This window comes from Ruegeria sp. BF12 (assembly GCF_056538705.1).
In genome coordinates, this window is the sequence record NZ_JBQFTP010000007.1 from 115,344 (window position 1) to 230,686 (window position 115,343).

The 115,343-nt window shown below is 57.4% G+C and carries 100 protein-coding genes and 2 riboswitches (2 of these 102 cut by a window edge); of the genes, 56 read left to right on the forward strand and 44 right to left on the reverse strand.

Going from position 1 to position 115,343, the window contains the following annotated elements; all coding sequences use genetic code 11:
- Nucleotides 1–480, reverse strand: partial view of a bifunctional enoyl-CoA hydratase/phosphate acetyltransferase gene (locus ACR0J0_RS12925; protein ID WP_480664545.1) — the 5' end (the start) only. 915 nt of this gene lie to the left of the window's left edge; 480 of the gene's 1,395 nt are visible here — the first part of the coding sequence; its start codon is at nt 478–480; its stop codon lies beyond the left edge, outside the window.
- 291 nt (nt 481–771) lie between these two features.
- Nucleotides 772–979: riboswitch (cobalamin riboswitch) on the forward strand.
- A gap of 322 nt (nt 980–1,301) precedes the next feature.
- On the opposite strand from ACR0J0_RS12925, the gene ACR0J0_RS12930 reads away from it, so the two are divergent.
- The 11 genes from ACR0J0_RS12930 to ACR0J0_RS12980 all read left to right on the forward strand — a co-directional run bounded on the left by ACR0J0_RS12930 (nt 1,302) and on the right by ACR0J0_RS12980 (nt 10,732).
- Nucleotides 1,302–2,087: an ABC transporter ATP-binding protein gene (locus ACR0J0_RS12930; protein ID WP_480664546.1), complete on the forward strand. Its 786-nt coding sequence runs from the start codon at nt 1,302–1,304 to the stop codon at nt 2,085–2,087.
- 11 nt (nt 2,088–2,098) lie between these two features.
- Nucleotides 2,099–3,049, forward strand: coding sequence for an ABC transporter substrate-binding protein (locus ACR0J0_RS12935; protein WP_480664547.1), 951 nt, complete (start codon nt 2,099–2,101; stop codon nt 3,047–3,049).
- Nucleotide 3,050: 1 nt separating this feature from the next.
- Nucleotides 3,051–4,064, forward strand: coding sequence for a FecCD family ABC transporter permease (locus ACR0J0_RS12940; RefSeq protein ID WP_480664548.1), 1,014 nt, complete (start codon nt 3,051–3,053; stop codon nt 4,062–4,064).
- Nucleotides 4,065–4,224: 160 nt separating this feature from the next.
- Nucleotides 4,225–4,740, forward strand: a complete 516-nt coding sequence (locus tag ACR0J0_RS12945) for a ferredoxin-type protein NapF (protein WP_480664549.1) — start codon at nt 4,225–4,227, stop codon at nt 4,738–4,740.
- Complete coding sequence (locus tag ACR0J0_RS12950; protein WP_480664550.1) at nt 4,737–5,030, forward strand: chaperone NapD; 294 nt, start codon at nt 4,737–4,739, stop codon at nt 5,028–5,030. Before ACR0J0_RS12945 ends, ACR0J0_RS12950 begins: the two co-directional genes overlap by 4 nt.
- A complete protein-coding gene (gene napA, locus ACR0J0_RS12955; RefSeq protein WP_480664551.1) occupies nt 5,027–7,519 on the forward strand; it encodes a nitrate reductase catalytic subunit NapA in 2,493 nt (830 codons plus the stop codon). The genes ACR0J0_RS12950 and napA overlap by 4 nt, the downstream gene beginning before the upstream one ends.
- A 27-nt stretch (nt 7,520–7,546) precedes the next feature.
- Complete coding sequence (gene napG, locus ACR0J0_RS12960) at nt 7,547–8,365, forward strand: ferredoxin-type protein NapG (RefSeq protein ID WP_480664552.1); 819 nt, start codon at nt 7,547–7,549, stop codon at nt 8,363–8,365.
- On the forward strand, nt 8,362–9,279 hold the full coding sequence (gene napH, locus ACR0J0_RS12965; RefSeq protein ID WP_480664553.1) for a quinol dehydrogenase ferredoxin subunit NapH: 918 nt from the start codon (nt 8,362–8,364) through the stop codon (nt 9,277–9,279). The genes napG and napH overlap by 4 nt, the downstream gene beginning before the upstream one ends.
- A 12-nt stretch (nt 9,280–9,291) precedes the next feature.
- A complete protein-coding gene (locus ACR0J0_RS12970) occupies nt 9,292–9,729 on the forward strand; it encodes a nitrate reductase cytochrome c-type subunit (RefSeq protein ID WP_480664554.1) in 438 nt (145 codons plus the stop codon).
- A 29-nt stretch (nt 9,730–9,758) separates the two neighbouring features.
- Nucleotides 9,759–10,460, forward strand: coding sequence for a NapC/NirT family cytochrome c (locus ACR0J0_RS12975; RefSeq protein WP_480664555.1), 702 nt, complete (start codon nt 9,759–9,761; stop codon nt 10,458–10,460).
- Between the two features lie 14 nt (nt 10,461–10,474).
- Nucleotides 10,475–10,732 (forward strand): hypothetical protein, encoded by a 258-nt coding sequence (locus tag ACR0J0_RS12980; RefSeq protein WP_480664556.1) that lies wholly within the window; start codon nt 10,475–10,477, stop codon nt 10,730–10,732.
- 582 nt (nt 10,733–11,314) lie between these two features.
- Here the strand turns inward: ACR0J0_RS12980 and ACR0J0_RS12985 are convergent.
- Together ACR0J0_RS12985 and ACR0J0_RS12990 are read right to left on the reverse strand one after the other, a co-directional pair.
- Complete coding sequence (locus ACR0J0_RS12985; protein ID WP_480664557.1) at nt 11,315–12,733, reverse strand: RtcB family protein; 1,419 nt, start codon at nt 12,731–12,733, stop codon at nt 11,315–11,317.
- Nucleotides 12,734–13,515: 782 nt separating this feature from the next.
- On the reverse strand, nt 13,516–15,072 hold the full coding sequence (locus ACR0J0_RS12990; protein ID WP_480664558.1) for an RNA-binding protein: 1,557 nt from the start codon (nt 15,070–15,072) through the stop codon (nt 13,516–13,518).
- Nucleotides 15,073–15,244: 172 nt separating this feature from the next.
- On the opposite strand from ACR0J0_RS12990, the gene rtcR reads away from it, so the two are divergent.
- Nucleotides 15,245–16,825 (forward strand): RNA repair transcriptional activator RtcR, encoded by a 1,581-nt coding sequence (gene rtcR, locus ACR0J0_RS12995; RefSeq protein ID WP_480664559.1) that lies wholly within the window; start codon nt 15,245–15,247, stop codon nt 16,823–16,825.
- A gap of 3 nt (nt 16,826–16,828) precedes the next feature.
- On the opposite strand, the gene ACR0J0_RS13000 is transcribed toward rtcR, so the two are convergent.
- The 7 genes from ACR0J0_RS13000 to ACR0J0_RS13030 form a co-directional block, all read right to left on the reverse strand.
- Nucleotides 16,829–18,589 carry a SulP family inorganic anion transporter gene (locus ACR0J0_RS13000; protein WP_480664560.1) on the reverse strand — a complete coding sequence of 587 codons (1,761 nt, stop codon included), beginning with the start codon at nt 18,587–18,589 and terminating at the stop codon, nt 16,829–16,831.
- The gene (locus tag ACR0J0_RS13005) at nt 18,586–20,271 is read right to left on the reverse strand and encodes a bifunctional protein tyrosine phosphatase family protein/NAD(P)/FAD-dependent oxidoreductase (protein ID WP_480664561.1); all 1,686 of its coding nucleotides are present in this window, start codon (nt 20,269–20,271) and stop codon (nt 18,586–18,588) included. Before ACR0J0_RS13005 ends, ACR0J0_RS13000 begins: the two co-directional genes overlap by 4 nt.
- A gap of 17 nt (nt 20,272–20,288) precedes the next feature.
- Complete coding sequence (locus ACR0J0_RS13010; RefSeq protein ID WP_480664562.1) at nt 20,289–21,173, reverse strand: MBL fold metallo-hydrolase; 885 nt, start codon at nt 21,171–21,173, stop codon at nt 20,289–20,291.
- Nucleotides 21,174–21,198: 25 nt separating this feature from the next.
- Nucleotides 21,199–21,636, reverse strand: a complete 438-nt coding sequence (locus tag ACR0J0_RS13015) for a DUF6691 family protein (protein ID WP_480664563.1) — start codon at nt 21,634–21,636, stop codon at nt 21,199–21,201.
- A gap of 3 nt (nt 21,637–21,639) precedes the next feature.
- Nucleotides 21,640–22,074 (reverse strand): YeeE/YedE family protein, encoded by a 435-nt coding sequence (locus ACR0J0_RS13020; protein ID WP_480664564.1) that lies wholly within the window; start codon nt 22,072–22,074, stop codon nt 21,640–21,642.
- The gene (locus tag ACR0J0_RS13025) at nt 22,071–22,283 is read right to left on the reverse strand and encodes a YgaP family membrane protein (RefSeq protein WP_480664565.1); all 213 of its coding nucleotides are present in this window, start codon (nt 22,281–22,283) and stop codon (nt 22,071–22,073) included. The genes ACR0J0_RS13020 and ACR0J0_RS13025 overlap by 4 nt, the downstream gene beginning before the upstream one ends.
- A 94-nt stretch (nt 22,284–22,377) precedes the next feature.
- Nucleotides 22,378–23,052, reverse strand: coding sequence for a Crp/Fnr family transcriptional regulator (locus ACR0J0_RS13030; protein ID WP_480664566.1), 675 nt, complete (start codon nt 23,050–23,052; stop codon nt 22,378–22,380).
- Nucleotides 23,053–23,329: 277 nt separating this feature from the next.
- Between ACR0J0_RS13030 and ACR0J0_RS13035 the strand changes: the two genes are divergently transcribed.
- Nucleotides 23,330–25,669: a fatty acid cis/trans isomerase gene (locus ACR0J0_RS13035; RefSeq protein ID WP_480664567.1), complete on the forward strand. Its 2,340-nt coding sequence runs from the start codon at nt 23,330–23,332 to the stop codon at nt 25,667–25,669.
- A gap of 94 nt (nt 25,670–25,763) precedes the next feature.
- Nucleotides 25,764–26,777 (forward strand): NADP-dependent oxidoreductase, encoded by a 1,014-nt coding sequence (locus ACR0J0_RS13040; RefSeq protein ID WP_480664568.1) that lies wholly within the window; start codon nt 25,764–25,766, stop codon nt 26,775–26,777.
- Between the two features lie 92 nt (nt 26,778–26,869).
- On the opposite strand, the gene ACR0J0_RS13045 is transcribed toward ACR0J0_RS13040, so the two are convergent.
- Both ACR0J0_RS13045 and ACR0J0_RS13050 read right to left on the reverse strand, forming a co-directional pair.
- Nucleotides 26,870–27,376 carry a hypothetical protein gene (locus ACR0J0_RS13045; protein ID WP_480664569.1) on the reverse strand — a complete coding sequence of 169 codons (507 nt, stop codon included), beginning with the start codon at nt 27,374–27,376 and terminating at the stop codon, nt 26,870–26,872.
- 131 nt (nt 27,377–27,507) lie between these two features.
- Nucleotides 27,508–28,155 carry a TetR/AcrR family transcriptional regulator gene (locus ACR0J0_RS13050; protein WP_480664570.1) on the reverse strand — a complete coding sequence of 216 codons (648 nt, stop codon included), beginning with the start codon at nt 28,153–28,155 and terminating at the stop codon, nt 27,508–27,510.
- A gap of 780 nt (nt 28,156–28,935) precedes the next feature.
- Here ACR0J0_RS13050 and ACR0J0_RS13055 point away from each other — a divergent pair.
- From ACR0J0_RS13055 to ACR0J0_RS13085, 7 genes are all read left to right on the forward strand, one after another.
- Nucleotides 28,936–30,000: a hypothetical protein gene (locus ACR0J0_RS13055; protein ID WP_480664571.1), complete on the forward strand. Its 1,065-nt coding sequence runs from the start codon at nt 28,936–28,938 to the stop codon at nt 29,998–30,000.
- A 210-nt stretch (nt 30,001–30,210) separates the two neighbouring features.
- Nucleotides 30,211–31,629, forward strand: coding sequence for an MFS transporter (locus ACR0J0_RS13060; RefSeq protein ID WP_480664572.1), 1,419 nt, complete (start codon nt 30,211–30,213; stop codon nt 31,627–31,629).
- A gap of 182 nt (nt 31,630–31,811) precedes the next feature.
- Nucleotides 31,812–32,084 carry a hypothetical protein gene (locus ACR0J0_RS13065; RefSeq protein WP_480664573.1) on the forward strand — a complete coding sequence of 91 codons (273 nt, stop codon included), beginning with the start codon at nt 31,812–31,814 and terminating at the stop codon, nt 32,082–32,084.
- Nucleotides 32,085–32,102: 18 nt separating this feature from the next.
- Nucleotides 32,103–32,534 carry a DUF2141 domain-containing protein gene (locus tag ACR0J0_RS13070; protein WP_480664574.1) on the forward strand — a complete coding sequence of 144 codons (432 nt, stop codon included), beginning with the start codon at nt 32,103–32,105 and terminating at the stop codon, nt 32,532–32,534.
- Nucleotides 32,535–32,696: 162 nt separating this feature from the next.
- Nucleotides 32,697–34,469 (forward strand): DUF1800 family protein, encoded by a 1,773-nt coding sequence (locus tag ACR0J0_RS13075; RefSeq protein WP_480664575.1) that lies wholly within the window; start codon nt 32,697–32,699, stop codon nt 34,467–34,469.
- Between the two features lie 4 nt (nt 34,470–34,473).
- Nucleotides 34,474–35,856: a DUF1501 domain-containing protein gene (locus ACR0J0_RS13080; protein ID WP_480664576.1), complete on the forward strand. Its 1,383-nt coding sequence runs from the start codon at nt 34,474–34,476 to the stop codon at nt 35,854–35,856.
- A gap of 228 nt (nt 35,857–36,084) precedes the next feature.
- Entirely contained in the window at nt 36,085–36,675 is a 591-nt protein-coding gene (locus ACR0J0_RS13085; protein ID WP_480664577.1) for a TetR/AcrR family transcriptional regulator, read from the forward strand.
- 25 nt (nt 36,676–36,700) lie between these two features.
- On the opposite strand, the gene ACR0J0_RS13090 is transcribed toward ACR0J0_RS13085, so the two are convergent.
- The 3 genes from ACR0J0_RS13090 to ACR0J0_RS13100 all read right to left on the reverse strand — a co-directional run bounded on the left by ACR0J0_RS13090 (nt 36,701) and on the right by ACR0J0_RS13100 (nt 39,870).
- Nucleotides 36,701–37,762, reverse strand: a complete 1,062-nt coding sequence (locus ACR0J0_RS13090) for a 2Fe-2S iron-sulfur cluster-binding protein (RefSeq protein ID WP_480664578.1) — start codon at nt 37,760–37,762, stop codon at nt 36,701–36,703.
- An 84-nt stretch (nt 37,763–37,846) separates the two neighbouring features.
- A complete protein-coding gene (locus ACR0J0_RS13095) occupies nt 37,847–38,722 on the reverse strand; it encodes an ABC transporter six-transmembrane domain-containing protein (protein WP_480664579.1) in 876 nt (291 codons plus the stop codon).
- Nucleotides 38,719–39,870 carry an aromatic ring-hydroxylating oxygenase subunit alpha gene (locus ACR0J0_RS13100; protein ID WP_480664580.1) on the reverse strand — a complete coding sequence of 384 codons (1,152 nt, stop codon included), beginning with the start codon at nt 39,868–39,870 and terminating at the stop codon, nt 38,719–38,721. The genes ACR0J0_RS13095 and ACR0J0_RS13100 overlap by 4 nt, the downstream gene beginning before the upstream one ends.
- Before the next feature lie 331 nt (nt 39,871–40,201).
- Between ACR0J0_RS13100 and ACR0J0_RS13105 the strand changes: the two genes are divergently transcribed.
- Together ACR0J0_RS13105 and ACR0J0_RS13110 are read left to right on the forward strand one after the other, a co-directional pair.
- Entirely contained in the window at nt 40,202–41,380 is a 1,179-nt protein-coding gene (locus tag ACR0J0_RS13105; protein WP_480664581.1) for a patatin-like phospholipase family protein, read from the forward strand.
- A 136-nt stretch (nt 41,381–41,516) separates the two neighbouring features.
- Nucleotides 41,517–42,428, forward strand: coding sequence for a LysR family transcriptional regulator (locus ACR0J0_RS13110; protein WP_480664582.1), 912 nt, complete (start codon nt 41,517–41,519; stop codon nt 42,426–42,428).
- A gap of 34 nt (nt 42,429–42,462) precedes the next feature.
- On the opposite strand, the gene ACR0J0_RS13115 is transcribed toward ACR0J0_RS13110, so the two are convergent.
- Nucleotides 42,463–43,053, reverse strand: coding sequence for a TetR/AcrR family transcriptional regulator (locus ACR0J0_RS13115; RefSeq protein ID WP_480664583.1), 591 nt, complete (start codon nt 43,051–43,053; stop codon nt 42,463–42,465).
- Between the two features lie 191 nt (nt 43,054–43,244).
- Here ACR0J0_RS13115 and ACR0J0_RS13120 point away from each other — a divergent pair, with 191 nt between their 5' ends.
- On the forward strand, nt 43,245–44,432 hold the full coding sequence (locus ACR0J0_RS13120) for an aromatic ring-hydroxylating oxygenase subunit alpha (RefSeq protein ID WP_480664584.1): 1,188 nt from the start codon (nt 43,245–43,247) through the stop codon (nt 44,430–44,432).
- A gap of 44 nt (nt 44,433–44,476) precedes the next feature.
- On the opposite strand, the gene ACR0J0_RS13125 is transcribed toward ACR0J0_RS13120, so the two are convergent.
- Entirely contained in the window at nt 44,477–45,391 is a 915-nt protein-coding gene (locus tag ACR0J0_RS13125; RefSeq protein WP_480664585.1) for a LysR family transcriptional regulator, read from the reverse strand.
- Between the two features lie 100 nt (nt 45,392–45,491).
- On the opposite strand from ACR0J0_RS13125, the gene ACR0J0_RS13130 reads away from it, so the two are divergent.
- From ACR0J0_RS13130 to ACR0J0_RS13145, 4 genes are all read left to right on the forward strand, one after another.
- On the forward strand, nt 45,492–46,451 hold the full coding sequence (locus ACR0J0_RS13130) for a tripartite tricarboxylate transporter substrate binding protein (protein ID WP_480664586.1): 960 nt from the start codon (nt 45,492–45,494) through the stop codon (nt 46,449–46,451).
- 69 nt (nt 46,452–46,520) lie between these two features.
- Nucleotides 46,521–46,988, forward strand: coding sequence for a tripartite tricarboxylate transporter TctB family protein (locus ACR0J0_RS13135; protein WP_480664587.1), 468 nt, complete (start codon nt 46,521–46,523; stop codon nt 46,986–46,988).
- A 6-nt stretch (nt 46,989–46,994) separates the two neighbouring features.
- A complete protein-coding gene (locus tag ACR0J0_RS13140; protein WP_480664588.1) occupies nt 46,995–48,509 on the forward strand; it encodes a tripartite tricarboxylate transporter permease in 1,515 nt (504 codons plus the stop codon).
- Nucleotides 48,502–49,608: a lyase family protein gene (locus ACR0J0_RS13145; protein WP_480664589.1), complete on the forward strand. Its 1,107-nt coding sequence runs from the start codon at nt 48,502–48,504 to the stop codon at nt 49,606–49,608. Before ACR0J0_RS13140 ends, ACR0J0_RS13145 begins: the two co-directional genes overlap by 8 nt.
- Nucleotides 49,609–49,666: 58 nt before the next feature.
- Here the strand turns inward: ACR0J0_RS13145 and ACR0J0_RS13150 are convergent, their stop codons facing one another.
- Both ACR0J0_RS13150 and ACR0J0_RS13155 read right to left on the reverse strand, forming a co-directional pair.
- A complete protein-coding gene (locus ACR0J0_RS13150) occupies nt 49,667–51,217 on the reverse strand; it encodes a class I adenylate-forming enzyme family protein (RefSeq protein WP_480664590.1) in 1,551 nt (516 codons plus the stop codon).
- Between the two features lie 110 nt (nt 51,218–51,327).
- Entirely contained in the window at nt 51,328–51,825 is a 498-nt protein-coding gene (locus tag ACR0J0_RS13155; RefSeq protein ID WP_480664591.1) for a flavin reductase family protein, read from the reverse strand.
- A gap of 186 nt (nt 51,826–52,011) precedes the next feature.
- On the opposite strand from ACR0J0_RS13155, the gene ACR0J0_RS13160 reads away from it, so the two are divergent.
- A complete protein-coding gene (locus tag ACR0J0_RS13160; RefSeq protein ID WP_480664592.1) occupies nt 52,012–53,451 on the forward strand; it encodes a coniferyl aldehyde dehydrogenase in 1,440 nt (479 codons plus the stop codon).
- 100 nt (nt 53,452–53,551) lie between these two features.
- Here the strand turns inward: ACR0J0_RS13160 and ACR0J0_RS13165 are convergent, their stop codons facing one another.
- The 5 genes from ACR0J0_RS13165 to ACR0J0_RS13185 all read right to left on the reverse strand — a co-directional run bounded on the left by ACR0J0_RS13165 (nt 53,552) and on the right by ACR0J0_RS13185 (nt 58,578).
- Entirely contained in the window at nt 53,552–54,253 is a 702-nt protein-coding gene (locus ACR0J0_RS13165; protein WP_480664593.1) for an ABC transporter ATP-binding protein, read from the reverse strand.
- Nucleotides 54,253–55,017 (reverse strand): ABC transporter ATP-binding protein, encoded by a 765-nt coding sequence (locus ACR0J0_RS13170; RefSeq protein ID WP_480664594.1) that lies wholly within the window; start codon nt 55,015–55,017, stop codon nt 54,253–54,255. The genes ACR0J0_RS13165 and ACR0J0_RS13170 overlap by 1 nt, the downstream gene beginning before the upstream one ends.
- Nucleotides 55,014–56,300: a branched-chain amino acid ABC transporter permease gene (locus ACR0J0_RS13175; RefSeq protein ID WP_480664595.1), complete on the reverse strand. Its 1,287-nt coding sequence runs from the start codon at nt 56,298–56,300 to the stop codon at nt 55,014–55,016. The genes ACR0J0_RS13170 and ACR0J0_RS13175 overlap by 4 nt, the downstream gene beginning before the upstream one ends.
- On the reverse strand, nt 56,297–57,253 hold the full coding sequence (locus ACR0J0_RS13180) for a branched-chain amino acid ABC transporter permease (RefSeq protein WP_480664596.1): 957 nt from the start codon (nt 57,251–57,253) through the stop codon (nt 56,297–56,299). Before ACR0J0_RS13180 ends, ACR0J0_RS13175 begins: the two co-directional genes overlap by 4 nt.
- A gap of 80 nt (nt 57,254–57,333) precedes the next feature.
- Nucleotides 57,334–58,578, reverse strand: coding sequence for a branched-chain amino acid ABC transporter substrate-binding protein (locus tag ACR0J0_RS13185; RefSeq protein WP_480664597.1), 1,245 nt, complete (start codon nt 58,576–58,578; stop codon nt 57,334–57,336).
- A 377-nt stretch (nt 58,579–58,955) separates the two neighbouring features.
- On the opposite strand from ACR0J0_RS13185, the gene ACR0J0_RS13190 reads away from it, so the two are divergent.
- The 11 genes from ACR0J0_RS13190 to ACR0J0_RS13240 all read left to right on the forward strand — a co-directional run bounded on the left by ACR0J0_RS13190 (nt 58,956) and on the right by ACR0J0_RS13240 (nt 71,212).
- Nucleotides 58,956–59,789, forward strand: coding sequence for an FAD binding domain-containing protein (locus ACR0J0_RS13190; protein WP_480664598.1), 834 nt, complete (start codon nt 58,956–58,958; stop codon nt 59,787–59,789).
- The gene (locus ACR0J0_RS13195; RefSeq protein ID WP_480664599.1) at nt 59,782–62,532 is read left to right on the forward strand and encodes a molybdopterin-dependent oxidoreductase; all 2,751 of its coding nucleotides are present in this window, start codon (nt 59,782–59,784) and stop codon (nt 62,530–62,532) included. Before ACR0J0_RS13190 ends, ACR0J0_RS13195 begins: the two co-directional genes overlap by 8 nt.
- Complete coding sequence (locus tag ACR0J0_RS13200; protein WP_480664600.1) at nt 62,522–64,015, forward strand: 6-hydroxynicotinate reductase; 1,494 nt, start codon at nt 62,522–62,524, stop codon at nt 64,013–64,015. The genes ACR0J0_RS13195 and ACR0J0_RS13200 overlap by 11 nt, the downstream gene beginning before the upstream one ends.
- Nucleotides 64,016–64,021: 6 nt before the next feature.
- On the forward strand, nt 64,022–64,885 hold the full coding sequence (locus ACR0J0_RS13205) for a UPF0280 family protein (RefSeq protein ID WP_480664601.1): 864 nt from the start codon (nt 64,022–64,024) through the stop codon (nt 64,883–64,885).
- Nucleotides 64,878–65,459, forward strand: a complete 582-nt coding sequence (locus ACR0J0_RS13210) for an amino acid synthesis family protein (protein ID WP_480664602.1) — start codon at nt 64,878–64,880, stop codon at nt 65,457–65,459. Before ACR0J0_RS13205 ends, ACR0J0_RS13210 begins: the two co-directional genes overlap by 8 nt.
- The gene (locus ACR0J0_RS13215; RefSeq protein WP_480664603.1) at nt 65,456–66,037 is read left to right on the forward strand and encodes an amino acid synthesis family protein; all 582 of its coding nucleotides are present in this window, start codon (nt 65,456–65,458) and stop codon (nt 66,035–66,037) included. The genes ACR0J0_RS13210 and ACR0J0_RS13215 overlap by 4 nt, the downstream gene beginning before the upstream one ends.
- An 88-nt stretch (nt 66,038–66,125) precedes the next feature.
- On the forward strand, nt 66,126–67,340 hold the full coding sequence (locus ACR0J0_RS13220) for an ABC transporter substrate-binding protein (protein WP_480664604.1): 1,215 nt from the start codon (nt 66,126–66,128) through the stop codon (nt 67,338–67,340).
- 67 nt (nt 67,341–67,407) lie between these two features.
- Nucleotides 67,408–69,252: an ABC transporter permease gene (locus ACR0J0_RS13225; protein ID WP_480664605.1), complete on the forward strand. Its 1,845-nt coding sequence runs from the start codon at nt 67,408–67,410 to the stop codon at nt 69,250–69,252.
- Complete coding sequence (locus tag ACR0J0_RS13230; protein WP_480664606.1) at nt 69,249–70,022, forward strand: ABC transporter ATP-binding protein; 774 nt, start codon at nt 69,249–69,251, stop codon at nt 70,020–70,022. Before ACR0J0_RS13225 ends, ACR0J0_RS13230 begins: the two co-directional genes overlap by 4 nt.
- On the forward strand, nt 70,015–70,716 hold the full coding sequence (locus tag ACR0J0_RS13235) for an ABC transporter ATP-binding protein (RefSeq protein WP_480664607.1): 702 nt from the start codon (nt 70,015–70,017) through the stop codon (nt 70,714–70,716). Before ACR0J0_RS13230 ends, ACR0J0_RS13235 begins: the two co-directional genes overlap by 8 nt.
- A 70-nt stretch (nt 70,717–70,786) precedes the next feature.
- Nucleotides 70,787–71,212 carry a MarR family winged helix-turn-helix transcriptional regulator gene (locus ACR0J0_RS13240; RefSeq protein ID WP_480664608.1) on the forward strand — a complete coding sequence of 142 codons (426 nt, stop codon included), beginning with the start codon at nt 70,787–70,789 and terminating at the stop codon, nt 71,210–71,212.
- Here the strand turns inward: ACR0J0_RS13240 and ACR0J0_RS13245 are convergent.
- Both ACR0J0_RS13245 and ACR0J0_RS13250 read right to left on the reverse strand, forming a co-directional pair.
- A complete protein-coding gene (locus ACR0J0_RS13245) occupies nt 71,207–72,319 on the reverse strand; it encodes a CaiB/BaiF CoA transferase family protein (RefSeq protein WP_480664609.1) in 1,113 nt (370 codons plus the stop codon). The two genes, ACR0J0_RS13240 and ACR0J0_RS13245, sit on opposite strands and share 6 nt — an antisense overlap.
- Before the next feature lie 69 nt (nt 72,320–72,388).
- A complete protein-coding gene (locus ACR0J0_RS13250) occupies nt 72,389–73,555 on the reverse strand; it encodes an amidohydrolase family protein (RefSeq protein WP_480664610.1) in 1,167 nt (388 codons plus the stop codon).
- 158 nt (nt 73,556–73,713) lie between these two features.
- On the opposite strand from ACR0J0_RS13250, the gene fdxA reads away from it, so the two are divergent.
- The gene (gene fdxA, locus ACR0J0_RS13255; protein ID WP_480664611.1) at nt 73,714–74,043 is read left to right on the forward strand and encodes a ferredoxin FdxA; all 330 of its coding nucleotides are present in this window, start codon (nt 73,714–73,716) and stop codon (nt 74,041–74,043) included.
- 9 nt (nt 74,044–74,052) lie between these two features.
- Nucleotides 74,053–74,859 carry a ferredoxin--NADP reductase gene (locus ACR0J0_RS13260; protein ID WP_480664612.1) on the forward strand — a complete coding sequence of 269 codons (807 nt, stop codon included), beginning with the start codon at nt 74,053–74,055 and terminating at the stop codon, nt 74,857–74,859.
- Nucleotides 74,860–74,935: 76 nt separating this feature from the next.
- Here ACR0J0_RS13260 and ACR0J0_RS13265 read toward each other — a convergent pair whose 3' ends face one another.
- Together ACR0J0_RS13265 and ACR0J0_RS13270 are read right to left on the reverse strand one after the other, a co-directional pair.
- The gene (locus ACR0J0_RS13265) at nt 74,936–75,706 is read right to left on the reverse strand and encodes a crotonase/enoyl-CoA hydratase family protein (protein WP_480664613.1); all 771 of its coding nucleotides are present in this window, start codon (nt 75,704–75,706) and stop codon (nt 74,936–74,938) included.
- 9 nt (nt 75,707–75,715) lie between these two features.
- A complete protein-coding gene (locus tag ACR0J0_RS13270) occupies nt 75,716–76,477 on the reverse strand; it encodes an SDR family NAD(P)-dependent oxidoreductase (protein WP_480664614.1) in 762 nt (253 codons plus the stop codon).
- Nucleotides 76,478–76,674: 197 nt separating this feature from the next.
- Here ACR0J0_RS13270 and ACR0J0_RS13275 point away from each other — a divergent pair, with 197 nt between their 5' ends.
- The 5 genes from ACR0J0_RS13275 to ACR0J0_RS13295 all read left to right on the forward strand — a co-directional run bounded on the left by ACR0J0_RS13275 (nt 76,675) and on the right by ACR0J0_RS13295 (nt 82,573).
- On the forward strand, nt 76,675–78,519 hold the full coding sequence (locus tag ACR0J0_RS13275; RefSeq protein WP_480664615.1) for a feruloyl-CoA synthase: 1,845 nt from the start codon (nt 76,675–76,677) through the stop codon (nt 78,517–78,519).
- Nucleotides 78,516–80,144, forward strand: coding sequence for an acyl-CoA dehydrogenase family protein (locus ACR0J0_RS13280; RefSeq protein WP_480664616.1), 1,629 nt, complete (start codon nt 78,516–78,518; stop codon nt 80,142–80,144). Before ACR0J0_RS13275 ends, ACR0J0_RS13280 begins: the two co-directional genes overlap by 4 nt.
- 16 nt (nt 80,145–80,160) lie before the next feature.
- Complete coding sequence (locus ACR0J0_RS13285) at nt 80,161–80,574, forward strand: Zn-ribbon domain-containing OB-fold protein (RefSeq protein ID WP_480664617.1); 414 nt, start codon at nt 80,161–80,163, stop codon at nt 80,572–80,574.
- Between the two features lie 10 nt (nt 80,575–80,584).
- Complete coding sequence (locus ACR0J0_RS13290; RefSeq protein ID WP_480664618.1) at nt 80,585–81,733, forward strand: acetyl-CoA acetyltransferase; 1,149 nt, start codon at nt 80,585–80,587, stop codon at nt 81,731–81,733.
- A gap of 354 nt (nt 81,734–82,087) precedes the next feature.
- Nucleotides 82,088–82,573, forward strand: coding sequence for an N-acetyltransferase family protein (locus ACR0J0_RS13295; RefSeq protein ID WP_480664619.1), 486 nt, complete (start codon nt 82,088–82,090; stop codon nt 82,571–82,573).
- A 164-nt stretch (nt 82,574–82,737) separates the two neighbouring features.
- Here ACR0J0_RS13295 and ACR0J0_RS13300 read toward each other — a convergent pair whose 3' ends face one another.
- From ACR0J0_RS13300 to ACR0J0_RS13340, 9 genes are all read right to left on the reverse strand, one after another.
- Nucleotides 82,738–83,820, reverse strand: coding sequence for an LLM class flavin-dependent oxidoreductase (locus ACR0J0_RS13300; protein WP_480664620.1), 1,083 nt, complete (start codon nt 83,818–83,820; stop codon nt 82,738–82,740).
- A gap of 194 nt (nt 83,821–84,014) precedes the next feature.
- Complete coding sequence (locus tag ACR0J0_RS13305; protein ID WP_480664621.1) at nt 84,015–85,784, reverse strand: acyl-CoA dehydrogenase family protein; 1,770 nt, start codon at nt 85,782–85,784, stop codon at nt 84,015–84,017.
- A 12-nt stretch (nt 85,785–85,796) separates the two neighbouring features.
- Nucleotides 85,797–88,094, reverse strand: a complete 2,298-nt coding sequence (locus ACR0J0_RS13310; RefSeq protein WP_480664622.1) for a 3-hydroxyacyl-CoA dehydrogenase/enoyl-CoA hydratase family protein — start codon at nt 88,092–88,094, stop codon at nt 85,797–85,799.
- Nucleotides 88,095–89,276 (reverse strand): acetyl-CoA C-acyltransferase, encoded by a 1,182-nt coding sequence (locus tag ACR0J0_RS13315; protein WP_480664623.1) that lies wholly within the window; start codon nt 89,274–89,276, stop codon nt 88,095–88,097. It lies immediately after the preceding gene.
- Nucleotides 89,277–89,300: 24 nt separating this feature from the next.
- Nucleotides 89,301–90,950 carry a long-chain-fatty-acid--CoA ligase gene (locus tag ACR0J0_RS13320; protein ID WP_480664624.1) on the reverse strand — a complete coding sequence of 550 codons (1,650 nt, stop codon included), beginning with the start codon at nt 90,948–90,950 and terminating at the stop codon, nt 89,301–89,303.
- Nucleotides 90,951–90,986: 36 nt separating this feature from the next.
- Entirely contained in the window at nt 90,987–92,375 is a 1,389-nt protein-coding gene (locus tag ACR0J0_RS13325; RefSeq protein ID WP_480664625.1) for an amidase family protein, read from the reverse strand.
- A 32-nt stretch (nt 92,376–92,407) separates the two neighbouring features.
- Complete coding sequence (locus ACR0J0_RS13330) at nt 92,408–92,785, reverse strand: nuclear transport factor 2 family protein (RefSeq protein WP_480664626.1); 378 nt, start codon at nt 92,783–92,785, stop codon at nt 92,408–92,410.
- 39 nt (nt 92,786–92,824) lie between these two features.
- Nucleotides 92,825–93,472, reverse strand: a complete 648-nt coding sequence (ribB, locus tag ACR0J0_RS13335; protein ID WP_480664627.1) for a 3,4-dihydroxy-2-butanone-4-phosphate synthase — start codon at nt 93,470–93,472, stop codon at nt 92,825–92,827.
- Nucleotides 93,473–93,482: 10 nt separating this feature from the next.
- Nucleotides 93,483–94,616 carry an LLM class flavin-dependent oxidoreductase gene (locus ACR0J0_RS13340; RefSeq protein ID WP_480664628.1) on the reverse strand — a complete coding sequence of 378 codons (1,134 nt, stop codon included), beginning with the start codon at nt 94,614–94,616 and terminating at the stop codon, nt 93,483–93,485.
- A 179-nt stretch (nt 94,617–94,795) separates the two neighbouring features.
- On the opposite strand from ACR0J0_RS13340, the gene ACR0J0_RS13345 reads away from it, so the two are divergent.
- The 5 genes from ACR0J0_RS13345 to ACR0J0_RS13365 all read left to right on the forward strand — a co-directional run bounded on the left by ACR0J0_RS13345 (nt 94,796) and on the right by ACR0J0_RS13365 (nt 101,523).
- Nucleotides 94,796–95,773, forward strand: coding sequence for a TetR/AcrR family transcriptional regulator (locus ACR0J0_RS13345; protein ID WP_480664629.1), 978 nt, complete (start codon nt 94,796–94,798; stop codon nt 95,771–95,773).
- A 203-nt stretch (nt 95,774–95,976) separates the two neighbouring features.
- Nucleotides 95,977–98,073 carry a hydantoinase/oxoprolinase family protein gene (locus tag ACR0J0_RS13350; protein WP_480664630.1) on the forward strand — a complete coding sequence of 699 codons (2,097 nt, stop codon included), beginning with the start codon at nt 95,977–95,979 and terminating at the stop codon, nt 98,071–98,073.
- Nucleotides 98,073–99,725 carry a hydantoinase B/oxoprolinase family protein gene (locus tag ACR0J0_RS13355; protein ID WP_480664631.1) on the forward strand — a complete coding sequence of 551 codons (1,653 nt, stop codon included), beginning with the start codon at nt 98,073–98,075 and terminating at the stop codon, nt 99,723–99,725. Before ACR0J0_RS13350 ends, ACR0J0_RS13355 begins: the two co-directional genes overlap by 1 nt.
- Entirely contained in the window at nt 99,722–100,789 is a 1,068-nt protein-coding gene (locus ACR0J0_RS13360; protein ID WP_480664632.1) for a pyridoxal phosphate-dependent aminotransferase, read from the forward strand. Before ACR0J0_RS13355 ends, ACR0J0_RS13360 begins: the two co-directional genes overlap by 4 nt.
- Complete coding sequence (locus ACR0J0_RS13365) at nt 100,786–101,523, forward strand: maleate cis-trans isomerase family protein (RefSeq protein WP_480664633.1); 738 nt, start codon at nt 100,786–100,788, stop codon at nt 101,521–101,523. Before ACR0J0_RS13360 ends, ACR0J0_RS13365 begins: the two co-directional genes overlap by 4 nt.
- 41 nt (nt 101,524–101,564) lie before the next feature.
- On the opposite strand, the gene ACR0J0_RS13370 is transcribed toward ACR0J0_RS13365, so the two are convergent.
- Nucleotides 101,565–103,103 (reverse strand): trimethylamine methyltransferase family protein, encoded by a 1,539-nt coding sequence (locus ACR0J0_RS13370; protein ID WP_480664634.1) that lies wholly within the window; start codon nt 103,101–103,103, stop codon nt 101,565–101,567.
- A 309-nt stretch (nt 103,104–103,412) separates the two neighbouring features.
- On the opposite strand from ACR0J0_RS13370, the gene ACR0J0_RS13375 reads away from it, so the two are divergent.
- The 3 genes from ACR0J0_RS13375 to ACR0J0_RS13385 all read left to right on the forward strand — a co-directional run bounded on the left by ACR0J0_RS13375 (nt 103,413) and on the right by ACR0J0_RS13385 (nt 107,023).
- Nucleotides 103,413–104,324, forward strand: coding sequence for a LysR substrate-binding domain-containing protein (locus ACR0J0_RS13375; RefSeq protein WP_480664635.1), 912 nt, complete (start codon nt 103,413–103,415; stop codon nt 104,322–104,324).
- A gap of 71 nt (nt 104,325–104,395) precedes the next feature.
- Nucleotides 104,396–104,599, forward strand: a riboswitch (cobalamin riboswitch).
- 112 nt (nt 104,600–104,711) lie between these two features.
- Entirely contained in the window at nt 104,712–105,935 is a 1,224-nt protein-coding gene (locus ACR0J0_RS13380) for an aromatic ring-hydroxylating oxygenase subunit alpha (protein WP_480664636.1), read from the forward strand.
- A gap of 5 nt (nt 105,936–105,940) precedes the next feature.
- Complete coding sequence (locus ACR0J0_RS13385) at nt 105,941–107,023, forward strand: FAD-binding oxidoreductase (RefSeq protein ID WP_480664637.1); 1,083 nt, start codon at nt 105,941–105,943, stop codon at nt 107,021–107,023.
- Nucleotides 107,024–107,078: 55 nt separating this feature from the next.
- Here ACR0J0_RS13385 and ACR0J0_RS13390 read toward each other — a convergent pair whose 3' ends face one another.
- The 3 genes from ACR0J0_RS13390 to ACR0J0_RS13400 are packed head-to-tail and all read right to left on the reverse strand — an operon-like array spanning nt 107,079 to nt 109,131.
- On the reverse strand, nt 107,079–107,876 hold the full coding sequence (locus ACR0J0_RS13390) for a metal ABC transporter permease (protein WP_480664638.1): 798 nt from the start codon (nt 107,874–107,876) through the stop codon (nt 107,079–107,081).
- Nucleotides 107,876–108,616, reverse strand: a complete 741-nt coding sequence (locus tag ACR0J0_RS13395) for an ATP-binding cassette domain-containing protein (RefSeq protein ID WP_480664639.1) — start codon at nt 108,614–108,616, stop codon at nt 107,876–107,878. Before ACR0J0_RS13395 ends, ACR0J0_RS13390 begins: the two co-directional genes overlap by 1 nt.
- A 2-nt stretch (nt 108,617–108,618) precedes the next feature.
- Nucleotides 108,619–109,131 carry a transcriptional repressor gene (locus ACR0J0_RS13400; RefSeq protein ID WP_480664640.1) on the reverse strand — a complete coding sequence of 171 codons (513 nt, stop codon included), beginning with the start codon at nt 109,129–109,131 and terminating at the stop codon, nt 108,619–108,621.
- A 56-nt stretch (nt 109,132–109,187) separates the two neighbouring features.
- Between ACR0J0_RS13400 and ACR0J0_RS13405 the strand changes: the two genes are divergently transcribed.
- Nucleotides 109,188–110,321, forward strand: coding sequence for a zinc ABC transporter substrate-binding protein (locus ACR0J0_RS13405; RefSeq protein WP_480664641.1), 1,134 nt, complete (start codon nt 109,188–109,190; stop codon nt 110,319–110,321).
- 213 nt (nt 110,322–110,534) lie between these two features.
- Here ACR0J0_RS13405 and ACR0J0_RS13410 read toward each other — a convergent pair whose 3' ends face one another.
- The 3 genes from ACR0J0_RS13410 to ACR0J0_RS13420 form a co-directional block, all read right to left on the reverse strand.
- The gene (locus tag ACR0J0_RS13410; protein ID WP_480664642.1) at nt 110,535–111,785 is read right to left on the reverse strand and encodes an aminotransferase class V-fold PLP-dependent enzyme; all 1,251 of its coding nucleotides are present in this window, start codon (nt 111,783–111,785) and stop codon (nt 110,535–110,537) included.
- 149 nt (nt 111,786–111,934) lie between these two features.
- On the reverse strand, nt 111,935–115,108 hold the full coding sequence (locus tag ACR0J0_RS13415; RefSeq protein ID WP_480664643.1) for an efflux RND transporter permease subunit: 3,174 nt from the start codon (nt 115,106–115,108) through the stop codon (nt 111,935–111,937).
- Nucleotides 115,101–115,343 carry the 3' portion of an efflux RND transporter periplasmic adaptor subunit gene (locus ACR0J0_RS13420; RefSeq protein WP_480664644.1) on the reverse strand. Its footprint extends 1,050 nt past the window's final position, so only the last 243 of its 1,293 coding nucleotides appear in the window; its start codon lies off the right edge, out of view; the stop codon is at nt 115,101–115,103. Before ACR0J0_RS13420 ends, ACR0J0_RS13415 begins: the two co-directional genes overlap by 8 nt.

Below are 115,343 nucleotides of genomic sequence, written 5' to 3' on the forward strand. Positions count from 1 at the left end.
CCGGTGCCTTTGAACGATCAGCCCAGGAACTTCGACCGAGTCAAACTTCAAATGCCGGGCGGGTGGCGTGACTTGCACCGTACCGCTTAGAATCAACGCGTTGTCCCCGACCCGGCGCACTTCGGCGGCGCAGGTCAAATCGCCATCTTCGCGCTTTTCCGTGACCGAAACAAAGGCGGTCAGTTCTTCGCCCGCCAGAACCGGGGCATGGAATCTGAGGTTTGCCCGGCGTGTCTGCGTGCCCGCCCCTGGCAGGACGTTTCCCAGTACCGCCGCAACAAGGCCAGCGGGCCACAACGCGGGTGCAACAGCTTCGGGGCGCCCATCACCATCCCCATCATAAGCGGCCAGATGCAACGGATTATGGTCTCCGGACGCCGATGCAAACGCGTAAAGATCGTCAACGGTGCAAAGCCTTGTAACCTGGGCCTTATCGCCGACTTTCAATTGTGAAAACGTCCGGTTTTCTTTAATTTTCATCTCGTCAGGCTTTGATTTTTGCAAATGATCGTATTTGAAACCGACGCTCGGCACTTCAGTCCCACCCGACTGGAGCTTGCCGCCGATTCCCCTGTATTTCTGCGCTGCAGCGTAGCCAAAAGAACTTCTGACCACAATTGATTAAGCTTCTTAGCGGCAATCTGGCGGGTAGCGCCCTTTGTCGCCTGCCAGACCTCAGCCCCGCTGAGCCGTCTGACGCGCTAAAGCTGTCTTCCAATCGCCACAACAAGGGGTCTTCGGTTTTGAGCTTGACCAATAATGCGAACTCGGGCACTTCTCGTCGTCGATGGTTCCCGATGGTGCGCCCAAGGGATGAAAAGGGAATACGGTGAGGTTGCCGAACGGCGCCAATTCCGTGACTGCCCCCGCAACTGTAAGCGGTGAGCGACGCCAACAGACCACTGGCCCAAATGGGCTGGGAAGGACGGCCAAGCCACGACCCGCAAGTCAGGAGACCTGCCATCTGATGTTCAACCAACCCGGGGCGGGGCGTCCTGGAAGGAGGCTATATGGCACGTCTGACGCGTGTTTACATGATCGGCACCTTCTGTCCACGCTTGACAACAAGCGGAGCGGGCAATGCTGAGAAAACCTGATCACTTCATTCCGATTTGCGAGACGTGCATGGGCACGGGTGTCGTCGGCGCGATCCAAAGCGGGTTGCCGGACAGGCTTCCTCGCGCGTTGTCTGCCCGTACGTCCTTGCACACAACGCGTTGGGTCAACGCTGACGGTCGCTTGCGCGCATTGTTCAGAAAGAGTCATTCGCACCCGCCTCAGATCAAGCAGGAGGAACGCGTATGACCCGCAGACCATTTCTTGAAACTCGCGAGTTGGAATACCACGCCCTGAATGGCGAAGTCCTGCTGAAAGACGTCAAGTTTGATTTGGACGAAGGGGCGGTACTGGCGATTGCCGGGCCGAATGGCGCGGGCAAGACAACGCTCCTCAACCTCTTGTGCGGGGCAGAAGAGATCGTTCAGGGGGACGTTTTGATCAAGGGGCGCAGCCTTCGGCAACTTTCGGCAATGGATCGCGCCCGTATGATCGCAGTTGTCAGTCAACAAGAGGCCCCCGATGGACGGTTGTTCCTGCGTGACTATGTGGCCCTGGGACAAATTCCGATCCGCGCGGACCGATCCGCAAGCGAGCACGCCGACGAACTGGACCGTATCCTGAACCTGACCAGTTTGTACGCTTTGGCCGACAAGCGTATGGCCGTCCTGTCCGGCGGCGAGCGCCAACGGGCCCATATCGCGCGGGCTTTGGCCCAGAAACCGTCACTGTTGTTTTTGGACGAACCAACCAACCACCTGGACCCGGACGCCAAGGGCCGCATGCTGTCCCTGGTGGCGGAACTGGGCATCACGGTAGTGATGATCGTCCACGACCTGGTCATGATCCCCGAGTTCGCCACCCATGTCGCACTGATGAAGTCCGCCCGGCTGACCGGCTTTGGGTTGGTGCACGAGGTGCTGACCCCCGAACGCGTCCGCGAAACCTTTGGCGTCGATTACCTGTGTTTTCAACACGAAGGCCGCGTGATCCCGGCGCTGGATATCCGAAGAACCACAATCTCAAAATGAGGAACAAAACCATGAAACAGGCACTCTGGCCCGCGGCGCTGATCACCGGCCTGGCAACAAGCGCGGCCGCACTTGAGACCACAGTCGATAATTGCGGCGAACCTTTGATTTTCGAAACCCAACCCGAGCGGCTGGTCGTCCACGACATGAACATGACCGACATGGCCTTTGCGCTGGGTCTGCAGGATAAGATCGTTGGGCTGACGGGCATCACCGGCTGGTACAAAACAAGCCCGGAATTCGACACTTTGCGCGGCGACATCCCCGAGCTGGCGCCGAAATACCCGACTGTGGAAAACCTTGTCGCGGTAGAACCCGACTTGTTTTTTGCGGGCTGGTACTATGGCATGAAGCCCGGCGGCGATGTGACCCCGGACACTCTGGAGCCCTTCGGGATCAAAACGATGATCCTGACCGAAAGCTGCGTACATCTGGACAAGGAACGCCCCGAAGCAAGCATGGACCTGCTGTTTGATGACGTCCTGCGTCTGGGCAAAGTCATGCAGGTCGAAGACAAAGCTGAAGAACTGGTCGATGGCTGGAAGTCTGAACTGTCTGCTATCGAAGCCCAGACCGCCGACCTGCCCAAACCCCGCGTCTTCCTGCTGGACGGCCCCGCCGACGCGCCATTCACCGCTGGCAAATTCGCCATTCCCGACGCCATGATTTCGGCGGCGGGCGGTGAAAATGTCACACATGACATGGAAACCAGCTGGGGTCGCTCCTCGTGGGAGGCTGTAGCCGCTTCCAACCCGGAGTTCCTGGTTCTGTTGGACTATCAAACCGGCAATGGTGCGGCGGATACGTTCAAGTTCCTGCAGGAACACCCGGTGATGTCCCAGACGGACGCTGTCAAAAACGAACGCTGGATTGGCCTGCGGTACGAAGAACTGACCCCCGGACCGGCAAATATCGAAGCGATCTCGAAAATGGCTCAGGCCATGCATCCGGGCTTGAACTGATATGGGCCGATTGTGCCTGACACTATTGCTGGGGGCGGCCGTTCTGGCCGCCCTCTTGCTGATTTCGACCGTATACGGGACCACGTCCATACCGGCATCTGATGCTTTTACCGGCGTCATGCTGGGCACCGGATTGATGGACGGGCAGATGTCACCGCTGCACCGCATCGTGTTCGACCTGCGCCTACCACGCGCCCTGTTCGCCGCGGTGATCGGAGCGGGTTTGGGCATCGTTGGAGTTGTCTTGCAGACGACCACCCGAAACGATCTGGCCGACCCGTTCCTGTTTGGCCTGTCTTCGGGCGCAGCCGCAGGGGCGGTTTTTGTCATCACGGTAACCGGAGACGTTCTGGGCTTTTGGACCCTGCCGCTGGCGGCGTTTTGTGGTGGTCTTGTTGCTTCAGGCATCGTGCTGGCCCTGGTTCACGGGCTGCGTACCAGCGCGCCTGAAAAGCTGATCCTTGCAGGTCTGGCTGTGTCGTTTCTGTTCTCGGCCGTCACCAACTACCTTATTTTCGCAGGCGACAGCCGCGCGGCTCACTCGGTTATTTTCTGGATGCTGGGTGGCCTGGGACTTGCCCGATGGGAAACGTTTCCGCTGGTCTGCGCCGGATTGCTTTTGATCCTTGCTTACGCATCGTATCGCAGCCGATGGCTTGACGCGCTGCTGACCGGCGATCTGACGGCCGCCACATTGGGCGTGCCAGTTCAGGGCCTGAGGTTCAGAATGTTTTTCGTGGCCGCCCTTGCCACAGCAGTGTTCGTTTCGGTCGCGGGGGTGATTGGATTTGTCGGTTTGATGGTGCCGCATATCGCCCGCGGGATTGCCGGACCGCTCCACAAACATTTGGTCCCTACTGCTGCCGTTGTTGGCGCTGCGTTGTTGACAGGTTCCGATATTCTCAGCCGGTTGCTGCTTGCGCCTCAAGAACTGCCAGTCGGCATCGTGACAACATCTTTGGGGTCGATATTCGTCTTTCTACTTCTGATCCGAACCGCCCGCCCACGCCGCTGATCGCCCCCCGGCGACAAACAACGCGGCAGAACGCGGTGGGAGATTTCCTAACTTTCAATAATTAATCGCAACTAAATGACCTAGATCAAAAAAAGTCCGCACAGCGCACGGTATGCGATACACTCGATCAGGGGAATCGAGTGCAGCCAGGTCGCATAGAATGCAACAACTGACCAGCCGACGCGCGTTTCTAAGCGCCAACATCCGACGCGAGGACGGCAAGACAGCCAGACCTCCGGGTTCTGTCGTGCAGGGTTTTACCGATTTGTGCACCAAATGTGGTGCGTGTTCCGACGCCTGCCCCGAGGATGTGGTGGCCGTCGGTCCGGACGGATATCCGGTGTTTCGACCCGGCGACAATGCCTGCACGTTCTGCGGTGACTGCGCGCAGAGCTGCCCTACCCCAGCGCTCGAAATCGGACGACTTGCAGACTGGCCGTGGCGCGCCACAATAAAAACGGCAAGCTGCCTTTCCATGAATGGGATCAGCTGTCGCGTTTGCCAGGATAATTGCGAACAAAACGCCATCCGTTTCAAGCTAAAGACCGGCGGCCGCGCTGAACCTGCGCTGGACGTCGAATCCTGCAATGGCTGCGGCCTCTGTCCAACCCTCTGTCCCGCCGATGCCATCGCGCTTGAACGCCAATCACAACCCCGAACGGAAGCCATTCAATGAACATCTGCGGCTGCCTTGCCCATGTCGTACCTGAACACGCCAGCGCTGCGGCGCAGGTGATGAAGGACACCCCGGGTGTCGAAGTGCACGCCGAAACGGAAGACGGCCGTTTTGTCGTTGTTGTCGAGGACACCGCTTCACGCCTTGCATCCGAGATCATCATGGATCTGCACCAAATCCAGGGCGTGATCTCACTAACCCTGACTTATCACCATTTCGAGGATCTCGCGGACGCCCATCCGCAGCCCGATGCCCCAAGCCAATCCACCAGCCGGAGGCCCACGCTATGACACACTCTGAATCTCGCCGGACTTTTCTCAAGGCCTCAGCGGCCGCAGCCACGGCATCCGCCGCAGGCATTCCCATGGCCGCTGGACAAGCCAACGCACAGACCGGAGCACCCGATATCCGCTGGGACAAGGCAGCATGCCGGTTCTGCGGCACAGGTTGCTCTGTTCTGGTCGGCACCAAAGACGGTCGCGTTGTCGCGACCCAGGGCGACCCTGACGCGCCTGTAAACCGGGGCCTGAACTGCATCAAAGGCTATTTCCTGTCCAAGATCATGTACGGCAGGGACCGCCTAACCACGCCGCTGCTGCGCAAAACCAATGGCGAATATGACAAGAACGGCGAGTTCGAGCCGGTCAGCTGGGACGAAGCTTTCGACGTCATGGCCGCCAAATGGAAAGAAGCTTTGGCCAAGAAAGGCCCAACCAGTGTCGGTATGTTCGGCTCGGGCCAATGGACAGTGTGGGAAGGGTATGCAGCTTCCAAACTGATGAAAGCTGGCTTCCGCTCCAACAACATCGACCCCAACGCGCGGCACTGCATGGCCTCGGCGGTTGTGGGCTTTATGCGCACCTTCGGCATTGATGAGCCTATGGGTTGCTATGACGACCTCGAGCACGCAGATACTTTCGTGCTGTGGGGCTCGAACATGGCCGAGATGCACCCGATCCTGTGGTCGCGCCTGACCGATACGCGCCTGACCAAGCCGGGATGTGAGGTTCACGTATTGTCGACCTTCGAACATCGTTCGTTTGAACTAGCAGACAATGACATTATTTTTGCACCGCAAACCGATCTGGCGATCCTGAACTACATCGCCAACTACATCATTCAGAATGGCGCGGTGAACGAAGAGTTCGTCAAAAACCACGTCAATATCACCAAGACCGACACTGATATTGGCTATGGCCTGCGTGACAACAATCCGCTGCAGCAAGAAGCGGCGAACCCGAACTCGGGCAAGCTGGAGACCATCAGCTTCGAAGAATACGCCGAAGCCGTTGCCCCCTATACGCTCGAATACACCTCTGAACTGTCGGGCGTTCCTGCTGACAAGCTGGAAAAGCTGGCGCAGCAATATGCCGACCCGAACCGCAAGGTCATGAGCCTGTGGACCATGGGCTTTAACCAGCACACCCGCGGGTCCTGGGTGAACTCGCTGATGTACAACGTGCACCTGCTGGTCGGTAAAATTTCGGAACCTGGAAACTCGCCCTTCTCGCTGACCGGTCAGCCTTCAGCCTGCGGCACCGCGCGTGAGGTCGGCACCTTTGCCCACCGTCTGCCCGCAGACATGGTTGTGGCAAATGACGAGCACCGGAAAATCTGCGAAACGGCCTGGAACATCCCCGAAGGCACCATTCCGCCCAAGCCCGGCTTCCACGCGGTGCTTCAGCACCGCAAGCTGAAGGACGGTGATCTGAACGCCTATTGGGTGCAGTGCAACAACAACATGCAGGCCGCGCCGAACATTAACGAAGAAGGCTATCCCGGCTATCGTAACCCGGACAACTTCATCACCGTCTCGGACCCCTATCCAACGGTCACCGCAGTCTCGGCCGACCTGATCTTGCCCACCGCCATGTGGGTTGAAAAGGAAGGTGCCTACGGTAACGCTGAGCGCCGCACCCAGTTCTGGCGTCAGCAGGTGAAAGCGCCGGGTGAAGCCAAGTCTGACCTGTGGCAGTTGATGGAGTTCTCGAAACGCTTTACCGTCGAAGAAGTCTGGGGTGAAGAACTGCTGGCCAAAATGCCCGAGCATCGCGGTAAGACCATGTACGATGTGCTGTATGCCAACGGTACGGTGGACAAGTTCCCGCTGTCCGAGACGGCAGAAGGCTTCGACAACGACGACGCCGAGCACTTTGGCTACTATGTCCAGAAAGGCCTGTTCGAAGAATATGCCGAGTTCGGGCGCGGCCACGCGCATGACCTTGCTCCGTTCGAGATGTATCACGAGGCTCGTGGCATGCGCTGGCCGGTCGTAGACGGCAAGGAAACGCTCTATCGCTTCCGCGAAGGTTACGACCCGTATGTACCCGAAGGTGCTGATGTAAAGTTCTACGGGCACAAGGACGGCAAGGCCAAAATCATCTTTGCGCCTTACGAACCCGCCGCGGAAGAGCCTGATGCGGAATACGATCTGTGGCTGTGCACCGGTCGGGTGCTGGAACACTGGCATTCCGGTTCGATGACACGCCGCGTGCCGGAACTGCACCGCGCCTATCCAGCAGCCGTCGTCTACATGCATCCTCTGGACGCAAAGGATCGCGGTGTGCGCCGTGGCCAGGAAATCGTTCTGTCTACACGTCGCGGCGAAGTTGTCAGCCGGGTGGAAACACGGGGACGCAACAAAGTGCCACGTGGGTTGGTCTTCATGCCGTGGTTTGACGAGGGTCAGCTGACAAACAAGCTGACACTGGATGCCACTTGCCCGTTGTCCAAAGAGACGGACTTCAAAAAGTGCGCCTGCAAGGTTGAGCGCGCGTAACGGACAAGCGAGGCAAAGGTCGTCCCCATGCCCCATGGAGGTAAACCCCTTTCGCCGCAGCGGCGCCGCTTCCTGCAGGATGCGGCCCGCGCGTCGGGCGGCTGCGTAGTCGCCGGGTCTTTGCTGGCCTGGCTGGCCCGCGACGCCCGGGCCCTGCCGGCCGAGGCTTTGCGGCCCCCCGGCGCGCTGCCTGAAAAGGAGTTCCTTTCTGCCTGCATCCGCTGTGGGCTCTGCGTGCGGGATTGCCCCTATGACACGTTGAAACTGGCCGAGCTGGGTGTGGATGCCGTGGCAACCGGAACGCCGTATTTTACGGCGCGGGATATTCCCTGCGAAATGTGCGATGATATCCCATGCGTTGCCGCCTGCCCGACTGGTGCGCTGGATCCGAATCTGGACAATATCGACGACGCTAAAATGGGCGTCGCCGTATTGGTCGATCAGGAAAATTGCCTAAATTTCCTCGGCTTGCGCTGTGATGTCTGTTACCGCGTCTGCCCTGTCATTGACGAAGCCATCACGCTGGAAGCCGCTCACAACACGCGGTCAGGCCATCATGCGTTGTTCATTCCGACTGTTCACGCAGATCACTGCACCGGTTGCGGAATGTGCGAGAAAAGCTGCGTTCTACCCGAGGCGGCGATCAAAGTTCTGCCGGCCCGCCTGGCGCGTGGCACCAGCGCAGATCACTATCGAAAGGGCTGGGAAGAAAAAGAGGCCAAGGGCGGTCCTCTGGTCGAGGGGATCATTGATCTGCCCGACCGCCTACCCGGCCCTGGCACCGACAATTTGGCAACCCCCGGCGGGTTCGCCCCCGGATACAATCTTCCGGGAGCCGGACAATGAGCGCCCGTACCCAAATGGCGGTAGGCCAAGAGGCCACCCAGGTCAAAGGTTGGCTCCGCGCCCACAAATACCTCCTGCTGCGGCGCACAAGTCAGCTGTTTTTTCTGGCGCTGTTTCTATTGGGTCCGTGGTTCGGGATATGGATCGTGCAGGGTACGTTGGCGGGATCGCTGACGCTCGGCGTGCTGCCCCTGACAGATCCGTTTATCCTGCTGCAAAGCGTAATCGCCGGGCACTGGCCTGAATTGACGGCCCTTGTCGGTGGCCTGATTGTCCTGGCCACCTACGCACTGATTGGCGGTCGCGTCTATTGTTCCTGGGTATGCCCCATAAACCCGGTCACCGATGCTGCCAACTGGCTGCACAGGCGTTTGGACTTGCCTAAGGGCTGGCAGCCAAAACGCAGTACGCGCCTTTGGATTCTGGCAACAGTCATGATCGTCTCTGGCCTGACCGGCGTGATCGCGTGGGAACTGATCAACCCGATCACCATGCTGCATCGCGGCCTGATTTTTGGTGCTGGGTTCGTGTGGGCCATGGTCCTCGCCATCTTCGTATTCGACCTCTTCGTATCCCGGCACGGCTGGTGTGGTCACATTTGCCCGGTTGGCGCGTTCTACGGCCTGATCGGCAAAAAAAGCCTGCTGCGGGTCAGTGCCTCGAACCGGGCCGCCTGCGACGACTGCATGGACTGCTATGCCGTTTGCCCCGAAAACCAGATCATCTCGCCAGCTCTGAAAGGTAAGCCGGGTTCAACGCCGCTGATCCTTTCCTCCGACTGCACCAATTGCGGTCGTTGCATCGATGTCTGCGCAGTGGATGTCTTCAACTTTACTCACCGGTTCGACGACCACGTCGCCGCACCTTCCGATCCAGTTCCCGCGCCCGATCCGCGCGCAGCCAGACCTATTTAAGGGAGTGCCAAAATGAACAAGCCAATCCGAACAGGCGTTGCCGCCCTAATCCCCGTATTACTCCTGAGCGGGTTCGCTCTGGCGCAATCAGCCCAGGTGGAAGCACTGCGTGGGGCAGAAGTAGACGAACCCGTTGTTCTGGATCAGGTCCATCGCAACGTCGAAGGCCGGATGCAGCGCAACTATCGCCAGCAACCGCCGCTGATCCCGCACTCGATCGAGCAATACCAGATTGACCTGCGCACCAACCAGTGCCTGTCGTGCCACGACTGGACCAAGGCCGGCGAACGAAATGCGCCCACCTTGTCGATGACGCATTATCTGGACCGTGAAGGGCGCGAGTTGGATCGCGTCGCCGGCACCCGGTATTTCTGCAATCAGTGCCACGTGCCGCAGGCAGACGCCCCTGCGTTGGTTGACAACGTATTCGAACCCTCATCCGGCAATTAATCCAACGCTTGTCTGAAAGGAGCACCAAAATGGCGGACTCTCCTGAAAATCGCGGTTGGATCGGCCGCATCTGGAATGCAATCTGGACACCTGCGGTCATGTTCAGTTCAGGGTTCCTGCTGTTGGCAGGTTTTCTGGCCGGGATCCTGTTCTGGGGCGGGTTTCACTGGACGCTCGAACTGACCAACACCGAGGAATTCTGCGTTTCCTGTCACACGATGGAAACCAACCTGGGCGAATATCGTGAGACGATTCACTACAACAACCACTCTGGTGTGCGTGCGATCTGTTCCGATTGTCACGTTCCGCATGAGTGGAACCACAAGATCAAAGCCAAGATCATGGCGGTCAAGGACGTCTATCACGAGCTTGCCGGCACCATCAGCACACCCGAAAAATACGAAGAACACCGCCTGAGTATGGCGACCGCCGTTTGGAAGAAAATGAAGGCGTCGGACAGCCGCGAATGCCGGAACTGTCATAACTTCGACTACATGGATTTCACGCTGCAAGAGACGCGAGCCGCCTCGGAACACCAGCGCGCCATTGACGAAAACATGACCTGCATCGACTGCCATCAGGGCATCGCGCACAGCCTGCCACCAGGATATCAAGAGCGGTATCAGGAAGTTACCGAGACCCTGGCTGGCAAATCCTCCGGCACACTGCAACACCAGACCGCCTCCAATGGCGATGACATCCGGTCATTCCTGACCACTCGGGCAGACTGAAAGAGGGACAAGAAATGCTGGAAATACTGGGAACTATCGGAGCAAACGTCATAAGCCTGCCGGGCATCCTTGGACTGGCGCTGGGAATGATGACACGTCGCGTCTGGCTGGGCGCCCTGATGGGCGGATTGGTCGGAGTTGCCGAAACTTTGATCTTTGCCCATGGGTCTTTTGCCAACGTGCAAACAATCGAGTTGTTGATCGCAGTTGTTGTCGGCCTGTGTGCCGGCAGCCTGGGATCGGCAATCCGCATCAAAGGCACAACGGCCTGATCCCAAAACACGACTTTGTTCTCAGGCGGACGGCAAACGTCCGCCAAAACACCCCAATCATTGACTTTGAACGCGATTAGCCTTTCCCGGGAAATAGTTTTCCAGTGGAACAAACAGATTTCATCATCTGCCTTGGTTGCATCCGCTTTTTTGATGGCCAATCAATTTAGAACGATAACGAGCAACCTTTTATTTCGGAGCGCAAAAACGGTGCGCGATGTCGCGTGACCTGTCGATCAGTCGAATTGTAAAGCGGGGTGGGAACAAGGCAGCCGTCGTATCGGTATTGTTTCTCGGGTTGGTAGCCGCAGCGCAATTGTCAACCGGCCATGTTGCGACCGAGGTGATAACAACTCGGTAAAACACCCCTACCGTTTTCGCAAATTGCGAAGACAACACCACCACAAGTACCGGCTCTGTAAACCTTACGACTAGCGCTCAATTTCTAACTAGGACTGACTTGCTCCTTCTGATGCGGATCAAACGGTTATCCACGCAAAGTTGCCGAACGGCACCGTCGAGACACGCCTGCTCGGCATAACCGGAATCTGGTTAACCGGCTGAGCTCCAGCCGATTACACTCTACCTCCGACCCTTCCTTTTGTTCTTCCAGAAAGGTGGGACGTCGCCGGCCATGATGCAGCCGTAGGGATCTATATAGTCTTCGATCTCAGCCAGATCATAAGACTTAATCTGCGCCACGACGCTGTCAGCGCTTTTGTAGCTGGACGGAAGTTCGGACGCATCCACCCCGCCGGCGTGGAACCTGATATCCAGCCCGTCGGTTTCCGCCATTAGCATCTGCTGAGGCGTCACCGATCCCATTCGCCGCTTGTGCTCTGAGCGGGAAAAGTTCCGCCCCGCGCCATGCGGACTGAACCCCAGGCCGTGACCCGCATCCTTGCCACGCACGACCAGTACCGGCTCGGACATGTTCAGAGGGATCAGCGTCAACCCTGTGGCGTCGGCGGCATAGTCACCCCAGGCAGGTGTCGCGCCCTTACCGTGGAAGTACAGATCACCCCGCTTGAACACAAAGTTATGCTCATTCCAGAGCCGTTCCCCAACATCTCCAACGCGCGCGGCCTCGACCGTGGCCTGATGGATCGCGTTATGGTTGGCCTTGGTCCACTTGCGGATCAGCTGCAGCGCTTCCCAGTAATCCCGCCCCTCCTCGGTATCCGCAGGAATCCAAGCGTTCTGTTTGGCGGTCATCGGAGACAGTTTTTTTCGAAACCGCTCGGCCACAGCCATGCCGTTCTTGTACAGAACCGCCCCCGGACCACGCGATCCGTGATGCGTCACAATGGCCGTCCGCCCGGTCTTGCGAGAGCGGCCCACGAACAGGAAATGGTTCCCGTCACCTTGCGTACCCATATGCTCCTGCGCCATGCGCAGGGATTTCGGGTTGTCCAGAAACGGGTTCTCACGGAACGCATCCAGCAGTTTCAGCGAGATCGTGAACCGCTGACCCTGCGGGCGTCCGCCCGGCCCGAAATGCGTCACTGACTGCGCGGCATCCAGAACCGCCTTGGGATCGGCATCCCCCAAATCGGTCATCATCACCGAACAGCAGATATCGGCCGAGTGCATCCCCGGATGGATCGCGTTGCGCGCAGCTGCCACACCGCCCACCGGGATCGTGCCGACGGGCCCTGCAGGGCAGGCATCGGGCATGATCGCGCCAGCCTCAACTGTTGGTGTCCTCATCAGGGCGGTCATCGTCTCGCGCACTTTTGCAACGTTGTCCTCTTCATCCGGATTAGAGGCGTCAATGTTTTCGTGAAATGCCATCTCTCCGGGTGCGCGCAATTCCATCGTTGGCAGGATCGGAGGGATTTCACCCTCCAGTTCCTGCCGGATGCGCACCAGCCCAAACCCTTCGGCCCGCATTTCATTTGCACGCGCCAGCAGGGCTGGAAATTGCTTTCCCGGGCGGTGACCCCAATCTTTCAGATGCTCCCCGGTCACGGGATCGAATGTCTTTTTTTCCATCATCATTACTCGCTTACGTTCCCAACCTGATCGGGCGACAAGGTGTTCGCAAACCATTTTTTCCGCCACCGGATCGCTCCGGGCTAGACTTGAACCAGCACGACATGGTTACCCACGCCACCCTCTCGGGTGCGTCTACCTGTAGGTCTGCGGGCATTCGCCCTGCGGGTTTAAACGGCCCCGGCGACAAAGGGTGAAGAAACAATTGGGAGGTCCGCCCCGCATCTGAATGGGCAGATGCGTTTGCCGTCTGGGCGCCGGCACGGAGGGGAGTTGAACCCACTCGACCTATCCCGGTTTTGAGAGCCATGTAGTTCCTTCGGCATTCGCCGGGGTGTTCCTTTCGTTTCGGGTCAGGCAGACAAGGAATGATGAGACAGCGCCCTTTAACGGGCGCGGATCGGATTCAGCGATGTAGTCCCACCGGCATTCTGCCTGATGTTGTTTGTGTCCCGGCGACAAAAGATTGGTGAAACATTAGGGCCAACTGCTCTATCCACCTGAGCTACATCGCCGAGCGCGATGGCGGGACTCGAACCCGCGACCTGTTGATAATGTAGTTCCACCGGCATTCGCCGAGTTTGTGTTCCTCTCATAGTTCACTACCGCGACGGCGTCTTGCGATCCTTTAGACGACATAGCGATCTCGCCAGGGCGTGACGCGACCCACACATTTCCGAAGGGTATTCTATGTTTCCAGTTTGGTTGGGTCAGGCGGACAAAACATGTGTGAGACATCTGACAGAGTTCAAAGCTGTAGTCCCACAGGCATTCCGCCTGAACCGTTTTCATACTTCGATCTTCTCGATCTGACCGACCCAATGATCTGGGCCGGTTCGACCGTCGGCGAAGGCCGCGATCTGGTCAAAAACCGCATCCGAGAACCCGCCGACATTCAACACGCCGGAACACGTCTGTGCCTGCGTGGTCCCGTACGGGGCGATGTCGATGCAGACCAGTTTGGCCTTCGGGTTGCGGCGTTTGATAGCCTCCCACTCTTTCAACATCGCCGTGCCCTGCCCGCCGTTCCGAGCATCAACCCAGGATTGGTTATCGGACACGAACACCACCAGATCCGGCGCGCGGCCGCGTTTGTTCAACCATGCCAGTGGAGCGGAACAGTTCGTGCCACCACCAGCCAACGCAGCCAAACGCTCGGCGTTGGTCAGGATCGTGTCGCGCGGCTCCAGACGTACATCACGCACATCGAAGTCGAACGGCAGAACCTGACAACCGCGGTTCACGCGCTGGAAGGACGCTGCGACCAGCGCCGCCACATCCACGTGCCGCACAGCGGAGGTCGCCCCCGGGCGATACCCGGTCACGGCCCATGTCATCGAACCCGAAACGTCCGGGCACACGACAACCTGACCCGTGGCCTGCGGCACGTTCTGCGCCGCGATTTCCATCGCATCGTGCAACGCGTCCACGATCTCTCGCGGCATATCCGCCGTCACATTTTGCGCCGCCACCATCAGCTGGTACGGAAACGCGCGTGCTTTGGCGATCGCCTTCGGATCTCGCAGCAGTGCGGCAACATGATCTACATTCTTCGCCACTTCAAAAACGCCGTGACGCTGGAACGTGTTCAGGTTCTGCCGCAACATCTGCCACGAGCCCTTGCGCGCGATCCGCGCCCAGTGCTGCGGCATCAGTTCCAGTTGTGTCAGCATCTGAAACGGTACGTCCGGCACCTGGCCTTTCCCGGTTTCGCGAAACGCGATCCAATCCTGCAGGGCCTGTGGCAGCCGTGCCAGATTGCACGGCCGCCCGACGATCCAGGCAAACAGTGCCTCCCGCTCGGCCGAGGCCGGTTTCGGGTGCACCATCTTTATCACGTCCGCCAATGACGGATCGTTCCCGATATTGGCGTTCAGCAGCGCCCGGTCAGACGCGGTGTTCAACCAGTTCTGCACCATCGCTTTCGGTGCCGATCCCAGAGACTTACGCCCCGTCTGACCCGACCGGATGACTTGCACAAAGGTGCGCAGCATCTTGCCGTTATCCACCACCCGGCCAAACGCCGCGCGGAACAGAACCGGGTCACGCCGGGCCAGAATAGCCAGCAACACGGCGGGCATATCCTTCATGTACCCGCATTGACGGGCATAGATTGCCGCCTGTGCCAGAAACTTCGGCTCGACCGCCTCAGCCACATCCAGAACGTATTCCAGCTCTTCCTGTGGCGACTGATAGAACATACCCCCAAAAGTGCCGGTCACGGCGACCTGTGCCAGAGCATGGGCATCGGAATAAGCGTAGGCCGGCGCCCCGTGCGTGTTCTCGGCAGTTGCCTTTGGCAGCAAGCGGCCTTTGATCGATGCAAACACGGATTTGTTCGCCATTGTCTTGTCCTCATTTTGTATGAGGACTTTTTGGCATGGCTAAGGGTTTATACCGAGGGAAATCTAAATTTCGCATAAGCCAATGTTTTAAATATGGAATTCTCGTTATTGAGTTTTGTGCACGCCCATCATACGATACAACAGTATCGTAATTTATAAACAGTTATACACAGTGAAAAACATCGTTATCGGATTCCTCGGCACCCAGTTGGACATGGGCAAGAAACGGCGTTGGAAACCGACGCTAAGCCTGACGACGCACGACCATTTTGACGTGCACCGGTTGGAGCTTCTGTATGCCCACAAGTTCAACCGCCTCGCTCATCAGGTCAAAAACGAGATTACCGAGGCATCGCCCGAAACCGAAGTTCTGCTGCATCGTATGGACTTGGACGACCCGTGGGACTTTCAGGAAGTCTACGGCAAGCTGTTCGACTTTGCCCGTGGTTACGGTTTTGATGAAGAGCGCGAGCAGTACCACGTCCACCTCACGACAGGAACGCATGTGGCGCAAATCTGCTGGTTCCTGCTGACCGAAAGCCGCCATGTCCCCGCGCGCCTGATCCAGACCGGCCCGCCGGGACCAGACGACAGTACGCCCAAATTCGATATCATCGACCTGGATCTGAGCCGCTACAACGCGTTGCAACAACGGTTTGACCAGTTGTCGCGCGAGTACAGCGATCAGTTGAAAGGCGGCATCCAAACTCGAAATCCGCAGTACAATGCGCTGATTGATCGGATCGAACTGGTGGCCAGCAACTCGGACGAGCCGATCCTGTTGTTGGGCGAAACCGGCACCGGTAAGACCGAGCTGGCCGCAAGGATTTACAACCTCAAACTGGACAGGCGCCGTGTTAAAGGCCGTCTGGTCCATGTCAATTGCGCCACTTTGAACGGCCCGGATGCGCTCGCCTCATTGTTTGGCCAAAGACGCAGCTATTTGGGTCAGGCCGGAACCGAACGCAGTGGCCTGCTACGTGAAGCCGACGGCGGCGTCTTGTTTCTGGATGAGGTGGACGAACTTGGCTGGTCCGAACAGTCTTTGCTGCTACATGCGATTGAAACCGGGCGGTTCTACCCGCTTGGGTCAGACCATGAGACCACCAGCCGCTTCCAGATCATAGCCGGGGCGAACCGTGACCTTCAAACTTTGGCGGCCGAGGGGCAATTTCGCCTAGACCTGCTGGCCCGTCTGAGCATGTGGCAGTTTCGTTTGCCCGCCTTGCGTGATCGTCGCGAGGATATCGAAGCCAATCTTCTGTTTGAACTGGCAAGGTCCGAGCGGGTGCTAGGCACACAGGTCGGCTTCAACATCGACGCACGCGAAAGATTTCTGCAGTTCGCGACCAGCCCGACAACGCTCTGGCCCGGGAACTTTCGCGATTTCAGCGGTCTGGTGAAACGCTTGTGCACCCTAGCACCGAGGGGGCGGATCACACGCGCGATGATTGACGAAGAAATCGCGGCTCTTCAATCGAATTGGCAGTCGGCATCTTCGGACAAGGACTTCCTGCTGGTGAAAGATCATCTGGGATCTGCCGCCAGCGATATTGATCCCTTTGACATGGTTCAACTCGCGAAGGTTATTCGAACGTGCCAAACCGCCCCAAGCCTCAGTGCGGCAGGTCGGTCATTGTTCGCCGTGTCGCGGGAAAAGAGGTCAACCCAGAACGATGCGGATCGCCTGCGCAAATACCTTCAGAAGTTCGGTCTGGATTGGAATGCCGTATCGGCTGGAGCGCGCAGCTGAAATCTATGCCGCAATATGCGGCGAGGGTGATGGTACCAGACTGATCCAGGCGTCGTATTGCGACAGGAAAACTCGCCCGTTCAACTGATCAATGAAATGCGACCGCCTCAACCTGTCCATCACAGGACCCTTCACCTCTGACAAGTGCAGGCCAACGCCCATTTCAACGAGCCGGAGATTGATGGCCTCAAGACTTTCCAGTGCGGAATAGTCCACCTCATTCACAGCTGAGAACATAAGAACGACTTCGCGCACGTCGCTGCCTTCAGTTACGCGATTTTGGACCAGATCCTCGAGAAACCGAGCGTTCACAAAATACAGGCTCTCATCGACGCGCAGAGTCACGACTGTCGGGTCCGTCAGAACCTGATGCCGGTGGATGTTCCTAAAATGTTGAGTGTCCGGCACCAGTCCCACCTCGGCCACATGTGGTCGGGATGTCTTGTAAAGATGTAGCAGGATAGAAAGCGCCACGCCCGATGCGACCCCCACTTCGACCCCCATTCCAAGAGTCAGCAAAATGGTCGCCGTCACCGCCGCAAAATCAGCGCGCGAGTAGTTCCATGTCTTTCTCAGGATCGACAGATCAACCAGACCAAGGACCGCAACAATGATTGTCGCCGCAAGCGTCGCGTTGGGCAGGTAGAACACCAGCGGCGTCAAGGCCAGGGCCGCGATAGCCAAACCTAGGGCGGTGAACGCGCCCGCAGCGGGCGTTTCGGCTCCAGCGTCGAAGTTGACTACAGAGCGCGCAAAGCCCCCCGTGACCGGATACCCTCCGGTGAAGGCGGCGCCCAGATTGGCGGCACCTAGGCCGATCAACTCCTGATCCGGGTTTATCCTCTGGCGTTTCTTTGCCGCCAAAGTTTGCGCCACGGACACGCTTTCGACAAATCCTATGACCGAGATCAGAATGGCCGGAACCATTAATGCGCTCAACAGGTCCATGGAAAGCCCCGGCATCGTCAGGGGCGGTAGGCTTTGGGGAACCGCTCCGACGATCTTGACGCCCTTGTCGGCAAGATCAAACGCCCAAACGGAGATTGTGGTCGCGACGACGGCAGCAACCGGCCCCGCCTTGGTGAGGATATCGGCAAGCAACGGGGGTGTTTGCAATTTTCTCAACGTCGGCTTCAAAAAGGTTCGCCCCCAAAACAGAAAAGCCGTGGCAGACACTCCGATCGCGAAGGTAAACCAGTTGATCTGAGGCAGGTGGGAAACGATGTCCGCTAGCATTTCAGGCAAGGTGTGCCCATGGGCGCTGATGCCAAGGATGTGCTTTAACTGACTGGTCGCGATAAGGATCCCAGAGGCTGTGATGAATCCCGCAATCACGGGATGGCTGAGGAAATTCGCGAGCATTCCCAAGCGCAATATGCCCATGAGCACAAGAAACCCGCCTGACAAAAAGGCCAGGGTCAACGCGGCAACCGCATAGCCGGCCGTTCCCTGTTCGGCCACCTGCCCGATGGCAGACGCGGTCAAAAGTGACACCACCGCCACCGGACCGACCGCCAAAGATCGGCTTGTTCCAAAGATGGAATACAGCAATATCGGCACAATCGACGCATAAAGGCCCGCTTCGGGCGGCAATCCTGCCAAAAGCGCATAAGCCAGCGATTGCGGGATCAGCATGATCGTCACGATCACTGCCGCGATCAGGTCGTTCGACAGCGCCGCCCGAGTGTAGGAGCGTCCCCAATCAAGAATGGGGATATAGCGGCGCACAGCCGCGCCCCTGTGCGCATTCAAGGCAGCCTTCATGACTTGTCCGCAGCCACCTTCAGCTTTTCGGGCTTTGCCAGCCACTCCTTGCCGCGCAGCATCGCCTTCCAGTAGATCGGAGGCAGCAGCCTCTCTTTCAGGAACCACGCCGTTCGCGACGGTTTGGTGCCGTCGATCAGAAAGGACGGAAAGCTGGGTTTGAGAGCACCACCATAGCCGAACTCTGCCAACACGATCTTGCCGCGCTCGACGGTCAAGGGACAGGACCCATAGCCGTCATACTGCGCCACGGCGGAACGCCCGTCGATGTCGGCCACAATGTTGTCTGCCACTGTGGGCGCCTGTTTGCGCGCGGCCGCCGCCGTTTTGGCATTCGGGGCATTCATTACATCGCCAAGCGACCAGATATTGTCGTAAGCTTTATGGCGCAACGTCGCCTGATCCACGTCGACCCATCCCGCTGTGTCTGCCAGTGGCGACACGCGAATAAAGTCCGGTGCCGTCTGAGGCGGACAGACATGGATCATGTCAAACTCGATGTCGACGAATTCCGGATCAGCGTCCGGCTTTCTCACCTCGAACCGCGCCGTTTTGGCAGGACCATCAACCGAAACAAGATTGTGGAAGAAATTCAGTGTTGCCCCGTATTTCTGCACATAGCTTTCCAACGCCGGGACGTAATCCTTGACCCCGAACAACACGCCACCGGCATTCATGAATTGGATATCGATATCCTTGAGAACGCCGCTGCGGAACCACGCGTCGCCCGACAGATACATCGCCTTTTGAGGCGCGCCAGCGCACTTGATCGGCATCGGAGGTTGCGTGAAAACCGCCCGGCCGCCTCGCAGCTGCTGCACCAATTGCCAGGTGTAAGGCGCGAGGTCGTAACGGTAGTTCGAGGTGACGCCATTGCGGCCCAGAGTCTCTTCCAGCCCTTTGATACCACCCCAATCCAGTTTGAGGCCCGGGCACACAACAAGCCGGTCATATTTCACCACCCGGCATCCATCCAGGATCACCGCGTTATTTCCCGGCTCAAACGCCGCCACTGCGGACTTCAACCAGTGCACCCCTTTGGGGATCAGGCTGCCCATTGTACGTGCAGTTGTTTGGGCGTCAAAGATGCCGCCGCCGACCATCGTCCAGCCGGGTTGATAGTAGTGTATGTCAGCCGGATCGATGACCGCGATGTTCAGGTCGGATTTGCGAGATTGTAGGCTTGCAGCGACCGAAATTCCGCCCGCGCCCCCTCCGACGATGACCACGTCGAAATGCGCATCACCGGTATCGGTGGGCGTTTTTCCACCATTGGCAATGCGACGCGCAACACCGTTCATGTCGTAGCCCGCAGCACCGGTTGCCGCCAGAATTTCGGCCATAGGGCGTGTTGGTGCCTCGTTGAAAGACCATAAAGTGACCGACCGGGTACCGGTGCGGCAGTAGGCCAGCACCGGCTTGGGCAGATCCTGCAAAGCCGCACCGAAGGCTGCCACATCCTCATCCCGCACCATGCCACTTTGGATAGGAGCGTAGCGGGCCTCGATCCCGGCTGCCTTGGCGGCCGCCTCGATCTCTTCGAACGAAGGCTGATCGGCGGCCTCACCATCGGGCCTATTACAAAGGATGGCGCGGTATCCGTCGGCGGCGGCAACTGCAACATCTGCGATTGAGATTTGCGGGCTCGCCGTGAATTGCGGTGTTATTTTTCTGAGTTCCATCTCTCTTCCCCCACCGTTCAAAGGCTGTTCACGGGAACCTTGAGCATCGGGTTTCCATCGCCATCGGTTGGCACCTCTCCGGCGCGCATATTGACCTGCAGCGATGGAATGATGAGCTTGGGCATGTCCAATATCGCGTCACGCTCGGTCCGGAATTTGACGAACTCTTCTTTCGTCTTGCCGCCGCCGACGTGAATATTTGAAGCCCTTTCCTCAGCCACGGTGGTTTCCCATGCAATGTCGCGACCGTTTGGTCCGTAGTCATGACACATGAACAGGCGGGTCTCATCCGGCAGGGCGAGAACTTTTTGAATCGAGTCGTACAGAACTCCGGCGTCGCCACCGGGGAAGTCGGCCCGGGCCGACCCACCATCAGGCATGAACAACGTATCGCCGACGAAAGCCGCATCGCCCATAACATGCACCATGCAGGCCGGGGTATGACCCGGCGTATACATGGCAAACGCCTGCATGTTGCCGACCGTGTAGGAGTCGCCATCTTCGAACAGGGCATCGAATTGCGATCCGTCCCGCTGGAACTCGGTGCCTTCATTGAAGACTTTGCCGAAGGTGTCCTGCACCACCAGAATATTTGAACCGATACCTATCTTGCCGCCCAGCTTTTCCTGAATGTAGGGCGCGGCCGACAGATGGTCCGCGTGGACATGAGTTTCGATGATCCACTCAAGCTTCAGACCCTGATCCTGAATCTGCCGGATCAGTTCGTCCGCGTGATTGTAAGTGATCCGACCCGCCGAGTAATCGATATCCATAACGCTATCGACAATCGCGCAGGCCAATGATGTCGGGTCTTTAACGATGTAACTGATGGTGTTGGTGGCCTCGTCAAAAAAGGCCTGAACGATTGGCTTTGTGCCGAGATTGACGGGATAGTCAGTCATGTCGAGTTTCTCCTCCGGTGATCGGTCAGGTCGTGGCCCGGGCGCGGTTCGCCGCTACAGATTGAATAAATTTGGCCAGGAATATCCCCACGATCAGGGACGCCAGGAAGGCAAACACCTGCCAGTTTCCGGTTCCGAGCGCGGGTATTGCGCCTCCGGGGCAGAACCCGGACAGTCCCCACCCGATGCCGAACAGCGCGGCACCGCCGACAAGTTTTGAGTCTATGTCGCGCGAGGTGGGCAGGCTGAAGCTGGTCGCAAAAACAGGTGCCGCGCGCCCAAACACCAGCTTGTAGCCGACGAACGTTGTGACCAGTGCTCCACCCATTACAAAGATAAGGGACGGGTCCCACGTTCCGGCAAGATCAAAGAAGTTCAGAACCTTAGCAGGGTTGATCATGCCAGACACAGAAATTCCGACACCAAAGATCAAGCCGTTCAGATAGGTGATTATCAGTTTCATGGATCAGGCTCCGATCACATGTCGAACCACAAAAACAGTGGCGAAGGTAAAGGCCATAAAGGTCAGAGTTGCGATGATGGATCGAGGGCTGAGCCGGGCCATTCCGCACACGCCGTGACCCGAGGTGCAGCCCGCGCCGAAGGTCACACCGACACCGACGATCAGGCCTCCGATCAGCAGGGCAGCAGTTGAAACGGGCACGTCGACCGCGGGCATATCACCAGTAGTCAGCCAAGTGACAGCAGGACCCGAAACCATCCCTGCGACAAGCGCTGCACGCCAGCCAAATTCTTGACCGGACGCGGGTTGGATCAACCCGGCCAAAATGCCAGTGGCGCCCATCACGCGACCCAGAACAAGCATCAGCAAGGTCGAGGCGACACCGATCAGGATACCGCCAGCCAGCGAAGCGAAGGGGGTGAACTCTGTCCCGGTCATCCGCACTTCCTGCAGGTTTTCAGGCCAATGACACTATAGATCGGGCAATTGCCCACCAGTGCAGTAACGAGAAAAATGGCCGCGACGATCAGTGCGCCCCAGAACACAACAGCAGATCCCGTCAGCGTCGTACCGAAGGCCACAAACAGCAGAACCCCTGCAGCGGCAATACGCGCTGCCCGGTCGAATTTCCCCATATTGGTCGTCACGTTTCACTCCATCACGATTTGATGGAGCTTTATTGGCATAACCGTTTCCGAACCTTTGGTGACATGGTCACCAAACTTGCGTTTTTTTTGCAAATCAGAGGTGCACGCCGGACGACCTGACGAGTTGTTCAAGCCCGGCGCGATCAGTCAGATGAACTTCACCACGTGACTGTTCGATCCAACCCCGACGGTGGAATTCGGACAGGGTTCGGGAAACCACCTCTCTTGCCGTACCGAGTTCGGTACCGAGCACAGCGTGGGTTGCACGTACAATATTGTCCTCATCGGAAAGCTCCAGCAGGCGCGATGCAAGCCGGACGTCCATGCGGCGGAACACGAGGTCATCAATCAACGAAAACAGGTCGGAAATTCGCCGCGAATAGGCTGTGAAGACGAAAGCACGAAAGACCGGTGACTTTGCCACAAGCTCATCAAATGTCGATCTTGGAATAGCGACCGCGCGCACGTCCGTTTCGGCTATGCCATCGGCTGAGTAGTCTTCGAAAGCAAGCATACAGGCCGTGGTCAGCACGCAGCTTTCGCCCGCGTGCACGCGATACAAAAAGACTTCTCGCCCGGTATCCGATTTCTGCTGCACGCGGATCGTACCTTCCAGCAACAAAAGCAGGTTGTCTGCCGTTTGACCGGGCGCAAACACTTGCGTACCTGCCGGAACACTGACGACCTGGCTGCCTTTTTCCAACTCATCGCGGATGTCAGAGGGCAACTGGCTTAGCCCTTTGAATTTATCAATCCATGACATGTCCATAACCGGAATTCCCGAGTTCAATGCTCTATAGGGTAGTGTGGACCCTGAATACATCTTCCATACCGCATATGAAACTGCGTCAAACAACCTCTGCAACGTCTAAACCGAAGATATCGGAAAGAACGACAAGTCGCAGAAAAAACAGTAATGTAACAAATTAAGGACTTCACGATTTGCGCGCAGGTTCGCGCAGTTAATCCATTCAGATGGAGAGGCATCGATGCTGCGAGCAAGACGGTACAGACATTTCCTTATCCATGCCTTGGCGGCAGCAATTATGTTTTTTTCTGTCGAACTGGCGGGCGCTCAATCAAACTCAACCCCACCAAATGAAGGCACGGCCACCGATGCGCATTCGTCCCAGGGCGGTGACTGGAACGATGTCCAAACGATCCTCAACCGCAGATGCGTTGTGTGCCACAGTTGTTATGACGCACCCTGCCAATTGAAGCTTACGTCTCCTGCCGGGATACTACGTGGCGCCAGTAAAGAGGCCATTTATCATACCGAGCGGTTGACAGATGCACAGCCTACACGACTTGGAATCGACGCACAGACAGTTCTGGAGTGGCGGAAATTAGGGTTCTTTCCTGTCGTGCAGTCTTCCGATCAACCCGACAACGCAGGAACCGTGCTGGAACGCTATCTTGAACTCGGCAGGCAATCTCAATTGCAGGCCAACGCGCCTGTTCCAGCAGAACTTGGTCTTGATATTGATCGTCCTTTGGTTTGCCCGACAGCACAAGAGTTTGATGCATTTCGCAATGCACATCCTCTGGCTGGAATGCCCTATGCGACTTCCCCGTTGGGCCACGACGAATATCAAACGCTAATGTCATGGGCGCGTAGTGGTGCCCCAATGCCGTCTTCATCACTGGAAATACCTGAGGACATTCAGGTTCAAATTGCTGAATGGGAAGCGTTTCTGAACCATCCCGACCCAAGAAACCAGTTGATGAGCAGGTATGTATTCGAACACCTGTTTCTCGCCCGGCTTCACTTTCCGACTGGCGATCCAAGGCTGTTCTTCCAACTTGTTCGTTCGACAACTGCGCCCGGTTCAGAGATCGAAATCATCGCGACACGCCGCCCGTTCGATGACCCCGGCTCCGGTTTATTTTTTTATCGGTTGGAACCGATCAATGAGACAATCGTGCACAAAGATCATCTGGTTTATAAGTTCGGGCTGGACCGGATGGCTCGATACCAGCAGTTGTTCCTCGATCCCCCTTGGTCGGTGTCAGCACTGCCGTCCTATGGAGAGGCAGAAGGCGGTAACCCGTTCAGCACATTTGCACAAATACCTGCCCGCAGCCGTTATCAGTTTCTACTGGACGACGCGCTGTTTTTTGTACGCAGCTTCATCCGTGGACCCGTTTGCCATGGCGAAACCGCAGTTGACGTGATCGAAGACAGGTTCTGGGTCAGTTTCCTGGATCCAGATGCCGACCTGTCCATTACCGATCCAAGTTTTTTAGCGGACGGAGCGGCCTTCCTCGAACTACCCGTAGCCGACCTTGATGGCCGGGCGTTGGGTGACCTGCAGGGGCTGTCGCACGAAAACCAGGTTAAGTACCTGGAGTTTCGGGATGACCGGTATCGCAATAGCCCGGCCCATTTAACCGGGTTTGGATATGACGCGATCTGGGATGGGGATGACACCAACCACCAAGCGCTGATTACCGTCTTCCGTCACTTCGACAATGCTTCTGCCATGACCGGATTCCTCGGCGGCATTCCCGAAACCGCCTGGGTTATCGATTTTCCAGTATTCGAGCGCATCTACTACGATCTGGTGGCGGGTTACGATGTGTTCGGGCGTGTCGAGCATCAGCTTTCGACGCGGTTGTACATGGATGAACTACGTATGGAGAGCGAGGACACGTTTCTGAACTTCATGCCCAGAGGCGCTAGGCAAAGGATGCATGAAACCTGGTATGAGGGAGCGCTGGCTGAATTGCACACCTATTGGCACCGACGGCGCGTCGATGACAGTTTCCCAACGGGCATCAATTTTGCAACGGACACGCCCAAGCAAGAGTTTCTTCTGGAGCTGCTAAACCGTGGAAACAGTCTTTGGGCCATCGAGGATTCGATCAACAGGTGTACCGGTTCAGACTGTTCGACTAATGACGCGGGCATCAATACAAACCTGCGCGCGCTGGCAAATCAAACCGGCGACTGGGTCAGGTATCTGCCGGATGTTTCTTTGCTTTTAGTCGAAATGGACGACGGGCCCACAGCGCTGTATTCGCTGCTGCATGACAAAGCACATTATAATGTGGCGTTCCTGTTCGACGAAAAAGACCGGCGCAATCCACAAGCCGACGTGCTGACAATTCTACCGGGTGTGATCGGAAGCTATCCGAATTTCTTTTTTAGAACCCGGCAAGATCAATTGGCCTCATTTGTTGCAGCCATGAAATCCGTGCGTTCGCAGGAAGAGTGGGTGGATTTTGTCGCAACTTACGGTCTGCGCCGCACTGGCCCCGAGTTTTGGGAAACAAGCGATCAGGTGACAGCGATGTTCTTGCAGCAAGCCCCCATCCAAGCAGGCGTGCTGGATCTGAATCGTTACAAAGACCCCAAATCAAGTGGAAATCCCGAAAACAACTGAACCTGCTTTCTGCAAGATGGACGCCGGAACCTGCTCGCTCTATCACTTTGGTGAAAACCAGCAGCACCCGGCATGTCCTTTGGGAGAAACGACAATGACCTCGAACCTGACCAACCGCAGTGTGATCCTGTCGAGCCGCCCGAAAGGTATACCGCAAGCCAAGCATTTCACGGTCCAAGAAAGCCCGGTTCCCGATTTGCTGGATGGATGTATACTGGTCAAAACGTCCTATTGGTCGGCTGATCCGGCACAGCGGGGCTGGGCCAATGATGCGCCCAATTACCTCCCACCCGTCGAGATCGGAGCTGCAATGCGCGGGTTTGCCGTAGGCGAGGTCGTTGCATCCCGGAACGCTGAATTTGCAGAAGGCGACCTTGTGTCTGGAATGCTCGGATGGAGCCGCTACGCGATTTCGGATGGATCAAATGTCGATCGCAAAGTGACCGAAACGGACCTGTCACCATCCATGTCTTTGGGCATTCTGGGTTTGAACGGTGTGACGGCGTATTTTGGCCTTCTTGAAGTGTGCGCCGCCAAGGAAGGCGATACCGTCGTTGTTTCCACAGCGGCTGGGGCGGTTGGCTCTGCGGTTGGGCAAATTGCCAAAATCAAGAGATGCCGGACGGTTGGCATTACCTCCAGCGCCGAAAAGATGGCCCTTTGCACGAACAAGTTCAGCTACGACGAGACCATCAACTACAAGGAGGAGGACGTTGCCGAGGCAATTCGCACTGCCTGCCCCGATGGCGTGAACTGCTATTTCGACAATACCTGCGGCCCGATCTCGGATGCGGTGATGACACATCTGGCGCATGGCGCGCATATCGCAATCTGTGGCACTGCAGCGTTGGGCGATTGGGATCCGATCCCTTTGGGTCCGCGCGTTCATCGCCAGCTACTGGTGGCCCGAGCGCGAATGCAAGGCTTCATCGCTTTTGACTATCAAGCGCGCTTTCCCGAGGCTATTGCCCAGCTTGCTGATTGGGTCCGGTCTGGCAAACTGTCCGCCAACGAACATGTCCTGGAAGGGGCAGAAGCCGCCCGAGACGCGATTGCGATGCTCTATCGCGGTGAAAATACCGGGAAACTGCTTATCCGCGTGGACTGAAATCGCCCTTCGGTTCAGCCGACTACCAAGAATACCGCTGGCAGGATTAAGCCCGAGAGCCGACCTTTTCCCGCCAGACGGATTCGTGTGCGTTACTTATACGTCGTTACGCCGTGGTAACTGCTGAAGGCCGGGTTGCCTTCGGATGGGAACGTCACTTTAAAGGTGTCGTTCTGGAAAATCTTTCCCTTGTAACCGCTTATTTCATAGTCAGTGGTCAGGCGACCAGTTACGGTTACGTCCTCACCTACCCTTTGAGCCCCCAGAATTTCAAAGGACTGAGCGGTTTCCTTGTAACCCTCAAAATACTGCTGATATTCCACGGGAATCTCGGCTTCGATATACTGCTTCAGGTCCCTGGGACTGTAGGTGATCGTTTCTTCCGGGTATGCCTTTCCAAAGTTGTAAACGCTTGTCGCTTTGGCATTGGGTTGAAACATATCAATCGCTACTTCATATTTCTCATCAATCAGGCTGGTGTAAAAGCTTTCAACCAGAGATTGGGCCCGGGCCACGTCATCTGCCCATACTGCAGTTGTGGCCAGAATTACGCCCGCAGCTGCGCCGGCGGTCATCGCAGTCAGTTTTACGAAAGCCATTATCGTCTCCCAGTTCGTTTATTTTCTCTTATGACAATTTACTTCATATATGTACTGGCTAGAGGTATGGAACCTGCGATTTTCCATACCTGTGGCCAGACTTCGGTTAACAAGCCGTCCGTTTTGACAAACTACTTGGAAAAGGCCCCTCTCTTGGGGGCAGAGTCCTGTGCGCCAGCCTCCTGGCTGCCGGTCAGGTAGCCGATAAGACGCTCAACACTGTGCGCGATGTCGTCAACGGTAACAGGCAGACCAGCAATAGATTGCTGGAGGAAATAGCGATAAGCCCCATCCAGCATCAAATAAATCTCTAGACCGCGCACATCGTTGAGGGCGAATTTCCTTCCCAGTTCGTCACAAACGGAAACGAACTTGGCTTCGACATCTGCGACCCGGTGCCTGAGCTGGCTATCAAACATGGCCTGGTTGCGAATGTCGTACCACAGCCGATGCAAATGCGCGTAATTGATAATCGAATGAGCAAACAGTTCGACATAAGCTCCGCGTGCTTCGCGCGGGCTCAGCTTGGCATCAACGATCTCGGTTAGTTGGCCGATGAAGCGATTGACCGACAAGTCAATGCAATACAACAGCAATCCTTCTTTCTCGGGGAAATAGTACTGGATCTTTCCCAGCGACACGCCGGTCGAAGCCGCGATATCCCGCAGAGTTGTGTTGGCATACCCAGCCTGCGCGATCGTCGTAATCGCGCTCTCTGCAAGCGCGCGCCGTTTCTGTTCTCGGTTCTTGTCGCGCTGCTTGGCGCGATTCTCTGTCAAATTTGGCATCATCGGCCTTTAATAACGTATTTTCCACCAAGATGTGAGGGGCTTCACAGCATTGGCGGGACCTAGATCAAAGCATTGAAAATACAACGTTTGCCGCGAAAGAAAATTTCAATGCATCCGTACAATACAAATGTATTGAAAAAGTGCAAATTGTGTGCAACAAAAATATTGTCATAAAAGACAGTTATGCCAGCGATAAGGCAAGCAACAGGGACAGACCTATGACCAATCCTGGATACGTCCGGATCTTTGGCAGGAATCATGCAGGAAATTTTTCCGACGCGCGGCGCTGTTTAAGGAGGAGCGCGCCGACATTGATTGGGAAAATCACTCAGCAAGCTCAACCAAATGACGAGGAGGTGTCAGACCGGTAGCACTCGCACCACGTTAACAAAAGAATATCGGCCTGCGACTGGGCTGCAGAACTTACAGGGACAATGAAAAATCGCGCAATCGGCATTCTTGCCGACCCATTTCGTATTGCCTGCTTCCAACTGCCCACTCCACAGGCGCAGAAAGCGACGCAACCGGAAATCTTCAATCCGTTTTCGCATGTGATTGCGACGGCCTCATTCTGCGCGTCTCCCTAATGCACAGCACGCAGCTCGACAAGCCAAAAACACTGCCAATGGAACGCATGTTTTTAGCTGGCCGTTCAAACACACGCCGTTCGTGGCGTCATCAACTGACAAACGGCCCGAATGCGCCGAGGTCAATGCAGTCCCCCCGGACAAAACAACTGAACTGACACCGGGGAAAAGGGAGGGAAGTATGAAAAAATTTGCAACGCTGGCATTGGGTGCGGGTCTGGTTTCAGGCCCTGTACTAGCCGGAGGGATCGAGGGGTTCCCGTCGGAAACAAGGTTCCTGTTTGAACAAGGCCGGTATGTCGAAATCACCGGGGGATGGGCGGATTCGAAAACAGAAGGCACCGAGTTTGGGCAGCCGACAGGTGACGTCACACCCAGCATCAGCGGCCTGTCTCTGGCCTACAAACAAGACATCGGTGAAAAGTGGGTTTTTGCAATCCGCGGTTTCAACTCGATCAACTACAAGCTGCTTTACCCCACCGGAACGGGGGCACCGTCGGCAGGCACCAACGTCCGGTATCGCGGCACCGAAGTAAACCTAATGGCGCGATACAAGTTCAATGAGAACATCAGCGCCTATGCGGGTATTCGCTTTGAAAAGCTGAACGACTTCAGCGGTGCATTGATCAACCCCTCTCTCAGCTATTCGCTGGACTCCGAAGGGGATTTCAACCCCGGCTTCCTTGTCGGTGCCGCATATGAGATCCCATCCCTCGCGTTTCGCGCCGACTTGACCTACTACTCGGAAATCAATCACGATCTGGACGGTGTCGAACAACTCCAGCCTCTTGATCCTGCTGACGTAACGACAGAACTGACCACTCCGCAGACAGTTGCGCTGAATGTTCAAAGTGCGATCAAGGGTCCTTGGGGTGCCTTCGGGTCGATCCGTTGGAGAAATTGGGATGACGTCGCAGTGCAATCCCCGGCACTTGGCGGTCCGCTTGCGGAATTCGCCGAAGATTCAATCGATTACCAAATTGGCGTCGGATACCTGTTGAACCCGAAATGGTACTTCTACGGCATCCTATCCAGATCGCAGCCCGAAGGCGGTTTTGAAGGGTTTAACTACGAGGGTGGCGGCCAGGGCATCACACTTGGCGCCGTGCACTCGATTGGTCAGACCCGCATTCTGGTCGATTTCACATACGGCACGCTTGGGGATGTGAACGAACCTGACGCCGGCCTGCAGATCCGGGACGTTTCCGGCACCGCAGTTCGTGTCAGCCTGTCGCACAACTTCTGATCGTGCGCCCGACAGTTCTGACTGTCGGGCTTCACACCTCAATCAAAGAACGGTCGCCGCTGTACGCTTTTTCAGCGATGGCCATTACCGCTCACCAAAAAAGTTGTCTGGTAAAATTACCTTTCACCTTTGACAAAAAATGAACCTTGTGATCATTTCGAAGTGATCGTTCACTAACCCGATTGTTGCGATGAGATCCGGAGGAGATAAATGAGCACCAGAACTGACAGCCCACCGGTCAGCATGCAACTGTTTTACGGGGCGGGCGGCATAGCCAATGGCATCCTGTCTAACGGCCTTAGCTTTTTCCTGCTGATCTACTACAATCTGGTGATCGGGCTTCCCGCTGAAACCGTAGGATTTGCTCTTTTTGTCGCTTTGATGTTCGATGCCGTGTCGGACCCCGTCGTCGGATACCTTTCGGACAACACACGTTCGCGGGCAGGCAAGCGCCACCCATTTATGTATGTGGCCATTATTCCGGTCGCGTTCCTCTTCTGGTTTATCTGGAACCCGCCCGAGTTCCTGACATCGCAAACGCAACAGTTCTGGTTTCTGCTGATCACGACGATCCTTTTGCGAACCGCTATGACGCTGTTCGACGTACCGCATAACGCGATGGTGCCGGAGCTGACAAAAAACTACAACGGCCGGACCATGTTGGCGGGCCTTAAGGTCTCGGTCACATGGATCGCCGGTCAGATCATGGTGATCGCTATGTATGTGATCTGGTTGGTTCCGACCGACACCATGCCTTACGGAATCCTCAATCAGTCAGGCTATCAGGAAGCCGGGCTGGTTGGCGCCATCGTCATCGCACTTGCCATTGCTGTCACCGCAATTGGCACCCGCCGGTGGCAAGACAGGATGCACGACATTTCTCATGACGCGACATACAGCGCCTCGGGGTTTTTCAGCCAGTTTATTGCCGCGTTCAAATTACCTGCTCTTAGGGCGATCTTTATCAGCTCTGCCATCTTTGCCGTGGGCGCAGGCATCGGGGCTGCCCTATGGACCTACCTGACATCATTCTTCTGGGAGTTGAACAACGACCAGATCTCACTGATCCTGGTGGCCAATCTGATCGGAGCTTTGATCGCAGGTGCCACCCTGAAAGGGATAGCACGCTTTGGCGACAAAAAGTCGAGCGCGATTTTCCTGTCGATCCTGTCGGCAGTGGTCGGCGTCGCCCCATATATGCTGCGTGAAATCGGGTTCTTTCCCGCCAATGGCACAGAACTGCTGATCTGGTTGCTGTTCATCCACGGCATCCTGCAAATCGTCCTGATTGTCTGGACCTCATCCTTGCTGACGTCCATGACCGCAGATGTTGTCGAACTGGGCATCAAGACAAACGGATATCAGAACGAAGGGATCATCACCTCTGTCATAACGTTCGTGCTCAAGGCCGGAACCGCGGGCGGGCTGGCGGTGTCCGGACTGTTTCTTGCCTTTGTCGGCTTTCCGGAGGTCCCGGATCAATCCAACCTGACCGCCGAAGTTACACGCTCGCTAGGGTGGAACTATGCCTGCCTAAGCTTGGTCGTCTACTTGGCCTCAGTCGTAGCTCTGATGTTCTATCGACTGGACAAGGCGCAGTTTGACGAACTGGTGGCGATCCGCGACTGAGCAGCAGACACAAAAACCTATCGCCGTCGGGCGACCAAAGCAACTGCGGCCGCCTGGCAGTTGCCGACACTCCCAATCGGCAAGCTGACTGCCCAGAGGCACCCAGAACGCTCCGCGCCAGCACCACGCTAGGCGGACATGTCCCAACACGGGCAATGTGCCCAAAGAAAAGAGACTACAGAATGAAATACCTGCAATCCCATCCCCTTTCCTGGGTCATCGTCGTTGTTTTGCTTTTGGCAACCTGGTTTCAGGTCTATTCGATTTGGGGTCTATTGTTCATGTGGTGGGCCATCTCATCTTTCATGACCGGCCAAGCCTTCCTGATCGAGACCATCGACAGCCGGGAAAACCCACCCCTTTTCTACGTCATTACGATCATGTGGTTTGCCTTTGGCCTGCTTTACGTTGTGCAGGATCTGGCATGGCGTCTGTTCGGAATTTATGTCGGTTAACTGTTCGGGAGGAACCCAATGACCAAAACTGCATTCATCGCTGGCCTTATGGCACTCGCTGCATCTCAGGCCGTGGCCGGAGACATTCAGGTAGACATTTCCGGTGTCGATGCCGGGCGCGGGGGCGTCATTCATGTTCTGGCATTTGACGACAAGACTGCATTTGACCAAAGCCAGATGGCTAAAATCGTGGGCTACGCGAAAATCCCCGCCTCCGGAAGCTCGATTTCGGGAACTCTAAAAAACCAGAAACCAGGGCAGCTTGCGATCATGATCCATCATGATCAAAACGACGACGGGCAATTCGAGATGAAAGGCCCGGTTCCTCAGGAAGGGTGGGCCTACTCCAAAGGCGCTGGCGTCAGGTCCGTGCCAGTCTTCGAGGACGCGGCAATCGACTACGATGGCAACAACGCCTCGGTTGGGCTGAAGATGAACTACGCCAACTAAAGCTACCCAAAGTTTTGACCCCGACTGCCCCGGAAACGGGGCTTTTTTGGCCTATCTCGAAGTTTCGGGTTGAAAGACCACGGTCAAAATTTTTTCTGTCTTTATTGACAGTTTAATGCTGCCTCAGCCATCGACTTCAGTTTTGAAGGACCGCTATCCACCATGAAAACATCACATGAAGAAACCAGCCGTTTTTTGATGCAAGCCACGCTGGGCGCGGATCAGGACCTTCTTCAGCAGGTCAGCAAGATCGGCGTTGAACGCTGGCTGGAAGATCAGTTGAACGCCCCGATCGGGAAAAATGGTCCCTTCGAAATGTCCACGCGCAAGATATGGAAGAGCTTCCGAAAACGCCTGAAACGCGCCCATGGTGAGTGGGCGATCAACGGCGACGGCAACAACCCCGCCCTCCCCTACAAGTGGTATTTCCACATGGCCTGGTGGAACCACACGCTGACCCAACGCGACGACCTGTTGCGCCAAAGGGTTGCGCAGGCACTGTCCGAGATCCTGGTCATCTCGGACGCCTCATCGCTAGAGCTGGATGCCATCGGGATGGCGAACTACTACGACCTGCTCTACAAACACGCATTCGGCAGCTACGCGGACCTACTGCACGATGTGTCGATGCACCCGATGATGGGCATCTACCTGTCGCATATGACCAATCAGAAGGCCAACAAGGCCAAGAACATCCATCCCGATGAAAACTTTGCGCGTGAGATCATGCAGCTGTTTTCGATTGGCCTGTTCGAACTGAACGCCGATGGCACCGAGAAACTGGGCGCCAGCGGAGATCCAATCCCGACCTATGACAACCGTGACATCAAGGAACTGGCCCGCGTTTTCACCGGGTTGCTGCCTGCGGCCTATGAATACGAATGGAACACCTCGTTCTGGGAAAGCAGCTATAACGGTTATCCCGTTCAATTCGATGACGGGATCGAAGAAGCTTATAAGACGGTGCCCTTCATCGACGCAACCAAACCGATGATCGTGGAAGAGGCCTATCACGACCGCGGCGCCAAATCTCTGTTGAATGGCCGCCTGACCCTGCCCGGCAACCAGACCGGCCCGAAAGAGATCCGCTCGACCGTCAGTCAACTGGTGGCCCACCCGACGACCGCACCGTTCATCGCGACCCACCTGATCAACCGGCTGGTCACCTCGAACCCTTCACCCGCTTATGTCGAGGCCGTATCCCGTGCATTCGGCCCAACTGGCGACCTGAAGAATGCGGTGCGCACGATCCTAACCTACCCGCTGACCAACGAAGTCGCCTCCAAGCGCTTGCCGTCGGCCTACAAGACGTCGGCCAAGATCGTGCAGTCCCAAAAGCTGAAATCACCCCTGCATCGGGTGACGCAGGTCTTGCTGGCGTTTGGTGCTCATAACCAAAGCGGCAAGCTGTGGTTGCTGGGGGATGACATTCAGGACGCATTGCAGATGCATCCCCTGTCGGCACCCACGGTGTTTAACTTCTACAAACCCGATTTCACCCCGCACGGTGCCCTTCAGAAAATGGGCCTGCGCGCGCCCGAATTTGAGCTTCATACCGCCGCAACCTCAGTCGCTTATGTGAACACCATCTACTACTGGTTTTTTGGCGGCTATCTGCCTCTGGTCTCCAACCAGATCGGGTCCGGGTCCGAGCAGATGATGGTGATGGAGATGGATAGCGATACGCTCAGGGCCAACACCAAAAACGCGCTGCGCTTCGATCTGAGTGAAGAGATCAAGATCGCCCGGAACCGTGGCCGCCATGATGAGTTGATCGACCGGATCTCGGTTCTGTTGACCGGGCAGGCAAATGCGGCGGCGCGCAAGCGGATCAAGCAGGCCTATGTGCAATATGCCGACAATCCCGAATGGGTGGTGCAGACCATCGCCTTCATGATCGCCGTTTCCCCTGAATTCACTGTGCAGGAGGCCTAAGCCCATGCTGACCAAATCCATTACCCGCCGTCAGTTTCTGGCTTCGACAGGTGTTGCCGCAACAGGCGCGATGATGGGAGCGGCATTGCCCGGGCTGGCGCAAGTCGGTGGCGGCATGATCAAGCCCGCTCGCAAGGCGCTGGTGTTCGTAATGCTGGACGGCGGCAACGACAGCTTCAACATGCTGGTGCCGAACGACAAGATCGCCCACGGGCAATATACGGAAACTCGAGCCAATCTGTCACTGTCCCGAAAAGAACTGCTGAACCTGGATACCCCCAAGGACCGGCTTGGCCGCAGCTTTGGCCTGCACCCATCGATGCCAGAGGTGGCAGACCTGTTCAATCAAAAGCGCCTGTCCTTCGTCGCCAATGTTGGCCCACTCGTCGAGCGGGTCCGAAAAGAGCAGTTCTATGACGGTTCCGCGGCCCTGCCCCTTGGGCTGCTTAGCCATGCGGACCAGTTCAAGCATTGGCAAACGTCACGCCCTGACCTGCGCGTTAACGATGGCTGGTTCGGGTTTTTTGCAGATGATCTACAGCCATCGAAATCCGCACACGAGATCGGGATGAACATCTCTTTGGCTGGGAACAACATTGCCCAGAACGGCAAGATCGACCTGCCTTATGCGATCACCGACAAGGGCAGCGTTGGGCTTTATGTCAAAGACGAAAGAAGCCCACTGAACGATCTGCTGCTGGACAGTTTCAACCAGATGATGATTGCTGAACATACCGGCGATCCCTTTCGCGAAACCTATCTGCACCTGACGCGCGACGCCCAGGCCAAGCACGAGACGTTCAAATCCGCTACCCGCGGCATCAAAATCCCGCGATCATTCCCATCGTCTGATCTGGCCCAGCAATTGCGCATGGTCGCCAAGACGATTGCCGCCTCTGACCGGTTGGGACACGAGCAGCAGACGTTCTTTGTGCGCTACATCGGCTGGGATCACCATGACGAACTGCTGGTCAACCACGCCCGGATGCTGCGCGTGTTGTCCGAAGCGCTCGGGACTTTCCAGGCAACACTGGATGACATGGGGCTTGCGGATCGCGTCGTGACGTTCACCGGATCCGATTTCGGCCGGACCTTAACGTCGAACGGCAATGGCACAGACCATGGCTGGGGCGGAAATACGTTGGTGATGGGCAATTCTGTCAAAGGCGGGCAGATTCTGGGCGACTACCCGGAGCTGGGCTTGGCCAGTGACAACGCGCTGGATGTGGGCGATGGGGTGCTGATCCCGACAACTTCAACCGACCAGCTTTACACTGACCTGTCCCTTTGGTTTGGCGTTCAGCCATCGGCGCTGGACACTCTGTTCCCGAATCTCAACCGGTTCGCCGATGTGGCGGGGGGCGAAAGGCTGGGTCTTTTCTCCTGACCCCGCCAACCCCGGGCACCCTGCCCACCGGGGTGCTCGAACCTTATCCAATTATCCGGAGCCCATTAGTCCGAACAGCTACGTGGAAGCGCCCTACACTCTGTTAAACAAAAAGCAGACCTATTGCGGTCTAATCAGTGTTTAAAACAACAGTTTACTGTCAAACTTGACAGTTTATTCAGAATATTATATTTTCGGGACAATCTGTATCTAGCAAAGAGTAATCGCATGGGTCGCCCCTCGGTACAAGATCAACGCAAAAAAGAAGTCCTCGACGCGTTCATGACATGCGTTGCCTTATACGGCGTCGAAGGCGCTACGCTTGAACATATTGCAGCTGAGGCCGGGCTGAAACGCCCCTTGATCCGGCACCATCTTGGCAACCGCAAAGCTATGGTTCTGGCGCTTGGTGAGCACATCGCAGATACCCTCAGCACTCAGAGCGAGATGCTGCGCGTTGCGTTGGAGGATCACCCCGGTGTTCGCAACTTGATCGAGGCGCTGTTCAATTCCGATGGTGAGTTGGATCCGAGGATCAACATTTGCTACCAGGCGTTGGTCAATTCGGTTGAGAATTACCCGGAACTTCGCAAACCGTTGCTTGAATCGATGGAGACCTTTTATAAGGTTGCGATAAATATCGTACTGGCGTCGCATCCAAATGCTGACAAACAAGCCTGTGAAATCGTCGCGCACGGCATCGTCAACCTGTTCATTACGACGGACGCGTTCATCCCGCTAAAACCGCCGAAAACGTGGGGCTACTCATCTTATTTCGCTGCGTTGAAACTGGCCGAAACACTCGAAACCACGTCGTGAGCACAGCCACCCGGCCTCAGGATGATCAATTGTAATTGACGGCCAGCTTTTCTGTGGTCGCGACAGCCTGACATGAAAGCACTGCACCCCTCGCGATTTCGCTGTCGTCCAGCGCAGTGCGCGCCCGCATGTGGACCGAACCCTTCTTCAATTGGCACCGGCACGCCCCGCAGACTCCGGATTGGCAGGAATACGGTGGTTCCAGCCCCGCCTGTTGTGCAGCCTGCAATATCGTTTGGCCGGCCGCCATCTGAACCGATTGGCGTTGTCCGTTCAACGTGATGTCCACGACGGCGTCGACACCTTTTACACTATCGTCCGTGTCCTGCGCGCCACCATAGCTTTCCATATGGATACGGTTTGCAGGCACATCCAAAGACATCAACGCCTCTTTGACCGATTTGTTCATTCCGCCCGGACCGCAGATGTAGTACTGAGCATTCTGAGCGTATGGTGGGTTCTCGGCAATCAATGCCTCAACCGCGTCCTTGTCGATGATCCCGCGTCGCCAATCGCTGAAACTGGACCACATCGAAGGCTTCGACAGCAGGTGATGAACCGTCAGACGATCGGCGAACGCCTCTTGGTAATCAGCGAGTTCGTCTCTGAACAGAATACTGTCCGCGTTCGCATTGCCATAGGCCAGATGCGCAACCGACCACGGCTCGGCCAATAGCACCGACTGAAGCATGGAATGCAGAGGGGTAATGCCACTGCCAGCGCCAAAGAAATAGTGCGTGCGACGCTCGGTCGGGTCTGTATCCAGACAAAAGCTGCCAAAAGGCGGCATCACGTCGATCACATCGCCCGGTTGCACCATGTCGTTGATATGGTTGCTGACAAGTCCTTTCTTGACCCGCTTGACGGTAATGCGCAACGGATCGCCCGACACCGGAGAAGAGGATATCGAATAGCTTCTGCGGACCTCTTCTCCTTTGATTTGAAATCGAAGAGTCAGATGCTGGCCCGCGCGCCAAGCGAATTCCTGCGCCAATTGCGGTGGGACGTCAAACATGACCGACTTAGCCTGCCCGCCGATCTCTTCGCGGGTCTCAACCACGGTAAGCGGGTGAAAAGCTCTGGTCATTGGAAACCTCCGAAAAGCGCGCCATTCGTCTGTGCTGGATGGGTAATAATATCCGATAAGATCCGGATACTTGAATTGGGTCTATCACGCATTCGCGCGCCTTCCCGATGCAGGTGCGTTGATCCGCTCTGTGATCTCAGACAATCGCGCAAGGCTTTGCAGCACCATCGGGACGACCACGACCGATTGCACGAACTCGAAAGAGTAAGTGACGACCGAGAATATTTGCCCTGCGGTGGCCTGACTTTGGGTCGCCGCGAACCACAGATTAAAGGCCAACATACTCAGCAAAACCGCAAAGATCGCACCGTAAACATAGGCTTCGGAATCCGATAGGCGCACCTCATGCGCGCGCAATCTGAACAAATGCTGGCCGATCTTTTTCAGGTCTTTGCTTTGCAAGGATGTGACCTGCCTTTCCGACTGCTGGTTCAGCAACCCGTTCAAACGAAAGAAACGGCGCGCAAACAAAGTGAAAATGATCAGGATCAGCGCCGCGGCGAGGCCGGCAGCGGCCGCCAACGCCCCATGAAACGACATCAGAATGCCGACGGAAACCAACACCTGAACGACGGCACCCATCGACTCGGGGGCTTCACCTTCCAGAAAATCGACCAACTCGCGCGCCATCAGGACGCGCGCATTCAGCACCGAAACCTCTTGCCCAGAATCGCGCATGGCCTGCGCTTTACCCATTTCGACGCGGATCGTGCCATAAGCGCGCGTGTCGTAGATACGGCGCAGTGTTGCGACCACCAACAGCGCCGCCATGACAGCGCCAAAATGGATGAAAGACGTGTAGTCACCGTTAGACAATCCGTCGATTGAATAGCCGATCAACAACGGAAGAAAGGCGAACAACGCTGTCTCGACAAGAGTCAGGCCCCAGGTCATTGCAATCTTTGCCCGGAATACCCGCAACAAAGTGGCAATAGACAGCCGGTCGTCAGGTCCGATCATTTGCCTTGCAACCAGTCGCGAACGACCCTCTGGTGTTGGACGACCGGGCTTTCGCCGACCGCGGCGGGGCCAACCTCGAAATAAGGCGAGGTCAAGGATTTCTGCTGCTGTTCACAGGCATAGATGTCCTCTTGTGTGAAATCGCCCGAGGCCATCGGGTCGTTTTCATCATAAACATCGTCACCTTCGTATTTGCCCTTGATCCCAAAACTGTTCCAGAACGACGCAGATCGACTGGCCTGTTTCGTAAACTCCCACGCCGAGGCATTGGCGACACGTGTCCGGTTCAGAATTCGCGTCCTGTCGGGCGCCAGCGGCGTGACGATAAAGACGTTCCACACATCCTCGGACGCACCAATTCCTATGCCTGGAAACAGCATCGGAACCCACGCTCCGTTCTGATCTTCAGGAACGACCCGCGGCATCTGCAATTTTTTGTTCTGGTCCTGGGCGAATTCTTCGACCGGCGGCTCCCAGAAGATGTAGTGCGGCCCATACCAGCCATACCGCGCCTTGGCATGGTCATACATCTGTAATGTGTTCGAGTGCAGGTGGCTCAGGTGATAGACGTCAATGTAATTTTCGATGACGATCTTCCAGTTGGCCTTGATCTCATAAGTATGAGAGGTGTCTTCATGCTCAACCAGTTCTTCGGGAACGTGCGGACCGACCTTGTCATCGACATCCCCGAACCACTTCATGATCGAGCCCGCGTTCGGATCGGGGTGAACGAACAACATGCCCTTCCAGATATCGACAGACGCCGGTTTCAGGCCGAAGCAGGATTTGTCGACCGATTTGTATTCGCGATGCTCGTCCGGCACTGAAACAAGGTTGCCCTCAAGGTCATAGGTCCAGTCGTGATAGGGACAGGTCAGCGCCTTTTGGGTCTTTCCAACCGCTCGGATTAATTGCGTGCCCCGATGGCGACAGATGTTATGAAATGCCCGCAGCCGCCGGTCGCGGCCCATCACGATAAAAAGGTTGTTCAAACCGGCCTGAACCGAGAGATAGTGGCCCGGCTCGGGCAGGTCTTCCATAAAACCCGCAAAGCGCCATGTTTTCGAGAAAATCTCGCGCTGCTCACGGTCGAACCACTCCTGCGAAGTGTAGGCTTTCGCGGGTAATTCGTGGTACATCTGTGGCATGCTGTCCCCTCCTCGGGCCGTATTTTATCACGGTTGGCAAGCTAATTTACTTCTGGTCCCGGCAACGTCGCTTGTCCGATGACGTTTCGCGTCGGCATTCCGATGCGAAATAGGCAATCCACCCTTAGCTGTCAATAGTGACAGTTAAATTGAAGGCCACAGGTAAGACCCTCATACGTGCTCAGGCGACATTTGGCCCGCCCGATCGGTGCCTTCCCGCCGAGGCACGAACCAGACACCTGAAAAGGAAACCAAGTCAGGCAACCATGACTCAACAACCGGCGATTACCTCGCTAAGGAGCCTCGACCTTTTCGAGACGGACACGCCCGCATGCCTTCGCTGAAGAATTGCCTCAACATCGCTCTTGTTTTTTTGCTGACGGCCTGCGCTGCCAGCTACGATCGCACGGAGCTGACACCGACAGCAAAAACTTACGAAACATTCCTGCCTGTCGGTACAAATGCAGACAGTCGGTATTTCGAGGATGACAGCGGCGCCCGGCTGGCCGACCTGGACTCGGAGATGCGCAAGACACTGGCACAGGTACCGAAGGGACGCGGGCTGAACATCCTGGCGCTGTCAGGAGGTGGCCAGCATGGGGCGTACGGTGCTGGTGTACTCAACGGTTGGAGCAACACGGGAACCCGACCATCATTTGATGTCGTCACCGGAATTTCCACTGGGGCGCTGATTGCGCCTTTTGCCTTTCTCGGACCGGAATACGACAGCAGCCTAAAACGGTTCTATACCGCAACTGCGACGCGCGACGTGGTCCGGCTGGACCTGACTGGCGCAGTGTTCGGGCGCGGATTTCTGACAAAAGCGACACCGCTAAAACAGGCTATACAACAGGAACTAACGGATGACCTGATCCGGAAAGTCGCAGAAGAACACCGAAAGGGCCGCCAGCTGCTTATCGGCACCACCAACATTGATGCCGAGCGGCCCGTGATTTGGAACATCGGCGCAATTGCGCAATCCGATACACCGCAAGCGCGAGAACTCATCCACGATGTGATTTTGGCTTCAGCCTCTATCCCAGTCGTATTTCAACCGGTCACAATTGACGTAACAAACGGCGAAATCGTTCGCGAGGAACTACACGTGGACGGTGGGCTGACACGCGAGATATTTGCCTACCCCTACGAACTGCAGATGCGACAGCTTTTGCGCTCAGCCGGCTTGAGCAACCGGAACAACCGCATTTGGCTGATCCACAACAAAAAGCTGGAACCGACATTCGATCCCTTGCCGGGTAACGCAACAGCGGTGGCCAACCGCGCGTTCGAGATGCTGATCCGGTCGCAAAGTCTGGGCAATATCGACAGTATTCTGGCCCTAGCCAACCGCGACGGCCTTCGGGCGAACATCACCTATATTCCAAAAGAGTTTCTGACCAAACCTGACGAACCATTTGATCCTGATTACATGACCGAATTGTTTGCGATCGGGTTTTGGGCGGGTCAGCATAAAGATGGATGGGTCTACGACGTCCAGGACTGGCAGTAATTCCGGCGGGGACGCACAAGTTTCTTAAACTGTAGCGGTTGCAACATTCGCCTTTCAGCCATTAAGACGTGCAAACATTGAACAAATCGCAAATAACTGCGATGTATCGACAAAAAACCATGATCAAAACGCATAGATGATACCGCCACGCCGCCTTTTTCCTTCAATCTCGTCGCTCCGCGCCCTCGAAGCGTTGGACCGTCTCGGCTCGGCTTCAGCCGTCGCGGACGAGCTGGCACTGACCCAAAGTGCCGTAAGCCGCCAGCTGCAGACATTGGAAGCGCAATTGGGCGTGGACCTGATCCGCCGCGACCGTAAACGCCTGCTACTTACTCCGGTCGCGCAAGAATATGTGGCTGAAGTGCGTCAAGGATTGAACCAGATCGCTCAGGCCTCACTGAAACTGCACGTTGCGCCCGCCGGAGGAACTCTGAGCCTTGCGATTCTGCCGACCTTCGGCATGCGTTGGTTGGTGCCAAGGCTACCCGAGTTTGCTCGCATTCATCCAGACATAACAATCAACATGTCCACTCGCCTGCGCCCCTTTAGCTTTACCACCGAACCCTTTGATGCAGCGCTGCATTTTGGTGAACCTGATTGGCCCGGCACGGATCGGCTTTTGCTGCGGGTAGAAAGTGTGCAACCGGTATGCGCACCATCATTGCTGCCCAATGGCGCGCCAGAGTCACCGCGCGATCTACTGAAACTGCCTTTACTACACATCCAGACGAGGCCACACGCATGGCAAGAGTGGTTCCGCCACATGGGAACAAGCCACCCGGAAGCGTTGCCGGGAACAATTTACGATCAATACACCACGATCAATCAGGCAGCGGTGCATGGGCTCGGCGTGGCGTTGCTGCCGAATTATTTGATTGAACAGGACCTGGCGACTGGCAAATTGATCGCAGCCTTTCCCGATGCGGTCGAAATGATGGGAGCCTATTACCTCGTTTGGCCAAAATCCAAGTCCGACGACCCATCCTTGCGCAGCTTCAGGCACTGGCTTGCAACGCAGGCCCAGACCGAAGAGGGCCTGCCGCGATAAGAAGGCCAGACACCTATGCTCCAGTCGCCCCCGCTTAGCCGGGCGCGTCAAGCGTCTCAGTCAACAACAATGCCGCCCGCTCCAACTCCAGCCGCCAGTCTGACGGGGCATCAAGCGCAGCCAGCGAGTCAAGCGACAGAAATACAGTCGAAATCCCCTGCGCAACGGCCCGCACTTTATCTGCACTTGCGTTGGGCGACACGCGGCGAAGGGCTTTTTCAATGACTGACAAAAATCGCGAAAGGACCTCTAGCAGAGGTTTCGCAAGGTCCGGTTTGTCGCCAACCGACGTGGACAAAGCCTGCCACACGGCCAGCAGTCTGGGGTCGATTTCCTCGTCTTCGGTAAACAGGATTTCCACCAGCTGACTGCCGGACTCAATCTGACTCAGGTAAAAATCCAACTCGGTCGTCTGATTGTTAAACGTGTTTGCAACGTGAAGGTTCAAGGCAACAATCATCTGATCCCGGTTGCCAAGATAGTGCCGCAACAAAGGGCGCTTCACACCCGCCTCGGCAGCAACGCGCTCCTGCGTGGCGCCCTCAAGGCCGAACCGGGCGACACATGTCATGTATGCATCAAGAATTTCTTCGGACCGTTGAGTTCTGAGGCTTGGACGCGGCATGGCAGATCCTATTTTGCCGAAGCGAGACACATTTGCCCGGCAGTTTGTCTTTAACCGCTCTTCTTGCAGCATTTTGGCCACTACATCAATTTAAGTGAACGGTCACTTTTTATTAACAAAAGACATATTTCCCGTTACCTGTCAATATTGACAATCCAGAGACAGCCAACCAGCCAATTGCGAGACTTAACATGCAACAACCCGACAAAATGCCGGAGGTCGCCACTCAGGAACTTCCACCCGAGGCATATACTTCAGAAGAATGGCTGGCGCAGGAGAACAAAAAGCTTTTCTCGCGCAGTTGGGTGTTTGCGGGGACGGAAGCGAAGGTTGCCAATGCCGGCGATTACATGACTGCGAAGGCTGGCCATTTTACTCTGGTTGTCATCCGCGGCAATGACGGCGAACTGCGTGCTTTTCACAATATCTGTCGCCACCGAGGGACTGAACTGCTCGACCGCGGCTGCGGCAATACAGGCAAAACCATCGTTTGCCCCTACCACTCGTGGACATTTGGTCTGGATGGCGCGTTGCGCGGCATCCCCGAGCAGCGCGCATGCTTTCCGGATATCGATAAGAAGGAAAACGGCCTCCATAAGGCCTCGGTGGCCGTGTTCAAAGGCTTTGTCTTCGTTAACCCTGAGCCGGATCAGGACTTGTCCGACTGGCTCAGCGGTTTGGAAGATGTCGTTTGGCCTCATGATATCACCAGCCCCGAACTTATCTCTTACGGTGAAGCGGTCACTTACGAGATGCAGTGCAACTGGAAAGTGTTCTTTGAGAACGCGATTGACGGGTATCACCTGGCCTACCTTCACAAGAACACCCTTGGTGGCCCAACCCAGGACAAAAACATCTGGGATCCCTACGGCGACAATCAGGTATGGTATTCGACAGAGAATGAAACCGTGCGTTCACGTGTTCCGAACTACGTATCGAACCGCATGGACAAGTGGAATGCAAAGAAAATCCCGCATGCCGAGAAAGAAGGCTATGGCGGTGTCTACATGTTGTTCCCGACAACCCTCATCGTGGCCAGCCCATGGTCTTTCTCGGTTTCCGTGATGGAGCCGGTCAGCGCAGGTGTAACCCGACTGAACGTCTATGTCTGGGCCGCGAAATCGTGGATGTCCAATCGTGGATCGGTCAAGGACATTCCCGGTTATGACAAGGCGACCGGACTGATCAAAAGCTCTCACTGGAAGGTTCATCCACTGGAAACTCAGGATTTCCAGACCGAGGACGTCTATGTGGTTGAAAAAATGCAACGCGCCTTGATGTCTCCGAAGTATTCAGTCGGCAAAATGGCTGATGGTGCCGGGGCGGAATCGCCGCTGACTTACTTCCAGAGATCCGTTCTCCGCCACATGGAGGCATAGACCCCTCCACCTTGTGCCGCTCAGGGGCCGCCGCCCGGCGACCCTCAGGCAAGGGTCAGATTCGGGCTGCTTTCGCACAGTTCGGATGCCTGCCGAAACAGCACATCTTCAAAGTCCTGCAAAGCCTCGGATTTTTCTTGTGTAACGGGATAGAGCAGGCCGAAAGTCATCCAACGTTCCGGCGCGATAGGAACCAGCGATAACCGGCCGAAAGGTTCCTGGGCCGCAATAAGTTCATCTGCAATGGTGACGCCGGCTCCTTCCGCAACAAGCGAGCAAGCAAGCTGTGACGCGGCGACCTCACAGGTATGACGGGGATCGACCCCTGCGGACCGAAAAATATCATCAAGTTGTTCGCGCAACAAAAGACCGTTCATCAACCGGATGACCGGTTCTTTGGCCAGATCGTTTGCCGATACCGACTGACGATCGGACAAGGCGTGCCCCGCTGGCAATACCGCCTGTGCTCGAACCCGCAACAATGGCTTTGTCCGCACGCCGGGATGTTCAACCGGCAATGCACCAATACCAATGTCATACTCGCGACCTGCCAGCCACTTGCTGGCCTCTCGCCGCGCGCGGATATCAAGGCTGACATTTGTGTCAGGATGAACTTTCAGGAACTTGGCCAGCGCGGGCGCCGAGATAGCGCGGGCTATGCGGGGCATCGTGACAACGCGCAGCGTTTCGGTCCGACCCGCACGTATTTCAGCCGCGATGCGAGGAACTTCATCTAAGTTGTCCAAAATTCGCCCGGCTTCGCGGTAAAAGGCCAACCCCTCACGCGTGGGTGTCAGATTGCGCCCGCTTCGATCAAACAAGGTCAGGCCCAGTTCCGCCTCCAACCCAGATATCAAACGGCTGATAGCTGGTTGGCTCAAATGGAGTATCTTTGACGCGGCGATCAACGATCCCTCGGAAAGAGTTGCACGGAATGCGCGAAGAGCCTTGATATTCATCGAATCCACTCTTTACTTTTTTGCAAGAGAAGATAACGCATTTGCATTTTTTTTAACATTCTTTTTCACCTAATTTGGATGGCATCTCAGGGAGGATGCTATGAAGCGTAGAACAATTCTCACTGCCGTCCTCGCGGCAGTAACCGTGACCGTAACCGCAACTGCGAGCTTTGCCGCCGATTGGCCGAAACGCCCGATCAATTTGGTCGTCCCCTACAAAGCCGGCGGCGGTACAGACGCCTATGCCCGCGCCATCTCGGCTGCGGCCGAAGGCATTCTGGACGTTCCGGTTGTCGTTGTGAACAAGCCCGGTTCGGGCGGTCTGAACGGGGCTAACTCTGTCGTGGGCGCACGCCCCGATGGCTACACGATGATGATGACATCGGGCGGTTCGTTCCTGCTGTCGACGATGACGCGCGACACCGACATTGACGCACTGGAAAGCTTTGACTTTGTCGCTCAGGTCGGCCAACTGCAAACCTCGCTGATGGTGCCACTCAACAGCCCGTTCCAATCCGTTCAAGACGTGATCGATGCGGCCAAAGCCAATCCCGGGCAACTGCGTTGGGCACATTCGGGACGCGGTGGTTTCCACCACGTTGGCGGCATGGGGTTTCTGGCCAATAACGGCATCGAGGCTCAGGACGTACCGTTCAAAGGTGGCGGACCGACCCGTGCCGCTCTGATCGGCGAACAGGCTGATTTTGGTTTCCTGGGCGTTCAGCAGTTGGCTGGGTTTGAAGAGCAGCTGCGCGCGCTGGCCGTCAACAGCCAAGACCGCGATGGCATCATGAAGGACGTGCCTTCGTTTGGTGAACTGGGCATTCCGTTCGCCGCAGTCTCCTCACCGGTGATCGTGTTCGCACCGAAGGGCACCCCGGCCGAGGTCGTTGCCGCGATGCAGACCGCGCTGGAGCAAATCGCCGCCAAGCCCGAGTTCGCTGAACTTCTGGCCTCGCGCGGAACCGGCCCGGTTTACCAGAATGGTGCGGATGCCAAAGCGACGCTGTCCGCCATGAAAGAGGACGCCACTCCCCTGGTCGAAAGCCTGACCAACTAAAGTCCTCAGGGCCGGGTGGGTTTTCTCCCCCCGGCCCTTTTGTATCTACTGTAATCAGGGAGGATCGACATGCGCGCCTATGCAGAAGGCCTTGTGCTAGCCCTCATCTCTATCATTGCCATCTGGGGTGCCTGGCAAGTGCCCGCAGCGTCACCGGGGGATACCTGGGCAGGCATCGTGCCATTCTCAGCGTCCATCGCATTGTTGTTTCTTTCCGGCCTGCTGTTGTTGGGTGCCGCACGTCAAACAGCCGACGGCACCAGCCAGACGCAAGACCACGGGGCAACGCTTCAAATCATCGGCCTGTTCATCATCGCCTTGATCTATCAGCAGTCCTTCCGCTGGTTTGGCTACCTGCTGCCGACGGCGATTGCCGCGCCGATCGTTCTGTACTTTTTCGGCGTGCGCAACTGGATCGGGCTGGCGGTGTCCGTGGTGCTATGCCCGCTGATCTTCCACCTCATCTTTTTTATCCTGCTTGGCGTGTTCCCGCCGTACGGCGAGGTCTTTGACCTGCTCAACTGGATACAGGGGTAAATCGTCATGGAAATTTTTCCCGCACTTCTTTCGGTGATCACCGACCCCTCGCTGCTTTTTGCAATTGTGCTGGCCGCAGTCGTGGGCATGGTGGTCGGGGCCACACCCGGGCTGACCGCGTCGGCAGCGATTGCGATGCTGCTGCCCATCACCTTTTACATGTCGCCAATCTTTGCGCTCGCATTCCTGTACGTGATCGGAAAATCCGGCCGGTACGGCGGCTCAATCGCTGCTATTCTGTTCAATACGCCCGGAACAGCAGCCAGCGCCGCAACGCAGATTGACGGCTATCCATTGGCCCGGGCCGGCAAGGCCGGCAAAGCGATGAAAGTCGCGACGATTTCTTCCATCATCGGAGACCTGATGGGTGACATCATGTTAGTCGTCGGAGTCGGATTCATTGCGGCCATCGCCCTTAAACTTGGCCCGCCGGAAACTTTTGCGATCTACTTTGCAGCCTTCGTGGTCATCGGATCGGTTATCGGCAACTCAATCGTTAAGGGGTTGGCGTCTGCGTTGCTGGGTATTCTGATCGCCATGGTAGGCCTCGACCCGATCTCCAGCGAGGAACGGTATACCTTTGGTTCATTTGAACTGTCGAACGGCATCGGGCTTGTCCCGCTGATGATTGGCGTCTTTGTTCTGGGCGAAGTCTTTGCCCAATTGGAATCGCGCCGTAAGGCAACCAGCGAAACCAAAGAGAATGAAAGCAGCGAAAACGGCAACAGCCTGACCTGGGAAGAATACAAACCTTGCTTACCGCACGCATTCCGAGGTGGCTTTATCGGCGCTGGCATCGGCGTTCTGCCGGGCCTCGGGTCCGCGATCGCTGCGTTCATCTCATACGGCGAAGGCAAGCGCCGGGCCAAGAACCCCGAGATGTGGGGCAAGGGCGCGCTGGAAGGCGTCGCAGCCCCCGAAGCCGCCAACAACGCGGTGTCCGGCCCTTCGATGGCACCGCTTCTGACGCTCGGCATTCCGGGTTCGACCATCGGGGCGATTCTGCTGGGTGTTTTCCTGATCCACGGCATTCAGGTCGGTCCGACCCTGTTCCTGACGGATAAGGAGCTGGTCTATAAACTGTTTGCCTGTGGTATGCTGGGTATTCTGGCCTATGGCCTAATCGGATACTTCGGCGCCACTCAGGTTGCGCGCCTGATCCTGAAGATCCCGACCAATGTCCTGTATCCGCTGATCTTCCTGACCTCGTTCGTCGCAGCTTATTCAGCGCGCGGATCAATGTTCGACGTCACTGTCATGACCTGCGCAGGCTTTGCCGGCTGGCTGATGCGGAAGTACGACTTTAACGTTGCGGCCTTCGTGATCTCGTTCGTTCTGGCAAAAGGCGCGGAAGAGACCTTCCGCCAGTCGCTACTGATGTCCGATGGCGGCGCGTTGATCTTCGTCGAACGCCCGATCGCTCTGGCCTTCCTGGTCATCGGCGCAGGGGCTATCGCCTTCCGCATCCGGGGGATCATGAAGGAGCGCAAAATCGCAAAAGGAGAGCTGGAAGATGCTTGAGCACTCTCTTTACCGCGACTGCTTTTCCAGCGCTGACATGCGGTCCGTCTGGTCACAACACGCCACGATCTCGGCCTGGCTAAAGGTTGAACAGACACTGGCGCGCCATCAGGCGCTGGAGAACCTGATCCCGCAACAGACCGCTGACGCGCTCGACGCGATTTCGGTCTGCGACCTGGACACAGAACGCCTGCACGAAGACATGATACATGTTGGGCGCCCGATCGTCGGTCTCGTCGAACAACTCAGAAGGCAGGTAGGCGATCAGGCGACGAGCGTTCACTACCAGGCGACAACGCAGGACATCATGGACACGGCGCTGGCGCTGCAAATGAAGATCGGGCTGGAACACATCCAGACCGGACTGGTAAGGTTGACCGCCGCTATCGGACTGCAGATCGACGAACTTGGTGACACTGTCATGATGGGGCGCACCAACGGCCAACACGCAGTTCCCATTCGTGCTGGCACCAAGTTGACGGTTTGGAAAGTCGAGCTGCAGCGGCGCGCACAAGCGCTTGAAGAGGCGGCGGCGCGAGGCCTGAACGTTCAGATTGGCGGCCCTGTCGGCGATCTTCGAGGATACGAAAATGGAACAGGTCATCGGATCAAGGAAGGCGTCGCCGCCACGTTGGGTCTGAATGTCATACAGCCCCATTGGCAAAACGCCCGCGACGGCATTGCCGACATTGTCGGCGCGCTTGGGGGTCTGTGCGCGACGCTGTGCAAAATCTCTCATAACGTCAATCTGCTGTCATCCTCGGACATATTAGAATGGTCCGAGGTATCTACCGCAGGCAAGGGTGCGTCGTCTGCCATGGCTCATAAAAAAAACCAGCGCGCATCCGAATTTGGTGAAGCCGTCGCCCGGCTTGGCCGGCAGCGGGCCGAGCAGATCGGCGAATTCACAACCCATCAGCATGAACGCTCGGGCGGGATGTGGATTGGCGAATGGATTGTCGTGCCCGAGACCTTTTTGCTGACTTCGGGCGCACTGTCCTGGGTCGAGACCATCTTTGCCAATCTGATACTGGATACAGACGCCATGGCGCGCAAAGTCTCGAACTTTGACCATGCTGCGGCGGCAAACCCGCACTAAGTCCGTCAAAACACTTCCCTGACCACAGCGCACACAGGCACCCGGTCAGGGAGTTTTCTCAGGCAGCGCCGCTGTGGCTGGCGCGACTGCAGATGTCGATGATCTCACGCTTTTGAATTTTTCCAGTCGGCCCTTTGGGCAGCGCGTCCCAGATTTCGATTTCCTTCGGAATTTTGAAGTTGGCGATTTTGCCGCGACAGTATTCGCGCAATTCTGCCCCGCTGACAGGCGCATCGGAATTCAGGGTCACAACGGCATGTATCCGATCCCCCCATTTCGGATCGGGCAAACCGAACACGCTCACCTCGTCGACCGCTTCATGCTCGGCCAGGCAGTTTTCGACCTCAACAGGGAACACGTTGTACCCGCCAGACTTAATGCGGAATTTGGCCCGGTCTTTTAGGTGAACATAGCCCTCAGCATCAATCACAGCGATATCCCCGGTACGCAACCAACCATCGCGCACGGTTTCCGAGTATTCCACCGCTTGGTTCCAATACCCGGGTATCACATAGGGTGAGTGGATCAGTAGTTCACCCGCCACTCCGCTGGGCAGGTCATTGCCTTGCTCATCCACAACACGGACGTCCACGTAGTACAGGGGCCGACCTGCGCTCTCCAGACAGTTGTGCCCTTCTTTCAATGCGCGCTCGTGATCTGTTGCCGTCAACATCATCCCCATTCCCATCAGTTCGGTCGTCCCGAACATCTGCAGGAACTTGCACCCAAACGCCTTGAGCGCCTCGCGCACCGTGGCCGGCGGAATCGGGGCCGAGCCATAGCCGAGTTGCCGGATCGACGAACAATTGTATTGTGTGATCAGTCCCGATGACAAAAGATCGTTCAGCATAGTCGGCACCAGTACGCAGATCGTGGCCTGTTCCCGGTCGATCAGTTTCAGGGCCGTCTCGGCATTCCACTCGCCGATAATGGCGCATTTGGTGCCGTGGAACATGTTGCGCAGCAGGTGAATGATCGGAACGCCCGAGGCTGGCATCGCGTGCAACCAGACATCGTCCGGACCCGCACCTTCGGCCAGGGCGATTACGCCCATCGACTCGATCATCAACGCGTGGGGATAGATCGCGCCCTTTGGCAAACCGGTTGAACCGGTCGTGTAACAGATCATCAGTTGCTCATGCGGTGTATGAGCGAAACGTCCGCGATCAGCGGCCGCTGCGATCAGTGTTTCATAGTCCCGCTCCAGTTCATGCTGCGAACCGACACCCACAAGTGCAGGCTGGCGGTCACTGAACTTCAAGGCGTCCTGAGCGATCGCGACCTTCGAGTCCTGAACGAACAGCACATCCAAACCCGCATCGTCTATCAGCGCTCCGATCTCTCGCGGTGCCAGGCGATAGTTCAAACCCACTCGGATCGCGCCTGCCTTGGCGCAGGCTCCGATGGTTTCAGCCACTTCGATGCAGTCGGGCAGGATGACCCCAACCCGATCTCCTTTGCGGACACCCAAAGAACGCAACGCATGCGCCAGCGCATCAGTGCGCTTGCCAAGGGCACGCCAGCTGCGTCGGCGATCCAGTTCTACATATGCATCCCGATCCCCAAAACGGTCTGCGTTTCGGTCAATCAGCTGGCCGAGTGTCGCCATTTCTATCTCCTCCCGGGCATCATCACACCACGTCCGTGAAATGTCGCCCAAATGTTATTTGGTCGTGAAACCTGTCTGTTCACGGCGAGTGCGTCGCCACAAATCCAGTGTCAGCTCTCAAGCGGGGTGAGTTTGTGGAACCCTTTGCGCCCGTATATCAGCGCCGATTTTTCGGGGTTCAGGTGAACCTTTTTCACCAAGCCAAAGAACACCGCATGTGTCTTTGTGTTGGCCCAGTTGTCGACCACGCATTCAAAAGACACAACGGCCTCTTGCAACACGGGCAGACCAAAATCGCCTTGGATCCAGGTTCCCGCCGCCTGAAACTGTTTTTCCTTGTCCATTTTCGATGAAAAGGCACCGACAACGTCAGTCATGTCATCGGGCACAAGGTTCACGGCGAATTTCCGGCTGTCCATGACAACACCATAGGTTCGGGCGGTTCGGTTGATACAGACCAGCAACGCGGGCGGATCTGCGGTCAGCGAACACACCGCCGTTGCCGCCATACCGGCGCGCGCGCCTTCGAAACTGGACGTGATGATTGTGGTTGAGGCCGCAAGTAACTGCATGCCGGTCTTGAACCTGTCTTCGGTGGTCAGGGTCATTCTGCGCTCTTGCTTATTAGTGAACGATCACTTACCTTTCATATTGCCGGGCAGATGTCAACGTGAACTTGGCGGCCCGGCAATAAAGAACCAAAAGCCCTGCCCTTGCGACCAAGGGTTCAAAACAGGCACACAGATCAACAGGAAGGCGGTTGCACACCGCAGGACAACCGCAGGAGACGCACAGTGAATCAACATAGCCCCAACACAGTCGAGGGCCTTTCAACTCTTCTGGAAACGCAAAAGTCCCACCGGGCAGATCATGGCACACCGAATGCGGCTGAACGCAAGGAACGTATCACGCGCCTAATCGATTTGGTTTTGGATAACCGCGACGCCATGGTGGATACGATTTCGGCCGATTTCGGCAATCGGTCGAAACACGAGACGATCACGGCAGATATAGTTGGAACGGTAAAACAGCTGAAATTCGCACGGGACAATCTCGATCGCTGGATGCGCCCCGAGAAGGCCAAGATCGAGTTTCCCCTTGGGCTGCTGGGCGCGCGTGGTCACATTCAGTACCAGCCGCTGGGCGTAATCGGCATCGTCAGCCCCTGGAACTTTCCAATCTATCTGGCCATTGGCCCGATGGGCGAAGCCTTTGCTGCAGGCAACTCGGTCATGCTGAAGCCATCCGAATTCACGCCCCGCACGTCCGGCCTGCTGAAATCACTGATCGAAATGAATTTTGCCCCGCATGAAGCCGTTGTTGCAACCGGCGGCGTCGATGTCGCACAAGCATTCACCGTCCTGCCGTTCGATCATCTGCTTTTCACCGGAGCCAGCACAATCGGGCCTCAAGTGTTGCGAGCAGCGGCTGAACACATGGTCCCGACGACACTGGAACTGGGCGGCAAGAACCCAGCCATCATCGCCCCAAGCGCAGATATGGACCTGTCAGTTGCCCGCATCGCGGCTGGCAAGGTTTTCAATGCAGGTCAGGTCTGTCTTGCGCCAGACTACGTTTTGGTCCCGCGCGCAAAGATGGAAGACTTTGCAACCGCGCTGGCGACAAAGATCGCCGAAGCCTACCCGACCCTGTCCGGTAACCCGGATGTCACCCATATCGTGACCGACCGCCAGTTTGACCGCCTCAAGAACCTTGTCGCGCAGGCGCGCTCGGCCGGTGCGCGCATCACGCAGGTCAATCCCGCGAACGAGGATTTCTCGGCCACTAACGAGAAAATCTTACCGCCGACTCTGATCATCGACGCCGACCCTGACCTGGACGTCATGCAGGACGAGATTTTTGGGCCAATACTGCCAATCCTGCCCTATGACTCGCTGGATCAGGCCATAGCATTCGCGAATGCGCGCCCGCGCCCGCTTGCGGCCTATGTTTTCGCCAAGGATGCGAACGAGCAGCAAAAGGTGATGGAGAGCACAATTTCCGGCGGCGCGTGCGTCAATGACACCATCATGCACTCGACCCAAAACACTCTGCCATTTGGCGGCGTCGGAAACAGTGGCATGGGTGCATACCATGGCCACCACGGATTCAAACGGTTCAGCCATGCAAAGGCCGTTTACAAACAGATCAACATGGACGGCGTCTTCAAAGCCGTACGCCCACCCTATGGTGAGAAGTTCTTCAAGACGATGGCGCCGTTCCTGAAGAAGTAATTGGCCTCATAAAAAGGGAACTCCAAGTTTTGGAGCTCCCTTTACCCACTTCTGCCTGTCTCTACGCCAGTAACGCCGATTGACGCACAATAGAGTGGCCTCAGACCTCCAGCCATTCCTTGCGGATATCGTCATTTTCGCGCAGCGCTTGCGGAGTTCCTTCGTAGACCATGTGCCCATGCCCCATCACATAGACGCGGTTGGTCACCCTCAATGCGATGGTCAGCTTTTGCTCGACCAGCAGGATTGAAACGCCTCGCTCGGCGATCTGCAGCAGCAAATCCCCCACCTGCTCGACAATCTTCGGCGCCAGCCCTTCGGTCGGCTCGTCGATCATGATGAAGTCGGGATCACCCATCAACGCGCGGCATATGGTCAGCATTTGCTTCTCACCGCCTGACATGACCGAGGCATCCACATCCGCACGGTTGCGCAGGTTTGGGAACAACTCGAACATATCCTCCATGCACCAACGTCCGTCGCCATCTTTTTGGCCAGGCTTCAGCCCAAGCATCAGGTTCTGCCGCGTTGTGAGGCCAGGAAAGATATCCCGGTTCTCGGGCACATAGCCGATCCCGGCCTTTGCGATCTCAAAGCTTTTGCGGCCCGCGATCTCTTTGCCGCGGAACTGGATCGACCCGTGCGGCGCAACCTCGCCCATGATCGCCTTGCAGGTAGTGGAACGCCCCACACCGTTGCGACCCAGAAGCGAGACAATCTCGCCCTCACCCACCTTAAGATTCACACCCTGCAGAATGTGGCTTTTGCCGTAATAGGCGTGCAAGTCTTTGACGAGAAGCATCACACTGCCTCCTCTTCCAAACTCGCGCCCAAGTAAGCTTCTTTCACCTTTGCCGAGGATCGAACAACGTCCGGCGTGTTGGATTCGATTACTTCGCCGTAGACCAGAACCGAAATCTTGTCGGCCAGATCGAATATCACGCCCATATCATGCTCTACGATCAACAGAGTTTTGTCCTCGGTTACCTTGCGGATCAGATCGACGATCAGATCAGTTTCCGAATGGCTCATCCCGGCGCAGGGTTCGTCCAGCAGGATGATGTCAGCGCCCCCGGCAATCGTGATCCCGATCTCTAGCGCGCGCTGTTCCGCATAGGCCAGAGTACCCGCCAGTTCATTCCGGCGTTGGCTCAGATTGATCTGGGCCAGGATTTCGTCAGCCTTTTCCGTTACATCCTGTTGCCGCCAAACCATGTGCCAGAAGGAATACCGATACCCCATGGTCCACAACAGACCACAGCGAATGTTTTCGAATACGGTCATGTTGGGAAAAATGTTGGTGATCTGGAAAGACCGACTGAGGCCCCTGCGATTGATCTCGAAAGGTTTCATGCCAGTCACTTCCTCGCCATGCAGGAAAATCCCGCCCGACGTCGGCGCAAACCGACCGGTGATCAGATTGAACAGGGTCGATTTCCCGGCCCCGTTCGGACCAATGACGGCGTGGCGTTCGCCCTTAGCGATTTGCAAGTTCACCCCCTGGATAATCTTGGCAAGACCAAAGCTTTTCTCAAGTTTTCTCAGCTCGATGGCGGGCGCATTCATGCCTGACCCTCCGCGTGATTTGCATTATCCCAAGCGGCCCGAATTTCTGGCAACACGCGAGACACGAGGAAAAGGGATATCGCGGCGATGACTACGGCCATGCCGATGGCATGATAGCCGCTGCTGTCAAAGGCGATTCCGTAAAGCTCCATCTCATGATCGCCGCCGTAACCGTGGCGCTTATGAAACAGGATCTCCAGTGTGGCCGCCAGCGACAGAACACTAGTAATGGAGGGGATTGCCACCTTAAGATACGGCTTGATCAGCAGGTGCAGCTTACCCAGTGAAAACGGGCGGCGGTGCATTGCGATCAGCCCGGCGAACCCTGATGGGAAGAACATCACACAAGCGACAAACAAGATGCCCAGATACAGCGCCCAAAGCTCGGTATGCAGGCCAAGGACGGTTTGCAGCAACGTGAACACCACCGCTCCGATGATCGGCCCTACAAAGAACCCGGCCCCACCGATGAATGTAATCAGCAGTATTGATCCCGAAGTCGCAAGGTTCAGATTCTCTTCCGTCAGGATTTCAAAGTTGATCGCAAACAACGACCCGGCGACGCCAGCGAAGAACCCTGAGGCGCAGAAGGAAATCCAACGAACGTTGCGTTGCGAATAGCCCAGAAACTCTGCTCGTTCCTCGTTGTCACGCACCGCGTTGGCGATCCGCCCGATTGGCGTGCGCGAGAACAGATACATCAGCAAAGTCGCTACAAGCAGCCAGAAGATGGTCAGGTAGTAAACCTCTTGCTGAGTAAGGAATTCATACCCGAATACAGGCGGACCCATGGTGCGGTCGCCCGAGATACCCTCTTCACCACCAAAGAACACGACGATTATCACCGAGCAGGCGGCGATAAGTTCTCCAACGCCCAAAGAGATCATGGCGAAAACCGTACCCGCCCGGCGGGTCGAGAAGCTGCCGATCAGGAATGCAAAAACCAGACCGAACAAACCGCCGACAATCGGCAAAAGGGGCAAGGGAAGCCACAATCCGCCCTCGACCATGTTCATGACGTGCATGGCAAAGAATCCACCCAGCCCCATATAGACCGCGTGGCCAAAGGACAGCATACCGCCCTGCCCCAGCAGCATATTATAGCTGAGCGCGAACACGATGGTGATCGCCATCTGGTTCATGATCGTCAGCGCCGAGCTGGTTTGGAACACCAGCGGCAGGCACAGCAGAAACAAGGCAGCAAAGGCCCAGGGTATCGCATTCGACAACGAAACCAGCCGCGCCGTACCTGCTGTCAGGGGAGTCTTACTTGCGATACTCATGATTCACGGTTCCCCATAAGACCCTGCGGTCGCAGGACGAGCACGATGATCATCAGAAGATACGGCAGGATCGGACCCAGTTGAGGCAGCGTCAGCGTCCACAGGTCCTGCAGAGGATGATCCCAGATCATTTCCGGCTTGGTAAAACCGATGGCGGTCAACACCTGTTCGGCAGTGATGTCATAGGCGGTGGCAAAGGTTTGCATCCACCCGATGATCAGAGATGCGACCAAAGCACCCCAAAGCGACCCCAGGCCACCGATCACGATGGTGACGAAAACGATGGAGCCAAGTTGCACGGCCATTCCGGGAAAAACACCTAGAACAGGACCGGCGATCACGCCCGCCAGACCGGCCATCGCGGTGCCGACGCCAAAGACGCACATAAACACCAGCGGCACGTTGTGGCCCAGGTTTTGCACGGTTTCGGGATAGCTGAGCGCGGCCTGGATGGTCATGCCGATCCGGGTCTTGGTCAGGATGTACAGCAACGTCAGGAAGATCCCCATCGCCACGGCAATCATTAACACCTTGTAGGCAGGAAAGGCATTTCCGGCGATGGCGAAGGCCGCGAAATCTAGTGCTTCGGGCTCAGAGAATGGAAGTTGGCTTTTTCCCCAAAAGAACTGAACCGTTTCTTCGATCAGCAGGGCCAGACCGAATGTAAAGATCAGTTCCGGCACATGTCCGTATTTGTGGACACGTCTTAACCCGTACCGTTCGACCACGGCCCCTATAACTCCGACGATAAGTGGCGCGATCAGCAGGCCGGCCCAGAACCCGGTCACAAGACTGATTTGATAGGCGAAATAGGCACCCAGCATATAAAAACTGGCATGGGCAAAATTCAGAACGCCCATCATGGAAAAGATCAGTGTCAGACCGCTGCACAGCATGAACAGCAACAATCCGGTCACAAACCCATCCAACACGTTCACGAGGAACAGCGCCATTGCTTGTCTCCCTGCATTGATTGAGTGGTAGCCTGCTGGCCCGCCCGGATTTCAGGCGGACCACCAGAGTGGTTAGGGGTTTATGGGCGCTTCATCTCGCAAGTGGTGGCCGAGTCATTGGACGCCAATTCAACAACCGTCTCTGCAACCATACCACGGCCAGATTTGTCATATTCGAACGCGGCCTCTGGCGTCTGGCCCTGCACTGTCACGGTCTGGATAGTTTGGTGATCGCTTTCACGCATCACGGTCTTGCCGGTGACGATACTGTCGTACTCCATCCCCTCAAGAGCGTAGGCAATGGCCTTGATGTCAGTGGCGTTGCCAACCTCGTTGATCGCAGCTGCCAACATTGGCGCGACATTGGCCATTTGCGGCTGCCCAAAGTCCAGATCAGGGAAGCTCTCGTAGAATGCAGCGACAAACTCCTGCGCTTCGGGCGTTGCTGGCGGGTTCACTTGCCCGGCACCGACCAGCTTGACGATGCCGTCGCCTTCTTCACCGAAGGCCGCCGTGATGCCCGAGGTCGCGCCGTAGTAGGTGTAGATCGGCTTGTTAAAGCCGGCCCCCATGACCGCCTTGCCCAGACCGACCATGTCTCCGCCCCAGTTGCCGGTGATCACGGCATCCGCGCCAGAGCCGACGATCTTGCGCGCGTAGGGCGTGAAATCCTTTACCTTGCCGATCGGGTGCAGCTCATTCCCCACGATTTCGATATCCGGGCGCTTTTCCTTGAGGAAACGCTGCGCAGCCGCGGCGACGGCCTTACCAAAGGAATAGTCCTGGCCAATTACATAGACCTTCTTGATATCCGGGTTGGCCGAAATGTCATCGGTCAGCGCGTCCATCTTGATATCGGCATTGGCGTCGAAGCGGAAATGCCAGAACTGGCACTTGTCATTGGTCAACGCCGGATCAGCGGCCGAGTGATTGAGGAAGATGACCGGGTCATCCGGGTTGCGGCGATTGTGTTTGGCAACGGCCTCGGTCAACGCATTGGCAACACCGGACGACGCGCCTTGCGCAATGATGCGGATCCCCTGATCCATGGCGACTTGCAGCTGAATCAGCGATTCCTTTGCACTGATCTTGTTGTCGAAGGGCACCATCTCAAACTCTGCCTGCCCATCCAGAAGCGCGCCGGGTTCGTTAACCAGTTCTTTGACGCTGTGACGATAGATCGCCAAGCCCTGCGTTCCAGTTGTGGCAAACGGCCCAGACAGCGGATCGATGAATGCGATTCGCACTTTCTCCTGTGCTGCTGCGGCGCCCGCAGTCAAACCAGCGGCAAGTGCGGTCGCCATCATCAAATTGAACTTATTCATTTCTTCCTCCCTGTTGACAGCAGGCGGTAGGTTTCAGCCTGTCCAAAGATCCACACATAGGTGAGTGATCGATCACTATATTCATTTCTACTTGTTAGTGTGTCAACGAATTACTGATGAATTTTAAAACTTCTGATCCGTCGGGGGCTGGTTTCGAAAAAGCGCTGAAAATTAACTCATTCCTATGAGGTCGCAGTCGCCAAATCCTATTTTGCCTCTGAAAACAAAAAGAAAAAACAAACTGAACAGCATTCAAGCCACAGACTGAATCCACCACAACCATCACTCAAAAACCGCACAAACAAATCGTTGACATTTTTTTCATCACGTAATATCATTAGTGTACTAACGAGAAAATTCTCATCAGGACAGACACTTTGCGGTATCTCTCACCCTGCACGCTCGACGACGCGTTTAAATTGTTGGCCACCCAAGACCTGACGGTTGTCGCTGGCGGAACTGATTTCTTTCCGTCTCGGCAGCGTCATGAACTGCACACTGACATATTGGACGTGACTCGGATCGCTGGTCTTTCAGGTGTCACCCTTACGAAAAACCGCTGGAAAATCGGAGCCGCGACAAACTGGACCGATATCGTCCGGGCCGACCTGCCAGCTGCGTTTCGGGGGCTGCAAATGGCGGCACGGGAAGTCGGCAGCCTGCAAATCCAAAACAGCGGCACGATTGCAGGAAACCTGTGCAACGCGTCGCCCGCAGCTGATGGGGTACCCCCGCTTCTTACATTGGAAGCCAGCGTTGAACTTGGGTCAACCCACGGCCTTAGAGAAGTGCCGCTGTCAGAGTTCATCACGGGTGTGCGTCAGACAGCACGGACCAGCGACGAGATCGTAACAGCCGTCTATCTACCCCATCCTCCCAGCGGGGCCGTCGGGCATTTCGAAAAACTCGGCGCGCGGCGGTACCTGGTCATCTCGATCACAATGACATCGGCAGTCATCGGTCTCGATGAAAACCGCCGGATCAACTACGCACGGATCGCGGTGGGTGCTGCATCGGCCGTAGCGCAGCGGCTGGAAAATCTCGAAGCTGACCTGATCGGCAAATCCCCTGACGCCGTCGAAATTTCGCCAGATCACCTGGCGCCGCTCAGCCCGATCGATGACGTCCGCGGAGACGCCGGATACCGCTTGGATGCCGTGGCGGAGCAATGCGTCCGCGCAATAAGGGAGGCGGGCCAAAGCCATGGATAAGCGCGCAGACGAAGTCACAACCGAATTCACTCTGAACGGAACCCCGGTCAGCGCCGCGCCGCGCGTAGGCGAACGCCTGTCTGAAATGCTACGAGAGCGGTTGGCGGCCCGGGACGTCAAGATCGGCTGCAATGCGGGCGATTGTGGGGCCTGCACGGTGCTCGTTGACGGCGATCCGGTCTGCGCATGCCTAGTGCCCGCGCAGCAGGTTGCCGGACGGGTGGTAGAGACGGTTGCCGGACTGACACAAGCAGATCAGATCGCGGCCCGTCTGGCAGAAAGTTTTCAGAACCACGGGGCAGCGCAGTGTGGCATCTGCACGCCCGGCATGATGACCGCAGCGGTTGCGTTGCTGCGTGAGACACCAGAACCAAACACCGAACAGGTTCAGGATGCCCTTGGCGGCGTTCTGTGTCGCTGCACCGGCTATCGCAAGATCATCGACGCTGTCGTCGCCGCTGGCACAGTTCATCAACACGGTACGATAACCGGGCATGCGGGCGATGCCATCCGACGCGTTGACGGGCCGGACAAGGTTACGGGTGCCGAACTGTTCGGTGATGACGTGGCTCCGGCTGGCACGCTGGAAATTCTCGTGATCCGCTCACCGTATCATCGGGCAGGGTTCACTTTTGGCAATCTAAAGGCGTGGGTCAGCGCCACCCCGGGAATTGAACTGGTTCTGACGGCCGCCGACATTCCCGGCCGAAACGTGTTCGGCGTTATCCCCGATTTCGCGGACCAACCCGTGTTTGCTGAAACCGAAGCCCGATTCCGCGGCGAGGCGGTGGCCGCATTTGTCGGATTGCCCGAGGTTCTCGCGACCTTCGATCCCTCCAGTTTCCCTGTAACCTGGGAGGAACGGCCCGCCGTACTGGAATCCCTCGAAGCCATGACACCCGAGGCGGCGCAACTGCATCAGGATCGCGATGAAAATGTCATGTGCGGAGGGTTTGTAAAATGCGGCGACCCTGAAGGGGCGCTGGCCGACGCGGATGTCGTTGTCGAAGGTCGTTTTCGTTCCGGTTTTGTCGAACATGGATACATCGAACCCGAAGCCGGTTTCGCTGAAATCGTAAATGGCCGGGTTGAGGTACATGCCTGCACGCAGGCACCGGTGATGGATCTGGATGCACTTGAGATCATTCTGGGCATGCCCCGTGATCAGATCCGGATTGTACCAACCGGTGTTGGCGGCGGTTTCGGCTCCAAACTGGATATCTCAGTACAACCCTATCTGGCGCTCGCAGCGCTCAGAACCGGCAAGCCGGTGCGGTTGACCTATTCGCGGACCGAGTCGATGCAATCCACCACAAAACGCCACCCCTCTGATCTGCGGGTCAGGATCGGCGCGGCCAGGGACGGTCGGATCAGCGGTATGACCTTCGATGGACTATTCAATACGGGCGCTTACGCCAGCTGGGGTCCGACCGTGGCCAACCGAGTGCCGGTTCATGCCTCGGGTCCGTACAAAATCACCGACTACCGAGCGGAAGCCAAAGGCATCCACACGCATTGCCCGCCGTCCGGAGCTTTCCGCGGCTTCGGGGTTCCTCAGTCGGCCATCGCTCAGGAAAGCCTGTTTGATGAGCTTGCGGACAAGCTTGGCATCGATCCGCTCGATTTCCGCATCCACAATGCGCTGGATAACGGTGTGCCGACAGTCTGCGGGCAGGTCTTCGATCAGGGCGTTGGAATTCGCGCCTGCCTTGAGGCGCTGCGCCCATCATGGGCCAGCGAAAACGCGGCGGCCACGGCATTCAACGCGGAAAACGACACGCTCAAGCGCGGTGTCGGGTTGGCGGCCGGGTGGTATGGGTGCGGCAACACCTCGTTGCCGAACCCCTCGACCATCAAATCCGGCGTTCGGTCGGACGGCACTTTGGTCCTTCACCAAGGGGCAATGGATATCGGCCAAGGCGCAAACACGGTCATCACTCAGATTTTTGCTACGGCGGTCGGCGTTCCGGTGTCGCAGATTGAACTGATTGGTGCTGACACGGATGTTACACCCGACGCGGGCAAAACCTCGGCTTCGCGCCAAACCTATGTCTCAGGCAGTGCCGCGCGTCTTTCGGGCGAGGCACTGCGCGCACAGATCCTGTCGCGCGTCAATGCCGGTCCCGAGGCGGTGATTTCGCTGAACGCAGGCACAATAGGTGTGGACGACAAAGGTCAGAAGCACTCCATCGACCTGACCGCTCTGGCACCCGATGCCGAAGGTTACGTCCTGCGCGCCGAGGAAACCTATGATCCGCCCACAAAACCGCTGGACAAAAACGGTCAGGGGGTCCCCTACGCTCAGTTCGGCTATGCCGCGCATCTGGCGGTGGTCGAAGTGGATATGAAGCTTGGGACGGTGAAGCCCATCAAATTCGTGGCGGCACATGACGTCGGTAAGGCGATCAATCCGATGCTGGTCGAAGGTCAGGTTCAGGGCGGGATTGCCCAAGGCTTGGGTATGGCGCTAATGGAGGAATACCTTCCGGGGCGCACTGAGAACCTGCACGACTACCTGATCCCGACCATCGGTGACATCCCTCCGATCGAAACCCTCATCATCGAAGAAGAGGATGCCCACGGCCCCTATGGTGCCAAAGGTTTGGGTGAGCACGTTCTGATCCCGACCGCACCGGCCCTTTTCAACGCAATCAAACGCGCCTGTGGCGTTCGGCTGACCCAGGGTCCGGCCACGCCCGCAAAACTGCGCGCAGCAATCAAGGAACTTACAGATGGCAACTGAGCGCACGACACCGGAGAAAATCCGCTGCGACGCCTGCCCGGTGATGTGTTACATCGCAGATGGCAAGGCCGGGGCTTGCGACCGCTATGCCAACCTCGGCGGTGATCTGGTCCGACTGGATGCGCTTACCATCATCGAAAGCGCGGAAGACACGCGTCTTGTTCCATTCCTGAAAGATGGCAAAGACCCCGAAGACTGGGACGGCGACATCGTGCAGGGCAAGAGGCCCTTTGTGACCGCCGTTGGCGCGGGCACCACCTATCCCGATTACAAACCAGCGCCGTTTATCGTCAGTCAGGACGTGAAGGGCGTTGATATGGTCACCGTCGTGACCGAGGGGATTTTCTCGTATTGCGGTGTCAAAGTGAAGATCGACACGGACCGCCATATCGGCCATGAGCGCGACGTTGTTCGTGTGGATGGGGAACCGGTCGGGCATGTGATGACTTCGGAATATGGCTCGAAAATGTTGTCTCTGGGTGGGGTGGAACACCTGACCGGCGGCACCAAGAAAGAAGGCCGTATCACCTGTGACGCCTTGCTGCGCCTGTGCAATCGCGAAGCCGTAGAGATGGTGATTGGTGACGAAGGGCATGAGACAACTGTCGTCGTGCAAGCGGGCAAGGCCCCCATCATCAACGGGGTCGAGGAAAAGCTGATGCGCGTGGGCTGCGGCTCGGCCACCATTGGCATGTTCGCCAAGCAATGGGTCGATCATGTGGACGACGTCGTGGTCGTCGATGACCACATCACCGGCGTATTGTCCGAGCACCAGGCTGGCAAAATGCTGGATGTCAAACCTACGGGGATCAAAATTAATGGGCGGCGATCAACACCGGGCCGCTATTTTCAAGTGGCTGAACCCGGCACCGGTTGGGGCGGCACCGACATTGAAGACCCTTTGAAAATCCTTGGCGATTTCAACCCGAAATTCGCCCGTGAAGGCATGAGTCTTCTCATGGTTTCCACCACCGGTGAACAATATGGCTATTTCGAGTTGGACGCGGACCTGAAACCGCACTCGGCCGTGGTTCCACCCGCACTCAAAGCCTCTGCTGAATTGATCGCCGAGAATTGCGAACCGTCGGTTTGCTCGGTTCTGTTCATGGGCGGCGCGGGCGGCAGCCTGCGGGCCGGTGTCACGGAAAACCCAGTGCGGCTAACGAAATCCGTCAAGGACTCGCTGACCTTTGTGTCCTGTGGCGGGGCTGAAGCGTATGTCTGGCCGGGCGGCGGCATCACCGTGATGGTGGATGTCATGGACATGCCCACCGGGTCGTTCGGATACGTTCCCACCCCGGCGCTGGTCGCCCCCATCGAGTTCACGATGCGCGTCAGTGACTACAGCACGTTGGGCGGGCACATGAACGAAATCAAGCCGGTCTCGGAAGTCGTCTCGGATGAAACCCGCAAGGTGGACCAGTTCGAAAACCAGCCTGATCCGATGTCATCGACCAATTACCGCTGGGCGAAAGGAGCTTAACCGTAGATGCAGCCCGTGTCCGCCATATTACCCTGTGGTCGCAGATTGCACCTGCAACACGGCCCGATCGACCTTATAGTCGAGGCAGAGGGCGCGCGGGACATTGCTTTTGAAGCTGCGCGAACTCGGTTCCAGACCATCCTGCAGGGCTTGGTGGATGAACTTACGCTGTTGAAGACACCAATGACCCAAAATGGACCGCGACCTCAAGGGTTGGTAGCCCTGCGCATGGATGCGGCGGCACGTCCCCACTCAGACGTGTTCGTCACCCCTATGGCAGCCGTTGCCGGAGCCGTCGCCGACGAAATCCTGACCACTATACAACGGGCCACACCTTTGGATCGCGCCTCGGTCAACAACGGCGGCGATATCGCCCTGTATTTGGGACACGATCAGACTTTTCGCATCGCCATGAGCGGGCTCGACGGGCGCGATCTGGGCCGCATTGCCATCAGTGCAGCGGACGGCATCGGAGGCATTGCCACATCTGGTCGCGGCGGACGCAGCCTGAGCCTGGGCATTGCTGACAGCGTAACGGTGCTGGCACAAAATGCCGCGATGGCGGATGTGGCGGCGACGCTGATAGCCAACGCAGTGGACCTCCCAGGACATCCCGCAATTCGTCGCACGCCCGCCAATCAATTGAGCGACGACAGCGACTTGGGTGAAATGCTCATTCCAGTTTCCGTGGACCAACTCTCGCCGAAAGACACCCAAAATGCCCTGTTGCGCGGCCTAAACACTGCCAAACACATGCAAGCGCGGGGATTGATCACCGCCGCCCACCTGTCGCTTGGCCACCAATCCTGCCAAACCGGAGCATCCCGGTTGGTGACATCCTCCACTCAAAAGGTTCCTGAATATGCCTGAAGTTCAACTGCGGAAAAAACTGTTTTCGCTTGAAGAAATCTACCATGAAGGAGGACCTCTGTCCGACACGCCGCTGGTAAGGGTGGCGGCCCTGGCTGTGATCGCCAACCCGTTTGCAGGCCGGTATGAACCTGAGATTCAGGGCTTCATGGAAGATCTCAAACCGCTCGGACTGGAATTGGCGCAGACTCTGATCGACATGCTGGGCGGTCCGGAAAACGTCGAGGGTTACGGTAAGGGCTCATTGGTCGGCGAAGGCGGAGAGCTGGAGCACGGCGCGCTGTGGCATGCCCCCGGCGGTTATGCGATGCGGCAGCTGCTGGGCACGGCCAACGCCATTGTGCCATCGTCCAAGAAAGTCGGCGGCGTCGGGGCACGGCTGGACGTCCCAATTACACATATCAACGCCTCATACGTGCGCAGCCATTTCGACAGCATGGAGGTCGGCTGCAACGACGCCCCCCGCGCAAGCGAACTGGCTTTTGCACTGGTCATGACAACCGGTCCACGCGTGCATTCACGCTCGGGCGGGCTTGAGGCCTGGGATATCAAAGGAGAGGACGGGTTAAGATGACAAAGATCCGCAAGATCGCAGTCAATGTCGAGGAAACACATATCGAGGCAGGTCGTCAGATCTCGCCCGCGACGCGTAAGGCCGTAGCGGTTGCAGTGATCGAAAACCCCTTTGCCGGTCAATATGTTGAGGACCTGACACCGTTGATGGACACCGGTGCAGAGCTGGGGGCCCTGCTGGGCCGCCGCTGTGTCGAAGCGCTTAACATCACGCCAGAACAGGCTGAAAGTTATGGCAAATCAGCCATGGTCGGAGAGAATGGCGAGCTGGAACATGCGGCAGCAATTCTGCACCCAAAACTGGGCGCGCCGCTGCGCAAAGAGGTAGAGAAAGGAGCCGCGCTGGTGCCCTCATCGAAAAAGATGGGCAGCCCCGGACAAGTGCTCGACGTGCCCTTGGGGCACAAGGACGCGGCCTATGTCCGCAGCCATTTCGACGGGATTGAAGTGCAATTGAACGACGCGCCCCGCGCAAATGAAATCATGGTGGCCGTGGCGGTCACAGACAGCGGTCGACCACTGCCGCGCGTGGGTGGGCTGACAAGCGCGGAGGCAGAAGGCAAAGACGGGTTGCGCTAAATGCTGCAACTGCACTGTAAAGGGCTGACAATACATTAAGAAGCCAGGATAACTGGCCGTGAACAATGATCATTGGGAGGAAGTTGACATGAATCTGATCAGACGCACGGTACTGGGCGCGCTTGCCGCGTTGCCCCTGGCCGGTTTGACGGCCGGGTCCAGCCTGGCTCAGGACACGATCGTGTTGGGTGAGGTGAACAGTTACACCCGCCTGCCCGCATTTACCGAGCCTTACAAAAAAGGCTGGCAGTTGGCAGTCGAACAGATCAACGCCGCAGGCGGGATCAACGGCAAACAGCTTGAGGTGATCAGCCGCGACGATACCGGCGACCCGGCGACGGCGATCCGCATCGCCGAAGAGCTGGTCTCGAAGGACGGGGCCGTTCTGATCTTTGGCACGTTCCTTTCCAATATCGGTCTGGCGGTTTCCGATTTCGCCAAGCAGAAGAAGGTCCTGTTCCTCGCCTCCGAGCCTCTGTCCGACGCCATCGTCTGGTCGAAGGGCAATAAGTACACTTATCGCCTGCGCCCCTCGACCCATATGCAGGCTGCCATGCTGGCCGAACAGGCAGCCAAGCTGGACGCTGTGAAATGGGCTACGGTCGCGCCGAACTATGCCTACGGGCAGGATGCGGTGAAGGCGTTCAAGGCGGAACTGACTAAACTGCGTCCCGACGTGGAATTTGTCGAGGAACAGTGGCCGCCGGTCTTCAAGATTGACGCTGGTTCCACCGTTCGCGCGCTTGAGGCCGCGAAGCCTGATGCAATCTACAACGTCACCTTTGGTGGCGACCTCGCGAAATTCGTCCGTGAAGGTTCCCTGCGCTTCCTATTCGAAGATCGAGACGTAGCCTCGCTGCTGACGGGCGAGCCCGAGTATCTTGACCCTCTGGGAGCTGAAGCGCCCGAGGGTTGGATCGTCACCGGTTATCCCTCGACCGACATCGAAACGGACGACCACAAAGCGTTTGCGGATGCCTATATCGAGAAGTTCGGCGAAGCGCCCAAAACAGGTTCGATCGTCGGCTACAACTCGATCTTGGCCATTGCCGCAGCGCTGGAAAAGGCGGGTTCCACGGATACCGACGCTCTGCTGGCGGCAATGGAGGGCTTGTCCGTCGAGAACAGCCCGACCGGCCCCTTCACCTTCCGCGCCGCTGACCACCAGTCCACAATGGGGGCTTATGTCGGCAAGACCGGCATGGTTGACGGAAAACCGTCCATGGTCGACTGGGCCTATGCAGACGGGGCGGATTACCTTCCCAGCGAAGATGAAGCAGCGGCCTTGCGTCCGGCAGAATAAACCGGTTCTGGCGGGGCAATACCTGCCCCGCCCCACAATAAGAACACAAACAAGGGACGGTGGCCCGATGGGGTTCTATTTTGCACAGCTATTGACTGGATTGGCGAACGCTTCCTCGCTGTTTCTGATAGCGTCCGGGCTTTCGATCATCTTCGGCGTCACGCGGATCGTGAATTTTGCGCACGGTTCATTCTATATGGTGGGCGCTTACCTCGCCTACACGCTGGTCACGCTCTGGAGCGGCAGTATTCTGGGCTTTTGGGTCAGCGTCATTCTGGCCGCCATGATCGTCGGGCTGATCGGCCTGTTGATCGAATTGACCATCCTTCGGCGCATCTATCACGCGCCCGAGCTGTTCCAACTGGTTGCCACTTTCGGCGTCGTCCTGATCTTTCAGGATGCGACATTGGCAATCTGGGGTGCCGAAGATCTATTGGGCCCCCGGGCACCGGGCCTGAATAGTGCAGTCCGGATCATGGGTGAACCGATCCCTGAATATGACCTCGCCCTGATCGCGATCGGCCCGGTCGTCTTGTTGGCTATATGGCTTCTGTTTCACAAAACCCGCTGGGGTGTTCTGGTGCGCGCAGCCACGCAAGATCGTGAAATGGTCGGAGCACTTGGCGTCAATCAAGCCTGGCTGTTTTCGGCCGCCTTTGTATTGGGATCTTTCCTGGCCGGCCTGGGCGGAGCGCTGCAAATACCGCGTGAGGCTGTGTCTCTGCAAATGGACCTGTCAATCATCGGCGAGGCGTTCGTCGTGGTGGTAATCGGCGGCATGGGAAGCGTCTCCGGCGCGTTTGCAGCCGCGGTTCTGATCTCGGTCCTGAACGCATTTGCCATCCTTATTTTCCCGCAGATATCGATCGTCTTGCCGTTTGTCATCATGGCCATTGTCCTGATCTTCCGCCCTCATGGCCTGTTCGGCAAACCCGGCAGCGAAAAGGGTGCACCGGAAGAGCCGGACCAGCCGCTAAAGCTTATGGATCAGAAATCCACGATGGTATTGGTGGCTGCACTCGGCGTATTGGCGCTGAGCCCGGTGTTCACTGCGGATTTCACCACCGTCCTCATGGTGGATGTGATGGTGGCCACCTTGTTTGCCGTGTCGCTGCATTTCATGATGGGAATTGGGGGCATGGTCAGTTTCGGGCATGCCGCTTACTTCGGTGTCGGGGCGTATGGGGCTGCAATGGCCGTTAAGTTTCTTGGTCTGGGAATGATCCCGGCCATGATCTTCGGACCGATCTGCGCAGTTTTTGCGGCCCTGTTCTTTGGCTGGTTCTGCGTGCGCCTGTCAGGCGTCTACCTCGCCATGCTGACACTGGCTGCTGCTCAGATTTTGTGGGGCGTCACCTTCCAGTGGCAGGAGTTTACAGGCGGGGACGATGGCATCCTTGGCGTCTGGCCCGCGAAATGGGCGAGCGCGGACAAGGTGTATTTCTACATCGCTTTCGTCCTGTGTATTGGTGGTATCTGTGCTCTGCGACGTGTTGCGTTCTCGCCCTTTGGCTACACCCTGCGCGGCATTCGCGACAGCCAGACCCGAGCCGAAGCCATCGGGGTCGATACCCGGTTCCACCAGTGGATGGGCTTTGTGCTGGCGGGCGGTTTCGCTGGCCTCGCCGGCGTCGTCTTTGCCTTTTCCAAAGGCAGCGTCTTCCCCGACAGCCTAGGCATCGCACTCAGCATCGATGGCCTGATCATGGTCCTGCTGGGCGGCATTCATGCGCTGGCAGGGCCGATCTTTGGTGCAGGCGCATTTGTGCTGATCGAAGATTGGGTTACGCGGCTGGACTATTGGCGCTTTATCTTTGGCGCGATTATTCTGGTCGTTGTTCTGCTGGCGCCTGACGGCATCGCGGGCGGTGTCCAACGCCTGATGCGCGGGCTGAAAGGAGGTCGGGCATGACCAATGTTCTCGAAGTCCGCAACCTGTCCAAGTCCTTCGGCGGCGTACAAGCGGTAAAGGATGTCAACTTCGACCTCAAAGAAGGCGAATTCCTCGCCCTGATCGGCCCGAACGGTGCAGGAAAAACAACCTGTTTTAACATGTTGAACGGCTATCTTAAACCAAATACGGGATCAGTGTCCCTACGCGGACAGGCGCTGATCGGCCACCCTCCGCGCAAGATCTGGCGGATGGGCGTGGGCAGAACGTTCCAGATTACGGCGACATTTCTGTCGATGACCGTTGTCGAGAACGTGCAGATGGCGCTGATCTCGCACCACCGGAGGGTGTTCGATCTGTTCTCGCGTGCGACGCGCTTGTACGTGGACGAGGCGATGGCGTTGCTGGAGCTGGTATCAATGCAGGATCAAGCGGGGCGAGCCTGTTCCGAACTTGCCTATGGCGACCTCAAGCGGCTGGAGCTGGCGATTGCACTCGCCCATGAACCTGCCTTGTTGCTGATGGATGAACCAACGGCGGGCATGGCCCCGTCCGAGCGCCTTTCCCTTATGGCCCTGACCGCTGAGATCGTGGCCAAGGGGGGCGTCAGCGTGGTATTCACCGAACATGACATGGATGTTGTCTTTGCCCATGCCCACCGCATTCTGGTCCTGAACCGGGGGGAGTTGATCGCCGAAGGCACCGGGTCGGAAATCCGCACCAACCCGCTGGTGCAAGAGGTGTATCTCGGCGGGGGGACCGTCTTTGAAGCGGAGAGCGTCCATGCTTGATGTTACGAACCTTGGGGCTTGGTATGGCCGCGCGCAGATCCTCAATGGTGTTTCGCTAAGCGTCGGCGAAAACGAGGTGGTCGCGCTGATGGGCCGGAATGGTGCAGGCAAGTCGACCACCATGAAATCCATCATGGGATTGGTGCGTCACATTGATGGCGGCATTAGGTATGGGGACCATGACATTCAGGGCAGTACGCCCCACGCCATCTGCCGTGCCGGCGTGGGCTATGTTCCCGAAGACCGCCGGATTTTTGGAGATCTGACGATCGAGGAAAACCTCGAAGTGGGTCGCAGGGCACCACGCCCCGATGCCCCCGAGTGGACGCAGGAGCACTTGTTCGAACTATTTCCAAACCTTGCAGAACGCCGCAAAAACCTGGGTAAGCAGTTGTCCGGCGGGGAGCAACAAATGCTGACCATCGCTCGCACTCTGATGGGTAATCCAAAACTTGTCCTGCTGGACGAGCCGTCAGAAGGGATCGCGCCCGTCATCGTCGAACAAATGGCCCGTGTCATCGCCGAACTGAAACGCGAAGGGCTGTCGGTTCTGATCAGCGAACAGAATCTGCATTTCGCGCGGATCGTCTCGGATCGCGCCTACATCATCGAAAAGGGGGAAATGCGGTTCGAGGGCAGCTTCAAAGACCTCGATGAAAATCCAGAAATTTCAAACACCTACCTTGCGGTGTAATATGTTAATCTTGTGAGGGTCGTGGCTTTGTTTATTATAGCACAAACAATTGAATCAGGCAGGGACCGTCATGACGGAATCCATTGAAAACTACGCGCTGGACGAGCAGGTTGGCTATTTGTTGCGACTGGCCAACCAACGCCACGCGTCGATTTTCCAGTCGCATACGTTGGAAGGATTAACGCCTACACAGTTTGCAGCGCTGATCCGCATCGCCGAACTGGGTAAATGCTCACAAAACCGGCTGGGGCGGCTGGCGGCGATGGACGTGGCAACGATCAAGGGAGTCGTCGACCGGCTGCGTCAGAAAGGGCTGACGATCATCGAGCCTGACCCGGACGACAAGCGGCGAACACTGATTTCCCTGTCCCCTGAAGGCGAGGCCTTGGTCGCGCGAATGAAGGACATCGGCCAGAAGATCACCAACGAAACCCTCAAGCCGCTGACCGCAGCCGAGCAGCGCAATCTGATCCGGATTCTGCGCAAGATCTCATGATCTGACTGGTCGTTTGGCCGAGGCTTTTTCCAGTTGCAATTCAGACCGCGAGAACCGGATTGGCGTGCGCAAACCAGGCACACCCTCAGGGGTGATCTGCATCCCGCGATGTTGGATCTGCGGATCATTCAACGCCTCTTGCACGGAATTGATAGGACCACCTGGCACACCATGTTTTTCAAGGGCCGATAACAGATCGGTTTTTGGCCATCCGAGGCAGGCTTGCGTCAGAGCTTCGGCCAGAACGGTGCGGTTTGCGACCCGGTCCGCATTCGACAAGAAACGTGCGTCATCAATCAATTCCGGCAAGTCAAGTATTCCGCAAAGACTTGCAAATTGCCGGTCATTTCCACAGGCAATGATGATGTGACCATCCGCCACCGGAAACACCTGATACGGTACGATGTTGGGATGCGCATTCCCCAAACGCGTCGGACACTGGCCCGAGGCAAGATAGTTCATCGCCTGATTGGCCAGAACACCGGTCATGCAATCCAGCAGGCTCAGATCCACATGCTGGCCAAGGCCAGAGCGTTCCCGTTCAGCCAGTGCAGCCTGAATACCGATCACCCCATAAAGGCCAGTAAAGATATCGGCAAATGCGACACCGATCTTTTGCGGCTCTCCCTCTGGGTCGCCGGTCAGGTCCATAATGCCGCTCATGCCTTGTATCAGAAAATCATAACCGGCCCGATGGGCATAGGGCCCGTCCTGCCCGAACCCGGTGACCGAAGCATAAACCAGCCGAGGGTTGATCTGCTTGACGCTGTCATAGTCCAGACCAAATTTTTTCAGTCCGCCGACTTTGAAGTTTTCGATCAGAACATCCGCATCCCGGATCAGTTTTAGCAACTGATCCCTGTCGCCCTCTTCCCGGAAATCCAGCGCAATGCTGTCTTTTCCCCGGTTTGCTGAATGAAAATAGGCAGCAGTTTTGTCACCATCACGCTCAATGAACGGCGGTCCCCATTTGCGGGTGTCATCTCCGTCCGGACTTTCGACCTTGAGCACTTCGGCCCCCAGATCGGCCAACGTCTGTCCGATCCATGGCCCGGCCAGAATCCGCGCCAGCTCAATCACTTTCAAACCTTGCAATGGTGTGCTCATAGCCTGAACCTTTCAAAAAAATCCCCAGAGGTTCAAGACCTCCGGGGGAACTACTGGGAGTATTTCGTGTTAGCTGACGACTTGTGGCAACCGAGTGGCAGGCGGGGTGTTTCGGCTGCGCTCCGAACGCACGATGCCATCGATGATCGTCATTCCAACGCCCGGCAGATTGCCCAGTTGCACGGATTCGAGAATGTTCTTGCCCGGTGCGTGCTGCGCCTGATCCATCAGGACAAAATCGGCACAATACCCTTTCTCAATCAAGCCCGTACCCAGTTCGCGTTGCCGCGACGTGTTGCCATTACCAAAGCAGAACGCAATCTCGGCTGGGACATTGCCCAGGGACGACAACATCGCGACCATCCGCATGATGCCCAGCGGTTGCACACCTGACCCTGCGGGGCCGTCGGTGCCCAGAATAATCCGGTCCATCTGTTTTAGTTCGCGCGCGGTGTTCAGCGTCAGGAGGGCTGCGCGTTCGTTCCCGTTGTGCACGATTTCCAATCCTGCGGTGCAGCTTTCGCACAGACACACGATCTGATCGTCGGGCAGTGCGGAATGACCGCCATTGATGTGCCCGATAACGTCTGTTCCTGTTTCCAGCACCATATCCGCATCAATCAGGCCAGAACCGGGAATAGAAGGACCGCCGGTATGGATTGTGGATTGAATTCCATATTTCCGCGCCCAGTCGACCATCTGCTTCGCGGTCTTTCCGTCCTTGACAGTACCCAGGCCGACCTCACCCAGCAGCGTGACGCCGGCATCAGCCATCTCCTTGAAGTCTTCCTCGACCATGCCGTGTTCGATCACTGGGGCACCGGCATGAACCTTAACGCCCGAAGGGCGGAAGTTCTCGTACCAACGCTGTGCGGCAATCGCCATCGCCTTGAGACCTACAACATCCTTGGGCCGCCCTGGCATGTGCACCTCTCCGGCGGAAATCAGAGTGGTCACGCCACCGTGCAGCGTCGAGTCGATCCAGTGAAGCTGTTGTTGGCGCGGGGTATAATCCCCCACCACCGGATGAATATGGCTGTCGATCAAGCCCGGTGCCAGCGTGACGCCATTGGCGTCCACCACCGTTTCCGCGCCTTCGGTGTCCAGGTCTTTTTCATAACCCCACTCGGAAATCTTGCCGTCGACTGCGATCAGGCAATCTGCCTCCAGAATCGGCTCCTCCATCTTGCCTGACAACATGAGCCCGATGTTTCTGATGACCAGTTTTTCTGCCATTCCGCCCTCCCGATACGTTCCGGATATCGTTAGCACACTAACTTGTTTCGATATTTGGTCAAGAGCTGAACGTTTGAAATATTCGTTAGTATAGAAACGTATTGACAGCCGAGAAAATCTCATAGTACTCATTCGTATACTAACAATTAGGCGACCACATGACCTACGTCGTTACCGAAAACTGTATCAACTGCAAATTTACTGACTGTGTGGAGGTCTGCCCCGTGGACTGTTTCTACGAGGGTGAAAACACACTGGTCATTCATCCCGACGAATGCATCGACTGCGGCGTCTGCGAACCGGAATGCCCGGCCGACGCAATCCGCCCGGACACCGAGGACGGGATGGGAAAGTGGGTCGAGCTAAACGGAAAGCTTGCCGAAACCTGGCCCGTAATCACCGAAAAGAAAGATCCCCTGCCTGACGCTGACGAATGGAACGGCAAGGAAGGTAAGCTGGCGCATTTTTCAGAAGTCCCGGCAGAATAGGAGACCAAAATGTCATTGGACACCTCACCCAAAACTGAGTTTCCCGTTCCGGCGGGCGTCTTCGCCCAAACCGTGACTGAAGTGAAGCACTACACCGATCGGCTGTTTAAGTTCCGCATCACGCGTCCTGCTTCGTTCCGGTTCCGATCTGGTGAATTCGTCATGATCGGCCTGCCCAACGCGGAAAAGCCCGTGTTCCGCGCCTATTCCATCGCATCGCCTAGTTGGGATGAAGAGATCGAGTTCTACTCGATCAAGGTTCCCGGCGGCCCACTGACCGAACACCTGCAGAAAATCCGCGAAGGCGACACGATTTTGATGCGCAAAAAGCCCACCGGCACATTGGTCAATGACGCCCTGTTGCCGGGCAAACGACTGTGGATGTTCTCGACTGGCACCGGCATTGCACCTTTTGCGTCGCTGATCCGCGACCCCGAAACCTATGAGAAGTTCGACGAAGTGATCCTGACTCATACCTGCCGCGAAAAAGGTGAGCTGGACTATGGCAAGGACCTTGTCGCAGCGCTCAAATCTGATCCGCTGGTTGGCGAGCTGGCACAGAATTTGCGGCACTATTGCACCCTGACGCGTGAGGACTATCCGTTCAAAGGCCGGATCACCGATCTGATGGCATCCGGCAAAGTGTTCGATGATCTGGGCCTACCGCCGATCTCACCTGAAACGGATCGCGGGATGATCTGCGGCTCGATGGCGATGCTGCAGGATACTAAAGCCGCGCTCGAAGGGTTCGGGCTTGAAGAAGGCGCAAACAACAAACCCGCTACTTTCGTGGTCGAACGCGCCTTCGTGGATTGACCAACCGGGGCATTGCCCCGCCCGACACCGGGATCCGGTGAAACGCTCTCACACCGGATTCCGCGTGTCTTGGGACTTACTGATTGTCCCGCTTTCCTGTCTTGTTTAGAAACGCCTCCATCCCTGCCCGCGCCTCGGGAGAGGATTGGGCAATTGCCGCCGCCAGGCTTTCGGTAAAGAAGCCATCGCTGGCCGACATGTCGTTAATGCGCGTGATCGCTTGCATCATCATGTAATTGGATAACGGAGCGTTCTCGGTCACGCGTCGGGCCAGTTCCATCGCCTTGTCGAACACAGTTCCGTCCGGCTCAACATAATGCGCCAGCCCCAACTGCAAGCCTTCGTCCGAGCCATAGCGGCGACCCGTCAGCATCATCTCCATCATCCGGCTGGCCCCGATGATCCGGCCAACACGAACGGTTGCGCCCCCGCCGACAAAAATCGCTCGGCGTCCCTCGGGCAGTTCATAAAACGTATCCCGCTGTGACACCCGAATGTGTGCGGTCATGGCAAGCTCCATCCCGCCGCCCAGGACACCGCCGTTCATTGCGGCGACGACTGGCACCCGGCCATACTCGATCTTGTCGAAGATCCGATGCCACAGGCGGCATTCGTGCATCGCCCCCGCCGCATCGCGCATCGAATGCTCTAACAGGTCTAACCCGGCGCAGAAATGCTGGCCCGAACTGCGGATCACGACCGCGCCGACCCCATCCGGCAGAGTGTCGAAATAGTGCTCAATCTCGAACAGCAGCCCGTGATTGATCGCATTGAACTTGGCGGGCCGATCCAGCGTCAGAATTCCGATCGCGCCGTCTGTTTCTGAGGTTATATGTGTGTAGTCCATAGCAAAGCCTTACTTGGGTTCCAGACGGATCGCGCCGTCCAAACGCACGCATTCTCCGTTCAGCATGGTGTTTTCGATCATATGTCCCGCCAGCCGCGCGAATTCCGCAGGCTGCCCAAGACGCGGGGGAAAGGGAACCTTGGCGCCCAAACTGTCTTGAAACTCTTGCGGCAGCAAATCCATCATCGGAGTCGAGAAAATGCCCGGAGCTATTGCCATCACCCGCACCCCCGAGCGTGCGAATTCCCGCGCGGCTGGCAGGGTCAGGCTAGCCACTCCACCTTTTGATGCTGAATAGGCCGCCTGTCCGATCTGCCCCTCAAATGCCGCCGCTGATGCGGTGTTTATGATGATGCCCTTCTCGTTATCCTCGAGCGGTTCGTTCTGCATCATTCTTTCAGCAGCCAAACGCATGACGTTGAATGTGCCAATCAGGTTGATCTGAACGGTTCGTGCAAATGCTTCAAGCGAGGCCGGGCCGTCGCGCCCGACGATCCGCTCTCCGTGAGTGACCCCAGCGCAGTTGACGACGATGCGCGGCGAACCATTCGCGGCAATCGTGGCGTCCAACGCTGCCGTCACCTCGCCCTCGCTTGTCACATCGCAAGGCGCAGCAACAGCGCCCAGACAGGCGGCCACCTCCTCCAGTTTGTCCCCCGGCAAGTCGAACAGCGCAACTTCCGCCCCGCGCGATGCAAGATACTCCGCAGTGGCATATCCCAATCCCGAAGCACCCCCCGTCACGATTGCAGATACGTTTTCGATTCTCATTTCCTGTCTCCATGTGCAATTCGGGCGCAGTGACGCAACGAAATCAGGCCGCAAACTTGCGAGAATTCCTGCGGCATCTTATCCCTCAGATTCATCATTAGTGAACGATCAATAATACATTTGCATACTAACAAATTTTTGGATAGCCTGATTTTATAAGCCGCACCGTCAGTGACCGGGTGACAGAGGGAGGACAAATGAACATTTCGGCCCAGCAAAGCGACGAAACCGCAATGCGATCAGAAAAATTCGCGCCAGCTAGGGTATTGCGCGAAGATTTGGGCGATGGTGCCTTTGTGCTGCGCAGTCCATACCCGCTGCAAATGGACGTTCAGTGCGCCTCTGAATACCTGGAACGCTGGGCTGAAACGACGCCAGATCACCTGTTTCTGGCAGAGCGCGGCGCGGGCGGAAACTGGATCGGCGTTACCTATGACGAAGCCTTGGCGCAAGCCCAAGCATTGGCTTCGTTTCTTCTGAATAAGGGCCTGAGCAAAGACCGCCCGCTGTTGATTCTGTCGGGCAATTCTGTTCGCCATGGCCTGCTGATGCTGGCCGCCATGCACGTGGGTATACCCGTCGTGCCCGTCTCTGTCCCCTACTCACTGTTCGACGAGTCGCTGGCCAAATTGCGCCACATCGTCCAGACCACCAATCCCGGCATGGCCTATGCCGACGATGCCGAAAGCTTTGCCCGGGCATTTGAATTTCTCGCCTCGGAAGGCATCGAACAGCTGTCGGACAACGGCGCGCTGACCTTTGAGCACGCACTGGAAACCGATACGGACGCACAGGTTGCCGAAGCGCGGGCCAAAGTGGGTCATGACACGATGGCCAAGATCCTGTTCACCTCGGGCTCGACCGGGTTGCCCAAAGGGGTCATAGTCACGCAACGCATGATGTTGGCCACGCAAGAAGCGGTGGTACAGATTTGGCCGTTTCTGGAAAATGCCCCGCCGATAGTGGTGGATTGGCTGCCCTGGAACCACACGTTCGGCGGCAATTTCAACTTCAACATGATCCTGCGCAATGGCGGCAGTTTCTATGTCGATGATGGCAAACCGGTACCGGGCGAGATTGAAAAGTCGATCCGCAATGTGCGCGACGTCTCTCCGACCCTGTTCTTCAACGTCCCACGCGGTTTTGACATGCTGCTGCCCGTCCTGCGCGAGGATGCCGCCTTTCGCAGTGCCTTTTTCAAACGGCTCGACCTAATCTTTTTCTCGGGTGCCGGACTGCCGGATCACCTTTGGGAAGGCCTCGAACCGTTGGGGGTTCAGGAACGGGGTGAGACAATTCCGTTTGTCAGCGCCTGGGGCCTGACTGAGGCGATGATGGCAACGTGCGTGCACTTCCCCATAGACAAGGCGGGCGTGATCGGAGTGCCGGGGCCCGGATCCGAGCTGAAGTTTCTGCCCAATGGCGGCAAACTGGAAATGCGGGTGCGTGGTCCGCATGTGACAACCGGCTACCTGAACAACCCAGAAAAAACCGCCGAGGCCTTCGATGACGAGGGGTACTTCCTGACCGGTGACGCGGGACGGCTGCAAGACCCCCAAGACCCCTCGAAGGGCATCGTTTTCGACGGGCGCATTTCTGAGAATTTCAAGCTGATGACGGGCACCTGGGTCGCTGTCGGCAATCTGCGCGTGGCCTTGTTGCAGGCGCTCAGCCCGATTGCCTCGGACGCCGTTATCACCGGCCATGACCGGACCGAGATTGGCGCATTGGTGTTTCTCAACGCGGATGAGTGCAAAGCCCTGACCGGGCGTGATGACACTCTGGCAGGTTATGCAGACGATCCCGCAGTACGCGCCTTCATCGCCGAACGGCTGGTTGCATATAACGCCGGGCAAACCGGCAGCGCCACGCGGGTCAAACGGGTTCGGATTGAGCGCGACGCCCCCTCGGTCGAGAAAAACGAAATCACAGACAAAGGTTACATCAATCAACGCCTTGCGCTGGAGCTGCGCGCCGAGGCGGTGACAGCGCTCTATGACGGGGCAGAAGATGTAATCATATCCGGAAAGGCCAAATCGTGATCGACTATACTGCCTCAGAGGCCGAAATTGCCTTTGTCCTGAAACATATCGGTCAACCGGAGCGCCTGCCGGGTTGGAGCGACGATCTGGCCGAAGCCGTGATCTTCACACTCGGCCGGTTTATCAACGCCGAGATCGCCCCGCTGGACAAAATTGGCGAAGAACAAGGCGCACGGCTGGAAAATGGCCGGGTGCGGATGCCGCCGGGCATGGTTGCGGCCTACAAACGCTATGCCGATGCCGGATGGCCCGGTCTTTGCGCCCCCGAAGAGTATGGCGGGCAAGAGCAGCCACACGTTCTGGGTGCGGTACTGGCGGATATGCTGGCTGGTGCGTGCATTTCCTATGAAATGGTGCTGAGCCTGGCCCAGGGCTGTATCCGAACGGTAAATGCCTCAGGCAATGAGGATCAAAAAGCACGTCTTTTGCCGCCGCTGATCTCGGGTGAATGGATGGCTTCGATGTGTTTGACCGAGCCGGATGCCGGATCGGATCTGGGCCAGATCAAGACCTTGGCGACGCCGGACGAGAATAGTTACACGCTCAGCGGCAACAAGATTTTCATCTCGGGCGGCGATCATGACTACACCGACAACGTTCTGCACCTGGTCCTGGCCCGTACACAGGGCGCAGCACCGGGGGTACGAGGCCTGAGCTTATTTGCCTGCCCCGCCGTTTTGCGGGACGGTACTCGCAACCACGTCCAAACCGTTAGAATAGAAGAGAAGATGGGGATGCACGCTTCGCCCACCTGCCAGATGGCCTTTGATGGCGCGCAGGCCGAATTGCTGGGTGAAGAGGGCAAGGGCCTTGCCGCCATGTTCACCATGATGAATGCCGAGCGTCTGGACGTGGCCCTTCAGGCTGTGGGTCAGATGGATGTGGCTTTTCAACGCGCCCGGATCCATGCTGCGGGGCGCCGCCAGGGCACAACGACAGAAGGCATTGCACGGATTACCGAACACGGTGATGTCCAGCGGATGTTGTTGGATATCTATGCCTACACGATGGGGTGTCGGGCGATGGTCTATCGCACCTTTGTGGACATGGATCTGGGGGCCGATCAGGGCTTGCTGGATATCCTCACCCCGACCTGCAAGGCGTTTGCGACCGACGCGGTCAATGCAGCCTCAAGTCAGGCTGTGCAAATCCACGGTGGCTACGGGTTCTGTAAAGAGTACCGCGTGGAACAAATCATGCGCGACAGCCGTATCATGGCGATTTACGAGGGCACCAATGGCGTTCTGGCCACAGGTGTTGCCCGCCGCGCGATCCGGACGAACAACGGCGCAGCTGCGGACGCTTTTGCCGAACTGGTTTCAACTGGCCCTGGCTCGATGGAACTGGCCGACGCAATCGACGCCTGGAAAGCGGCCACTCAGGCAATGCAGACGTGCGCTGACATTGGGCCTTCGGTCTCGGACTATATGCGCCTGACCGGGCTGGTTTACTTTGGACGGGTCTGGGCCGATCTTGAAGCCGCCGCAGAAGACGCCCCAGAACCCGAATTGTTGCGCGCAGCAGCCGCGCATGTCCGCGCCCGTATCCTGCCCGAAGCCGGGCTGCTGCGCCACCGCATCCTCAATCCTGAACCCACACATTCTGCGGCGATCTTTGCTGCCTGAAAACCAAGGACGACGAATGACTGACTTTACCCTCCCCGAAGCCAGCCCGCAGGCCGACGCGGCGTTCCGCGCAGGACTTGCGGCGGGCAAATTTCTGATCCAACGCTCCAAAACAACAGGCGAGTATAACTTCTACCCACGCGCCCTGTCGCCCACCACAGGCGCAGATGATCTGGAATGGGTCGAGGCCAGCGGCAAGGGCACCGTCTATACCTCGACGATCATTCGCCGCCCAGAGAAATTCGGCGGAGACATCAACAATGTGCTGATCGATCTGGACGAAGGCCCGCGGATGTTCAGCCGCATCGTCGATGTGGACAACGAAGCGATCACCATCGGCATGAAAGTGCAGGCCGTGGTGATGACACCCGATTTCGGACCCAACGCAAAATCCGGCGAACCGGCTGTGTTTTTCAAGCCCGCGGAATAAGGAAACAAACATGGCACATGCACTTCGCGGTAAATCCGCAATCGTCGGCAAAGGCTATTGGGGCTTGGGCAAAACACCCAATACCTCACCCATGGAGCTGATAGCCAAAGCCACACAGAATGCGCTGACTGACGCTAGCATGGACCTGTCCGAAATCGACGGCGTCTGCGGCGGCACCTTCTACCACTTCTTCCCCACCCTCTCGATTGCCGAGTATCTTGGGATCAAACCAACCTGGGCAAACTCGGACATGGTTGGGGGGTCGTCCTTCATGTCCTATCTGGTCGAAGCGACGATGGCGATACAGGCGGGCCTGTGTAGGAACGTTCTGATTTGCTATGGATCGAACGCGAAATCTGCGCGTGATCTCAATGGCCTGATCGAAACTCCGCAATGGGAACGCGCCTATGAGCCGATGGTTCCGGTGCCGGGGTATGCCTTTACCGCGCAGCGCTACATGCACGAGTTCAACGTGCCTAAGGAACATTTTGGGCACGTCGCCATTTCCGCCCGGAAATGGGCGCAACTGAACCCTGACGCCACGATGCGATCCGATCTGACGATGGAGGAATACCTGAACTCACCGATGGTGGCCGATCCTCTGGCCGTTCTGGATTGCTGCCTGATGTCCGACGGCGGGGCCGCGATCATCGTCACTTCGGCCGATCGCGCCAAGGACTATCAGGAAAAACCCGCCTATTTCCTGGGTGGCGGCAACGCGATTTCGCATCGCGAGATCAGCCAAGCCGCGACACTGACCACGACTTGCGCCGCCGAAAGCTCGAAACGTGCCTTTGAAATGGCCGGAATCTCCACCAAGGACGTGGACGTGGTTGAACTCTATGACGCCTTCACCATCAACACGCTGCTGTTCCTCGAAGACATGGGCTTTGTGAAAAAGGGGGAGGCCGGAGCCTTTGTCGCCGATGGCAACATCGCACCGGGCGGGTCGCTGCCGGTCAACACCAATGGCGGTGGTCTCAGCTGTGTTCACCCGGGCATGTATGGTCTGTTCTGCCTGATCGAGGCTGTAACCCAGATCAGGGGCGACGGCGGAGACCGTCAGATCAACAACGTGAACATTGCCATCGCGCATGGCAATGGCGGGACATTCTCGAACGAATTCACCACCGTTCTGGGCAGCGAGGCGGCGCTTTAAACTACAAGGCTATGGTGTCGAAACGACGCTGCTGGTTTCAACGAAGCAACGACCGCATAACCAACGGCAACCCGCTACAAAAATGGCGGGTTGTTTTATGGGGACGAAACGCAAAAACGCCGCCACATACCCACTGTCCGAGCCTGATGCTTAGCCGGTTTTGGGTAGACGTCGGTGCGTAATACTAAGCCGCCATTGACAAACACACGGGTGGATATGCAAAAAAGCAGTATGACCGACAACAACACCAAGTTCAAGACGTATTACGGCCGCCTCGACTGAGCGCGGTGAACTTCTTTTTTGCCGCCGTATGGTGGCACAGATGTTGGCTCCTGCGGCGGATGGGGGCCTCAGATGACACGAAACTTCCTTCCATTTCGCACCAGTTTCGGAGTGATACGGGCCGCGCGACCTGCGGATATCGAACGCATTTGCCAAATGGTCAGACAGTTGGCCGCACATCATGGTGATACCCCAACCCTTACAAGGGAAGATCTCGCTCGTGACCTGTTCGGTGAACAGCCTTGGATCACGATCCTTGTCGCTGAGATGGGCGGCAAGCTGATTGGATACGCGGCGATGTGCGGATTGATCAGGTTACAGTTTGGGGCTCGGGGAATGGACTTGCATCATCTGTTCACCGAGGCGGACTTTCAGAGTCGCGGCGTGGGGCAGAGCCTAATCGAAGCCTGCAAGCTCGAAGCGACGGCACTGTCATGCCGCTACTTGGCGGTCGGCACCTATCCAGACAACCATGAAGCTCAGACGTTCTATACGTCACTTGGGTTCGAACGCAGAGATGCACATCCACCGCGTTTCTTTATCCAAATTGCCCCGTGATTGTCTGAGTTGCGCTCGAAATGGTCATCGGGCAAGTAGGATACCTGCGAACGTGGCAAAACAGGCGGCGCAAAGGGTAACGAAGCGCAGACTATAGGCCAATGGCTACCAAACAAGGGCCAGAGAACCCGCCCTTGTTTCTCTAATCAGACTTTATCCGGCGATCAGGAAAACGCCTTGATCACCTTGGCGTAGTTGTCGAGCATCTCAAGCTCTTCTTCCTGAGTGAAGTATCCGACGTGGTGCCAGACCACGAACTCCTCGGTACCGTATTTCTCTTTCAGCGCGCCGACCTGATCGATTACCTGATTGACTGTGCCTTTCCAGACGCGGCCCATGGGTACGTGATAGGGCGGCGCGTTGTAGGCAAAATTGAATAGCTCTTCGAAGTCACGGTAATGCTGTTCCGCCTGTGCTTCGGTTGTACCGATTGTCAGGTGGCCGCCCAATACCAGCGTGTTTCCTACGGTCAGATCGGTATGGCCGTGATGATGCGCCTCTTTCAGATAGATCGGCATGGTCATGTCCATGAACTCGTCCCTGGACACGAACGAGACCAGCTTGGCACCTTCCTTGGCCCAGAACTTGGCCGTTTCCATGGACCACGAGAACGGCACGTAGAGCGGCGGGAAATCGCGCCCGTCGGTCCGTTTGCGAGGACGCGGGACAATGCCCATCTTGCGCAAAGTACCGTTGTCGTCGACCGCGCCTTCGCCGCCATATTTTGCGGTCGGGGGGAAGGGCCATGTGATATTGTCAACCGGGATGTTCCAGAACTCGCCATGATGGCTGAACGTTTCATTGGTCCAGGCTTTTTTCACAACGGCCCAGCTTTCTTCCATCAGCCGGCGGTTCCGGGCATCTTCCTTGGACCGGTCGGATTGAGTGGTGGTTATGTCGAGATGCTGTGCCAGCGAATTCAGCCAGCGCGGCGTGTTGCCTCGGACAAAGCCACAGAACAATCGCCCACCGGACATGTGGTCGATCATTGCCATATCCTCGGCCAAACGCATTGGATGGTGGGCCGTCAGCGCCATACCCACCTGCCCCACCATCAGGTTCTTTGTATTCGCCGCGATGTGCATGTTCCACAGTAGCGGATTGGTTGTGGTCTCGATCCCTTCGACCTGAAAATGATGCTCGGTCATACAAAAGCCCGCATAACCGTTTTCGTCGGCGAATTTCATCTGTTCGGTTGTCCGCTCCAACAGCGTTTCATACCGATCCGGATCCGACCCCGGCAGCACGACATCTTCGCCTTTTGAACGCATATAAGGTTGGACAAGGATATGGTTTTCATGGCTTTGCCTTAAGTTAGTTATCGTTCACTAACTTTTATTGCCCACCCTTACCGCCTGACTTGATTTGAATCAAACAACGCAAAAAGGGCGCCCTGTTTCCAGAACGCCCTTCAGCGCCGCTGACTGTGAAGAAGGAGGAGTTACAGACAGCGATCAGCCCGACAAACAACGCCGGGTTCACCGGCTTGCATGATCATTTCGTGGCTAACCGCACGAGGCAGCGCGCGGGCCATGAAAGCGCGCGCTGCATCTACCCGATCCGCATAGTAGTCAGGCGACTGGTCGCCGAATGCAGCCTTTGCCACCCGGGCGATCCGCGCGGACATCCAGGCCGACAGGCTTAGCGCCACAATTTCCAAATAGTCGCATGCCCCAGACAGCACATCGCCTTGCGCCGCCCCCAACACCCAGTCGGTTGAACGACCAAGCCGTGTTGCCGCTTCACGCAAGTGGGACTCGACATCAGAGAGATCAGGGCTCAGTTTGCCCGCTTCATCCAACATGTCGGCGATCAGCCCCTTGATGACTGCACCATTGTCGCCGCGCACTTTACGCATGACAAGATCCCGGGCCTGAACGGCGTTTGTACCCTCGTAAATCTCGGTAATCCGAACGTCGCGCACCAATTGCTCAACGCCGTAATCCTTGATGAACCCATGACCGCCGTGCATCTGCACAGCCTCGTTCGCCATGCGCGAGCCCATGTCCGACAGATAGGATTTAATCACCGGGGTCAGCAGTGACAGCCGCGTATCTGCTTCTTCGCGCAGTTCAGGGTTGTCGCCACGATGCGCCGCATCCAGCAGACCCGCGCCAAAATAGGCCAATGCTCGGGCTGCGTCCATCTCACCCCGTGCGGTCAGCAGGCGACGGCGCACATCCGCATGGGCGATCAGCGGATCGGCGGGACCGCTTGGGTTCAGAGGTTCCCCGTCCGCGCGGCCTTGGAGACGTTCATGGGCGTAAGCCGTTGCCGTCTGCACCGCAGCCTCGGCCACGCCCAACCCCTGCAAGCCAACCGACAGGCGCGCGGCGTTCATCATCACGAACATTGCGGCCAGACCTTTGCCTTCTTCACCGACGATCCAAGCCTTTGTGTCCTCGAAGGAAATGGCGCAAGTGGGTGAACCGTGGATGCCCATTTTATTTTCGATCCCGGCTATGGTGATCGTATTGCGTTGATCCGTCGTGTTGTTGTCTGCGTCCAGCATGTATTTCGGCGCCAGAAACAGCGACAACCCACGCGGTCCCGGTTGAGCGCCTTCGACCCGGGCCAGGATCAGGTGGGCGACGTTTTCCGACATGTCGTGATCGCCCCAGGTGATGAAGATCTTGTTGCCGGTAATGGCGTAAGATCCATCGTCGCAGCGCACCGCCTTGGTCCGGATCAGGCCCAGATCGGTGCCGCAATGCGGCTCGGTCAGGTTCATCGTCCCGGCCCAGTTTCCTGACGCCAGCTGCGGGCAATAGACCGCCTTCTGTTCGTCCGAGCCATAGGCCATCAGGGCCTCGACCACGCCGAAGTTCAACTCGTGGATCAGAGCGAATGCCAGATTGGTTCCGGCCATCCCCTCGCGCAACGCTGCATGAAGGACAAAGGGCAGTTGTTGGCCGCCGAACTCCTCCTCCAACGCCAGCGCGTTCCAACCGTCTTCGCAGAACACCTTATAGGCGTCGCCAAAACCAGGCGCGGCATAGACTTGACCGTCTTCAAGCCGCGCGCCGGGACTGTCCCCCGCTTCGTTACAGGTGGCAAGGTTATCGCGCACGAAGCCGTTGATCGCGTCAACGACAGCAAAGAACGTTTCCTTGTCGCAATGCTCGTACCCCGGCAATGCCAGAGTCTTGTCGAGGTCCAGCACCTCGTCCAACAGAAAGGTAATGTCCCGCTGCGGGAGTTGATAGTCCATTCCTAGAATCCCTCAGTTTTTCAGCGGCTTACCAGTGGTCATAGTGTGACGCATCCGCTCGATGGTCTTGTCCTGCCGGATCAGGCGCATCATGCCGTCGGCTTCCAGTTTGTGCAGTGCCTCTTCATCCAAAGTACCGCCGTTCCCACCGGCCAATACATGCGCCGTCTCGCGGGCGATTTCGACCGTGTAGGGCGCGTCGGGCATGGCATCAGCCAGGGCGGCCAGCTTCGGCTCCAGCGCGGCTTTGATTGCGGCGGCATTCAGTGTGATTTCGGCCCTGGGCGCAGGCTGGTAACCATCGGCCAGCGCCAGCGCTGCCGCCTTTGCCTCGGCCAGCAGGCGGTCGCGGTTCATTACCACTCCGTCGGTCGCCCTAAGGTATCCCGCATGCTGCGCCATCGGAGCAGAGCCGGTCATCAATGCCACCGAGATCACATCGAATGCAGCCTGAGCCCCTTTGACCGGGTCACCCAGTTCTGCCGTTTTACGCAACAATAGCGCCGTTGTGCCACCCCACGCGGGCAGTAGGCCAACGTTGGCCTCAACCAATCCAATATTGCTTTCGAGCGCGGCCATAACCCGATCCGAGTGCATCAGAATTTCACAGCCGCCGCCCAAAGCCAGCCCACATGCGGCTGAGACCACAGGAAATGGCGCATACTTGATCTTGCGCATCGTGGCCTGACCGATGGCCAATTGCCCTTCGACGAGATCCAGTTCCCCGCCATCGGCACGATCCAACGCCTTTTTCAGGTTCGCACCCACCGAGAAATGGTTGCCGTCTGACCCAATGACCATTGCCTTGAAGGCGCGGTCAACCACGTCCAGAGCCTCGCTGACGCCGGTCATCACCTGATCGTCCAAAGCTGCGTTGGGCGCGGTGATCGTCAGCAAAGCAACGCCATCACCCATATCCCGCAGAGACACGGCCTCGGTCTTAAACACGGGGGCCTCCGTCAGGTCCGAGGCGAAGATCACTCCCGGTCCACGCGGCACTTCCGCCTGCTCGCCTGAAGGCAGCAGCACCTTACGGTTACGGCCCAATCCCGAGTAAATCCCGTCACGCTCGGCCGCAAGCGCCAGCAGCGGCGGCACATCCTGACCTTCGGCCTTCAGCCGGGCGACAATCTTGTCTGCACCGATCTTGTCGATCAGCTTGAAAGGACCCATGCGCCAGTTGTACCCAAGCTCCATTGCCGCATCGATATCGGCCGGGTTCGCGGTGATTTCGGGCACGCAATAGGCCGCATATGACAGCGTCGGCCCCATGACGGCCCAGGCATAGTCCGCCAGCCGATCGCCGGCTTGATCAATGAAGTCGACGCCGAAACTCTTGGGCAGGTCAGGTCCCTTGGCCTGTGCGCGATAGTCCAGCGTCGCCAGATCGACCGCCTCAGCCATGGGTTTGCCGTTTTCGTCCTCTGATCGTCGATAGAACCCTGCTCCAGCCTTGCGACCCGCCAACCCCTCGGCGGCCAACTGGTCGAACAGCTCCATACCCTCGGTGTGAAGTTGCTGTGGGTCATCGGCTTCAAGCAGGTTGCGCATGGAAAGGCGCGACTTGCCCATCAGGTCGATACCGATCAGATCCATCAATGCAAAAACGCCCGTTCCGGGCACACCGAAAGGCCAGGCCAGGACCGTGTCAGCCTCTTCCACTGTGATGCCACGGGCCACAGCCTCGCGGGCGGCGGCGTTCATCCACAAACCACCCAGTCGGTTGGCAATGAATCCCGGGCGGTCGTTACAGGGCACGACGGTCTTGCCCAAGCGCTCGTCGCTAAATGCACGGGCACGTTCCGCAGCCACCGGATCGGTGTCCGGTCCGGTGACCAGTTCGATCAAGCGCAAGTAACGCGGCGGGTTGAAGAAATGCACGATCACAAAGCGTTTACGCAGAGCTTCGTCCATCTGACTTACCAGATCGACCAGCGGGATGGTCGAGGTGTTCGAGCTCAGCAACGCGTCGTCTCGCAGGTAGGGCGCGATTTTCGCATACAGCGCGTGTTTGATGGCGAGGTCTTCCAGAACCACTTCGACGACCCAGTCACAGTCGCGCAGCTGATCCAGATCATCCTTGAGATTGCCCGCCGTTAGCCTCGCCGCGTAGGCAGGATCCGCCAGCTGGGGCGCGCGACCCTTGGTCATGCGCGCGATGGCACCCTTGGCCAGCATCGAGCGGTTTTCGGCATCGTTGGGCACGATATCCAGCAGGACCACATCGGCACCTGCATTGGCGAAATGCGCGGCGATCCCCGCCCCCATCACACCCGAGCCGATAACGGCGACTTTGTTGATAGCGCTCATTTATAGAACCTCGAACAGGCCAGCCGCACCCATACCCCCGCCAATGCACATGGTGGCGACAATGTATTTCGCGCCGCGCTTCTTGCCCTCGATCAGCGCATGGCCGACCATGCGGGTGCCCGACATGCCATAGGGGTGGCCCACCGAAATCGCACCACCATCCACATTCATAATCTCATTCGGGATGCCCAGCTTGTCACGGCAATACAGCGCCTGAGACGCAAAGGCCTCGTTCAGTTCCCACAGGCCGATATCATCCAACTTCAGCCCATTGCGTTCCAGCAGTTTCGGCACAGCAAAAACCGGGCCGATCCCCATCTCGTCTGGTTCACAGCCCGCCACTACGTAACCGACATAGCGCCCCAGCGGTTCAAGCCCGCGCTGCTCGGCCAGCTTTTCGTCCATCACCACCTGCGCCGATCCACCGTCGGACAATTGCGAGGCATTTCCAGCGGTGATCCACTTGTCCTCACCCATCACCGGAGCCAACCCGGCTAGGCTGTCCAACGTGGTCGAGGGACGGTTGCACTCATCCTGAGTCAGCGTGACTTCTTCGTAAGTGATCTCGCCAGTTTCTTTGTTCTTATTCGCTTTGGTGACTGTGATCGGAACGATCTCGTCGTCGAACTTACCAGCAGCCTGCGCCGCAGCTGTGCGCTGTTGCGACTGCAGGGCGTATGCATCCTGCGCCTCGCGGCTAATGCCATACCGTTCGGCCACGGTATCGGCGGTCTTGATCATCGGATCATAAAAACCGCGCACATTCTGGTCGAGCCAGTCTTCTTTCAGACGATAGGTGTTGTCGCGGCCCATCACCAACGAGATGCTCTCGGCACCGCCGCCGACGACCACATCACAGCCGTCCACCATCACCCGCGAACAGGCGCGTGCCAGCGCCTCAAGACCCGAGGAGCAGAAGCGGTTGATCGTCTGACCCGACGCCGTCACCGGAAGGCCCGCGCGCATGGCAACCTGACGACCCAGATTACCGCCGTTTGCACCTTCGGGGACGGCATTGCCGATGATCACGTCCTCAATTTCGGACGGATCAACACCCGCGCGTCTGACCGCTTCGGCAACAGCGTGACCACCATAGACGGCGGGATGAGTGTCATTGAAGGCGCCGCGGAAGGCTTTGCCAATAGCGGTACGGGCGGTCGAGACGATAACGGCAGAACGCATGGTAATGATCCTTGAAGGCAGAAATTAGTTGTCGGTGGGCAGCTTGTGGTCGGCGTATTGCTCGCGCAGATGCAGCTTTGAGACTTTGCCAGTGGCGGTGTGCGGAAGCTCGGCCTGGAACACCACGTCGTCGGGTGTCCACCACTTTGCGATCTGACCGTCGTAAAGCGCCAGAATATCCTCACGGGTAATCTCCGAGCCCTCGCGTTTGACCGCAACGATCAGCGGGCGTTCGTCCCATTTGCGGTGTTTGGCAGCGATACAAGCGGCCTCAAGTACATCCGGATGGCTCATGGCGATACTTTCCAGATCGATCGAGGAAATCCATTCCCCACCCGATTTGATGACATCCTTGGTCCGGTCGGTCAGGCGCAGATATCCCTTTGCGTCGATTGCGGCGACGTCACCGGTCGAGAACCAACCATCCTCGGTGAATGCATCGGCACCGGCTCCGCCCCAATAGCTGCCGGCAACCCAGTGGCCGCGCACCTGCAACATCCCAGCGGCAACGCCATCATGGGGCAATAGCTCGCCCGCATCATTAACGATGCGCATCTCAACACCATAGAGCGCGCGGCCCTGTTTGGTCTTGATCTGCAACTGCTCATCGATAGGCAGTTTGTCCTCTCCCCATTTGAGCATTGCCAGCGAGCCGACCGGCGAAAGCTCGGTCATGCCCCAACCGTGAACCACCTCGGTCTCGTGGCCTTTCTCGATCTTCTCGATCAGCGACAGAGGTGCAGCCGAACCACCCATCATTGCGCGCTTTACGGTCTTCAACCGCTCACCACGCTGGTCGAGGTATTCGTACAGTCCCAGCCAGACTGTCGGGACTCCCGAGATCATGGTGACCTCTTCGCCGTCCATCAGTTCCTGCAATGGCGCTGGGTCCATTCCCGGTCCCGGCAGAACCAGCTTGGTTCCGTTCATGATGCAGGCATATGGCAAACCCCAGGCGCAGGCGTGGAACATAGGTACTACAGGTAGAACCGCCTCGCGTGCGGTCAGAGCCAGCCATTCGCCGCCCGAAACGCCCATTGCGTGCAACACTGTACCCCGGTGGGAATAAAGCACGCCCTTGGGGTTGCCTGTGGTGCCAGACGTATAACACAGCGCCATAGCAGCGTTTTCGTCCAACTCGGGCCAGTCGTAAGTTTCGGGCTTGCCCGCAATCAGACTCTCATAGTCGCTAACCGGGGTCTTCATCTGCGGAACCTGATCCGGACCAGTCAGGCTGTACCAGCCCTGAACCGTCGGGCAACGACCAGACACCGCATCGATCAACGGTGCAAAGGTTGTGTCGAAGAACATGTGCGTGTCTTCGGCGTCGTTGATGATGAAGGCGATCTGTTCGGGGTGCAGACGCGGGTTGATCGTGTGGCAGATCGCGCCAATACAGGCGAGCGCATAATACAGCTCAAGATGCCGGTTGTTGTTCCAGGCCAGAGTCGCCACACGGTCACCCGGGCCCACGCCCAGTTCGGTCAGCGCATGTGCCAACTTCTGGGTCCGCCGCCCCATATCGGCAAAGCTGTAGCGGTCAATCGTCAGGTCCGAGTTACGCCAGACGATCTGCGCTTCGGGATGCGCGCGCATGCCATGACGGAAGATACTGATCACCGTCAGCGGCATCGTCATGATCTGGCCGGGGATTGTTGTCTTTTCAGTGCTCATTTTGCCTCCCAAATTTTTTGCCAGCATCTGCGTGGGTTACAGAGGCGCTGGTGTCATCTCTCCGATTTCCTGTTCAATCCGCCACGACATCTGTAAAACACCCAGGTCGTCGAAACGGTTTCCAACCAGTTGAATGCCGATGGGCAGCCCGTTGCGGTCCAAGCCCACAGGGATGCTGGATGCGGGTTGTTCTGTCAGGTTGAACAGGAAGGTGTTGGCCCAGCTTTCGAACGGTCTGTCGGGGTTAGATCCCGGCAGTTCGGCCGCAAAGGCTGTGTCCGGTGTCGATGGCAACAGGACAAAGTCATGGCCGTCAATTAACGCCAGGGCCCGTTCGCGCAGGGCCTGCGTGTGGTCGAAGTTCCGCTGATGCTCAACCGCCGACAATGTGCGGGCATCGTTGGTCCAGTCGCGGATAAAGGGCGTTTTTGCCTGTTCCGCCTCGGGCTGGCGCATCAGTTCGGATAGGGTTCGGATCTTGTAGAACGCCTCGGCGGGTTCCCAATCCGTTCGGCTGAACGGCGGCTTATCGAGATAGGAGGTATGAACGCCCATATCCCGCAAAACCAGCGCCGTCCGTTCGAGCGCGGTACGTACATCTTCGGCCACCGGTTCGCCCAACCCGAGCTCTGGAACAACAAGAACAGACAAGTTTTTTCGGTCGCCACGAGTCAGACGCGATACGTAATTCAACCCATCTCGTGCCAGGGCAGTGAAATCCCGAGAATCCTCGCCGGTCAAAACGTTCATATGCAGCGCGACATCACCGAAATTTCGCGCCAGCGGGCCCGCCGTTATGGCCGGGCTGTTGCACACGTAATAGGGAACCCGGCCCTGACTGGGTTTCAACCCGGCCAGCCCGCAATACGAAGCTGGCAGGCGGATCGAGCCCACGATATCGGTGCCTATCGACAAAGGCTCGATCCCGGCGGCGACACTGGCCGAAGCGCCCGAGGACGACGCGCCGGTCGTACGTGACAAATCCCAAGGGTTGCGCGTGACCCCATGTATGGAGCTGACGCCACCGGCCAGAATACCGTAGTCGCACATGGTGTTTTTTCCGAGGATGACGGCACCGGCCTCACGCATGCGAGCGATCGTGGGATGGTCGGTGGTGCTGACCGCGACCGCTCCTGCAGCGGAACCGCGATAGGCTGGCATGCCTATGCAATCCAAGGCATCCTTGACCGTCGTCGGCACACCATCGAGCGGCCCCAGCGCCTCATTATCATGCCAGCGCTGCTCTGAGGCGCGCGCAGCGTCCAGCGCGCGTTCGGCATCCAGATGATAGATCGCGTTGATCTGCGGATTGACTTCAGCAATCCGGTTCAGCGCGGCCTGCGTTACCTCGACCGGGGAAAGCTCCAGCCGGGCATAGGCCTGCACCATGGCACGCGCCGATAGTTGGAAATAAGGGGCCGTCATGGGTGAAAATTCTGGCTCGATCAGATAGGGGATCAGTCTTGGGTGCGCTGGACGTAGTAGACCTTGGCGGCGATCTTCCAGCCCTCGCCGGTGCGGACCAGCGACAGATAGTCGATAAAAAAACGCGGCTGAACGGCGCAATTGATCTTGACCATGGCCGTGTTCGGGCCTGACTGATCAATCGAGATCGTGTGACCGTAGACGGGATAGCCTTTGGACTTGGGGCTTTCGCGGCCGCCGATGACGTCTTTGTACTTGTCCAGCGTCATGTGGATATAGCTGCCATCTTCATTGGCGCAGGTCAGGTCACATTCCGGCAGGAACATCTGGTCTACTTTGGTGATGTCGCCGTCATGCAGGTTTTCGATATAGGCCTGCATCAGAGCTTCGATGTCGGCAAATGCGGTCATGGAATGTCCTCGGTCGTGAGTGTCTGGGGGTGTCGGCTGTCAGGCGGCCTTGGCGGCGAGCAGTGCCTGACGGTACCGTTTGAGGTCTTCGATCGTACCGACCTTGAGGCCGTGGCTGGCCCCAAATTCCAGCAAGTCCGGCAGGCGCGCCATTTCACCGTCATCCTTCATGATCTCGCAGATCACTCCGGCATCTCCTTGCCCCGACAACCGGGCCAGATCGACGGCGGCCTCGGTGTGGCCTTCCCGTTCCAAAACGCCGTCCGGCTTTGCCACGAGAGGGAAAAGGTGACCGGGCGAAACCAGATCAGCCGGTGATCCGGTGACTGACGCCAAAAGCGCGATGGTCCGCGCCCGGTCGCTGGCGGAGATGCCAGTGGTGGTGCCTTCCTTTGCGTCCACCGAAATGGTGAACGCCGTGTGATGCGGGTCGGTGTTCAATGCTGCCATCGGTCCCAAGCTGAACTGTTCAGCCTTTTCCGGCGGGATCGCCATGCAGATCAGACCCCGGCCAAAGCGCGCCATGAAGTTCACGGCGGCCGCGTCGGCGCAGGCGGCAGGGATCACCAGATCGCCTTCGTTCTCGCGGCTCTCGTCATCGACAAGAATAACCATCCGGCCCTTCGCGCAGTCCGCAATCACATCTTCGATAGGCGACAGCCGATAAACCTCGTGCAGGTCGAACATGTTCTTTCCCTTATCCGTTCAGAGGTTTGATGACGCCTTCGGCAAATTCGATCAGGGCTTCCTGCTCGATCTCGTCGCCGAAATAGTTCACGTGGTGCCACACGAAGAATTCGTCGATCTGATACCGTTCAGCCAGTTCGCCGACCTGATCCAGAACCTGCTGGCGCGAGCCATCCCAGACGCGACCCAGCGGCACGTGATAGGGCGGTGCGTCATAGGCCGAGAACCACAGGTTGTCGAACATCTCGCGATACTGCTGGGTCTTGGCGGGGGTCTTGCCCATCATCAGATGCGCCCCGAGTGCCAGAACATCATTGTTGGCGGTTTGCGTCAGACCGTTTTCATGCGCTGCCTGCAGGCAGTTTTCCAGGATCACCGGCATGAACTCTTCTTTGTCGGCGGTCACGAAGGACACCATCTTGGCGCCTTCCGAAGACCAGAACTTGGCGGTTTCCATCGAATACGAGAACGGCGCATACACTTTGGGGTGCGGTTTCTGCAGCGGACGAGGGACGATTCCCGATTTGCGCAGGGTCTTGTTTTCATCGACCGGGGTATCACCGCCCCACAGCTTGGTCGGGTTGAACTCCCACTCGACATTCGACGGAAAGTTCCAGAATTCGCCCTGATGCTCGGTCAGGTCATCGGTCCACAGCGATTTGATCAGGCGCCAGTTTTCATACAGCGCGCGGCGATTGCGTTGGTCGGCTTCCGACTTATCGGATTCAGCTGACGTAATGTCCAGATGCTGACCCATAGTGGCCGTCCAGCGCGGTGTGTTCCCACGCGAGAAACCAGCAAAGACACGGCCGCCGGTCATATGGTCCAGCATCGCAATGTCTTCCGCCGTCTTGATCGGGTTCATCGCGGTCAGATTCATGCCCAGCTGACCCACCGTGAAGTTCTTGGTGTGCTGTGCGATGTACATGTTCCAGAACAGCGGGTTTGTGGTGCATTCCACACCTTCGACCTGCATGTGGTGTTCGGTCAGGCAGAACCCGTCATACCCAAGCTCTTCGGCCAGAACCATCTGATCACGCAGGGTGAGCATCATCTTGTTGAACCGCGCTGGATCACGCCCGGCAAGCTGTGTGTCCTCGCCATGCTGGCGCGCGAATGGAATGGCGAGAATCTTGAACTTCATGCAGGCGTCCTCCGGTGTGTTATTGAACGTTCACTAACATTCTCACGAGGCCGGCAAATTCGTCAAGCCCCGAAATGGCTTTCCCTGCGTCGCCGGGGCACTGCGACGATTTCCAACTGGACAAGACATAAGGATTTCAACATGTTGCCTCGGGGCAAGATCCTAAGGAGGCAGGCCGGGTGTTTTTGTATTCCGCAGCGCAAGTCGATGAATTCATTAAGAAATCACAGCTGGACGGCGTATGCCTTGCACTGGCGATTGATGCGGCGCGGGAAGAGCTTAAGCGCCTGGGCGACACATTGCATCCGACTTTGATCAACACCTCGGCCACGAATCTTGCAACGCCTGGACAGGGACAGATCGAAGCCCAGGCCGTGCGTATGTCGCCAGAGGATTCGCCGCTGACGTCTTACCGTGTCTCGATTGTTCAGGCCGGTCACAAACCGGGCGAGTCCGCCACTCTGATGGAAGTGACCTGTACGTTCTCGGTTGACACCGATCTGGCGGAGACACCGAAAACTACGCAAGTTGAAAAACCCGCCCGCGCCCTGTCCGACACAGCCGAGGAGCGGCGGCGGCAAATCTTCGAAGGTGCCTGCAAGGTGATCGCCAAACACGGGTTCGGAAATGCCTCGATGCGCGAGATTGCCAAGGAATCCGGATTGTCGGTTCCGCTCATGTACAAGTACATCAAGGACAAGGACGATATCCTGCATCTGATCACCACCATGTGCATGCAGGACATCATCGATTTCTTTGATACCGGAGAGCTGTTCACCGGGCCCGCGGATCAGAACCTTGAAAAGGCGGTAGACCGGTACATCGACTACATCGGTGAGAACCGTCGTTACATCAATCTGGTCTATTCGGAAACACGCTCCATGTCTGCCGAGAACCGCGCGCGCGTATTCGATATGGAGCGCGACTTTATGGGACGCTGGAAAGGCATTCTGGATAAAGGGGTCGAGCAGAAGGTGTTCCGCCCCATGAATACGGAATTGATGGCGAACTATCTGTATTTCCTGTGCAACGTCTGGTCCCTCAGGCACTGGAGCATTGGCAAGTTTCCCGAAAGTGAAATCCGCACCAGCCTGAAGGCCTTGATCATGGACGGCGTTCTGGCCGAGTCCAATCCTGCCAAAGCGGCAAAACCCTGAATTCTGTCGCTTCCAGGCAATTTGGTCGCAAACCAACTTGCGGCATGTTCCGGTCGCAGCAAAAATACGCCTATGACAATGATCTGTGCTCCAAATCGCCTGGACCGCCGCGCAACCGGTTGTGACCTCGTCGTCAGCGGGTGATCGCGGGGGCTGTGCGCCCTTTGCCTTCTGCCTAGACAACGGACAATTCGGAATACTTCATGACATCTCAATCGTTGCGCCTGGCCATCGACATTGGCGGCACCTTTACCGATACGGTACTCGTCTCGGGCGACGAGACTATATTGGCTTCGACCAAGACACTGACAACTCACCAGAATCCGGCCGATGGCGCGATGGAAGGCGCAAAGCGCGTCGTTGAACAATCGGGCCGCGCGCTAAGCGAGGTGACCGGTTTCATCCATGGAACAACACTGGCGACCAACGCGCTGATAGAACGGCGCGGTGCGGTTGTGGCGACGGTCACCACCGAGGGGTTCAGGGATATTCTGGAGATTGCCTACGAGCGGCGCTATTCGCAGTACGATATCAACCTGGAAAAACCCGACTTGCTCGTGCCACGCGAACGGGCGCTAACAATCCGGGAACGAATGTCGGCCGACGGTAACGTGTTGATTGACTTGGAAGACAGTGCCGTCGACGCACTGCTGGACGACCTTGATGCAAGCGGTGCCGAGGCCGTCGCAATCTGCCTTATGCACGCCTATGCCAACCCGTCGCATGAACGCAGATTGCGTGACATGATTTCGGAAAAACGACCCGATCTCACGGTGTCTATCTCGTCCGAAGTCAGCCCCGAGGCTCGTGAGTTCGACCGGCTTTGCACCACGGTCGCCAACGCATACATCCAGCCATTGATGGAAAGCTATCTGGCGCGGTTTGTGGCTCAGTTTGAATCTGAGGGCGTGGCCTGCCCAATCCTGATGATGACTGCAGGCGGCGGGATGTGCACCGTTCAGACAGCCGCACGCTTTCCTATCCGTCTTGTTGAAAGCGGGCCTGCGGGCGGAGCTATCCTTGCCGCGCGCATCGCGGCGCGTGCAGGGATCAACGAGGTTCTGTCTTTTGACGTTGGTGGCACGACCGCCAAGCTCTGCCTGATCGACAATGCCCGGCCTCAAACCTCGCGCCAGTTCGAAATCGCGCGGGCAGCGCGGTTCATCAAGGGCTCGGGTATGCCCGTGCGTATCCCGGTGATCGAGATGATTGAGATTGGTGCTGGCGGCGGCTCTATCGCCGGTGTTGACCGGCTGGGGCGGCTGACTGTGGGGCCGAAATCGGCCGGATCGGAGCCCGGCCCGGTGGCCTTTGGTCGGGGTGGCACCGAACCGACGGTAACCGATAGCGACATCGCTTTAGGCTATATCGTGCCGGACACATTTGCCGAGGGCTACATCAAGATCGATCCCCAAGCTTCCAAAGAAGCACTGAGCCGGGTGATTGGGTCTCGGCTGGAGACCGACGCGACGGGATCAGCCGATGGGGTCAGCCGGATCGTCGACGAGAGCATGGCCAGCGCAGGCCGGATGCACGCAGTAGAGTCGGGTAAAGACCTTGGTCCACGCACCATGATTGCCTTTGGCGGCAACGGCCCGCTTCACGCCAGTCGCGTGGCGCGATCCGCCGGAGTCAGCCGCATCGTGATCCCGCCCAATCCGGGCGTCGGCTCGGCAGTTGGTTTCTTGTTCGCACCAGTCAGCTTCGAGATCGTGCGCTCGCGCTACTCGTTGCTGGAGACACTGGACCTGGACGGAATCAACTCCCTGTTTGCGGACATGATAGCCGAGGCCAGTGATGTTGTCGCTCAAGGTGCGGGCGATGCCCCCACCGAGACGCAGCGCACCGCCTTCATGCGCTACAACGGTCAGGGCCACGAGATTGAAATCACGCTGCCCGACCGCGTCCTGACGGCCGATGACATCGATCCCCTGATTACTGCTTTTGAGGCGGAATACCGCAAGCAATTCTCGCGACCGGTGCCGGGAATGCAGATCGAGATCCTGAACTGGGCCGTGCGCGTGGCCACACCGGATTCCAAAATACCGGACCTGCCGGTAACGCCATCCCTAACCACGATCACGCCTGCTGAAACGCGGCCCATCACCTGCGACGTGGACGGCAATGCTAAGCAGGCAGGTTTTGTGCCGCGAGACAGCTTAGCTCCCGGTGACCGGGTCTGCGGCCCTGCGCTGATCACAGAACCGCAGACCACCACGCTGGTCTCGGCCGACTTCTCGGCCCATGTGGACGCCATAGGAAACCTCGTCCTGCTCCAGGACCAGAAAGGAGGCGCATGATGACCGCCGACCTATCCCCCGCCCGCCTTCAAGTCATGTGGAACCGCCTGCTGGCCGTGGTCGAAGAGCAAGGCCAGACCCTGATCCGCGCGGCGTTTTCACCTATCGTGCGCGAATGCGGTGACATATCTGCCGGGATTTTCGACGTTTCCGGCCGGATGCTGGCACAGGCCGTCACCGGCACGCCGGGCCATATCAACACCATGGCCGAAGCGGTGATGCATCTGCGCGAGCGTTTCCCGGTGCAAAACATGAAGCCCGGCGACATCTACATGACCAATGACCCCTGGCTGGCCTCCGGGCATCTGAACGATTTTCTATTAATGATGCCCGCCTTCAAGAATGGCAAAGTCGTGGGCTTTACCTCTTGCACATCACACCTGGTCGATCTGGGGGGCCTCGGTATGGGGCCAGAGGGCTCGGACATCTATGACGAAGGCTTGCTGATCCCGCCCTGCAAACTGGTCGAAGAAGGCGTACCGAATGCCCTGCTACTGGACATCGTCCGCGCCAACAGTCGCGAGCCGATTGCAAACGAAGGCGACATCTACGCGCTGATCGCCTGTTGCGAGGCGGGGGTGAACCGGCTGGTCGATATGATGGTCGAATTCGGCATCGACGATCTGGACCGTCTGGGCAGCTATATCATCGAGACCTCGCGACGCGGTACGCTTGAGGCGATCGCCGAGGTTCCGGAAGGCGTCTACAAGAATGCGCTGAAGATGGATGGTTACGAGAATGAGCTGGAACTGCACGCAACCCTGACCGTAACCAAATCGGGCATGCATGTGGATTTCACCGGCACTTCGGGCTGTTCGCGTAAGGGCATCAACGTGCCGCTCAACTATGCCACGGCCTATACCGTTTTCGCACTACGCTGCATCGTCGGCTCCGACATACCTAACAACGCCGGTTCGCTAGAACCGTTTACCGTGGACGGGCCAAAGGGCTGCATCCTAAACGCGCAACGCCCTGTTCCTGTTGCTATGCGGCACACGCTGGGGCAGGTAACTCCCGATCTGGTGCTGGGCTGCCTGCATCAGGCGTTACCCGATCAAGTGCCGGCCGAGGGCGCATCGTGCATGTTTGATCTGCCCATGCGCCACGCGCCCGAAGTGGCCCGCGATGGTGGTCGCGAATTCGCAGTCGAACCCGTACACAATGGCGGCACCGGTGCACGGCCTCATGCAGACGGGCTGTCCGCCACTGCCTACCCTTCGGGCGTTTTCGGCAGTCAGGTCGAGATCACCGAGAGCGTCGCGCCCGTCACCATCTGGCGGCGGGAACTGCGCTCGGATTCTGGAGGCGCAGGCAAGTATCGCGGCGGTCTTGGTCAACGGATCGAGATGACCTCAGCCAACGGCGCGCCTTTCATCGTGTTCCTTTCTGTCGAACGCTTGAAATTCCCGGCGCTTGGGCGCATGGGCGGTCAACCAGGTGCGCCCGGGCGCATTCGTTTCCGCGACGGCGAAAGTGACATCCCGGGCAAAGGCGAACTGCGGGTTGAGGGCGGCGATTACCTGATTTTCGAAACACCCGGCGGCGGCGGATTCGGCCATCCGGCGGAACGCGACGCACAGGCGGTTGCCTTGGATCTCAAGCGCGGGTTGATCAGCGAAGACAGCGCGAAAATCTATGGAGGTGCGACATGATCCGCCCGGTCCCCCATGTAGGCGCCATGGCCGCTTATGCTCTGGCCGATCTTGGTAGCGAAGGGACAATCTCGTTGGCCCAGAACGAAAGCGCCTTTGCCGCAAGCCCTGCCGCCATCGCGGCAGGACAGTCGGCAATGGATGAACTACCGCTTTATCCCGATCCGGAATGGCCCGAACTGCGCGCCGCCATCGCCGATGTGCACAAGTTGGAGCCCGCACGGGTGCTATGCGGCGCGGGTTCCATGGAGTTGATCGGCTGCCTGATCCGGGCCTATGCCGGGCCCGGCGACCGCGTTCTGGGAACGGACTATGGATACGCTTTTGTCTCATCCGCCGCAGCGCAGGTGCAGGCCGATTACGTCAAAGCCCGCGAGGTCGACCTGACCGTATCCGTGGACGACATACTCGCAGCGATGACACCCGAAACCCGGATCGTGTTTGTCTGCAACCCCGGCAACCCCACCGGCACCTTGATCCCGAATTCCGAGATCCTTCGCTTGCGGGACGGATTGCCCGAAGACGTTCTTCTGGTCGTGGATCAGGCCTATGCCGAGTTTTCGGACCACGCGAATGACCCAGCCGAGATTTTCGCTCTGACAGACCGGGGCGAGACCGTGGTGATGCGCACGTTTTCCAAGGCGTACGGCTTGGCAGGCGCACGCGCGGGCTGGGGGTATTTCCCTCCAGAGATAGCGAACGAATTGCGCAAGCTGCTTAACCCCAACAACATCTCCATCGCGTCGCAAGCTGCCGCCGCAGCTGCGATGCGCGATCAGGCCCACATGAAGGACGTGGTTTCCCGAACGGTCGAGATCCGAGACCGGTTTGCCGAAGACTGTCGGGCCTTGGGCCTGGCTATTCCAGAAAGCCACACCAATTTCGTGCTGTTGCGCTTTGCCTCTGACGCAAACGCGCAACGCGCGGATGCAGCCCTGCGCGCCAATAGCCTGCTGATGCGTGGCATGGGGGGTTACGGGTTGACTGACTGTCTGCGCGCCACGATCTGCGAGACATCGGTAATGGATCGTTGCCTGACCATCCTGAAAGGAGTTCTGACGTGACCGAGACCCGAACCACGGCGAAGATCGGAGTGCTGGTACCTTTCACCAACACCAACCTCGAACCGGATATGGAACTGCTGCGACCACCGAACACGACGATCCATTTCCAGCGCATGGGTGGCTATGACGTGGACGAGATTCCCGGCTCGGACCAGATGGCCGGATTAGGGGCATCCGATATCAGCCATGACCTGCGGATGATCTCGGGTGTTCGCCCAGATGTGGTGCTGTATGGCTGCACTTCAGCAACCCTGACTCATGGACCGTCTTTTGACGCCGATCTGGCACAACAGATCAAAGCAGGCTCGGGCGCTGTGTCATTCACCGCCGCCGGAGCGTTGATTGCCGGGATTAAAGCGGTGGGCGCGACAAAGGTCGGCTTCTCATCCCCTTACCTGGGTGAGATCAACGATCAGGCAATCGATTTCATGGCTCACAACGGCATCGAAACTGTCAAACGCGCCGATATTGGCCGCGAGCTTGGCAACTATGGGCAAGGAGAACTGACGCCGGACGAGGTGTTTGATCTGGCTTGTCAGGCCGATCACCCGGATGCTCAGGCCATTGTCCTGAGCTGTACCGACATGCGCTCGGTCGAGGCGATCGAACGTATCGAGATAGCGTTGGACAAACCGGTCGTCACGTCCAATCAAGCCATGATGTTTGGATTGATGAAAGCCCTGAACCTGCCCCGCCACGACGCCTTGCCCGGGCGTCTGTTCGACAACCTTTGAAATGGATCGGGGCACGGCAACTACCCTGCCCCGGTCGGCCCCTAGGGTTCTCCGCTGCCAATTTCTTCACGACGTTTAGCGATATAGGCGTCCAGCTCTTCGCGTATCGCCGAATCCATTTCCGGGGCCTGATATTCACGCAATGCCTGCTGCCAGATGTCTGTCGCCCGTTGAAGTGCATCTTTTGCCCCGGCGGCCTCCCAGCTCTCGTAGTTCTGCCAATCTGACAGCATAGGCTTGTAAAACGCGGTCTCATACCGGGCCATCGTGTGTTCGGTGCCAAAGAAGTGGCCACCGGTAGGCACTGAACTGATCGTATCAAAACCCAGTTCGTCGGCATCGAACTTCATCGGCTTGAGAAACTCCATCATGTTCTGGATGATTTCGACGTCCATTATGAATTTTTCGTAGGAGGCCGTCAGGCCGCCTTCGAGCCAGCCCGCCGCGTGGTAAACGATGTTCGCGCCGCCCAGGACTGCGCCCCAGGTTGCCATCATCGTCTCATATGCGGCCTGCAGGTCGACCACATTCGACGCATTGGCGTTCGAAGTCCGATATGGAATGCCATATCGCCGCGCCAGTTGACCGCCCACGATGTTGGCCTTGGCGTTCTCCGGCGTGCCAAAGGCCGGGGCACCGGATTTCATGTCTACGTTGGACGTGAACGAACCATACATGACCGGCGAACCGGGGCTGACCAGTTGGGTCAGCACAACACCAAACAGAGCCTCGGCATTCTGCTGCGCCAGCGCTGCTGGCAAGGTAACCGGAGTCATCGCCCCCATAAGGGTGAACGGCGTCACCGTTACCGGCTGACCATATTCCGCCATCGCAATCAATCCATCCCCCATTGCATCGTCGAAGAGACGTGGCGAGTTGACCGAGATGATGGTGATCACACCGGGATCGCCGCGCATCTCTTCGGGTTTTTGCCCGCGCGAGATCGCCATCATGTTGATCCCATCCATCGCCCGCCCCCGCCCGATGGCGGTGCAGTGAAAGCTCAGGTCGCTAAACGTCAGATTGGCGTTATAGGTATCCAAGTGGCGGTTGTTAACAGGCATCTCGATGGGTGCCATCACCTGGTTTCCGATCAGGTGTATCGCATTGAAATGATGGGCTAGCCGAATGAAATTACAGTAATCTTCGTAGTTACCCTGTCGTCGCCCGTTGATACAGTCGTGAACGTTCGGAGGCCCCGCCACCAGCCCAAAATTCACATGATTGCCGCCCAGCGTGATCTGCTTGGCGCGATTGCGCGAGGTCAGAGTGAATTCGCGAGGAACTGTTTTGAGAGCTTCCGTAACAATGCTCTCATCCATGCGGATTGTCTTTGTGTCCCGGTCAACGATAGCTCCGGCGCGCTCGAAAATATCCATAACGTTGTCGCCCATGACGCGGATACCCGCCTCGGACAGGATCCGCATTGAAGTCGCGTGCAACTGGTCCATCTGGTCAGGATTCAGCAACTCGAACGGCGGGTACTCATTGCGGATCTGTTGCCACGGCAACTGATCGACACCCGCTGCGCTGCGGCCAGATTTACCGCGACGTCCGCCTCCGCGTCTTTCTCGTGCCATGTTTTGTCTGCCCCCGTTTCCGATTCTGGATGTAGCTGAAATGCGCCCAGCTGTGCGGTTCTGCACTTTCAAAACGTACCAACCGCAGAAGCCCTGTTTTGCCACTTAGCGACGCATTCATGTCGAAAAGAGAGCATGAGGATTTCTCACGCCTGGGCGAAAAAATTCCCGGGGCATTGGGTCGGGAATTTTTGCAGCTTAGCCGCCGCAACCTGTCGCATTTGAAACCTGCGAGGTGTCGCGATTGGACAAGATGCCTCACCGCAGCCTTTCCTATGCAGGTCATTAGCCGCTGGGAGAAACCCGATAATGATGAACCTGCCCCACCTTACGTTCCTACGGTCATTCGAGGCTTCTGCGCGACACCTGAGTTTCACCAGTGCCGCCGAAGAGCTGAACTGCACACAATCCGCGGTCAGCAACCATGTGCGTTCGCTCGAGGAGTTCATCCAGCGCCCGTTGTTTGTACGCCACCCCCGATCTCTTTCGCTTACGGACGTCGGAGAAGCCTATTTGCCGTCTGTGCGACACGCTCTGCAAGAAATCGACGTCGCAACCCGATCCGTCAGCCAACGCCCGCACACGCGAAAAGTGGTCGTTTCTTGCCCGTTCAGCCTTGCGGAAAGTTGGCTGCCAGACGTGATCCGCGAATTCAACGCGGCTCACCCCGATATTGATCTGACTGTGCACGGGACAGTCTGGACCGACGTCGAAAACAGCGTTTCCGATGTCTCGATCACGATCCATCATGTCGACGAAGCGACCGCAGGTATGAAACGGCTGTGGGAGGAAAAACTGACGGTCGTTTGCGCGCCGGGTTTTACAGTGAATGGAAAGCCGCTGCGCGATCCGGAACAGCTACGGCATGCCCGCCTGATCCATATTCTTGGTCGGCCAGCCTATTGGGAACTTGTAGGCAAATACTTCGACCTGACCGACCTGAACCTGAACGAGGGCCAGCGAACAAACGCCTCCAATCTGGCAATGGAATTGGCGGTGCGGTCCCTGGGCTGTGTCGTTTTGCCAAAATCTCTTACCCGTTCTTATGTGGAACGCGGAGTGTTGATCGAACCCTTCGAAATCGATCTGACCAGCCCATGGGCTTATTATTTCACGGTCAAGGACAAGCTTCCAACACCATCCGTCCAACTGTTTCGGAATTGGTTGTCGAAAGCTGCCGCTGACGAAAAGTGGTCCGATCGCGACATGTCGAAAGCCTGAAAACCAAGTTTCGAAATGTCTGTTTTGGAAGCGGAATTGTCGCAAGTATTTCAGCGCAAAAACGGGTCGGAAATATCCTGTGCCTGTGAGGTGCCGCTGTTTGATTCTCAGGCAGCGGAGAATTGGGAAGCCGGTGAGATTCCGGCACTGCCCCCGCAACGGTAAAGAAGGTCAGGTACGGCAATCAACCACTGGGACGAGGATCCCGGGAAGGTGCCGATACCGGGCGAAGGCCCCTTCCAAGTCCGGAAACCAGCCTCGCAGATAAGTCAAACCGCGGGTGGCGGTGGGGGCGCATGTTTCGGACGTGATCCTCGCACGGCTCCGGACGGCTCTCCCTTGCCATCTGCCCAAGCAATGCCGCGGGGCGCGGCAGGAGAGCCAGAAGTGAGCATTATTCAAACCCTGTTGGCACGTCGAAACCCTGGTTATGCGCTGGAACAGGCGTTTTACACCGATCCCGAGGTTTTCCAGGCTGACCTCGAATCCATTCACTACCGTGATTGGCTGTTTGCCATTCCCGCCTGCGAACTGGAAAAGCCTGGCAGCTATGTCACCCATAATGTCGGAGCTTACCGCGTCATCATAGTGCGTGGCGCGGACAACCAGATACGGGCTTTTCACAACACCTGCCGCCATCGCGGATCGGTCATCTGCAAGGCCGCAAAGGGACATGCGCCCAAGCTGGTTTGCCCTTACCACCAGTGGACATATGAACTTGACGGATCCTTGCTATGGGCCCGCGACATGGGGCCGGACTTTGACCCAAAGCAACACGGATTGAAGACGGTTCACTGCCGCGAACTGGCCGGCCTCGTTTACATCTGTCTGGCCGATGAAGCGCCAGATTTCGATACATTTGCAGAACTTGCGCGTCCCTATCTGGAACCGCATGACTTGGCCAATGCGAAAGTTGCCTTTGAGAGTTCCATCATTGAAAAAGGTAATTGGAAGCTCGTTTGGGAAAACAACCGCGAATGTTACCACTGTGGTGGCAACCACCCGGCGCTATGTCGAACGTTCCCTGATGATCCGGCCGTGACCGGAATAGAAGGCGGCGAAACCCCAACCCATATGCAAGCGCATTTTGACCGCTGCGAAGCTGCAGGCATGCCCTCTCAGTTCTACCTGCATGGTGACGGGCAATACCGCTTGGCGCGGATGCCGCTGAAAGAAGGCGCGCAAAGCTATACGATGGATGGAAAATCGGCCGTGCGCCGCTGGTTGGGTCGTTCGCCGTTCCCAGATGCTGGTTCGCTCTTGAAGTTCCACTATCCGACCACATGGAACCACTTTTTGGCCGACCACTCTATCGTTTTCCGGGTCACTCCGATCAGTCCCACGGAAACTGAGGTCACCACGAAATGGCTGATCCACAAGGACGCCGTCGAAGGGGTCGATTATGACCTGAAACGCCTGACCGAAGTCTGGACCGCCACCAATGACGAAGACCGTCAGGTGGTCGAGGATAATCAGCAAGGCATCAACAGCCCGGCCTATGTGCCCGGCCCCTATTCGCCTTCGCAGGAATCCGGAGTTCTGCAATTCGTCGATTGGTATTGCAACACTCTGGCTGCCCGACTGGCACCGGACGCCATGGCTGCGGAGTAACGGCAATGAAAGACCTTAGCCCCTCAACACCATTGATCTGGCAAGACAGTGAAACACTGGAATGCGTCTCGGTCGTGCCAGAGATGCCAAATACCGCCAGCTTTACGTTTCGAGCACCCTCCGGTGCGATGTTCGCTTACCAGCCCGGGCAGTTTCTAACGTTGGAAATCCCTGCCCCGGGTCAACCTGGCGGTGTCGTTCATCGTACCTATACGATATCCTCCTCACCCTCTCGTCCCAGATCCATCACGATCACCGCGAAAGCGCAGCCTGACAGTATCGGCACACGCTGGATGTTGGATAACCTTCAACCTGGCATGAGGGTAAAGGCGCTGGGTCCTGCAGGCTTGTTCACCAACGGCGAGAGTAGCGCGCGAAAATACCTCTTCATTTCAGCAGGCTCTGGCATCACCCCAATGATGTCCATGACAACCTGCATGTGGGACGAAGGCCGCAATCTGGACATCGTTTTCATCAACTGCGCCAAACGTCCATCCGAGATCATTTTTCGCCAGCGACTTGAGCAGATGGCCAGCCGAACGCACGGCCTGGATTTGAAGTTCGTAGTGGAAGAGGCCGATCCCTACCGGCCCTGGACAGGCTATCAGGGCCAATTCAATCAGCTGATGCTCGGACTTATGGCCCCGGACTATCTGGATCGCGAGGTCTATTGTTGCGGTCCGGAACCCTTCATGCAAGCCGTGCGGGATGCGCTGACGGGCCTTGGTTTTGACTTGGAGCACTACCATCAGGAAAGCTTCGGTGCGCCCATTGAGACTGAGGCTGATCTGCCCGATCTGGATGACGTCATCCCCGATGAAGAGGCTAGCGCAGAAATTCACTTTGCAAGCTCGGGTGTCACCGCCAAGGTAGCCGAAACCGACACCGTGCTGGCAGCGGCACGTTCTGTTGGCCTCAACATTCCGTCAGGTTGCACCTTCGGCGTCTGCGGTACTTGCAAGGTCAGAAAAACTGCGGGCGAGGTTCACATGGTCCACAATGGCGGGATTTCAGAGGATGACATCGAGGCCGGCTTTATCCTTGCCTGTTGCTCCAACCCAATCGGCAAAGTCGAAGTCGAAGTTTGAAAAACGCGGAAGGCGCACCCCTTACGCCTTCCGTTTTACCCTCTTCGACCGGGTTTCAGACCCTGTTCTGGCGCTGCCAGCCAAGCAGGCTGAAACACGCAAACAAGATAGCCGCCACGCAAACGATGGACGGGCCAGCCGGCGTGTCAAAGACATAAGCCGCCCGCAGCCCGGCCACAGCAGAGGTCGCGCCGATTGCAGCGGCGATCAGCGCCATCGTTTCCGGTGACCGCGCCAGGCTGCGCGCAGCCGCTGCCGGGATGATCAACATCGCCGCGATCAGCAACACGCCGACAACTTTGATAGCAACAGCCACAGTGACCGCGAGCGACAAGGTCAAGACCAACTGCTCGCGCTTGGGATCAAAGCCGCTGGCATAGGCCAACTCCTCGTTCAGCGTCGCAGTCAAAAGCTGGGACCAACGCCAAGTGATCAGGGCGACCACCAACGCGGCACCTCCCCAGATTACGATCAGATCTGAGCGGGAGACGGCCAAAATGTCGCCAAACAAGTAGGCCATCAAATCAATACGAACGCCGGACAGAAACGACACCGCCACAAGACCAAAGGCCAAAGCTGAATGCGCCATTACTCCCAGCAACGTGTCCATCGCATACCCACGGCCCGCCAACAAAGTGACAGTTAGAGCCATCAGAAGAGCAACGGCCAGCGCACCGGTGAAGACCGAGATCTGAAAAGTCAGAGAAAGCGCAACACCCAATATCGCAGCGTGCGCTGTTGCATCTCCAAAGTAAGCCATCCGCCGCCACACGACAAAACATCCAAGCGGCGCTGCGGCAAAGGCCACGCCAACACCCGCGAGCGTGGCACGGGTCATAAAATCATCAAGCATTATTCTGCGGCTTCCTGAGAGTTCGTATCGCAAGTGTGGTCGTGATCGTGATCATGGCGATAAAGGGCGAGCGCGCCGCCTGTTCCAGTCCCGAACAGCGCGCGGTACTCTGGGGCCGAGGCCACGACGGCCGGTGAGCCCTCACAACAGACGTGGCCGTTCAGACAAATCACCCGGTCCGAAGCGCTCATAACCACGTGAAGCTCATGGCTGATCATGATGATCGCACAGCCGGTTTCGCGGCGCACGCCTTCGATCTGGCGATAAAACGCGGCCGAACCGGGTTGGTCGAGGCCCTGGGTCGCCTCATCCAAAAGCAGGATTTCAGGCCGGTTGATCAACGCCCGCGCCAGCAACACCCGCTGGAACTGACCGCCGGAGAGCTGCGACATCTGACGTTTCATAAGGTCGGGAACGCCTGCGGTTTTCAGCGCAACTGCACAGTCCTTGCGCGAAACGCGATTTGTCAGGCGCATGAAGCGTTCAACCGTGATGGGCAGGGTCGGATCAATGTGCAGCTTTTGCGGGACGTATCCAATTCTCAGACCAGGCTTGAGTTTGACTTGCCCGGCAGACGGTGCCGCCGCACCGATGATCGCCCGCAGAAGGCTTGTCTTGCCCGAGCCATTGGGGCCGACAATCGTGACGATCTCGCCCGGCTCAACAGCCATGTCAACGTTACGCAGAACTGTATTGGCCCCATAACTTATGCTAAGGTCTTCTACGGTAATAAGGTTCATTTCTACGCCTTTTTGGTGCAGTCTGGGCAGACACCTTCGGCTTCTACAACTGTCCGCTCAATCTCGAAACCCACGGCGCGCGCGGCGGCACCCAACGCACCCTTGGCAGGTGCGGACTGCGCTTCGGCTACGGCGTCGCATTTTCTACAGATCATAAAGGCAGGCGAATGTGCGGCACCGGGATGCGCGCAAGCGACAAATGCATTCAAACGCTCAATCTTGTGTACGAAGCCATTGTCGACAAGAAAGTCGAGTGCCCGATAAGCTACAGGTGGCTGCGACCCGAAACCCGCCTCGCGCAACCGGTCAAGGATTGCATAAGCGCCAAGCGCCCGATGTTCCTGCAACAGCATTTCAAGCACCTTACGCCGAACCGGCGTCAGGCGCAGACCTTCGTCTTTGCACCGCGACTCGGCAATCGCCAGAGAATTATCGACGCAGTTCTCGTGGTCATGTTCTTGGAACCCAAGCAGCGCCGTGTCTTCGGCAGATGCGGGTATTGTCTCACTTGTCATGTTATTCCATATCATATATGCCGCTCGCAACGTTATAAAATCACACAGAGGGTCTGATGTCCAGAAAGCTTCTTCCTATTTCGATCACTGCTGCGTTAATGGGCGGCACAGCAATGGCCGATGTCCCGAATGTCGCGGTAGACATTGCACCAGTACACTCATTGGTAGCACGCGTCATGGAAGGTGTAGGAACACCGGATCTGATCGTACAGCCCGGCGGGTCGCCTCATGAATACAACCTGCGCCCTTCCGAAGCGTCGGCCCTGCAGGAAGCAAATCTGGTGTTCTGGATCGGCGAGGATCTGACGCCATGGATGGAAGGCGCGATTGAAACTCTGGCCGACGGTGCCACAGTCACGTCCCTACTGGAAGCGGACGGCACTGTGCTTCTCGATTTCCGCACAAGCGCCCTGTTTGAGGCGCATGACCATGGCGATGAGGACAGTCATGGCCGCGAGAAGCATGCCGAAGACAAGGATCACGACGACCACGACCATGATGACGAACATGGTCATGAGGATCACGCAGAAGACCAAGATCAAGACGATCATGACCACAGCGACGAGCATGCCGAAGGTGATGACCATGATCATGAGGACGAGCACGGCCACGACGACCACGCTGAAGGTGAAGACCACGATCACGAAGAACATGCCGGGCATGATGACCATGCACATGGCGACCATGATCCGCACGCCTGGCTCTCGCCGGAAAATGCCAACACATGGCTGAACGTGATTGCCGCACAGCTTTCCGCTGCGGACCCGGACAACGCAGGCACCTACTTCGCAAACGCTGCCGCCGCACGTGAAGAAATGGCAGCGCTTTCCGCAGAGGTGAACGAAATGCTGGAGCCGGTCCGCGACAGCAGCTTTATCGTGTTCCACGACGCTTATCAGTATTTCGAGAACGCCTTTGACTTCCCAGCCTCGGGCGCGATCTCTCTCAGTGACGCCTCCGATCCAAGCCCGGCCAGAATTGCCGAGATTCAAGGTCGCATTCGCGATGAAGGTATCGATTGCGTTCTGGCGGAACCGCAATTCAATCCGGGTCTGGTCGAAACCGTCATGGATGGAACCGAAGCAAAAACAAACGTGATCGATCCACTGGGCGCTGAACTGGAGCCCGGCAGCGGTCTGTACCCGGAAGTCATTCGGAACATGGCCAAATCACTGGCTGAGTGTCTTTGACATCAATGATCAGCTCATGCCACTTCGATGCGTGGAATGGACTGACTGTTGCTGGGGGCAACTCATTTACCCAGTTGGCTTAAGTTAACCAGTATCGTTGTCCCCAGCCCACTCAAACTGTGACGCCGTCCATCCACTTATCATTTCGCCGAATTTCAACGCACCAACGAAATCGGCAACTGCCCGAGGGTCGGGGTGTACCAAGCGTCTGCGTCAGGCGGCAATCGTCTTCATGGCACCAAGAAACTGCGCCACCTCGGCGACGCTGTTGTAATGGCACATCGAGACGCGGACACAACTGTCCAGCCCAAGTGGCGACAGAATGTTACCGGAATAGTGATCCGCCTTACGTAAATGGGTGCGGATACTTTGTTCGTTGAGTAACCGCACAACGTCTACCGAAGGGACGCCGTCCACAACCAACGAAACCAGACCCTCGCGCGCCGGGTTGTCGACGCCGCCGAGAATAGTCACCTTCTCCATCTCGGCCAGTCCGGGCAGGTTCCCGGTACCGTGAATCATCGCATCGGTCAGCGCCTTTTCCTGCGCATGGATCGCCTCGCCTGCGGCTACAAACTTTTTGCGCCTATCGTCAGAGTCGGTGACCTGCGACCCCAGCCATTCGAAATAGCCGACCACATCGGACATGGTGGCGTAGGAACCGGTGTCGCGCGTGCCCATCTCCCAGTTGTCGGCTGGGCCGTCGATCAGGCTGTTATGGGGCAGAGTGGTCAGCCGGTCCGAGATCCAGGCAACCCCATAGCCATGGCGCGAAAACACCTTGTAGGGCGAGATCACATAGCCGTCCACGTCATAGGCCGTCAGGTCGATCCGGCCGTGCGCGGCGTGCTGGATACCATCGACGATGATGTAGCAATCCGGCGCAACCGCCCGGATAGTAGCCGCCACGGCCGCCACGTCGACCCCCATACCGGTGACAGGCGAGGTGTGAACGATAGTTGCCACTTTGGTGTCGGGCGTGACATTTGCGGCATAGGCTTCGGCAGACACGGTGCCGGTGGCGTCATCATGCTCGACAAGAACATGGCTTTGGCCCGCGACACGTGCCCAGCGGTCACAAGCACTGCGGGTGGCGGGGTGTTCCAGCGTCGTGCCAAGAACCTGACCGGTGCCAGTACCCAGACACGCGTTCATGATCAGGCGGAACAGGAGCTCAGTTCCGCTTTCGCCAACGAAGAACTGGCCACCCGGCGCATTCATGAATACCGCCATATCCTCTTTGGCCTGAGTGATCACGCGCACCAGTTCGTGGCTGCCGGGATTGTCACGCCCCTGATTGTCAGGAATGGCCGCATAGTCCTGCGATGTTTCCACCACCGAGTTCAGCGTTAGCGCGCCGCCGGCATTTTCAAAAAAGATGCGCGGCCCCTGCTGCGGGCAATGGTCGATCTGGGCAAACCGGTCACGGATTTGCTGAAGCAGTTGGTCGTTGATCTGGGGCATTGGTACTCAATCGTGCAAGTGTTTCATTCTGACATGTTATATGTGTTGCAACCCAAAGTGCGCGCAAAAAAACCGGGGGCTATGCGGTAAAATTTTGTTCAGCATCGCGACAGTTCTGTGACACCAGATGATTTAACCGCCTTTCCAGTTTACTCCGCAGGCACGGCCTCGGTTTCTGAGTCCTGTCGACCAGCCATAACGCGAAACAGCGCGGGCACCAATGTCAGCGCAGCAATCGTTGCTGCGAACTGACCAAATATGATGGCAAGGCACAGTGGCCTCCACGCTTCGTCTGCCAGTGCCAAGGGTGCCAATCCGACCATGGTTGTCAGTGTTGTCGACACGATCGGGCGAAAGCGGTCTGCCGCCCCCTGGCAAGCGGCCTGCGCGATATCCATTCCCTTGGCTACGTGCCGGTTCATCGTGTCCACAAGAACAATGCCGTCATTCACCGCAATGCCGGCCAGAGCAATCATCCCGATGACCGCCGGAAAGCTGAGTTCAATCGCAAACAGGAAGAACCCGAAACCCACGCCGGACAGTCCGCAAACCACGGTGACAAGGATAATCGCCGGCTGCAGGAAGGATCGGAATTGCAGGATCAGCACTGACGCCACGCCAAGCATCGCCAGGATAAAGGCTTGCTGCGCGCCGCCATAGGTTTCGCCTGCCAGCTCGAACTCGCCCGCGAATTTATAGCTGTAGCCTGGTGGCCAGTCTTCCTGCATCGCCCTGAGTTCAGGATCGATCAAGTCGTGCAACTGGTTGAAGGTGTACGAAAAGCTTTTGCCCATGACCGTAGCGGTGCGCTGACCGTCTTTGTGGGAGATGGTCAGAGGGATGCGATCGGTGCGCTGCTCGGCCAGTAGTGAAACCGGGACCCAACGCCCATCCGGCACACGGATCTGGATGCTTTTCCATTCTTCCCAGGTTTCTGGCCCACCCAGTCGACCCTGTTTCGAGGGCCAGTAGGTCTCGACCCGGATCTCCAGATCATCCGCGTCCGAACTGGTGCGCATTTTGGCCGCCTCATAGTCGCCCAGGTAATGGGTCAACTGAGCGTTAAAATCGGCCTCGGTCAGCCCGTAGCGCTGCAAAACCTCGCGCCGCGGCTGGATCGTCACCTCGATCCGGGACTGACCGAGATTGTCACGGATATCACTAAGACCCGGAAACTGCCGAAGCCGCTGCTGCACTTGCTGGCTGATACGTTGAACACCCTCCAGCTCTGGCCCGAAGATATTGATCTGCAACGGGTCTTCGTTGGTGGACGCACCTGTTTCCGAGGTGATCAGCATTCGGTAGCCGGGAACATCGGTCAAGGCTAGCTCGATCTCCGCACGTAAAGCGGGCACGGTCTGAAATGCAAGTTGGTCTCGCTGCGCCTTGGGCTTGTACAGAACCGTAAACCCAACAATGTTGCGCGCGGTCGCAACCGACAGACGATCTTCGGCAGAACCTTCATAAACAAAGTCGCGCTGGCCAACGACCATCAAGGTGGAGGTAAGGTAGGGTTTGTCCTGCAGGATGTCAGCGATCTTCAGCGCGACGTCGCGTGTGTCCTCCAGCTTGTTGTCCGGAGACAGCTCTACCGTTATCCCCATGTTACGCCCATCCGACAAAGGATATAGCGTGACCGGCAGCAGTGACCCCAGCATGAAGCACGTGGTAATCACCGCGGCCCCACCGGCGATCCAGCCCCATGAGGTCGAGCGGCGGCGCACCACGGCGCGACCAAGCCACCCGCGCAGCCAGGTTTCCAGACGTTCGGTGATCCGGTCGACCAGCATTGGCTGAGCATTCTCGCGGCGCGACAGCAGGAATTGCGACAGCGGGATCGTGATTAGCAACGACACCGCATAGGACACCACCAGCAGCACGCCTGCCGTCACGGGAATGGAGCGTATGAACTTGCCATCCAACCCGCCGATCATGGCAAGCGGCACGAAGATCAACACGGTGGTTACCGTCCCGGCCAAGGACGGCACGGCGAATTTCTTAACTGTTTGAATGGCGGCTTCGCGGAATTTCAGTTTCTTGCGGTGAACCCCTTCGTGCATCCCTTCCATCATCAGGATGAAGTCATCTACCAATAGGCCGAGGGCCAGCACCATGCCGATGACCACCATGACGTTGAACGTGTATCCCAACATCCAAAGCGCAGCGAGCCCGCCCAGCATGGTGACTGGGATCGACAGCGCCGCCACAGTTGCTTCGCGCCATGTGAGCAGAAAGAACAGGATGACGAATACCGCTGCTACCGATTGCCAACCATTGACCAGCGTCTTGTCCAGTTCCTGTTGGATGATTTCGGCGTCGTTCGACACGATGTCGTATTGCAACCCGACCGGCCAGTCGCGCGCCTGCATGGCCGCATCGATCACCTGCGTGGCCGCATCGACTAGCTTGATCGTGTCCTGCCCATCCGCTTTGATCACCGACAGCGCGACGCCTTGCGTGAAGTCGCGCCCTTCGCTTGAGTAGTAGGTTTCCGTTTCTGCCCGGTACAGCGCTTGTTCGACGCGCGCCACGTCGCTTAGACGAACGACATATCCGGCCGGGCTGCGGTGGATCACGAGATCGGACAATTGATCGACATCGTAGATCGCCGTTTCGCTTTTCAGACTGAAGGACTGTTCGGGGCCTTCATAAACACCCAGCGGAAAGTCCTTGGCATGGGCGCGAATAAGGCGGCCCACATCAACCGGCGAAACATCATGCGTGCGCAGGCGTTCAGGCAGTAATTGTACCCGCACATAGGATTTGCGGTTGCCCAGCAGGTCAACCTTGGTGATACCCGGAATGCGCAGCAGTCGCTTTTTCAGACGCTTGGCTGTCGCGTCCAGTTCACTGGGCGGAACCCGCCCGTACAGAACGAAGGATGCAATCGGCATCGACCGGATTGATGCCTGCGTAACCACAGGCGTTTTCGGCCCCTCGGGAAACTCTGCCCGCGCCTTGTTAACCCGTTCGCGCAATTGACTGATGGACTCTTGCAACGGCGCATCCGCGTCGAACTCCGCAAGAATAACCGAATTCGAGTGCGTCGAACCGCTGGAAAACTTCTTGAGGTCCTCAAGATCGCGGATTTCCTGCTCGATCCGATCAGTTACCTCTTTTTCCATCACGGACTGCGGCGTGCCGTGCCAACCGGTGTGGATGAAAGCCATCGGAATCTGCAGATCCGGCAGCGATTCCTTGATCATGCCGCGAAAGGCGAACACCCCGCCGACGGTGATGAACAACAGCAGCAATATCGCCAGAATTGGATCGACAAAAAAGAATGAAAACAGGCGATTGCCCTTGGCGCGCTTTTTACCCATTGCGTGCCTCGGAATCTAGCAGCTGAACGGAATCTCCGGGTAGAAGCCTGTGCCGTCCTTCGGTAACGACAATGTCCCCTGGCTTAAGCCCCTCGGGGACTTCAACCAGCGTGTCTTCGCGAATTCCGGGCTGAATGATGCGTTCGGAAACGGTGTTGGTGTCAGGGTCAACGACCAGAACGTACGCCTCATTGTCCCGATGCAGCAGCGCCTCGACGGGTACAACCGAAGCCGC

Coding starts and splice junctions, on each gene's coding strand:
- ACR0J0_RS12930 (WP_480664546.1), top strand. CDS start 1,302: ATGACCCGCAGACCATTTCTTGAAACTCGCGAGTTGGAATACCACGCC.
- ACR0J0_RS12935 (WP_480664547.1), top strand. CDS start 2,099: ATGAAACAGGCACTCTGGCCCGCGGCGCTGATCACCGGCCTGGCAACA.
- ACR0J0_RS12940 (WP_480664548.1), top strand. CDS start 3,051: ATGGGCCGATTGTGCCTGACACTATTGCTGGGGGCGGCCGTTCTGGCC.
- ACR0J0_RS12945 (WP_480664549.1), top strand. CDS start 4,225: ATGCAACAACTGACCAGCCGACGCGCGTTTCTAAGCGCCAACATCCGA.
- ACR0J0_RS12950 (WP_480664550.1), top strand. CDS start 4,737: ATGAACATCTGCGGCTGCCTTGCCCATGTCGTACCTGAACACGCCAGC.
- napA (WP_480664551.1), top strand. CDS start 5,027: ATGACACACTCTGAATCTCGCCGGACTTTTCTCAAGGCCTCAGCGGCC.
- napG (WP_480664552.1), top strand. CDS start 7,547: ATGCCCCATGGAGGTAAACCCCTTTCGCCGCAGCGGCGCCGCTTCCTG.
- napH (WP_480664553.1), top strand. CDS start 8,362: ATGAGCGCCCGTACCCAAATGGCGGTAGGCCAAGAGGCCACCCAGGTC.
- ACR0J0_RS12970 (WP_480664554.1), top strand. CDS start 9,292: ATGAACAAGCCAATCCGAACAGGCGTTGCCGCCCTAATCCCCGTATTA.
- ACR0J0_RS12975 (WP_480664555.1), top strand. CDS start 9,759: ATGGCGGACTCTCCTGAAAATCGCGGTTGGATCGGCCGCATCTGGAAT.
- ACR0J0_RS12980 (WP_480664556.1), top strand. CDS start 10,475: ATGCTGGAAATACTGGGAACTATCGGAGCAAACGTCATAAGCCTGCCG.
- ACR0J0_RS12985 (WP_480664557.1), bottom strand. CDS start 12,733: ATGATGATGGAAAAAAAGACATTCGATCCCGTGACCGGGGAGCATCTG.
- ACR0J0_RS12990 (WP_480664558.1), bottom strand. CDS start 15,072: ATGGCGAACAAATCCGTGTTTGCATCGATCAAAGGCCGCTTGCTGCCA.
- ACR0J0_RS13000 (WP_480664560.1), bottom strand. CDS start 18,589: ATGAAGGCTGCCTTGAATGCGCACAGGGGCGCGGCTGTGCGCCGCTAT.
- ACR0J0_RS13005 (WP_480664561.1), bottom strand. CDS start 20,271: ATGGAACTCAGAAAAATAACACCGCAATTCACGGCGAGCCCGCAAATC.
- ACR0J0_RS13010 (WP_480664562.1), bottom strand. CDS start 21,173: ATGACTGACTATCCCGTCAATCTCGGCACAAAGCCAATCGTTCAGGCC.
- ACR0J0_RS13015 (WP_480664563.1), bottom strand. CDS start 21,636: ATGAAACTGATAATCACCTATCTGAACGGCTTGATCTTTGGTGTCGGA.
- ACR0J0_RS13020 (WP_480664564.1), bottom strand. CDS start 22,074: ATGACCGGGACAGAGTTCACCCCCTTCGCTTCGCTGGCTGGCGGTATC.
- ACR0J0_RS13030 (WP_480664566.1), bottom strand. CDS start 23,052: ATGGACATGTCATGGATTGATAAATTCAAAGGGCTAAGCCAGTTGCCC.
- ACR0J0_RS13035 (WP_480664567.1), top strand. CDS start 23,330: ATGTTTTTTTCTGTCGAACTGGCGGGCGCTCAATCAAACTCAACCCCA.
- ACR0J0_RS13040 (WP_480664568.1), top strand. CDS start 25,764: ATGACCTCGAACCTGACCAACCGCAGTGTGATCCTGTCGAGCCGCCCG.
- ACR0J0_RS13045 (WP_480664569.1), bottom strand. CDS start 27,376: ATGGCTTTCGTAAAACTGACTGCGATGACCGCCGGCGCAGCTGCGGGC.
- ACR0J0_RS13055 (WP_480664571.1), top strand. CDS start 28,936: ATGAAAAAATTTGCAACGCTGGCATTGGGTGCGGGTCTGGTTTCAGGC.
- ACR0J0_RS13060 (WP_480664572.1), top strand. CDS start 30,211: ATGAGCACCAGAACTGACAGCCCACCGGTCAGCATGCAACTGTTTTAC.
- ACR0J0_RS13065 (WP_480664573.1), top strand. CDS start 31,812: ATGAAATACCTGCAATCCCATCCCCTTTCCTGGGTCATCGTCGTTGTT.
- ACR0J0_RS13070 (WP_480664574.1), top strand. CDS start 32,103: ATGACCAAAACTGCATTCATCGCTGGCCTTATGGCACTCGCTGCATCT.
- ACR0J0_RS13075 (WP_480664575.1), top strand. CDS start 32,697: ATGAAAACATCACATGAAGAAACCAGCCGTTTTTTGATGCAAGCCACG.
- ACR0J0_RS13080 (WP_480664576.1), top strand. CDS start 34,474: ATGCTGACCAAATCCATTACCCGCCGTCAGTTTCTGGCTTCGACAGGT.
- ACR0J0_RS13085 (WP_480664577.1), top strand. CDS start 36,085: ATGGGTCGCCCCTCGGTACAAGATCAACGCAAAAAAGAAGTCCTCGAC.
- ACR0J0_RS13090 (WP_480664578.1), bottom strand. CDS start 37,762: ATGACCAGAGCTTTTCACCCGCTTACCGTGGTTGAGACCCGCGAAGAG.
- ACR0J0_RS13095 (WP_480664579.1), bottom strand. CDS start 38,722: ATGATCGGACCTGACGACCGGCTGTCTATTGCCACTTTGTTGCGGGTA.
- ACR0J0_RS13100 (WP_480664580.1), bottom strand. CDS start 39,870: ATGCCACAGATGTACCACGAATTACCCGCGAAAGCCTACACTTCGCAG.
- ACR0J0_RS13105 (WP_480664581.1), top strand. CDS start 40,202: ATGCCTTCGCTGAAGAATTGCCTCAACATCGCTCTTGTTTTTTTGCTG.
- ACR0J0_RS13110 (WP_480664582.1), top strand. CDS start 41,517: ATGATACCGCCACGCCGCCTTTTTCCTTCAATCTCGTCGCTCCGCGCC.
- ACR0J0_RS13115 (WP_480664583.1), bottom strand. CDS start 43,053: ATGCCGCGTCCAAGCCTCAGAACTCAACGGTCCGAAGAAATTCTTGAT.
- ACR0J0_RS13120 (WP_480664584.1), top strand. CDS start 43,245: ATGCAACAACCCGACAAAATGCCGGAGGTCGCCACTCAGGAACTTCCA.
- ACR0J0_RS13125 (WP_480664585.1), bottom strand. CDS start 45,391: ATGAATATCAAGGCTCTTCGCGCATTCCGTGCAACTCTTTCCGAGGGA.
- ACR0J0_RS13130 (WP_480664586.1), top strand. CDS start 45,492: ATGAAGCGTAGAACAATTCTCACTGCCGTCCTCGCGGCAGTAACCGTG.
- ACR0J0_RS13135 (WP_480664587.1), top strand. CDS start 46,521: ATGCGCGCCTATGCAGAAGGCCTTGTGCTAGCCCTCATCTCTATCATT.
- ACR0J0_RS13140 (WP_480664588.1), top strand. CDS start 46,995: ATGGAAATTTTTCCCGCACTTCTTTCGGTGATCACCGACCCCTCGCTG.
- ACR0J0_RS13145 (WP_480664589.1), top strand. CDS start 48,502: ATGCTTGAGCACTCTCTTTACCGCGACTGCTTTTCCAGCGCTGACATG.
- ACR0J0_RS13150 (WP_480664590.1), bottom strand. CDS start 51,217: ATGGCGACACTCGGCCAGCTGATTGACCGAAACGCAGACCGTTTTGGG.
- ACR0J0_RS13155 (WP_480664591.1), bottom strand. CDS start 51,825: ATGACCCTGACCACCGAAGACAGGTTCAAGACCGGCATGCAGTTACTT.
- ACR0J0_RS13165 (WP_480664593.1), bottom strand. CDS start 54,253: ATGCTTCTCGTCAAAGACTTGCACGCCTATTACGGCAAAAGCCACATT.
- ACR0J0_RS13170 (WP_480664594.1), bottom strand. CDS start 55,017: ATGAATGCGCCCGCCATCGAGCTGAGAAAACTTGAGAAAAGCTTTGGT.
- ACR0J0_RS13175 (WP_480664595.1), bottom strand. CDS start 56,300: ATGAGTATCGCAAGTAAGACTCCCCTGACAGCAGGTACGGCGCGGCTG.
- ACR0J0_RS13180 (WP_480664596.1), bottom strand. CDS start 57,253: ATGGCGCTGTTCCTCGTGAACGTGTTGGATGGGTTTGTGACCGGATTG.
- ACR0J0_RS13185 (WP_480664597.1), bottom strand. CDS start 58,578: ATGAATAAGTTCAATTTGATGATGGCGACCGCACTTGCCGCTGGTTTG.
- ACR0J0_RS13195 (WP_480664599.1), top strand. CDS start 59,782: ATGGATAAGCGCGCAGACGAAGTCACAACCGAATTCACTCTGAACGGA.
- ACR0J0_RS13200 (WP_480664600.1), top strand. CDS start 62,522: ATGGCAACTGAGCGCACGACACCGGAGAAAATCCGCTGCGACGCCTGC.
- ACR0J0_RS13205 (WP_480664601.1), top strand. CDS start 64,022: ATGCAGCCCGTGTCCGCCATATTACCCTGTGGTCGCAGATTGCACCTG.
- ACR0J0_RS13210 (WP_480664602.1), top strand. CDS start 64,878: ATGCCTGAAGTTCAACTGCGGAAAAAACTGTTTTCGCTTGAAGAAATC.
- ACR0J0_RS13215 (WP_480664603.1), top strand. CDS start 65,456: ATGACAAAGATCCGCAAGATCGCAGTCAATGTCGAGGAAACACATATC.
- ACR0J0_RS13220 (WP_480664604.1), top strand. CDS start 66,126: ATGAATCTGATCAGACGCACGGTACTGGGCGCGCTTGCCGCGTTGCCC.
- ACR0J0_RS13225 (WP_480664605.1), top strand. CDS start 67,408: ATGGGGTTCTATTTTGCACAGCTATTGACTGGATTGGCGAACGCTTCC.
- ACR0J0_RS13230 (WP_480664606.1), top strand. CDS start 69,249: ATGACCAATGTTCTCGAAGTCCGCAACCTGTCCAAGTCCTTCGGCGGC.
- ACR0J0_RS13235 (WP_480664607.1), top strand. CDS start 70,015: ATGCTTGATGTTACGAACCTTGGGGCTTGGTATGGCCGCGCGCAGATC.
- ACR0J0_RS13240 (WP_480664608.1), top strand. CDS start 70,787: ATGACGGAATCCATTGAAAACTACGCGCTGGACGAGCAGGTTGGCTAT.
- ACR0J0_RS13245 (WP_480664609.1), bottom strand. CDS start 72,319: ATGAGCACACCATTGCAAGGTTTGAAAGTGATTGAGCTGGCGCGGATT.
- ACR0J0_RS13250 (WP_480664610.1), bottom strand. CDS start 73,555: ATGGCAGAAAAACTGGTCATCAGAAACATCGGGCTCATGTTGTCAGGC.
- fdxA (WP_480664611.1), top strand. CDS start 73,714: ATGACCTACGTCGTTACCGAAAACTGTATCAACTGCAAATTTACTGAC.
- ACR0J0_RS13260 (WP_480664612.1), top strand. CDS start 74,053: ATGTCATTGGACACCTCACCCAAAACTGAGTTTCCCGTTCCGGCGGGC.
- ACR0J0_RS13265 (WP_480664613.1), bottom strand. CDS start 75,706: ATGGACTACACACATATAACCTCAGAAACAGACGGCGCGATCGGAATT.
- ACR0J0_RS13270 (WP_480664614.1), bottom strand. CDS start 76,477: ATGAGAATCGAAAACGTATCTGCAATCGTGACGGGGGGTGCTTCGGGA.
- ACR0J0_RS13275 (WP_480664615.1), top strand. CDS start 76,675: ATGAACATTTCGGCCCAGCAAAGCGACGAAACCGCAATGCGATCAGAA.
- ACR0J0_RS13285 (WP_480664617.1), top strand. CDS start 80,161: ATGACTGACTTTACCCTCCCCGAAGCCAGCCCGCAGGCCGACGCGGCG.
- ACR0J0_RS13290 (WP_480664618.1), top strand. CDS start 80,585: ATGGCACATGCACTTCGCGGTAAATCCGCAATCGTCGGCAAAGGCTAT.
- ACR0J0_RS13295 (WP_480664619.1), top strand. CDS start 82,088: ATGACACGAAACTTCCTTCCATTTCGCACCAGTTTCGGAGTGATACGG.
- ACR0J0_RS13305 (WP_480664621.1), bottom strand. CDS start 85,784: ATGGACTATCAACTCCCGCAGCGGGACATTACCTTTCTGTTGGACGAG.
- ACR0J0_RS13310 (WP_480664622.1), bottom strand. CDS start 88,094: ATGAGCGCTATCAACAAAGTCGCCGTTATCGGCTCGGGTGTGATGGGG.
- ACR0J0_RS13315 (WP_480664623.1), bottom strand. CDS start 89,276: ATGCGTTCTGCCGTTATCGTCTCGACCGCCCGTACCGCTATTGGCAAA.
- ACR0J0_RS13320 (WP_480664624.1), bottom strand. CDS start 90,950: ATGAGCACTGAAAAGACAACAATCCCCGGCCAGATCATGACGATGCCG.
- ACR0J0_RS13325 (WP_480664625.1), bottom strand. CDS start 92,375: ATGACGGCCCCTTATTTCCAACTATCGGCGCGTGCCATGGTGCAGGCC.
- ACR0J0_RS13330 (WP_480664626.1), bottom strand. CDS start 92,785: ATGACCGCATTTGCCGACATCGAAGCTCTGATGCAGGCCTATATCGAA.
- ribB (WP_480664627.1), bottom strand. CDS start 93,472: ATGTTCGACCTGCACGAGGTTTATCGGCTGTCGCCTATCGAAGATGTG.
- ACR0J0_RS13340 (WP_480664628.1), bottom strand. CDS start 94,616: ATGAAGTTCAAGATTCTCGCCATTCCATTCGCGCGCCAGCATGGCGAG.
- ACR0J0_RS13350 (WP_480664630.1), top strand. CDS start 95,977: ATGACATCTCAATCGTTGCGCCTGGCCATCGACATTGGCGGCACCTTT.
- ACR0J0_RS13355 (WP_480664631.1), top strand. CDS start 98,073: ATGACCGCCGACCTATCCCCCGCCCGCCTTCAAGTCATGTGGAACCGC.
- ACR0J0_RS13360 (WP_480664632.1), top strand. CDS start 99,722: ATGATCCGCCCGGTCCCCCATGTAGGCGCCATGGCCGCTTATGCTCTG.
- ACR0J0_RS13370 (WP_480664634.1), bottom strand. CDS start 103,103: ATGGCACGAGAAAGACGCGGAGGCGGACGTCGCGGTAAATCTGGCCGC.
- ACR0J0_RS13375 (WP_480664635.1), top strand. CDS start 103,413: ATGATGAACCTGCCCCACCTTACGTTCCTACGGTCATTCGAGGCTTCT.
- ACR0J0_RS13385 (WP_480664637.1), top strand. CDS start 105,941: ATGAAAGACCTTAGCCCCTCAACACCATTGATCTGGCAAGACAGTGAA.
- ACR0J0_RS13390 (WP_480664638.1), bottom strand. CDS start 107,876: ATGCTTGATGATTTTATGACCCGTGCCACGCTCGCGGGTGTTGGCGTG.
- ACR0J0_RS13395 (WP_480664639.1), bottom strand. CDS start 108,616: ATGAACCTTATTACCGTAGAAGACCTTAGCATAAGTTATGGGGCCAAT.
- ACR0J0_RS13400 (WP_480664640.1), bottom strand. CDS start 109,131: ATGACAAGTGAGACAATACCCGCATCTGCCGAAGACACGGCGCTGCTT.
- ACR0J0_RS13405 (WP_480664641.1), top strand. CDS start 109,188: ATGTCCAGAAAGCTTCTTCCTATTTCGATCACTGCTGCGTTAATGGGC.
- ACR0J0_RS13410 (WP_480664642.1), bottom strand. CDS start 111,785: ATGCCCCAGATCAACGACCAACTGCTTCAGCAAATCCGTGACCGGTTT.
- ACR0J0_RS13415 (WP_480664643.1), bottom strand. CDS start 115,108: ATGGGTAAAAAGCGCGCCAAGGGCAATCGCCTGTTTTCATTCTTTTTT.